The 98,326-nt window shown below is 70.4% G+C and carries 84 protein-coding genes and 1 pseudogene (1 of these 85 running past the window's edge); 49 read left to right on the top strand and 36 right to left on the bottom strand.

Features of this window, described 5'->3' with window-relative positions:
• Positions 1 to 542, bottom strand: a 542-nt coding sequence (locus ACIRD8_RS12945) for a TIM barrel protein (RefSeq protein WP_403989643.1), incomplete at its 3' end; no start/stop codon positions are given.
• Between the two features lie 326 nt (positions 543 to 868).
• Here ACIRD8_RS12945 and yicI point away from each other — a divergent pair.
• From yicI to ACIRD8_RS12925, 4 genes are all read left to right on the top strand, one after another.
• Positions 869 to 3,106, top strand: coding sequence for an alpha-xylosidase (gene yicI / locus ACIRD8_RS12940; protein ID WP_403989641.1), 2,238 nt, complete (start codon positions 869 to 871; stop codon positions 3,104 to 3,106).
• Between the two features lie 130 nt (positions 3,107 to 3,236).
• On the top strand, positions 3,237 to 3,863 hold the full coding sequence (locus ACIRD8_RS12935; protein WP_403989640.1) for a histidine phosphatase family protein: 627 nt from the start codon (positions 3,237 to 3,239) through the stop codon (positions 3,861 to 3,863).
• Positions 3,864 to 3,963: 100 nt separating this feature from the next.
• Complete coding sequence (locus tag ACIRD8_RS12930; RefSeq protein WP_403989638.1) at positions 3,964 to 4,869, top strand: TetR family transcriptional regulator C-terminal domain-containing protein; 906 nt, start codon at positions 3,964 to 3,966, stop codon at positions 4,867 to 4,869.
• On the top strand, positions 4,866 to 5,060 hold the full coding sequence (locus ACIRD8_RS12925; protein WP_403989636.1) for a hypothetical protein: 195 nt from the start codon (positions 4,866 to 4,868) through the stop codon (positions 5,058 to 5,060). Before ACIRD8_RS12930 ends, ACIRD8_RS12925 begins: the two co-directional genes overlap by 4 nt.
• Positions 5,061 to 5,064: 4 nt before the next feature.
• Here the strand turns inward: ACIRD8_RS12925 and ACIRD8_RS12920 are convergent, their stop codons facing one another.
• From ACIRD8_RS12920 to ACIRD8_RS12895, 6 genes are all read right to left on the bottom strand, one after another.
• A complete protein-coding gene (locus tag ACIRD8_RS12920; protein ID WP_403989634.1) occupies positions 5,065 to 5,271 on the bottom strand; it encodes a DUF397 domain-containing protein in 207 nt (68 codons plus the stop codon).
• Positions 5,255 to 6,100 (bottom strand): Scr1 family TA system antitoxin-like transcriptional regulator, encoded by an 846-nt coding sequence (locus tag ACIRD8_RS12915; RefSeq protein ID WP_403989632.1) that lies wholly within the window; start codon positions 6,098 to 6,100, stop codon positions 5,255 to 5,257. Before ACIRD8_RS12915 ends, ACIRD8_RS12920 begins: the two co-directional genes overlap by 17 nt.
• 124 nt (positions 6,101 to 6,224) lie before the next feature.
• Complete coding sequence (locus tag ACIRD8_RS12910; RefSeq protein ID WP_403989630.1) at positions 6,225 to 6,863, bottom strand: class F sortase; 639 nt, start codon at positions 6,861 to 6,863, stop codon at positions 6,225 to 6,227.
• 64 nt (positions 6,864 to 6,927) lie between these two features.
• Positions 6,928 to 7,683: a hypothetical protein gene (locus tag ACIRD8_RS12905; protein ID WP_403989629.1), complete on the bottom strand. Its 756-nt coding sequence runs from the start codon at positions 7,681 to 7,683 to the stop codon at positions 6,928 to 6,930.
• A 184-nt stretch (positions 7,684 to 7,867) separates the two neighbouring features.
• The gene (locus ACIRD8_RS12900) at positions 7,868 to 9,328 is read right to left on the bottom strand and encodes a hypothetical protein (protein ID WP_403989627.1); all 1,461 of its coding nucleotides are present in this window, start codon (positions 9,326 to 9,328) and stop codon (positions 7,868 to 7,870) included.
• Positions 9,329 to 9,408: 80 nt separating this feature from the next.
• Positions 9,409 to 13,257 carry a GH92 family glycosyl hydrolase gene (locus tag ACIRD8_RS12895; protein ID WP_403989625.1) on the bottom strand — a complete coding sequence of 1,283 codons (3,849 nt, stop codon included), beginning with the start codon at positions 13,255 to 13,257 and terminating at the stop codon, positions 9,409 to 9,411.
• 496 nt (positions 13,258 to 13,753) lie between these two features.
• Here ACIRD8_RS12895 and ngcE point away from each other — a divergent pair, with 496 nt between their 5' ends.
• The 9 genes from ngcE to ACIRD8_RS12850 all read left to right on the top strand — a co-directional run bounded on the left by ngcE (position 13,754) and on the right by ACIRD8_RS12850 (position 25,931).
• Positions 13,754 to 15,202 carry an N-acetylglucosamine/diacetylchitobiose ABC transporter substrate-binding protein gene (ngcE, locus tag ACIRD8_RS12890; protein ID WP_403989623.1) on the top strand — a complete coding sequence of 483 codons (1,449 nt, stop codon included), beginning with the start codon at positions 13,754 to 13,756 and terminating at the stop codon, positions 15,200 to 15,202.
• A gap of 50 nt (positions 15,203 to 15,252) precedes the next feature.
• Positions 15,253 to 16,176, top strand: coding sequence for a carbohydrate ABC transporter permease (locus ACIRD8_RS12885; protein WP_403989621.1), 924 nt, complete (start codon positions 15,253 to 15,255; stop codon positions 16,174 to 16,176).
• Positions 16,177 to 16,273: 97 nt separating this feature from the next.
• Entirely contained in the window at positions 16,274 to 17,191 is a 918-nt protein-coding gene (locus ACIRD8_RS12880; protein ID WP_403989619.1) for a carbohydrate ABC transporter permease, read from the top strand.
• Positions 17,192 to 17,477: 286 nt separating this feature from the next.
• Positions 17,478 to 18,677, top strand: coding sequence for an ROK family protein (locus ACIRD8_RS12875; RefSeq protein WP_403989617.1), 1,200 nt, complete (start codon positions 17,478 to 17,480; stop codon positions 18,675 to 18,677).
• A gap of 119 nt (positions 18,678 to 18,796) precedes the next feature.
• Positions 18,797 to 19,906, top strand: a complete 1,110-nt coding sequence (locus ACIRD8_RS12870; RefSeq protein WP_403989615.1) for a sugar ABC transporter substrate-binding protein — start codon at positions 18,797 to 18,799, stop codon at positions 19,904 to 19,906.
• Positions 19,907 to 20,095: 189 nt separating this feature from the next.
• Positions 20,096 to 20,884 (top strand): ATP-binding cassette domain-containing protein, encoded by a 789-nt coding sequence (locus ACIRD8_RS12865; RefSeq protein ID WP_104784769.1) that lies wholly within the window; start codon positions 20,096 to 20,098, stop codon positions 20,882 to 20,884.
• Complete coding sequence (locus tag ACIRD8_RS12860) at positions 20,881 to 22,158, top strand: sugar ABC transporter permease (RefSeq protein ID WP_403989612.1); 1,278 nt, start codon at positions 20,881 to 20,883, stop codon at positions 22,156 to 22,158. Before ACIRD8_RS12865 ends, ACIRD8_RS12860 begins: the two co-directional genes overlap by 4 nt.
• A 182-nt stretch (positions 22,159 to 22,340) precedes the next feature.
• Entirely contained in the window at positions 22,341 to 24,254 is a 1,914-nt protein-coding gene (dxs, locus tag ACIRD8_RS12855) for a 1-deoxy-D-xylulose-5-phosphate synthase (RefSeq protein ID WP_403989610.1), read from the top strand.
• Positions 24,255 to 24,428: 174 nt separating this feature from the next.
• Positions 24,429 to 25,931 (top strand): amino acid permease, encoded by a 1,503-nt coding sequence (locus ACIRD8_RS12850; RefSeq protein ID WP_403989608.1) that lies wholly within the window; start codon positions 24,429 to 24,431, stop codon positions 25,929 to 25,931.
• Between the two features lie 6 nt (positions 25,932 to 25,937).
• On the opposite strand, the gene ACIRD8_RS12845 is transcribed toward ACIRD8_RS12850, so the two are convergent.
• A complete protein-coding gene (locus ACIRD8_RS12845) occupies positions 25,938 to 26,339 on the bottom strand; it encodes an NTP pyrophosphohydrolase (protein ID WP_403989606.1) in 402 nt (133 codons plus the stop codon).
• A gap of 17 nt (positions 26,340 to 26,356) precedes the next feature.
• Positions 26,357 to 27,460 carry an LCP family protein gene (locus ACIRD8_RS12840; protein WP_403989605.1) on the bottom strand — a complete coding sequence of 368 codons (1,104 nt, stop codon included), beginning with the start codon at positions 27,458 to 27,460 and terminating at the stop codon, positions 26,357 to 26,359.
• Between the two features lie 190 nt (positions 27,461 to 27,650).
• Between ACIRD8_RS12840 and galE the strand changes: the two genes are divergently transcribed.
• From galE to ACIRD8_RS12800, 8 genes are all read left to right on the top strand, one after another.
• Positions 27,651 to 28,637: a UDP-glucose 4-epimerase GalE gene (galE, locus tag ACIRD8_RS12835; protein WP_403989603.1), complete on the top strand. Its 987-nt coding sequence runs from the start codon at positions 27,651 to 27,653 to the stop codon at positions 28,635 to 28,637.
• 106 nt (positions 28,638 to 28,743) lie between these two features.
• The gene (locus ACIRD8_RS12830) at positions 28,744 to 29,847 is read left to right on the top strand and encodes a hypothetical protein (RefSeq protein ID WP_403989601.1); all 1,104 of its coding nucleotides are present in this window, start codon (positions 28,744 to 28,746) and stop codon (positions 29,845 to 29,847) included.
• Positions 29,848 to 29,961: 114 nt separating this feature from the next.
• Positions 29,962 to 31,461 (top strand): hypothetical protein, encoded by a 1,500-nt coding sequence (locus ACIRD8_RS12825; RefSeq protein ID WP_403989599.1) that lies wholly within the window; start codon positions 29,962 to 29,964, stop codon positions 31,459 to 31,461.
• Between the two features lie 190 nt (positions 31,462 to 31,651).
• Positions 31,652 to 32,914, top strand: coding sequence for a CDP-alcohol phosphatidyltransferase family protein (locus ACIRD8_RS12820; RefSeq protein WP_403989597.1), 1,263 nt, complete (start codon positions 31,652 to 31,654; stop codon positions 32,912 to 32,914).
• Entirely contained in the window at positions 32,911 to 37,389 is a 4,479-nt protein-coding gene (locus tag ACIRD8_RS12815; RefSeq protein WP_403989595.1) for a glycosyltransferase, read from the top strand. The genes ACIRD8_RS12820 and ACIRD8_RS12815 overlap by 4 nt, the downstream gene beginning before the upstream one ends.
• On the top strand, positions 37,379 to 38,185 hold the full coding sequence (locus tag ACIRD8_RS12810) for a rhamnogalacturonan acetylesterase (protein ID WP_403989593.1): 807 nt from the start codon (positions 37,379 to 37,381) through the stop codon (positions 38,183 to 38,185). The genes ACIRD8_RS12815 and ACIRD8_RS12810 overlap by 11 nt, the downstream gene beginning before the upstream one ends.
• Positions 38,182 to 38,928, top strand: a complete 747-nt coding sequence (locus tag ACIRD8_RS12805) for an Ig-like domain-containing protein (RefSeq protein WP_403989591.1) — start codon at positions 38,182 to 38,184, stop codon at positions 38,926 to 38,928. The genes ACIRD8_RS12810 and ACIRD8_RS12805 overlap by 4 nt, the downstream gene beginning before the upstream one ends.
• Positions 38,929 to 38,953: 25 nt before the next feature.
• Positions 38,954 to 40,207, top strand: coding sequence for a phosphodiester glycosidase family protein (locus tag ACIRD8_RS12800; protein ID WP_403989589.1), 1,254 nt, complete (start codon positions 38,954 to 38,956; stop codon positions 40,205 to 40,207).
• 79 nt (positions 40,208 to 40,286) lie between these two features.
• Here ACIRD8_RS12800 and ACIRD8_RS12795 read toward each other — a convergent pair whose 3' ends face one another.
• The 5 genes from ACIRD8_RS12795 to ACIRD8_RS12775 all read right to left on the bottom strand — a co-directional run bounded on the left by ACIRD8_RS12795 (position 40,287) and on the right by ACIRD8_RS12775 (position 46,843).
• A complete protein-coding gene (locus ACIRD8_RS12795; RefSeq protein WP_403989587.1) occupies positions 40,287 to 42,416 on the bottom strand; it encodes a 3-hydroxyacyl-CoA dehydrogenase NAD-binding domain-containing protein in 2,130 nt (709 codons plus the stop codon).
• On the bottom strand, positions 42,413 to 43,633 hold the full coding sequence (locus ACIRD8_RS12790) for an acetyl-CoA C-acyltransferase (RefSeq protein WP_362938973.1): 1,221 nt from the start codon (positions 43,631 to 43,633) through the stop codon (positions 42,413 to 42,415). Before ACIRD8_RS12790 ends, ACIRD8_RS12795 begins: the two co-directional genes overlap by 4 nt.
• Positions 43,634 to 43,904: 271 nt before the next feature.
• Positions 43,905 to 45,179, bottom strand: a complete 1,275-nt coding sequence (locus tag ACIRD8_RS12785; RefSeq protein ID WP_403989584.1) for an HRDC domain-containing protein — start codon at positions 45,177 to 45,179, stop codon at positions 43,905 to 43,907.
• Positions 45,180 to 45,296: 117 nt separating this feature from the next.
• Positions 45,297 to 45,959, bottom strand: coding sequence for a response regulator transcription factor (locus ACIRD8_RS12780; RefSeq protein ID WP_033300087.1), 663 nt, complete (start codon positions 45,957 to 45,959; stop codon positions 45,297 to 45,299).
• A 224-nt stretch (positions 45,960 to 46,183) separates the two neighbouring features.
• Positions 46,184 to 46,843, bottom strand: a complete 660-nt coding sequence (locus ACIRD8_RS12775) for a DUF3000 domain-containing protein (protein ID WP_403989582.1) — start codon at positions 46,841 to 46,843, stop codon at positions 46,184 to 46,186.
• A gap of 158 nt (positions 46,844 to 47,001) precedes the next feature.
• Here ACIRD8_RS12775 and hemE point away from each other — a divergent pair, with 158 nt between their 5' ends.
• Positions 47,002 to 48,045 (top strand): uroporphyrinogen decarboxylase, encoded by a 1,044-nt coding sequence (gene hemE, locus ACIRD8_RS12770; protein ID WP_403989678.1) that lies wholly within the window; start codon positions 47,002 to 47,004, stop codon positions 48,043 to 48,045.
• Between the two features lie 15 nt (positions 48,046 to 48,060).
• Here the strand turns inward: hemE and ACIRD8_RS12765 are convergent, their stop codons facing one another.
• Together ACIRD8_RS12765 and ACIRD8_RS12760 are read right to left on the bottom strand one after the other, a co-directional pair.
• Positions 48,061 to 49,440 carry an FAD-dependent oxidoreductase gene (locus ACIRD8_RS12765; RefSeq protein ID WP_403989580.1) on the bottom strand — a complete coding sequence of 460 codons (1,380 nt, stop codon included), beginning with the start codon at positions 49,438 to 49,440 and terminating at the stop codon, positions 48,061 to 48,063.
• 50 nt (positions 49,441 to 49,490) lie between these two features.
• Positions 49,491 to 50,489: a DUF4349 domain-containing protein gene (locus ACIRD8_RS12760; RefSeq protein WP_403989578.1), complete on the bottom strand. Its 999-nt coding sequence runs from the start codon at positions 50,487 to 50,489 to the stop codon at positions 49,491 to 49,493.
• A gap of 126 nt (positions 50,490 to 50,615) precedes the next feature.
• On the opposite strand from ACIRD8_RS12760, the gene hemG reads away from it, so the two are divergent.
• Together hemG and hemQ are read left to right on the top strand one after the other, a co-directional pair.
• A complete protein-coding gene (gene hemG, locus ACIRD8_RS12755) occupies positions 50,616 to 52,103 on the top strand; it encodes a protoporphyrinogen oxidase (RefSeq protein ID WP_403989576.1) in 1,488 nt (495 codons plus the stop codon).
• A 4-nt stretch (positions 52,104 to 52,107) separates the two neighbouring features.
• A complete protein-coding gene (gene hemQ / locus ACIRD8_RS12750; RefSeq protein ID WP_403989574.1) occupies positions 52,108 to 52,821 on the top strand; it encodes a hydrogen peroxide-dependent heme synthase in 714 nt (237 codons plus the stop codon).
• A 273-nt stretch (positions 52,822 to 53,094) separates the two neighbouring features.
• Here the strand turns inward: hemQ and ACIRD8_RS12745 are convergent, their stop codons facing one another.
• From ACIRD8_RS12745 to ACIRD8_RS12735, 3 genes are all read right to left on the bottom strand, one after another.
• Positions 53,095 to 53,871: a TIGR04222 domain-containing membrane protein gene (locus ACIRD8_RS12745; RefSeq protein ID WP_403989572.1), complete on the bottom strand. Its 777-nt coding sequence runs from the start codon at positions 53,869 to 53,871 to the stop codon at positions 53,095 to 53,097.
• Positions 53,872 to 54,004: 133 nt separating this feature from the next.
• Positions 54,005 to 55,018 (bottom strand): TIGR04222 domain-containing membrane protein, encoded by a 1,014-nt coding sequence (locus tag ACIRD8_RS12740; protein ID WP_403989570.1) that lies wholly within the window; start codon positions 55,016 to 55,018, stop codon positions 54,005 to 54,007.
• Between the two features lie 7 nt (positions 55,019 to 55,025).
• Positions 55,026 to 56,318 carry a DUF692 domain-containing protein gene (locus ACIRD8_RS12735; protein ID WP_403989568.1) on the bottom strand — a complete coding sequence of 431 codons (1,293 nt, stop codon included), beginning with the start codon at positions 56,316 to 56,318 and terminating at the stop codon, positions 55,026 to 55,028.
• 315 nt (positions 56,319 to 56,633) lie between these two features.
• Between ACIRD8_RS12735 and ACIRD8_RS12730 the strand changes: the two genes are divergently transcribed.
• From ACIRD8_RS12730 to ACIRD8_RS12675, 12 genes are all read left to right on the top strand, one after another.
• Positions 56,634 to 57,971, top strand: coding sequence for a family 43 glycosylhydrolase (locus tag ACIRD8_RS12730; RefSeq protein ID WP_403989566.1), 1,338 nt, complete (start codon positions 56,634 to 56,636; stop codon positions 57,969 to 57,971).
• Between the two features lie 131 nt (positions 57,972 to 58,102).
• Positions 58,103 to 59,002 (top strand): LysR family transcriptional regulator, encoded by a 900-nt coding sequence (locus ACIRD8_RS12725; protein ID WP_403989564.1) that lies wholly within the window; start codon positions 58,103 to 58,105, stop codon positions 59,000 to 59,002.
• Positions 59,003 to 59,419: 417 nt separating this feature from the next.
• On the top strand, positions 59,420 to 60,985 hold the full coding sequence (locus ACIRD8_RS12720) for a 4-hydroxyphenylacetate 3-hydroxylase N-terminal domain-containing protein (RefSeq protein ID WP_403989562.1): 1,566 nt from the start codon (positions 59,420 to 59,422) through the stop codon (positions 60,983 to 60,985).
• A 73-nt stretch (positions 60,986 to 61,058) separates the two neighbouring features.
• A complete protein-coding gene (locus tag ACIRD8_RS12715; protein WP_403989560.1) occupies positions 61,059 to 61,994 on the top strand; it encodes a VOC family protein in 936 nt (311 codons plus the stop codon).
• The gene (locus ACIRD8_RS12710) at positions 61,991 to 62,722 is read left to right on the top strand and encodes a dimethylmenaquinone methyltransferase (protein WP_403989558.1); all 732 of its coding nucleotides are present in this window, start codon (positions 61,991 to 61,993) and stop codon (positions 62,720 to 62,722) included. The genes ACIRD8_RS12715 and ACIRD8_RS12710 overlap by 4 nt, the downstream gene beginning before the upstream one ends.
• Positions 62,723 to 62,724: 2 nt before the next feature.
• On the top strand, positions 62,725 to 63,147 hold the full coding sequence (locus tag ACIRD8_RS12705; RefSeq protein WP_403989556.1) for a cupin domain-containing protein: 423 nt from the start codon (positions 62,725 to 62,727) through the stop codon (positions 63,145 to 63,147).
• A gap of 57 nt (positions 63,148 to 63,204) precedes the next feature.
• The gene (locus tag ACIRD8_RS12700; RefSeq protein WP_403989554.1) at positions 63,205 to 64,752 is read left to right on the top strand and encodes an aldehyde dehydrogenase family protein; all 1,548 of its coding nucleotides are present in this window, start codon (positions 63,205 to 63,207) and stop codon (positions 64,750 to 64,752) included.
• Positions 64,753 to 64,760: 8 nt separating this feature from the next.
• Positions 64,761 to 65,162 (top strand): RidA family protein, encoded by a 402-nt coding sequence (locus tag ACIRD8_RS12695; RefSeq protein WP_403989552.1) that lies wholly within the window; start codon positions 64,761 to 64,763, stop codon positions 65,160 to 65,162.
• A 75-nt stretch (positions 65,163 to 65,237) separates the two neighbouring features.
• Positions 65,238 to 66,695: a purine-cytosine permease family protein gene (locus ACIRD8_RS12690; protein ID WP_403989550.1), complete on the top strand. Its 1,458-nt coding sequence runs from the start codon at positions 65,238 to 65,240 to the stop codon at positions 66,693 to 66,695.
• Between the two features lie 104 nt (positions 66,696 to 66,799).
• Complete coding sequence (locus ACIRD8_RS12685) at positions 66,800 to 67,396, top strand: flavin reductase family protein (RefSeq protein ID WP_403989548.1); 597 nt, start codon at positions 66,800 to 66,802, stop codon at positions 67,394 to 67,396.
• Positions 67,393 to 68,586 (top strand): acyl-CoA dehydrogenase family protein, encoded by a 1,194-nt coding sequence (locus ACIRD8_RS12680; protein WP_403989546.1) that lies wholly within the window; start codon positions 67,393 to 67,395, stop codon positions 68,584 to 68,586. Before ACIRD8_RS12685 ends, ACIRD8_RS12680 begins: the two co-directional genes overlap by 4 nt.
• A 53-nt stretch (positions 68,587 to 68,639) precedes the next feature.
• Positions 68,640 to 69,485, top strand: a complete 846-nt coding sequence (locus ACIRD8_RS12675) for a fumarylacetoacetate hydrolase family protein (protein WP_403989544.1) — start codon at positions 68,640 to 68,642, stop codon at positions 69,483 to 69,485.
• Here ACIRD8_RS12675 and ACIRD8_RS12670 read toward each other — a convergent pair.
• Positions 69,476 to 70,228: a DUF4142 domain-containing protein gene (locus ACIRD8_RS12670; RefSeq protein WP_403989676.1), complete on the bottom strand. Its 753-nt coding sequence runs from the start codon at positions 70,226 to 70,228 to the stop codon at positions 69,476 to 69,478. The genes ACIRD8_RS12675 and ACIRD8_RS12670 overlap by 10 nt on opposite strands.
• A 159-nt stretch (positions 70,229 to 70,387) precedes the next feature.
• Entirely contained in the window at positions 70,388 to 71,158 is a 771-nt protein-coding gene (locus tag ACIRD8_RS12665) for a peptidyl-tRNA hydrolase (RefSeq protein WP_403989542.1), read from the bottom strand.
• 73 nt (positions 71,159 to 71,231) lie between these two features.
• Between ACIRD8_RS12665 and ACIRD8_RS12660 the strand changes: the two genes are divergently transcribed.
• Together ACIRD8_RS12660 and ACIRD8_RS12655 are read left to right on the top strand one after the other, a co-directional pair.
• Positions 71,232 to 71,909, top strand: a complete 678-nt coding sequence (locus tag ACIRD8_RS12660) for an AIM24 family protein (RefSeq protein WP_403989540.1) — start codon at positions 71,232 to 71,234, stop codon at positions 71,907 to 71,909.
• A gap of 67 nt (positions 71,910 to 71,976) precedes the next feature.
• A complete protein-coding gene (locus ACIRD8_RS12655; protein WP_403989674.1) occupies positions 71,977 to 72,156 on the top strand; it encodes a hypothetical protein in 180 nt (59 codons plus the stop codon).
• A gap of 19 nt (positions 72,157 to 72,175) precedes the next feature.
• On the opposite strand, the gene ACIRD8_RS12650 is transcribed toward ACIRD8_RS12655, so the two are convergent.
• The 5 genes from ACIRD8_RS12650 to zapE form a co-directional block, all read right to left on the bottom strand.
• Positions 72,176 to 73,099, bottom strand: coding sequence for a polysaccharide deacetylase family protein (locus tag ACIRD8_RS12650; RefSeq protein ID WP_403989538.1), 924 nt, complete (start codon positions 73,097 to 73,099; stop codon positions 72,176 to 72,178).
• Positions 73,100 to 73,216: 117 nt separating this feature from the next.
• A complete protein-coding gene (locus ACIRD8_RS12645) occupies positions 73,217 to 74,593 on the bottom strand; it encodes an alkaline phosphatase PhoX (RefSeq protein WP_403989536.1) in 1,377 nt (458 codons plus the stop codon).
• Positions 74,594 to 74,775: 182 nt separating this feature from the next.
• The gene (locus tag ACIRD8_RS12640) at positions 74,776 to 75,216 is read right to left on the bottom strand and encodes a peptidase inhibitor family I36 protein (protein ID WP_403989534.1); all 441 of its coding nucleotides are present in this window, start codon (positions 75,214 to 75,216) and stop codon (positions 74,776 to 74,778) included.
• A 266-nt stretch (positions 75,217 to 75,482) separates the two neighbouring features.
• Entirely contained in the window at positions 75,483 to 75,908 is a 426-nt protein-coding gene (locus tag ACIRD8_RS12635) for an OsmC family protein (RefSeq protein ID WP_403989532.1), read from the bottom strand.
• 82 nt (positions 75,909 to 75,990) lie between these two features.
• Entirely contained in the window at positions 75,991 to 77,085 is a 1,095-nt protein-coding gene (gene zapE, locus ACIRD8_RS12630; protein ID WP_403989530.1) for a cell division protein ZapE, read from the bottom strand.
• A 37-nt stretch (positions 77,086 to 77,122) separates the two neighbouring features.
• Here zapE and ACIRD8_RS12625 point away from each other — a divergent pair, with 37 nt between their 5' ends.
• The 4 genes from ACIRD8_RS12625 to msrB all read left to right on the top strand — a co-directional run bounded on the left by ACIRD8_RS12625 (position 77,123) and on the right by msrB (position 80,365).
• Entirely contained in the window at positions 77,123 to 77,896 is a 774-nt protein-coding gene (locus tag ACIRD8_RS12625) for a pyrimidine reductase family protein (RefSeq protein WP_403989528.1), read from the top strand.
• 158 nt (positions 77,897 to 78,054) lie between these two features.
• Entirely contained in the window at positions 78,055 to 78,507 is a 453-nt protein-coding gene (locus tag ACIRD8_RS12620; protein WP_403989526.1) for an indole-3-glycerol phosphate synthase, read from the top strand.
• A gap of 46 nt (positions 78,508 to 78,553) precedes the next feature.
• Positions 78,554 to 79,948, top strand: a complete 1,395-nt coding sequence (murC, locus tag ACIRD8_RS12615) for a UDP-N-acetylmuramate--L-alanine ligase (RefSeq protein WP_403989524.1) — start codon at positions 78,554 to 78,556, stop codon at positions 79,946 to 79,948.
• A gap of 9 nt (positions 79,949 to 79,957) precedes the next feature.
• Entirely contained in the window at positions 79,958 to 80,365 is a 408-nt protein-coding gene (gene msrB / locus ACIRD8_RS12610; protein ID WP_403989522.1) for a peptide-methionine (R)-S-oxide reductase MsrB, read from the top strand.
• A gap of 52 nt (positions 80,366 to 80,417) precedes the next feature.
• Here msrB and ACIRD8_RS12605 read toward each other — a convergent pair whose 3' ends face one another.
• From ACIRD8_RS12605 to ACIRD8_RS12585, 5 genes are all read right to left on the bottom strand, one after another.
• Positions 80,418 to 82,589: an MMPL family transporter gene (locus tag ACIRD8_RS12605; protein WP_403989520.1), complete on the bottom strand. Its 2,172-nt coding sequence runs from the start codon at positions 82,587 to 82,589 to the stop codon at positions 80,418 to 80,420.
• Between the two features lie 40 nt (positions 82,590 to 82,629).
• Positions 82,630 to 83,184, bottom strand: coding sequence for a TetR/AcrR family transcriptional regulator (locus ACIRD8_RS12600; protein WP_403989518.1), 555 nt, complete (start codon positions 83,182 to 83,184; stop codon positions 82,630 to 82,632).
• A gap of 376 nt (positions 83,185 to 83,560) precedes the next feature.
• Positions 83,561 to 84,286 carry a GntR family transcriptional regulator gene (locus tag ACIRD8_RS12595; RefSeq protein WP_403989516.1) on the bottom strand — a complete coding sequence of 242 codons (726 nt, stop codon included), beginning with the start codon at positions 84,284 to 84,286 and terminating at the stop codon, positions 83,561 to 83,563.
• A 36-nt stretch (positions 84,287 to 84,322) separates the two neighbouring features.
• A complete protein-coding gene (locus tag ACIRD8_RS12590; RefSeq protein ID WP_403989514.1) occupies positions 84,323 to 84,799 on the bottom strand; it encodes a hypothetical protein in 477 nt (158 codons plus the stop codon).
• A gap of 94 nt (positions 84,800 to 84,893) precedes the next feature.
• Positions 84,894 to 87,308 carry a GTPase-associated protein 1-related protein gene (locus ACIRD8_RS12585; RefSeq protein ID WP_403989512.1) on the bottom strand — a complete coding sequence of 805 codons (2,415 nt, stop codon included), beginning with the start codon at positions 87,306 to 87,308 and terminating at the stop codon, positions 84,894 to 84,896.
• Positions 87,309 to 87,504: 196 nt separating this feature from the next.
• On the opposite strand from ACIRD8_RS12585, the gene ACIRD8_RS12580 reads away from it, so the two are divergent.
• Positions 87,505 to 88,341, top strand: coding sequence for an alpha/beta fold hydrolase (locus ACIRD8_RS12580; protein ID WP_403989510.1), 837 nt, complete (start codon positions 87,505 to 87,507; stop codon positions 88,339 to 88,341).
• A gap of 61 nt (positions 88,342 to 88,402) precedes the next feature.
• Here ACIRD8_RS12580 and ACIRD8_RS12575 read toward each other — a convergent pair whose 3' ends face one another.
• Both ACIRD8_RS12575 and ACIRD8_RS12570 read right to left on the bottom strand, forming a co-directional pair.
• Positions 88,403 to 89,995, bottom strand: a complete 1,593-nt coding sequence (locus ACIRD8_RS12575; RefSeq protein WP_403989508.1) for an MFS transporter — start codon at positions 89,993 to 89,995, stop codon at positions 88,403 to 88,405.
• A gap of 129 nt (positions 89,996 to 90,124) precedes the next feature.
• Positions 90,125 to 90,598 (bottom strand): MarR family winged helix-turn-helix transcriptional regulator, encoded by a 474-nt coding sequence (locus ACIRD8_RS12570; protein WP_403989506.1) that lies wholly within the window; start codon positions 90,596 to 90,598, stop codon positions 90,125 to 90,127.
• 129 nt (positions 90,599 to 90,727) lie between these two features.
• Between ACIRD8_RS12570 and ACIRD8_RS12565 the strand changes: the two genes are divergently transcribed.
• The 4 genes from ACIRD8_RS12565 (at position 90,728) to ACIRD8_RS12550 (ending at position 94,736) form a co-directional block, all read left to right on the top strand.
• Entirely contained in the window at positions 90,728 to 91,183 is a 456-nt protein-coding gene (locus ACIRD8_RS12565; RefSeq protein WP_403989504.1) for a MarR family winged helix-turn-helix transcriptional regulator, read from the top strand.
• 326 nt (positions 91,184 to 91,509) lie between these two features.
• Positions 91,510 to 92,538, top strand: a complete 1,029-nt coding sequence (gene tdh / locus ACIRD8_RS12560; RefSeq protein ID WP_403989502.1) for an L-threonine 3-dehydrogenase — start codon at positions 91,510 to 91,512, stop codon at positions 92,536 to 92,538.
• Positions 92,539 to 92,594: 56 nt separating this feature from the next.
• Positions 92,595 to 93,800: a glycine C-acetyltransferase gene (locus ACIRD8_RS12555; RefSeq protein WP_403989500.1), complete on the top strand. Its 1,206-nt coding sequence runs from the start codon at positions 92,595 to 92,597 to the stop codon at positions 93,798 to 93,800.
• 30 nt (positions 93,801 to 93,830) lie between these two features.
• Complete coding sequence (locus ACIRD8_RS12550) at positions 93,831 to 94,736, top strand: LysR family transcriptional regulator (protein ID WP_403989498.1); 906 nt, start codon at positions 93,831 to 93,833, stop codon at positions 94,734 to 94,736.
• A 24-nt stretch (positions 94,737 to 94,760) separates the two neighbouring features.
• Here ACIRD8_RS12550 and ACIRD8_RS12545 read toward each other — a convergent pair whose 3' ends face one another.
• On the bottom strand, positions 94,761 to 95,147 hold the full coding sequence (locus ACIRD8_RS12545) for a VOC family protein (RefSeq protein ID WP_403989496.1): 387 nt from the start codon (positions 95,145 to 95,147) through the stop codon (positions 94,761 to 94,763).
• A gap of 84 nt (positions 95,148 to 95,231) precedes the next feature.
• Between ACIRD8_RS12545 and ACIRD8_RS12540 the strand changes: the two genes are divergently transcribed.
• Positions 95,232 to 95,858 carry a nucleoside/nucleotide kinase family protein gene (locus tag ACIRD8_RS12540; protein WP_403989494.1) on the top strand — a complete coding sequence of 209 codons (627 nt, stop codon included), beginning with the start codon at positions 95,232 to 95,234 and terminating at the stop codon, positions 95,856 to 95,858.
• Positions 95,859 to 95,939: 81 nt separating this feature from the next.
• Positions 95,940 to 97,070: a M24 family metallopeptidase gene (locus ACIRD8_RS12535; RefSeq protein WP_403989492.1), complete on the top strand. Its 1,131-nt coding sequence runs from the start codon at positions 95,940 to 95,942 to the stop codon at positions 97,068 to 97,070.
• A gap of 24 nt (positions 97,071 to 97,094) precedes the next feature.
• Here ACIRD8_RS12535 and ACIRD8_RS12530 read toward each other — a convergent pair.
• Together ACIRD8_RS12530 and treZ are read right to left on the bottom strand one after the other, a co-directional pair.
• A pseudogene (locus tag ACIRD8_RS12530) lies at positions 97,095 to 98,110 on the bottom strand (aldo/keto reductase).
• 83 nt (positions 98,111 to 98,193) lie between these two features.
• Positions 98,194 to 98,326: the final stretch of a malto-oligosyltrehalose trehalohydrolase gene (treZ, locus tag ACIRD8_RS12525; protein ID WP_403989490.1), read on the bottom strand. Its footprint extends 1,628 nt past the window's final position; only the last 133 of its 1,761 coding nucleotides appear in the window; the start codon falls outside the window, past its right edge — the gene reads right to left on this strand; the stop codon is at positions 98,194 to 98,196.

The raw sequence follows: 98,326 nt of genomic DNA, 5'->3' as shown, positions 1-98,326 counted from the left end.
GCGAAGCGCAGGTCGTAGCCCTGCTCGGTGACGTAGTCGCCCAGCAGGTCGAAGGCCTCCTTCATCCGGTCCAGGGCGACACGGACGTCCTTGGCGCCCCCGGACTCGGCGCCCTCACGGCCGCCCCAGGCGACGTAGGTCTGCGCGCCGAGCTCGGCGGCCAGGTCGATGTTGCGGATGACCTTGCGCAGCGCGAAACGCCGCACGTCACGGTCGTTGGAGGTGAAACCGCCGTCCTTGAACACCGGGTGCGTGAACAGGTTCGTGGTGGCCATCGGGACCTTCAGCCCGGTCCGCTGAAGGGCGTCCTTGAACCGGCCGATCAGCCGGGCACGCCCGGCCTCGTCCGACCCGAACGGGATCAGGTCGTCGTCATGGAACGTCACACCGTGCGCACCCAGCTCCGCGAGCCGCTCCACCGACTCGACCGGGTCCAGCGCGGGACGCGTCGCATCCCCGAACGGGTCGTTGCCACGCCAGCCCACGGTCCAGAGACCGAAGGTGAACCTGTCCGCGGGAGTGGGGGTGAAGCGGTCCGACATTGCACAGCCTCTTGCTCGACGTCGGACCCGGACGGCAGCTCCGCCGGCCGGGCCAATTTGTTTGCTTGCAGTACTAATACGCCATCCAGCCAATCGTTTCTAGACCATTTCCGTGACGTGTCGGTCACATGGCGCAAGCGCGGCAGGTCCGGGGCTGCGGGCCATGGTTCGGTTTCCAGGGCAATACGGGAATTCCTGCTCCGTGCCACCCTTCTCGGCCGTATTTGTTTTGTGTACGATCAAAATCAAAGCGGACCCGCAGCCGCGCTTGCCGCAGGCGCCCTGACGTCCCGCCCAGCACCCCTGATCGGCTAAGGACCACCCCCATGAAGTTCACCGACGGTTTCTGGCAGATGCGCAGCGGTGTGCATGCCTCGTACGCCACGGAAGTCCGCGATGTCCGCCTCGACGACGACCGTCTCGCCGCCTACGCCGCCGTCAAGCGCGTCGAGCGCCGCGGCGACACGCTGAACGCCCCGCTGATCACGGTGGAGGCCCACGCCCCGGCCGAGGGCGTCATCGCGGTGCGTCTCACCCACCACGCCGGCAAGCGCCGCAAGGGCCCCGACTTCGAACTGCCGGGCGCCACCCCCCGGTCCGCCGCCACCACCCGCACCCAGGACGCCACCGCCGAGCTGACCAGCGGCCCGCTCACCCTGCGGCTGCCCACCGAAGGCACCTTCGGCCTGGAGTTCCTCGACGGGGACGGCCGGGTCCTGACCTCCGCCGGCCGCAAGGGCAGCGCGTTCGCCACCGTCGACGACGGCAGCCACCACATGTTCGCCCAACTCGCCCTGGGCGTGGGCGAGACGGTCCACGGCCTCGGCGAGCGCTTCACGCCGTACGTGAAGAACGGCCAGAGCGTCGACATGTGGCAGGCGGACGGCGGCACCAGCAGCGAGCAGGCCTACAAGAACATCCCGTTCTACCTCTCCTCGCGCGGCTACGGCGTCTTCGTCAACCACCCCGGGAAGGTCTCCTTCGAGGTCGGCTCCGAGGCCGTCGGCCAGGTGCAGTTCAGCGTCGAGGACCAGACGCTGGAGTACTTCGTCATCGCGGGCCCCACCCCCAAGGACGTCCTCGCCCGCTACGCCGCCCTCACCGGCCTGCCCGCCCTGCCTCCCGCGTGGTCGTTCGGCCTCTGGCTGACCACCTCCTTCACCACGTCGTACGACGAGGCCACCGTCACCTCCTTCGTCGACGGCATGGCCGAGCGCGGGATCCCGCTGAGCGTCTTCCACTTCGACTGCTTCTGGATGCGCGAGTACCAGTGGTGCGACTTCGAGTGGGACCCGGCCGTCTTCCCCGACCCGGAGGGCATGATCGCCCGGCTCAAGGACAAGGGCCTGAAGATCTGCGTCTGGATCAACCCGTACATCGGGCAGAAGAGCGCCCTGTACGAAGAAGGGGCGCGCGAGGGCTACTTCGTCCTCACGCCGGACGGCGACATCTGGCAGTGGGACAAGTGGCAGGCCGGCATGGCGCTGGTCGACTTCACCAACCCCGAGGCCACCGCCTGGTTCCAGAGCAAGCTCAAGGTCCTCCTCGACCAGGGCGTCGACGGCTTCAAGACCGACTTCGGCGAGCGCATCCCCACGGACGTCGTCTGGCACGACGGCTCCGACCAGGAGCGCATGCACAACTACTACACGCACCTCTACAACAAGGCCGTCTTCGAGCTCCTGGAGAAGGAGCGCGGCCAGGGGGAGGCCGTGCTCTTCGCACGTTCGGCGGCAGCGGGCGGCCAGCAGTACCCGGTGCACTGGGGCGGCGACTGCTGGTCCTCCTTCGAGGCCATGGCGGAGTCCCTTCGCGGCGGGCTCTCCCTGTCGCTGTCCGGCTTCGGCTTCTGGAGCCACGACATCGGCGGCTTCGAGGGCACGCCCGACCCGGCGGTCTTCAAGCGCTGGCTCGCCTTCGGCCTGCTCTCCTCGCACAGCCGGCTGCACGGCTCGTCGTCGTACCGCGTGCCGTGGGAGTTCGGTGACGAAGCGGTGGACGTGGCCCGGCAGTTCACCCGCCTCAAGCACCGCCTCATGCCGTACCTCTACGGCGTGGCCGTCGAGGCCCACCGCACGGGCGTCCCGACGATGCGCCCCCTGCTGCTGGAGTTCCCGGACGACCCGACGGCGCGCACGGCGGACCGTGAGTACCTGCTGGGCCAGGACGTCCTGGTCGCGCCCGTCTTCACCGACGACGGCGAGGTCGAGTACTACGTACCCGAGGGGACCTGGACCCACCTGCTCACCGGTGACACGGTCACCGGCCCCGCGTGGCGCCGTGAGACCCACGGCTTCGACAGCCTGCCCCTGCTGGTCCGCCAGGGCGCGGTCCTGGCGCTCGGCGCGGACGAGTCCCGTCCGGACGGCGAATGGCTCGACGACCTCGAACTCCGTGTGTTCGCCCCCGCCGGCACGGGCGACTTCACCCGCACGGTGACCGTCCCCGACCGCACGGGCGCGGTGGCGGCGACCTACGAGGTGGTCCGTGAGGGCGGCGAGGTCCGCGTCACCACCGACACGGACCGGCCGTACACGGTCACCGTCGTCGGCGAGCAGGTCTGACCGCCGTCAGCCGACGGTCCTGCGCGGGGCGAGCCACCCCGCGCAGGACCGGCTGGAATGCGATCGTGGGCCCGGCAGGTTGCCACCACTGACAGACGTACGAGCGCGGCGCGAAAGAGCGGAAGCACCCATGGGCGAGTTGATCCTGATCCGGCACGGCGAGACCGAGTGGTCCCGGTCCGGCCAGCACACGAGCTGGACCGACCTGCCCCTGACCGAGCTCGGGGAGCGCCAGGCCCGCGCCCTCGTCCCGCTCCTCGCCGAACGCGAGATCGGGCTCACCCTGGTCAGCCCCTACCTCCGCGCCCGCCGCACCGCCGAACTGGCCGGCCTGACCGCGCCCCGCGAGACACCGGACCTGCGGGAGTGGGACTACGGGGCGTACGAGGGCATCACCACGGTCGACATCCGCCGCACCCGCCCCGACTGGAACCTCTGGACCGACGGCGTCGCCCCCGGCCCCGAGGAGCACCCGGGGGAGAGCCCGCAGGAGGTGGGCGACCGGGCCGACCGGATCCTGCTGGAGGTCCGGGCCGCGGCGTCCCGTCTCGGCGAGGCCGACATCGCGCTGGTGGCCCACTCGCACTTCCTGCGCGTGCTCACCGCCCGCTACCTGCGGCTGACGCCCGCGAGCGGGGAACTCTTCCAGCTCGCCACGGGCGCGGTCTCCCGCCTCGGCACGGAGCACGGCAAGCCGGTCGTGACGGCGCTGAACGTAGCGATCCCGAAGGGCCTCTTCGAGGCGGCCGGCTGCTGAGCCCGATACGTGGCCGAGGCGCTCAGCCGGGCGGCTTGGCCGGAACTTCGCGCAGGTGCGCACCTGGCGCCGGACCGGGATGTGACTCCAGCATCGAGTCGTGGACAACTCCAACGAGCCGCACCTCGCGCACAAGACCCACCTGCCCCACCCCTACAACCAGGACCTCTCGCACGTCCTGCGGCACCTCAGCCGGATCACGGCCACCGGCCGGAAGAAGCTCGCGAACAGCCTGAGCACAGCCGGCTACCTGGCCGCGGGCATGCGGCTGATCCAGCAGCACCTGGGGCCGGAGGCGGTACGGAGCGCCGCCGCCGGGAACACCCATGCCCTCGAACGCCCCCTGCTGGGCTTCCTGTCCCAGCGGGCCGTCGCCGCGGCGGTCGCCGAGAACCCGCCCCCGTTCACCCACCGGGGCGGCGTGCCCCGGCTGCGGACCACCTGGCGATCGCAGTCGGACTTCGTCGCCGACCTCATCAACTTCGCCATGTGGCCCGCGAATTACCACCCGGGTTACCTGGAGCAGCGGGCGGTCGTCGCCCGGGGACTCGCGGCGGGCGAGGACTTCGTGCGGGCCGTCCACGAGACGGCCTACCGGCACACCGCGGAGAGCGCCCGCATGCCGTCCGTCCGGCTCAGCCTGGCCCTGATGGTGCTCGCCGACGGCGACGACGCGGTTCAGCGGGCCCTCGCCGAAACGTACCGGGGTTACCTCTCCTCCTGGAAACAGGTGTACGCCGAAGTCCTCCAGGCGCGGAACCTGCGGTTACGCCCGGGGCTCGACCTCGACGATCTCGCGAACGCGTTGTCCGCCGCCACGGACGGGATGGTCCTGCGCTCCATCGGCGACCCGCAGTCACAGGTCGTCGACCAGGTACGGGAGCGCTCCCTGATGGGCACGGTCGCCCTGGCGGTGATGCACGGATTCCTGGAGCCGGCCGACAGCCCGGACGGGCTGACCCTGGAAGAGGCCGTGGCCGCGCGGCTGGGACGGAGCGCCTCATGACATCCGGAACCGACGCGGCGCCTGGACGGCTCGCGGCCGTCACCGGGCTGTGCTCCGTGATCGCCACGGTGGTCCTGGCGTTCACCGGCCACGCCGAGGCGGCCGCGGCCGCCGGAGTCGCCGGCGGTGCGGTCGCCGGTGGCATCCAGGTGACGGTGAACGTACACCGGCGGCCGCCCGGTCAGGAGTGACCGCTCAGAGGGAGCCGCTCCTGAGGGCCCCGACGAACTGCGCCCAGTGGGCGTCACGGAAGGCGAGCGCGGGGCCCTCGGGGGCCTTGCTGTCGCGCACGGGGACGAGGCCGGGGAAACCGTCGGCGACCTCGACGCAGCTGCCGCCCTCCCCGTTGCTGTAGGTCGATTTACGCCAGACCATCGAACGGGGATCAGGGGCGGTTCCCATGAGTTGCGTGCTCCTTCGCTGCCGATACGAACATGGCCTGCGAGGCCTCAGGTGACAGAGCCATGGCTCGCGCCAAATCGTATGCGGCCTGGACATCGGCTACCAGCCGGGGTTCCTCCGTCAGTTGACCGGAGTACGCGCCTTCCGTGTACACCGCGGGCGGGGCGTCGGCGAACGACATGAGGGAGACCATCGTGTTCATGAAGGGGTGCGTCCCCGCAGCGAACGGCAGGACCTGGATGATCACATGAGGGTGGGCCCGGGCCGCCTCGATCAGGCGCGTGAGCTGAGCGGACATGATGTCGGAGCCGCCGACCGGTACACGGAGTGCAGCCTCGTGCAGGATCGCCCAGAACCTCGGGGGCGCGTCACGCAGCAGGATTTCTGCCCGTTCCATGCGCGCGGCGACCTGGTCCTCGACCGTTTCCTCGGACGCCAGCCGCTGGCTGGCCCGGGTCACGGCCCTCGCGTACTCACGTGTCTGAAGAACGCCGGGTACGAGCATCGGCGCGTACTCGCAGATGCTTGCCGCCCGCGTCTCCAGTTCCGCAGCGTCCGCGAAGTACTCCGCGACCCTCGACTGCCGGGCCAGCTGGCTCAGACGCTGCAAGTGTTCTCCGCTGCCCAGCAGTTCGTCGAACCTCTGGGACAGGTCCACCTGCGGCCGCCGCTCGGCCGCCTCGAAGAGCCCGATGTACGTGCCCGAGCAGAACGCCCGCTCACCCAGCTCGTTCTGCGACAGGCCCGCCGCCTCGCGGAGCCGGCGCAGCTCCGCGCCGTAGAAGGCACGGGGGTTGGCGTAGGGATCCAGATCCTTCGGCAGTGGCATGCCTGGAAGGTATCGGCCCCCTCGCAGCCGTATGAGGGAATCCGGCGACGTCACCCGGACGAGGCACGGACGGCCGGCACCTCGCCCCCGAGGTACCGGCCGGTTCCGTGTGGCGTGCCCCGTGTCAGGCCGCCTTCTTCTTCAGTGACGTGAGGTGGGCGAAGACGACGACGTTGGCCGAGTAGCCGTTCTTCTTGTCGAAGCGCCCGCCGCAGGTCAGGAGCCTGAGCTCCGGACGCCCCGTCGGTCCGTACACCTTGTCGTCGGGGAACTTGTCCTTCGTGTAGGTCTTCACCTTGTCGACCGTGAAGACCGCGGTCCGCTTGTCCGCCCTGGTGATCTTCACCGTGTCCCCCCGGCGCAGGGCGTTGAGATTGAGGAAGATCGCCGGTCCGGTCGCGGTGTCCCGGTGGCCGACGAGCAGCGAGGTTCCCGCCTCGCCGGGGGAGGGGCCCTTCCGGTACCACCCCACCAGCTTGGGCTTGCTCAGCGGTGGGGCGCCGAGCCGGCCCTTCTTGTCGAGGGCGAGGTCGGTGACCGGGGCCTCGATGAAGATCGCGGGGATGGCGACCTGCACCGGCCGGGAGTGCACCAGCGGGGCGTGCGATGTGGGCACCGTCTTCTGAGGTTTGTGCGGTGCCCTCCGGAACGGCGGCGCCCCGCCGCCCGCGGCATCGCTGCCGCGGGCGGCGGTGACCGACGAGGCGTCCTCGGGCGAGTCCGAACTCGCCCACACGACGCCGGTCACCAGCGAGAAGGTCACGCACAGGGTGATCGTGAGCCGGCATGCGCGACTCGGTCCCCGTCGACGCCGTCGGCCGCGCTTGTCAGGCCTCGTTGCGGGCACGACGGCGTGCGGATCGGCGCACCATGATCAGCCCTGCGACACCGGCGGCACCGGCGACCAGCGCGGCCGAGGCTCCGACGTTCGAGTCGCTCTCGGAGCTGACGCTCTCCATGTCCGGGACGCCGCCGCCGCCCGCGGGCACCGCGCCGGACGGCTTCTCCCACGACTTGTCGCCGGTGCTCTTCTCGCTGCCCGACGACGCGCCCTGGTCGCTGCTCTCTCCGCGGCCGCTCTCCTGGCTGCCACCTTCCTGGCCACCGGCCTCCTGGCTGCCGCCTGCCTGCCGGCCGGCCTCCCCGGGGCCGCCTTCCTGGCCCTCGCCACGGGTGGGCCGGGAGCAGTCGACCTCGAAGCTCTTCGTCTTCGGGACGCCGCTGACGGTCCACGCCAGCTGGTAGGTGCCCTCGGGCAGCAGGTACTCCTGGCTGCGGGCCTTGCCGTCCACGATCTGGAGGGTGTTCGTCAGGGTGTTGCCCGGGGGACGCTCGGTGATCGTCCACAGGACCGAGGGGACGGTCTCGAAGTTGTTCGCCACGAGAACGAACTGGCAGACCTCGACGCCGTTGCGGTCACCGCGCGAGTGCCAGCTGACGGAACGGACGTCGATGTCGCCGCTCTCGCCGATGGCGAACGCGGAAGGGGCTCCGGCCAGGGCGACGCCGGCGACGGCGACCGCAGCGGCCACCCTGGTGCCCGTGCGGACGCTGCGGGAGTGGAGGGAAGCGGAAAAGCGCATGCTGGGCTCCTTCAAGCCGAGATGATTGTCGTACTGATCACCTGATCGCCTAAGAGATGACATGGATCGCGGAAAGACTGGGTCGGGACACCGTAAAAACGTGCAAATGTACCCTGACTAGCCGATACCGGTCAGCGAGTCCCCAGGCGGAAGCCGTCCGAGGTCCCGGACAGGGGGGTGCGGATCAGGCGGATCGGCGCCGACGGTGCAGGTAGGCGGCCGTCAGGGCCAGGGCCACGACCGCACCCGCAGTGATCGCGGCCCAGGCCGGGTGGCGCAGGAAGGCCCGGTAGGCCGGGGCGGGCGAGGCGTCGAGCGGGATGACCGCGGTGTCGTTGCCGGGGGTGCGGTCGTAGGGGCTGTAGGTCCGGATCGTGCCCTGGGCACCCGCGACCTGCCGGTCGATGCGGACGTGGAACACGATGGTGCTCGTGCCGTCCGGCCCTGCCCAGGAGAACGCCTCGCCGCCGAGGTCGCAGACGTAGGCCCCGCCGGGCCTCGTCGGCTGCTCGCACCCCCACTTCCGGTCGTTGTCCTCGAAGGAGTACGGAACGGAGGTGACCGTGGTGCCCTCCGGCGGGACCACCTCGAAGCGGCCCTTCACCCCGTCGCCCAGCAGCTTGCCGGGGCCCAGGTCCCGGGCCCCGAGCCGCACCTCCACCGTGTCGCCGACGCGTCCCCGGACGGTCCCGGTGACCGGCCGGTGGTCGGCCTGGACCGTGGTGTCGACCCGGACCGTGCCGTTGACGCCGTCGAACCGGCCGTCCGCCGCGCGGACCAGGGTGATCGGGGCGCCCGTACCGCGTACGGTGTGGCCGGCGGGCCTCGCGGGGGCCGACGACCAGCTGTAGGAGAGCGTGCCGGACAGCTCCTTCTCGCCGGCGACGTAGGCGAGTGGGGCGCTCGTGCGGTACGCGGCGCCCGGTGCGGCCTTCGTGGGGAACACGCACCACGCCGACGTGGGCGAGGGGCCCCCGTAGTAGCAGTTGCTGTGACGGGTCCTGAGGGTGAGGCCGTCGGCCGCGTCGATGCGCAGGGCGACGCCCCGGTCCGCTGCGAACGGGGTGTGGTTGGCGAACTCCGGGGTCAGTGACGCCGGTCGGCCCGGCTCGACACCGCTCACCTTCAGCTCCTCGTCGGGCGCACCCAGCGTGGGCCCGCCGACGACCATGCGCGTGGTGCCGGTGACAGGCGCCGCGTTCCCGGCGCTCGCCGTGTAGACGACCGTGCCGCTGTCGCCCGGTTTCACGCCGTCCAGCCCGAGGATGTCGAAGGGCGCGTTGCTCTCACCGTCGTTCCGCAAGGTGCCGTACTCGCAGGTGTACACCCAGCCGCTGCCGGTGCAGTTCCCGTAACCGCCCTTGACCACACGGGCGATGCCCTTGAGTCCCGACGCGTCCACCACGACCTTGATGTCGCGGGCCGGTTCCCTGTTGCCGGGGACGACGGCGACCGGCACCTCGAAGTCCCCGTTCGTGGCCGCGGCACCCTCGTCCGCGTTGTAGACGACCATGGTGCGCGGCACGTCCGCCAGGCTCAGCGCGACGGCGTCCGAAGCGGTCGCGCGGGCCGGCGAGAAGGCCGTCGCGAGAAGTGCGGCCAGCGTCGCACGTCCGGTGATCCGCGCCCATGTCCTCAGAGCCATGCGGAGCACTATGCCACCGGGGGCCGGCCACCCGCTCGTGCGGACGGCCGGCCCCCGGCTTCGTAACTCCCCTCAGGCGGTCAGGAGATCAGCTCGATCTCCGCCAGCGTCGCCGCCGCCGTGCTCACCAGCCGGTACTTCGCGTACGCCTTCGGCGCCTGCACCGAGAACACCCGGGTCTGCTTGTCCCAGGCGAAGGTCTGGCCGGACCTCTTGTCGATGTCCTTCCAGGAGGTGCCGTCCGCCGATCCCTGCAGCACCCAGCCCGTCGGGGCCTTCGCCGCCGTGGCCGAGGTCAGCGTGTACTGGACCGCCTTCGTGCCCGCGGCGGCCGGCAGCTCCACCGACTCGACCGGAGCCGAGGTGGCGGAGGTGTTGTCGTACAGCGCGCCGTCACCCTTGAGCACGTCGCCCTTCGGGGCGGGCACCTTGTCGTCCTGGGTGATGGAGACCGGGGCCGCGTCCTTGCCCGTGCCCCATGCCGAGGGCTTCGAGCCCATGTCGAACTCCAGCACCCCGCCCTTGGCGAGCAGGTCGTGCGGCAGCGAAGTGGACGTCCACTTCTTGCCGTTGACCTTCAGACCCTGGACGTAGATGTTCGTGGAGCTGTTCTTCGGGGCCTTGACGACGAGGTCGCGGCCGTTCTCCAGGTGCACGGTCGTCTTCGTGAACAGCGGCGAGCCGATCGCGTACTCACCGCTGCCCATGACCAGCGGGTAGAAGCCGAGCGAGGAGAAGAGGAACCAGGCCGACTGCTCGCCGTTGTCCTCGTCACCGTGGTAGCCCTGGCCGATCTCGCTGCCCGTGTACAGCCGGCCGAGGACCTCGCGGACCTTCTCCTGCGTCTTCCAGGGCTGCGAGGCCGCGTCGTACATGTACGTGGCGTGGTGCGCGACCTGGTTGCTGTGGCCGTACTGGCCCATCCGCACGTCGCGCGCCTCGGTCATCTCGTGGATCACGCCGCCGTACGAGCCGACGAACTCGGGTCCGGCCGTCTCCGGCGTCGAGAAGTACGTGTCCAGCTTCTTCGCCAGACCGTCACGCCCGCCGTAGAGGTTGGCCAGGCCCCGGCTGTCCTGCGGGGCCGTGAAGGCGTAGCCCCAGCCGTTGGTCTCCGTGTAGTCGTAGCCCCAGACCCGGGGGTCGTACTGGTCGGAGGGGAGCCGCCAGTCGCCGTTCGCCTTCTTGCCCTGGAAGAAGCCGGCCTTGTCGTCGAAGAGCTTGACGTAGTTCTGCGCGCGGTTGAGGAAGTACGCGGACTCCTCCTTGTAGCGCTGCTTCTTCGTCTTCTTGTAGAGGGCCTGGCCCATCTGCGCGATGCCGTAGTCGTTGAGGTAGCCCTCCAGCGACCAGGACAGGCCCTCGTGGGTGTCGGTGTTCGCGTAACCGGTGAAGACCGAGGTGTCCATGCCCTTGCGGCCGACGCCCGAGGACGGCGGGGTCACCGTGGCGTTCTTGACCGCCGCGTCGTACGCCGCCTCGGCGTCGAAGTCGACGCCCTTGACGTACGCGTCGGCGAAGGCCACGTCGGAGCTGGTCCCGGTCATCAGGTCGGAGTAGCCGGGGGAGGACCAGCGCGAGACCCAGCCGCCGTCCTTGTACTGCTGGACGAAGCCGTCGACCATCTTCCCGGCCTGCTTCGGCGTGAGGAAGGAGTACGCCGGCCAGGTCGTCCGGTAGGTGTCCCAGAAGCCGTTGTTGACGTACACCTCACCCTTGACGATCTTCGCGCCCGTCCGGGTCGGGGTGTTCGTGCCGGTCGGCGGTGAGAACGGGCTGGCGTAGGTGCTCTTCCCGTCGACCTGCTCGAAGCCCGAGTTCGGGTAGAGGTAGAGCCGGTACAGGCTGGAGTAGAGCGTGGTCAGCTGGTCGGCGTTCGCACCCTCCACCTCGACCTTGCCGAGGATCTTGTCCCAGGCCCTCTGCGCGTTCTTCTCGACCTTGTCGAAGGAGGTCTTCGCCGGCAGCTCCATGGCGAGGTTCTTCTTCGCCTGGTCGACGCTGATCAGCGAGGTGGCCAGACGCAGGTTGACCGTACGGTCCTTGCCCGCGTCGAAGCGGAAGAAGCCGGTCACGTCGTCACCGCCGCCGCCCTTCAGCTTCCCGCTGTCGGTGACCGGCGCGTCGAAGGAGCCGTATACGAAGAGACGTGTGGCCCCGGTGGAGCCGCCGCTCTTCACGTCGGAGTAGCCGGTGAAGGAACCGGTCTTCGGGTCGAGGGTGAGACCGCCGTCGTTGGAGACGTTGTCGAAGACGAGGCTCGCGTCGTCACCGGGATAGGTGAACCGCATGCGGGCCGCGTGGTCGGTGGGCGTCATCTCCGCCTTGAGACCGTTCTCGAACGTCACCCCGTAGTAGTGCGGGGTCGCCGTCTCGTTCTCGTGGCGGAACGGCAGCGCGCGCGCCGTGCGGGAGGCGTCCGGGGTGCCGGAGGCCGCCGACGGCATCATCTGGAAGGTCTGGCGGTCACCCATCCACGGGCTGGGCTCATGGCTGGCGGCGAAGGCCTGGAGCGTGGGGAGGTTGTCCTCGTTGTTGCCCCGCGCGTAGTCGTATATCCAGCTGGTGGAGCCGGCGTTGGTGACCGGCGTCCAGAAGTTGAAGCCATGCGGGACCGCGGTCGCGGGGAAGTTGTTGCCGCGCGAGAAGCCGCCGCTGGAGTTGGTGCCCCGTACGGTCGACGCGTAGTCCGACAGGTGCGCCTTGCGCTTCTCCGGGGCCTTCGGGGCGATCGTGACGTCGTCGATCCAGCCCTGGAACTTCGACGGGCCCTTGGGGGAGTCGTACGCCACCAGGATCCGGTCGACGGTCTTGCCCGCCGCGACCGTGCCGATCCGCGAGGCGACCTTGTTCCACTGGTTCACGTACAGCCGCTTGGCGTCGGCCTGGCCCTGCGGGGTGAGCAGCCCGCCGTGGCTGTCGGTGGCTTTCAGCTCGCTCAGGTAGGTGCCGTCGGTGAAGGCCAGGTCCACCGCCACGTGCGTCGCGGGGTAGCTGAGGTCCGTCTCGCCCATCTGCGGGTACACCAGGTAGGACAGCTGGGTGTCCTTGGTGACCGCGGTGTTGACGTCGAAGACCTTGTTGTACGAGTAGGCGCGGCCGTCCGGCTTGTGCGTACCCGCGTAGCGCAGGGCCTTCTTCCCCGTGAAGCCGGCGCCCTGCTTGGCGGTGGGGGAGCCCGAGGGGCCCCGGTCGGCCTGGGTGCGCATGTCGTCGGGGGTGGGGGTGGAGGTGTCCCCGTTCGAGAACTGGACGTCGGCGAGCTGGAGCGCGTCGGAGGCGCCGTTGTTCTTCGTGATCTCCAGCCGGAAGTGCTGGTAGGCGGTGTCCGTCGTGAAGTCGTACGACTTGGTCTGGAGCCGCTCCGAGAACGCCTGGCCGGTGCGGGTGTCCAGGTCCGTCCAGGTCTTGCCGTCGGCGGAGCCCTGCAGGGTCCAGTCCTTGGGGTCCCGCTCGTCGTGGTCGTTCGCCGACGTCAGGGCGTACGTCACGACCTTGGTGGGCTCGGCGAGGTCGAACTCCACCCAGCCCGTGGGCTCGAAGGCCAGCCACTTGGTGCCGGGCTCCACATCGACCAGGTTCTCCTTGCCCTCACCGCCGCCCGCGTTCTCGTCGCTGGCGCGCAGATCCGTGACCTGATCGGTGACATTGCCCGGTATTCCGGCGGAGAATCCGCCGTCGACACCCGATGACCGCTTCTTCCCGTCGGTGCCTTCTTCGACGGTGTTACGCCAGTCCGGCTGCTTTTCGTCCGCTTCGAACGAGGAGCTGAACGACGTTTCTCCGGACGGTTTCTTCGCGGCGCCGGAGGGCTGGGCAAGGGCCGCGGTGGGGGCCGCGAGGGCCAGGACGAGAGAGGCCGCGAGGACCGCGGCGGAATGGCTGTGTCTGTGACGCGAGCCGTGCTGAGGACCACGTAGGGGCTGCATACGGAGCCGTTCCTCCCGGGGGCGAGCTCTGGACAACGTTGTCATTGCGGGATGCGGGTTCCAGTAGGGAGCCAAGTGACTGGATGTGTCAAGGGTGTTGCGTGTGGTGGACGCCGTTGATTCGACCGTATTGCGGGAAACGGCGTTTTCGCGCGGAGGCGCGCGGTGCCGAGGTGTCCGTGAGGTCTCAACTCGGGAAAGACTGCCGCTCAACCATGCATTCGATCTTGCTCAGTTGGCGGCAAGTGGACTATACCTGTCGGCGTCTGCACAGCCGCTTCACAACGGCACGCGGGCACGGGGGAGGGCGAACAGGTGTGGGCGCGGGAGCGTCCTGCCGTGCGTTCGCCCGAAACTCCCCCACTGCATCTGGAAATCCGGCAATCTGCACGACCCAAGCGCAACTGACCGCGGTGGCGGGACCCTTCGCCTGAGGCGAATTCACGACGGGTGACCGGTACACCGCCTGAGTCCTGGAGAAGGCGAGGACTTGAGCATGGGATCCACCTCCGGCCGCACGAATGAGGGCCTTGGCCGTCGCGATGTGATCAAGCGTTCTGCCGCACTCGGCCTGATCGCTGTTCCGACGATGAGCTTCCTGTCCGCCTGCGCGAGCAGCGACAGCGGAAGCGACGAGAAGGCCGAGAAGGGCACCAAGAGCGCGAAGAACCCGCTCGGTGTCAATGAGACCGCCGCCCTCGAGGTCGTCATCTTCAACGGTGGCTTCGGCGAGCAGTACGCCATCGACGCCGAGAAGAAGTACAACGAGGCCTTTCCCAAGGCACCCAAGGTCAAGCACTCCGCGACCGAGAAGATCCAGTCGATCCTGCAGCCGCGCTTCAACGGCGGCACCCCGCCGGACCTGATCGACAACTCGGGCGCCGAGCAGATGGACATGGGTGTCCTGGTCGGCAAGAAGCAGCTCGCCGACCTGACGCCGCTGATGGACGCCCCGTCGTACGACGACCCGTCGAAGAAGGTCCGCGACACGCTGCGCCCCGGTGTCCTGGAGATGGGCCAGTTCGACGGCGACCCGGTCTGGATCATGTACTACGCGTACACGGTCTACGGCGTCTGGTACTCGCAGACCAACCTCGAGAAGCTCGACGCGACGTACCCGGAGAACTGGGACGACATGCTCGCGCTGTGCGCCAAGGCGAAGAAGAAGGGCGTCGCCGGCTGGACGTACCCGGGCAAGTACCCGTACTACCTGCCGTTCTCGCTCTACCCCTTCATCGCCAAGATCGGCGGCCGCGAGGTCCTCGACAAGATCGACAACCTGGAGCCCAACGCCTGGAAGGACCCGGCCGTCAAGGCCGCCTTCGAGGCGTACTACGAGCTCTTCCAGAAGGGCTACATCCTCAAGGGCACGCCCGGTCTGACGCACATCCAGTCGCAGACCGAGTGGACCAAGGGCAAGGCGCTCTTCATCCCGAACGGCTCGTGGGTGGAGAACGAGGCCGCACCCACCACGCCCGAGGACTTCAAGATGATGGTCGGCGCGCCGTCCAGCCTGGACTCCTCCGACAAGATGCCCTTCGGCACCCTGTGGGCGTCCGGCGGTGAGCCCTTCATCGTCCCGGCGAAGGCGAAGAACACCGAGGGCGGCATGGAGCAGCTGCGCATCATGCTCAGCGAGGAGTCCTCCAAGAACTTCACCAAGTCGGTCAAGTCCCTCAGCGCCTTCAACGGCGGCACCGACGGCCTGACGCTCTCCACCGCGCTGCAGTCCGGCGTGGACGTCCTGGCGAAGGCCGGCGAGAACGTCGTGAACCCGCGTCTGCAGGACTGGTACGTGAAGCTCCAGAAGGAGCAGATCGGTATCGCCGGTATCGGCGAGATGATGGCGGGCCGCGCGACCCCGGCGGAGACCATCAAGAAGATCCAGGGCTTCGCCGACGCGGCGGCCAAGGACCAGTCCATCAAGCACTACAAGCACCAGTGAGTCACCGTCACCGGTGGCGGCACCCGCTCGGAAATCGGGGTCGGTAAACGATGCAGCACGGCAAGTACCGGTTCATCGTGGGGTTCCTCGCAGCCCCACTGGCGTTGTACGCCATCTTCGTCATCTGGCCCTTCGCCCAGTCCATCTACTACTCGTTCACGGACTGGACCGGACTGAGCTCGGACTTCAAGATGGTCGGCTTCGACAACTACAGTCGGATGCTCGACGACGAAATCTTCTGGAAGTCACTGCAGCACAGTGTGCTGCTGGCGCTGCTGCTGCCACTGGTGACGCTGGGCCTCGCGCTCTTCTTCGCCTTCATGCTCAATGTCGGTGGCCGTCGGCGTAAGAACGCCGCGGTCGCCGGCGTGCGGGGCTCCTCGTTCTACAAAATCGCCTATTTCTTCCCGCAGGTCCTGTCGATCGTGATCGTGGCCCTGCTCTTCCAGTTCGCGTTCAATCCCCGTGACGGGATGCTGAATGCCACTTTGAAGGCCGTTGGCCTCAAGAGCCTTCAGCCGGACTGGCTGGGCGATCCCGATCTGGCGCTGTACTGCGTCATGGTCGTCCTGATCTGGTCGACGGTCGGATTCTTCGTCGTCCTGTTCTCCGCCGGAATGGCGTCCATCCCGAAGGACTTCTACGAGGCCGCCCTGCTCGACGGGGCCAGCCGCATCACGACGTTCTTCAAGATCACGCTGCCGCTGCTCTGGGACACCGTGCAGTCCGGCTGGGTCTACATGGGCATCCTGGCGCTCGGGGTGGAGGCCTTCACCGCCGTACAGGTCATGACGGTGGGCCCGGGCGGCCCTGCCTACTCCACCACCGTCCTGCCGCTGTACGTCTACCAGACGGCCTTCCGCGACGCCCAGGCCGGCTACGCCACCACGATCGGTGTCGGACTGCTCATCGTCACCATGCTCTTCGCGGGCATCGTGATGAAGCTGGGCCGGCGCGAGCGGCTGGAGTTCTGATGCGGTTCGTTGCGGAGTACGGCGACCGGACGACCGGTGGCGCGCAGAACAGTTCGGTCCCGGGGGCCGGCTCGACAGTTGCACGAGGTGAGCACACGTGAAGGTCACTGAGACTCCTCCCGCCGTCCCGGCACCGCGCTCGCCGGTGACGAAGACGGACGCCCCGGCCGTGGAGCCGGCGAAGAGCAGCGAGGGCAAGGTCCTCAACGTCTTCTCGCACGGTGTGCTGATCATCTGGGCGGTGCTCGTCGTCATGCCGCTGCTCTGGGCGGTGATGGCGTCGTTCAAGACGGACGACTCCATCCTGTCGACGCCCTGGGCCCTGCCGGACAAGCTCCACTTCGAGAACTGGTCGCGGGCCTGGACCCAGGCCCATATGAGCGACTACTTCCTGAACACCATCCTGGTGGTGGGCGGTTCGCTCATCGGCACGCTGCTGCTGGGGTCGATGGCGGCGTACGTGCTGGCGCGGTTCGACTTCCCGGGCAACCGCTTCATCTACTTCCTCTTCATCGGCGGGATGAGCTTCCCGATCATCCTGGCGCTGGTCCCGCTGTTCTTCGTCATGAACAACATGGGCCTGCTGAACTCGGTGCACGGGCTGATCCTGGTCTACATCGCGTACTCGCTGCCCTTCACGGTCTTCTTCCTCACCTCGTTCTTCCGGACCCTGCCGACCTCGATCGCGGAAGCGGCCATGCTCGACGGGGCCTCGCACACCCGGACGTTCTTCCAGGTGATGCTGCCGATGGCGAAGCCCGGTCTGATCAGCGTCGGGATCTTCAACTTCCTGGGGCAGTGGAACCAGTACATGCTGCCGACGGTGCTGAACACCGACCCGGACGGCAAGGTGCTCTCCCAGGGCCTGGTCGAACTGGCCACCAGCCAGGGGTACAAGGGGGACTGGTCGGGTCTCTTCGCCGGTCTGGTGATGGCGATGCTGCCGGTCCTCGCCGCGTACATCGTCTTCCAGCGCCAGGTCGTCGCGGGGCTGACGGCGGGGGCGCTCAAGTAGGGGCGGCGCCCGGGAGCGCTTCGTTCAGGCGTCAGCTCTTGTCGCCACCCGCCGCCCGGGCAACAACAGTCACCAGAACCGAACAGGCCCCCCGGGCAGCGAACCACCCTCCGGTCACCGGCCGGAGGGTGGCTTTATGCCCTTTCTGCCGCTTTTGTCCCTCGTGGAATGTGGAGGCCCGATGCTCATCGGAGGCTCCGACTGCTCAAGGTCTTGACGGGGGGCACCCCAAAACGCTCAGCTTAGGGTTCACATGTTAGAGAAAACGGCAGGAGTGAGTGAGTCGATGGAGACTCCGGGGTCGCAGACATCTCTGCATCGGGCCAACCTTGAGCGGGTCGTACGTGCCGTACGGATGGCGGGGTCCCTGACCCAGGCCGAGATCGCCAGGAGCACCGGCCTCTCCGCAGCCACCGTCTCCAACATCGTGCGTGAACTCAAGGACGGCGGCACGGTCGAGGTGACACCCACCTCGGCGGGCGGCCGCCGCGCCCGGAGCGTCTCCCTGAGCGGAGACGCGGGCATTGTCATAGGGGTGGATTTCGGGCATACGCACCTTCGCGTGGCCATCGGCAACCTGGCCCATCAGGTGCTGGCCGAGGAATCCGAGCCGCTCGATGTGGACGCCTCGTCGGCGCAGGGCTTCGGCCGGGCGGAACAGCTGGTCAACCGCCTGATCGAGACCACCGGGATCAGCCCCGGGAAGGTGATCGGCGTGGGCCTCGGCGTACCGGGCCCGATCGACGTCGAGTCCGGCACCCTGGGCTCCACCTCGATCCTGCCGGGCTGGACGGGCATCAACCCCAGCCAGGAGCTCGCCGGACGCCTCGGCGTCCCGGTGTACGTGGACAACGACGCCAACCTCGGGGCGCTCGGCGAGCTGGTCTGGGGCAGTGGCAGGGGCGTCAGGGACCTGGCGTACATCAAGGTCGCCAGCGGTGTCGGCGCGGGTCTGGTGATCGACGGGCACATCTACCGCGGGCCCGGCGGAACGGCCGGCGAGATCGGCCACATCACGCTCGACGAGTCGGGCCCTGTCTGCCGCTGCGGCAACCGCGGCTGCCTGGAGACCTTCACCGCCGCCCGGTACGTCCTGCCGCTGCTGAAGCCCAGCCACGGGGCCGATCTCACCATGGAGCGGATGGTCCAGCTGGCCCGGGAGGGCGATCCGGGCTGCCGCAGGGTCATCGGGGACGTCGGCCGGCACATCGGCAGCGGGGTGGCGAACCTGTGCAACCTGCTCAACCCGAGCCGGGTCGTGCTCGGCGGATCCCTCGCGGAGGCGGGGGAGTTGGTGCTGGCGCCCATCCGTGACTCGGTCTCGCGCTACGCCATTCCCAGTGCCGCGCGGCAGCTCTCGGTGCTCCCCGGGGCGCTCGGCGCGCGGGCCGAGGTGCTGGGCGCACTGGCCCTCGTGCTCAGCGAGATGGGGGATTCAACCCTTTTGGAGAGCACCCTCCCTGCCGCGACTCCTGCCTTCACTTAGATAACGAATGGCACCGTTGTCATCTCGTTAAGGATTTACTCCTTGACGCTGACGTCGCGGCCGAGTTGACTTCCAGCCACCTCGGCCGCAACGTCGCGGCCTCGTCAGGGAGGTTCGAAATGAACACGCGTATGCGTCGTGCCGCCGTTGCCGTTGCCGCCACCACCATGGCTGTCTCTCTCGCCGCTTGCGGGAGCGCCAAGGAGTCCGGCGACAAGACCACCGACTCGGCCAAGAAGGGCGACGACCTCAAGATCGGTCTGCTCCTTCCCGAGAACGCCACGGCCCGCTACGAGAAGTTCGACAAGCCGATCATCGAGAAGAAGGTCAGCGAGCTGACCGGTGGCAAGGCGGAGGTCGTCTACTCCAACGCCCGCCAGGACGCCACGCTGCAGGCGCAGCAGGTCGACACGATGATCACCAACAAGGTCGACGCGCTCATCATCGACGCCGTCGACTCCAAGGCCATCGAGAACAGCATCAAGAAGGCCAAGGACGAGGGCATCCCCGTCGTCGCCTTCGACCGCCTCGCCGAGGGCCCGATCGACGCCTACACCTCGTTCGACAACGAAGAGGTCGGCCGCGTCCAGGGCACCGCCCTTCTGGAGGCCCTGAAGGGCAAGACCAAGCCGAACATCGTCATGATGAACGGCGCGATCACCGACCCGAACGCCGCGCTCTTCAAGAAGGGTGCCAAGTCGGTGCTCGACGGCAAGGTGACGTACGGCAAGGAGTACGACACCAAGGAGTGGAAGGCCGAGAACGCCAACGCCAACATGGAGGGCGCGATCACGTCCCTCGGCAAGGACAAGATCGACGGCGTGTACTCCGCCAACGACGGTCTGGCGGGCGGCATCATCCAAGCGCTCAAGTCCGCGGGCGTCTCCGAGCTCCCGCCGATCACCGGCCAGGACGCCGAGCTCGCGGGCGTGCAGCACATCGTCACCGGTGAGCAGTTCATGAGCGTCTACAAGTCGTACCCGCAGGAGGGCATCGTTGCCGCGGAGATGGCCGTGGCGCTCGCCAAGGGCGAGGACCTCGACACGATCGCCACGTCCAAGGTCGACAACGGCAGCACGAAGGGCGTTCCGACCGTCCTCGTCCCGGTCGTCTCGCTGACCAAGGACAACATCAAGGACACCATCATCAAGGATGGCATCTGGACGATCGACGAGATCTGCACGGCCAAGTACAAGGCCGCCTGTGACTCGATCGGTCTGAAGAACTAGCACCCTCCGCGCGACCGGCTCCGGCCGGTACCGCGCGGGCCCGAAGCCTGTCCGGTGCCCCGCCCACCAACTGTCCCGCTACCGGGCGGGGCGCCGGACGGAACGCTTCCGCAGTTTTTTCTACTCTTCTGCTCGACCACCGCGCCTCCCCCAGGCGCGGCATCCCCGCCGGGTCAGGCGGCGAAGGAGATGGTTCACGTGTCCGCTACGCCCGTGTTGGCGTTGCGAGGGGTCTCCAAGCGATTCGGTGCCGTCCAGGCGCTCACCGATGTAGAGCTTGAGGTCCACGCCGGTGAAGTGGTCGCCCTGGTGGGCGACAACGGCGCCGGTAAATCAACGCTGGTCAAGACGATCGCCGGTGTCCACCCCATCGATGACGGAGTCATCGAGTGGGACGGCCGGCCGGTCCAGATCAACAAGCCGAACGACGCCCAGAGCCTGGGCATCGCGACCGTCTACCAGGACCTCGCGCTCTGCGACAACATCGACGTCGTCGGCAACCTCTACCTCGGCCGGGAGATCCGTAAGTTCGGCATCCTCGACGAGGTCGAGATGGAGCGCCGCTCCCGCGAGCTCCTCTCCACGCTGTCGATCCGCATCCCCAGCGTCCGCATCCCGATCGCCTCGCTCTCCGGCGGACAGCGCCAGACCGTCGCCATCGCCCGCTCGATGCTCGGTGAGCCCAAGCTCGTCATCCTCGACGAGCCCACCGCCGCCCTCGGTGTCGAGCAGACCGCACAGGTCCTCGACCTCGTCGAGCGGCTGCGTGAGCGCGGTCACGCGGTCATCCTCATCAGCCACAACATGGCCGATGTGAAGGCCGTCGCCGACAAGGTCGCCGTGCTCCGGCTGGGCCGGAACAACGGGGTCTTCGATGTGAAGACCACGTCGCAGGAAGAGATCATCTCCGCCATCACGGGCGCCACGGAGAACGCCGTGACCCGTCGTGCGGCTCGTAACGCGGAGGTCAAGAAGTGACAACCGACAAGACGTCCACGGCTGTGATCAACCCGGAGGCCGCCAAGGGCGCGGACACCGCGGTCGACCCCCGGCTGCTCGTGCGCGAGCAGGGCTTCGGCGGATACCTCACCGAGTTCAAGCGCAAGATGCGCGGTGGTGACCTCGGCTCGATCCCCGTGGTCATCGGCTTGATCATCATCTGCGTGGTCTTCCAGAGCCTGAACTCCGAGTTCCTCTCCGCGAAGAACATCAGCGACATCGCCGTCGCGATGGTGGCCACCGGCATGATGGCCGTCGGCATCATCTTCGTACTGCTGCTGGGCGAGATCGACCTGTCCGTCGGTTCGGTCTCCGGTGTCTCCGGTGCCGTCGTGGCCGTGCTCAGCGTGACCCACGGCGTGAACGAGTGGCTCGCCGTCGTCCTTGCGATCGCCAGCGGCGCGGTCATCGGTGCCCTCCACGGCTTCTTCTTCGCCAGGATCGGCGCCCCCGCCTTCGCCGTCACGCTCGCCGGCCTGCTGTTCTGGCTGGGGCTCATGCTCCAGCTCCTCGGCGACACCGGCACGATCAACCTCGACAGCGACGGCGTGGTCGGCAAGCTGACCACGTACTACTTCACGGACGTCGCCGCCGCCTACGGCCTGGCCGCGCTCGCGGTGATCGCCTTCTTCCTCTCGGCCTTCCTGGACAGCCGCCGCCGTGAGGCCGCGGGCGTCCCCTCCCGGCCGGTCACCGACATCGTGGTGCGCACCGCCGTGCTCGCGGTGTTCGCCTTCGCCGCGGCGTACATGTTCAACCAGTACCGCGGTCTCCCGCTGGCCCTGGTCCTCTTCCTGATCGTCCTCGTCGGCACGGACTTCCTCCTGCGCCGTACGACCTACGGCCGGAAGATATTCGCGCTCGGCGGCAGCGTCGAGGCGTCACGCCGCGCCGGCATCAACGTCACCGCGATCCGTGTCTCGGTCTTCGCGGTCGCCGGCACCTTCGCGGCCATCGGCGGCCTCTTCTGGGCCTCCAAGATCGCCGCCGTCAACCAGGGCTCCGGCACCGGCGACCTCCTGATGAACGTCATCGCCGCGGCGGTCATCGGCGGCACCAGCCTCTTCGGAGGCCGGGGCCGCACGTGGAACGCCCTGCTCGGCGTCATGGTGATCGTGTCGATCCAGTACGGCCTGTCGCTGGAGGGCATCAAGACGCCCGTCCAGTACATGATCACCGGCGGTGTGCTTCTCGCCACGGTCGTCATCGACTCCGTCACCCGCAGGACGCAGAAGACGGCCGGCCGCGCCTAGGCTTCCCGTCACCTCGTACCTGCGCACACGTGCCCGGCATCCTCCGTGATGCCGGGCACCTGCGCGTCCCGCGGACCCAGCACGGCGGGGCTGAATGCGGCGCCCGATGACCGGGGCCGCCGGCGGAACATTAGACTCATCGGATCGACTCGCTCGACCAGCTCACACGCAAGGAGGCACGGGTGGATCTGCTGACCCGCATCAGGGGACCGCGCGACCTGGACCGGCTCGACTCCGAGCAGCTGGACCAGCTCGCCGGGGAGATCCGTACCTTCCTCGTCGAGGAGGTCTCCAAGACCGGCGGCCACCTCGGCCCGAACCTGGGCGTGGTCGAACTGACCATCGCCCTGCACCGCGTCTTCGAGTCCCCGCAGGACAAGGTCCTCTTCGACACCGGCCACCAGAGCTATGTGCACAAGCTGCTCACCGGCCGGCAGGACTTCTCGAAGCTCAAGAGCAAGGGCGGACTCTCCGGATACCCCTCCCGCGCCGAGTCCGACCACGACATCATCGAGAACTCGCACGCATCGACGGTGCTCGGCTGGGCCGACGGCCTCGCCAAGGCGAACGAGGTCCTGAAGAAGGACGACCACGTCGTCGCCGTCATCGGTGACGGCGCGCTCACCGGCGGTATGGCCTGGGAGGCGCTGAACAACATCGCCGCCGCCAAGGACCGCCCCCTCGTCATCGTCGTCAACGACAACGAGCGCTCGTACGCCCCGACCATCGGCGGCCTCGCGAACCACCTCGCCACCCTCCGCACCACCGACGGGTACGAGCGGTTCCTGGCCCGCGGGAAGGACCTCCTGGAGCGCACGCCGGTCGTCGGCAGGCCGCTGTACGAGACCCTGCACGGCGCCAAGAAGGGCCTCAAGGACTTCATCGCCCCGCAGGGCATGTTCGAGGACCTCGGCCTGAAGTACGTCGGACCGATCGATGGCCACGACATCGAGGCACTGGAGTCCGCGCTCCAGCGGGCCAAGCGCTTCGGCGGCCCGGTCATCGTGCACTGCCTCACCGAGAAGGGCCGCGGCTACACCCCCGCGCTCGAGGACGAGGCGGACCGCTTCCACGCGGTCGGCAAGATCCACCCGGACACCGGCCTGCCGATCTCCACCTCCGGCCTCGACTGGACCTCGGTCTTCGGCGAGGAGATGCTCAAGCTGGGCCACGAGCGCGAGGACATCGTCGCCATCACGGCGGCCATGCTCCAGCCCGTCGGCCTCGGCAGGTTCGAGGAGGCCTTCCCGGACCGGATCTACGACGTCGGGATCGCCGAGCAGCACGGCGCGGTCTCCGCCGCCGGCCTGGCCACCGGCGGTCTGCACCCCGTCTTCGCGGTCTACGCGACCTTCCTGAACCGCGCCTTCGACCAGGTCCTCATGGACGTCGCCCTGCACAAGTGCGGAGTCACCTTCGTCCTGGACCGGGCCGGTGTCACGGGCACGGACGGCGCCTCGCACAACGGCATGTGGGACATGTCGATCCTCCAGTGCGTGCCGACCCTGCGCATCGCCGCCCCGCGCGACGCCGACCAGGTCCGCGCCCAGCTGCGCGAGGCCGTCGACGTGGACGACGCACCCACCGTCGTCCGCTTCTCCAAGGGCGCGGTCGGCCCGGCGGTCAAGGCCGTCGGCACCGTCGGCGGCATGGACGTCCTGCGTGAGGCGGGCACGGACGCGCCGGACGTCCTCCTGGTCTCCGTCGGTGCGCTCGCCCCGATGTGCCTGGAGATCGCCGCCCTGCTGGACGCCCAGGGCATCTCCACGACGGTGGTCGACCCACGCTGGGTCAAGCCCGTCGACGAGGCGCTCGCCCCGCTCGCCGCGCAGCACCGCGTCGTCGTCACCGTCGAGGACAACAGCAGGGCCGGCGGCGTCGGCTCCGCCGTCGCCCAGGCCCTGCGCGACGCGGGCGTCGACGTACCGCTGCGCGACTTCGGCATCCCGCCGGTGTTCCTCGACCACGCCTCGCGCGCCGAGGTCATGGCCGAGATCGGGCTGACCGCCCCGGACATCGCCCGTCAGGTCACCGGCCTGGTCGCCAAGCTCGACGGCCGTTACGAGAGCCGCGCCGTGGAGCCCGTCCGCGACTGATCCTCCCGCACCGCGCGGCACGGCACCGCGCGGCACGACACGGCACTGGGCCGGTCGCCCACCCCACACGGGTGGTCCGACCGGCCCATTCGCGTGAAACGGGAGCGCACGGAGCGTGCCGGGGCTGCCCGTTCCGAATCATGGCGTGCACGACGAGTGCGTGGAGGTACGCCGGTGAGCACGCAGCAGGACACGCCCCCCAGCGGAAAGGGACTGTTCCGGACCAAGACGGTCGAGCAGTCCATCCGTGATACCGAAGAACCGGAGCACGCGCTCAAGAAATCCCTCTCCGCGCTGGACCTCACGGTCTTCGGGGTGGGTGTCATCATCGGCACCGGCATCTTCGTTCTCACGGGCAAGGTCGCCAAGGAGACGGCGGGCCCCGCCACGGCCCTCGCGTTCGTCGCGGCGGGCATCGTCTGTGCGCTGGCGGCACTCTGTTACGCCGAGTTCGCCTCCACGGTCCCGGTGGCGGGATCGGCGTACACCTTCTCCTACGCCTCCCTCGGCGAGCTGGTCGCCTGGATCATCGGCTGGGACCTGGTGCTGGAGTTCGCGCTGGGCACCGCGGTCGTGGCGGTCGGCTGGTCCGGCTACGTCCGCTCGCTCATGGACAACATCGGCTGGACGATGCCCGAGGTGCTCTCCGGTCCGGACGTGGCCAGCGGCTTCGGATTCGACATCCTGGCGTTCGCCCTGGTGCTGATCCTGACGGTCATCCTGGTCCTCGGGATGAAGCTGTCCGCCCGGGTGACGACGGTCGTCGTCGCCATCAAGCTGGCGGTCGTCTTCATCGTGATCATCGCGGGCCTGTTCTTCATCAAGGCGTCCAACTACTCGCCCTTCATCCCGGAGGCCGAGAAGCAGGAGGGCGGATCGGGCCTGGATGCCCCGCTGGTCCAGCTGATCTTCGGCTACGAGCCGACGAACTTCGGCATCATGGGCATCTTCACCGCCGCGTCCATCGTCTTCTTCGCCTTCATCGGCTTCGACGTCGTGGCCACCGCCGCCGAGGAGACGAAGATCCCGCAGCGTGACATGCCGCGCGGCATCCTCGCCTCGCTCGTCATCTGCACCCTGCTCTACGTCGCCGTGTCGATCGTCGTCACGGGCATGCAGAACTACACCGAACTCTCCGTCAGCGCCCCGCTGGCCGACGCCTTCAAGGCCGTCGGACACCCCTTCTACGCGGGTGTCATCAGTTTCGGCGCGGCCGTCGGACTCACCACGGTCTGCATGATCCTTCTGCTCGGCCAGACCCGGGTGTTCTTCGCGATGAGCCGCGACGGACTGCTCCCGAGGTTCTTCTCGGTGACACACCCGCGCTTCGGGACCCCGTACCGCCCCACCATCCTGCTCGGGGTGATCATCGCGATCGTGGCCGGCTTCACGAGCATCAACGAGCTGGCGACCCTGGTGAACATCGGCACGCTCTTCGCGTTCGTGGTCGTGGCCCTCGGTGTCATCGTCCTGCGCCGCACCCGCCCCGACCTCCACCGCGCCTTCCGCACCCCGTGGGTGCCGCTGCTCCCGATCCTGTCGGTCGCGGCCTCGGTGTGGCTGATGCTGAACCTGCCGGCCGAGACCTGGCTGCGGTTCGGGATCTGGATGGTGCTCGGCGTGATCATCTACTTCGCGTACGGGCGGCGCAACAGCCGTATGGCCAAGGCCTCCTGACCCCGGTCAGGCCCCTCGTGAGGGCGGCAGCGGCCGCACCGTACGCGGGCCCGTGCACCGGGCCCCGTACGCCTCGACCCGCTGCCGCAGCCCGCGGTCGGCCGTGACGACGACACAGGAGCGTACGCCGTGGGCGGCGGCGGCCAGCTCGGCGATCAGATCGTCCCCGCTGCCGGACGCCGCCTCCACGCGCACCCCCGGCACGGACGCGACCCCGCGTGCGGCGCCCTCCACGACCAGCACGAGCTCGACGGGCCCGGGGTGCCCGGGCAGCCCCTCCGCGGCGTACGGGATCAACGAGTCCCGCAGCCGCTCGGTCGCCCCGCGCCGGTCCCGCCACCACCCGTCCGGAACCGACCCCACCACATTGGCGGCATCGACGATCACGAGGGCCCTCTCACCGGTCATCCCCGAAGGATGACAGGTCAGCCGCCGGTGGCCGGAGACTTCTTCGCCGACTCGGGAATCGTGCCGTCCTTGCGGATCGCCTTCCAGAGGTCGCCGGCCTGCGGCTCGGCCGCCACCACGCGGTTCGGGTCCTGCTTGTCGTAGGCGACCGGCAGCATGATCGTCTCCATCGTGGAGGGATCGACGCCGTTCATCGAGCGGGCGAACTCCGCGAGCGAGGTCAGCGAGGCGAGCCCCTCGTCGGTCGTCAGCGACTTGGTCGCGGAGTTGGCGATCTTGTACGTGCTCGTCGGACTGCCCAGCAGGTCCTGCGACTTGATCTCGGTGAGCAGCGCGAGCAGGAACTGCTGCTGGAGCCCGATCCGGCCCAGGTCGCTGCCGTCCCCGATGCCGTGCCGCGTACGGACGTAGGCGAGGGACTCGGTGCCGTCCAGCTTGTGCGTACCGGCGGTGAGGTCGAGGCCGGAGGCCTTGTCCTTGATCGGCTCCTCGACCTTGACGGTGACGCCGCCTATGGCGTCGACCAGGTCCTTGAACCCGGCGAAGTTGATCTCCAGGTAGTGGTCGATCCGGACCCCGGACATCTTCTCCACGGTCTTCACCACACAGGCCGGACCGACCTGCGAGTACACGGAGTTGAACATGACCCGCTCGGCGGACGCCATGGCCGAACCGTCGGACTTGACGCACTCCGGCCGGGTCACCAGGGTGTCGCGCGGAATGGACACGGCGACGGCCTCGGTGCGGCCCTCGGGTATGTGCACCACCAGCGCGGTGTCGGACCGCGCCCCGCTGACGGCACCGCCGCCGCCCAGCTCCTTGTTCTCGGCCCCGGCACGCGAGTCGGAACCGAGGACGAGCAGGTTCTGACCGGTGGTGGGGAGCTTCTCGGGACGGTCCTCGCCGAGCGCCTTGTTGATGTCGACGCCCTTGATGTTGCCGTCGAGATCCTGGTACATCCAGTACGCGGTGCCACCGGCCGCGAGGAGCAGCACGAGCAGTACCCCGAGCGTGATCTTGAGGCCGCGGCGGCGCTTACGTTCCTTCTTGCGGCCCCGGCCTCCGGCTCGCGATGCCGAGTGACTGCTGCGCGGGTCAGGCGTGCTCTCGTTGTGGCTCATCGTGCTCGAGTCCTCAAATCTCGTTGCCCGTTGTGGACAGGGGAGTACGGGGGACTCGGGTGGGGGGCTGGACCGGTCCGTGAAAGTTTGACTGACCGAGCACTATAGAACAGACAAGCGCTTGAACATGTGAACCAAGTGAACATGGGGCGGATGATGCGCAGGCCTTGTGTCGAACTACTATTCGCCCATGACTTGGTTGATTACGGGCGGGGCGGGGTTCATCGGCTCACATGTCGTCCGCTCGATGCTGGCGGCCGGCGAGCAGGTCGCCGTCTACGACGACCTCTCGACGGGGGATCCGTCCCGGGTTCCCGAGGGCGTCCCCTTCGTGAAGGGATCGACGCTCGACGGCGCCGGCCTGCGGCGCACCCTGGGGGAGCTCTCGGTGCGGGGTGTGGTGCACCTCGCGGCGAAGAAGCAGGTGGCGGAGTCGGTGGCCGACCCTCTGCACTACTACCGCGAGAACGTGCACGGTCTCCAGACGCTGCTGGAAGCAGCCACGGAGAGCGGGGTCCGCGCGTTCCTCTTCTCCTCGTCCGCGGCCGTGTACGGAATGCCTGACGTCGACCTGGTGACGGAGGACACGCCCTGCGCGCCGATCAATCCGTACGGCGAGACGAAGCTCGCGGGCGAGTGGATGGTCCGTGCGGCGGGGAAGGCGCACGGAATGGCGACCGCCTCGATGCGCTACTTCAACGTCGCGGGGGCGGCGACGCCGGAGCTCGCCGACACCGGCGTCTTCAACCTCGTTCCCATGGTTTTCGAGAAGCTGACCCAGGGAGCGGCCCCGGTGATCTTCGGCGAGGACTACGGGACCCCGGACGGCACCTGTGTGCGGGACTTCATCCATGTCGACGACATCGCTTCGGCGCATCTCGCCGCGGCGCGGGCCCTGCTCGTCAGGGAGGCCGGTACGGACCTCACCATCAATATCGGACGTGGTGAGGGCGTATCGGTGCGGGCCATGATCGATCTCATCGGTGACGTGACCGGACACGGAGCCGGCTCCGCGCCCGTCGCCGCCGCGCGAAGGCCGGGAGACCCGGCGCGGGTGGTCGCCTCCGCGGACCGGATCCGGGAAGAACTCGGATGGTCGGCCCGGCACGACGTCCGCGAGATGGTTGCCTCGGCCTGGGAAGGCTGGTGCCTCAGGCACCCGGACGCCCGCCGCTGAGCCTGCGGCCGCCGCACAGACGTTTTCCGCCCGCTGTCCACGAAGTCTCGGTCCCCGCGCCCTCGTCCGACGAGGGTCACATGCCCTGGGAGGGTGAGAACACACCATGCGAGGTGTCTCCCTCGACGAAGCCAAGCGCACAGGTCCCGCTCCCGCCACCGTCCCGGACGCCGGAGCGGTGACCGGGGGCCCGTGGCTGCTCGCGGGCCATGACGGCAGGCTGACTCTCTACGTACATGCAGGCGGAGCTGTCCTGCGCTGGACGGAAGAGGCCGCGGGTTCGCGGCACTGGGCGGGCCCCGACGTCATCCCGGCCAAGGGCATCACCCACCTCACCGTGGTCCAGGGGCGGAACCGCTATGCCCATTTCCTCGGCCGCCGGTCGCGTCCGCGCGCCGATGACTGGTCCACGGTGGACATCGTGCGTGCCACCCAGTACCAGACCGGCCGTCCGATGACGGAGTGGCGTTCGCTGGGCAATCCCTCCAAGGAGATCGCCCGAGCGGTCGAGGCCGGCGATCCCACCGGGGCCGTCGCCCAGGACGGGGCCCTCCACGTCTGTGTGCCCACCGGGCTGGGCTCGCTCGCCCTGCGCCGTGAGGACAAGCAGGGCCAGTGGGAGGCGTGGGGCAAGCTGCCGGCCGCCGGCGTCACGGACCGGCCCGCTCTCGCGGCCACGTCCGCGGGTCTGGTGGAGGCGTTGATTCCCGTGCACACGGGGGCGCTGCACCTCTGCCAGCAGAAGCCCGGGGGCCCTCTGGTGCCGGGGTACGAGGTCGGTGCCGTACCGCTGCCCGGTTCCGTGAGTTCACTGGAGACCTCGCCCGGGATCGTGACGTACTACCTGACCGATGTGCGCAGCGCCGGCGTCGCGGCCTTCCGCGCGGGGCGCTGGCCGGTGCCTCTGGGGGGCGAGCCGGGAGACGGACGGATCAGCGCGGTGCGCACGATGCTTGACGGGCTCGACTGCACGGTGCTCGCGTTCAGGAGCCTCGCCGGGACGGTCCGGCTCGGAGCCTTCGAGACGGAGGGCGAGCAGAACGGTGTCTGGTGGACCGACACCGGTAGGCAGTGCGCCGGCGATGCCTCTCTCGCCGTCGACGGCCGGGGACGGATGGCTGTGGCCGTCGTCGGTACGGACGGCCGGCCGTCCGTGGCCCGGCAGGAGGACAGCCAGGGGCTGACCTTGAGTGACTGGCACCGCATATGAGCCCCGTGGTGCGAAGCGACACCGGGAAGGACGGACGACGTGGCCCGCAGAGCGAGTGACGGCCAGGCACAGAGGTCTCAGGCCCCCCGCCCGGCCGGCGATGACGTCCGGAAGGTGACCGTTGTCGCCGGCGGGCCTGGCGACGCGGCACCCCTGGTCGCGACCGAGGATCACGGGACCGAGATCCGTGTGCTGTGCGTCGGCGAGGGGAGCAAGGACGAGCGTGCCGCACTGGAGCGGGCCCTCACCGAGGCTTCCCGGCGCGGGTGCCAGGTCCCCGGCGGTCCGACGTTCGCCGGCCGGGACGCCGACGGCCACGGGGCGCTGCTCCGGGCACTGCGCGAACTGCGCCCCGCGTGGGTCCGCCTGGCAGACCCCGATCCGGAGCGCGTGGGCTACGACGAGGACGCGGGCGCACCCGTACACGAGGATCCTGACCGGGCGGCCGCCGCTCTGGAGGCACTGGCCGCGGTGCGTGCCTACCAGCTGGAGTCGGGAGCCCCCGTGTTCGTGGACTGCCGTCGTGCCGCGGCGGACGAGAAGCTGGACGCGGGGTCGGCGTCGCGTTATCCGCGTACCGAACACTGGCTGACGGAGGGGTTCGACGGCCGGCTGTCGGCGTTCCTGCCGTCCGCCGCGGGCGTGGTGCGGTGGGTTCAGTCGGAGCCCGGAGGCGCCGACTGGCTCGGACCGGAACTGCTTCCCGGGCCCCGTCTGATGCCGGGGCTGTCCGTGGTGCAGGACCCCCACGGGTTCGTGCACCTGCTGGCGCTGCGCCGGACGGCACGCGGGGGTGGAGGCGACGATGTGGAGATCGTGCACGCGGTGCAGTACCGCACCGGACAGCCACTCACTCCCTGGCACTCGCTGGGCTCCCCCAATCCCGGGGACCGGTACAAGAGCAGGGAGGTCGGCTTCCCTGCGATGGCCTTCGACGGTGCCGGGGGCCTCTTCGTCTTCGCCCGGAACTTCGGGCACAGCGTGAGCTGTCGCCATCAGTCGTCCGACGGAGCGTGGACACCCTGGCAGCACCTCAGCGGTCTCCGCGTCGCGGACGAGCTGGTGACCGTCACCACCGGGCGCGGGGAGGTGGAACTCCTGGTCCGCGCACGGGACTCCGACGCGGTGGTGCGCTGGGCCCGTTCCGGGCCCGGCGGTGCGTGGGCCGAGGACCGGAGCGTCCCCTTCACACCGGTGCCGGGAACGATGTCCGCAGGGCCGGAGCCCGGCACCGTCCTGTTCCGGGACCTGTTGACGAACGAGCCCGGCATCTGGTGGCCGGGAGCTGTCGCTCCTCTGCCGCTCGGGGGCGCCGAGGGCGGCGGGCCGCTGACCGGTGTCCGGGGGGTGGACGTGGACGGCTGGGCCTACGCGCTCCTCGTCCGTTCGGGCCCCGGAGGGGAAAGCACAGTCGGGGCCTACGCGGAGGGGCGCCCGGACGCGGGCGTGTGGTGGAGCGCGGCGGGCAAGGACACACCGCTCCCACCTGCGGCCGTCAGGTCTCGGAACGGAATGGTCACGTTGGCGGTGCTCACTGCGGGGGCGCGACTGGCCGTTGCTCACCGGAAGTCACGAAAAAGCAGTCTTGAGTTTGATTCGTGGTACACAGTGTGACAATTTCCGACCGATTGTGGTTCTAAGGGCTCGGAATGGTAACGGCCCTGGCCGGAAGTTGTTGAGTTCTTGATAAAGTCTGTGAATCTTTCATGTGAACGACCGGGGGGGACCTGGTGAACATGAGGGCGCCTCGTACCTGCCCATGCATGAGCGAGGACTGTTTACTGGTTCTCGTGACTGAGGGGTTATGGCCAAGCTGTCCCTGCGTGCTGTTCAGAAGCTGACGTGCAAGAAGCGTGACGCTTGGTGGACGGTGCTTCTGGTCGACCCCGTGGCGACCCGCATGCTGATCGTCATGGCCCGGTTCGGCTTCATCACGCCCAACCGTGTCACCTGGGCGGCGCTGTTCGTCGGGCTCGGCTCGGCCGGCTTCTTCCTCAAGGGCGACCCCGTCTCCCTCGCCATCGGCGCCGCGCTGTACCACCTGAGCTTCATCTTCGACTGCATCGACGGGAAGCTGGCGCGGCTCAAGGGCAACGGCACGGTCTTCGGTGGTTGGCTCGACTACGTCTTCGACCGCATCAGGGTGCTCTTCTGTGCCCTGGCCCTCATGGGCGGTCAGTACCTGCGCAACGGTGACGAGCGGTATCTGCTCGCCGCCCTCATGGTGGTCTTCCTCGACATGCTGCGCTACGTCGACGCCCTCCAGATCTACAAGATGCGCATGTCGATGCGGGCGAAGATCGAGAAGGTCACGAAGGCGAAGCGCGACGCCGAGCGCGCTGCCGCGGCCGAGGCGGCGGGCCGGGTCACGGCGGAGCCGGAGGAGCAGCAGATCCAGTTCATGGAGGATCTGCTCCGGGAGAATCCCGAGGCCGAGGCGGAGACCCTCAAGGAGCAGGCCACGGCCGCCCACGTGGTGGACCTGCACGCACAGTTCCGTCACCGCTTCCCGTGGTACCAGCGCGTGCGTCACGCCATGCTGCGCAGCCGCATCAGGCCGCACCTCATCAGCGGCATCGAGTTCCAGATGTTCATCTTCATCGTCGCCCCGCTGATCGGGCAGATCCTGATGACCACGCTGGTGTCGGCCGCTCTGCTCGGAGCCTTCGAGCTGATCATCATGTATAAGTTCTGGCTTTCCACCCGTGACTTCACCAAGGTGATGGCCGAGCTCAGCTCGGTCCCGTCCACGGCCGGCATCATCTCCCCCCAGCTGCACAGGGGCCGCCACCGCCGCGGGGTCGAGGAGGGGCTGCGTGACGCGGAGCGCCTGCTGGACCAGCAGCCGGACGACGACCCCGGCTTCCAGCCCTACCCCCAGCCGTACACGGGCTACGTCCCGAACGAGCAGTACACGAACCACGAGGGGTGGCCGCCTGCGGAAACGTATCTGCAGACCGGCAGCACCTATGGCCATCCGGTTCAGGGTGAGCGGCTGTACGCCGCCCCCCACGCGCCCCAGCCGGAGCAGAACGGATACCTGGGCGACCGAGAAGGCAATCGATGAGGCACGAACAGGACACCCCCGATGTGTGGGTGACCGTCGTCATCCCGGCCTACAACGCGGCGACGACGATCGGCAAGGCGCTCCAGTCGGCTGTGAACCAGACGTACGAACTGGTCGAGATCGTCATCGTCGACGACGCCTCGACGGACAACACCCTCGACATCGTCAAGAGCTTCGCGGGCACCAACGGCCGTGTCCGTGTGCTGCGCCGGCCCACCAACAGCGGGGGCGTCGGAGCGCCGCGGAACATGGGCATAGCCCAGGCCGCCGGCCAGTACGTGATGTTCCTCGACGCCGACGACGAGCTGCCGCCCCGCGCCTGTGAACTGCTGGTGGCAAGCGCGCTGGAGACCGGGAGCGACATCACCGCGGGCAAGGCGGTGCGGGTCAACCGCGCCACCAGCGAGACCGAGGGCTGGGCGCCCGAGGTGTACGCGATGCGGCGTACCGTGCCGGGCCTTGTCGAGTTCCCGCTGATGCTGTCCGACCCCATCGCCGCGGCGAAGCTGTACCGCGTCGAGTTCCTCCGGAACGGCGGGGTCTGGTTCCCGGAAGGCGTGTTCTACGAGGACACCTACTTCTCCACGGTGGCCGGCTGCCTCGCCGACGGGATCACCGTCATCACCGACCCCGTGTACCGCTGGATGTGGGAGCCCGACGGCGGTTCGATCACCGGCCGCACCGGTGAGCTGCGCAGCATCACGGACCGGGTAGCCGTGCACCGTGCGACCGACGCGTTCCTCCTCGACCGGGGTCTGTGGCCGCTCAAGGTCCGCAAGGACTCCAAGTTCCTCGCCCACGACCTGCGTCTCTACATGCGGGCCCTGTCGGAGGGCGATCCGGAATTTCAGCAGGGCTTCGCCGAGATCGCGAGCAACTACCTCTTCTCGATCAGTGACGAGGCCTTCGAGCTGTGCGACCCGGTCGACCGCGTACGTGCCTACCTCCTCATGTACCAGGAGACGGAAGCGGCGCTGACCACGCTGGACTACGCCCAGCGCAGGAGCACGCTGTCCTCCTTCCTCGTCGAGGAGGAAGGCCGCGTCTACTGGTCCGGGGACCATCTGCACCTCCCGGACGCACGCCGCATGCTCGACGTCACGGAACTCGGCCTGTCGACGGCGAACCTCTCCCAGGTGCCGCTCTTCGCGCAGCTCGACCACTGGGCAGTCAAGGGTGTGGAGCTGCGGTTCGAGGGCCGGCTGGTCAACCGGTTCGGGCGGATCAGCCCCGGTGACGATCTCAAACTCGCCCTGGCTGTGCGCAACCGGCACACCAAGCGGGACGTCACGGTGCCGATAGCGGGCCCCGGGGTGGACGAGCGGTTCATCACGTTCGACGGCGTGGTGGACCTCGCGGCCGTACTCGGGAAGGAATTCGCCGACAGCACCGTCTGGAACGTCTCGGTCGTCGTCGAGTGGAACCGGAACCGCTCGCGGTCTCCACTGAACGTGCGTGACGTGGAGCTCTCCGGACTGACGTTCCACGCACGGGACGAGGAGCTGGAGGGGTACCGCACGGTCAGCGGAAACCTCGCCCTGCGGTGCGCTGTGGCCGGACGCCGGACCTTCGAGACCGAGCAGAACGACCCCGACGCGCCCTGGATGTGGTGGCGCAGCCTGATCCACCCGCCGATCGCCACCCTCGACTACGCCTTCGAGATGGCCGTCGTCGTGCCCTGCTACAACGTGGCGAAGTACCTGGACGACTGCCTCGGCTCCATCGCGGCACAGGAGGGGTTCGCCGCGACCCAGGTCATCCTGGTGGACGACGGCGCCACCGACGAGACGCCGCAGATCCTCGACCGCTTCGCCGGGCACTACGCCAATGTCACTGTGGTCCACCAGCAGAACGGGGGTCTCGGTAACGCGCGCAACAACGGCCTCGACCAGGTGACCGCGCCCTACGTCACCTTCCTCGACTCCGACGACATCCTCGGCGAGGACGCCCTGTCGAAGATGCTGCAGGCGGCGTGGCGGGACGGTTCGGAAGTGGTGGTGGGGGACCTGGTGAACTTCCCCGACCGTCCGTACGGACCCTGGAAGCAGTACTTCGGCAAGGGCGACCGCCTCGTCGACGACTTTGCCTCGGTGCCGGACCTGATCTTCAGTGGCTCCGCCTGCAACAAGCTGTTCAGCACCGGCCTCCTCCGCCGCCTGGGCGTGCGCTTCGGCGAGGGGGTGCACTTCGAGGACGCCTGGGTGACGCTGCCGAGCATGTTGCGCGCCGACGGGATCAGCATCGTCGACGAGCCGGTGTACTACTACCGGGGCCGCCCGGACGGCACGTCCATCATGGACTCGCTGTGGAGCAAGCCCGCCAACTACTGGGATCACCTCAGGCTGAACCACTATCTCCTCGCGGTCTCCGAGAGGGAGCGCCCGGAGATCCGGCGCATGTTCCACCGCTATGTGACGCGCACCTACAAGGGATTCCTGTGCAACGCGCGTAACGTCATGGGCCGCTCCCAGCTCGCGGAGATCTTCCCCGGTCTCCGGGATCACTACGCGACGGTCCCGGACGAGGTGATCGCCGAGCTGGTGACCAACCCGGCGCAGCAGCTCGACCACTACGCCGCCAAGACCGGGAACTTCGAGCTCTTCGCCGATCCCGACCGGGTACTCGAAGGGGCCACTCCGGCCGTTCAGGTCGACGACGACGGCTTCTACCGTACGTTCGGGGGCGGTGCGTCGGAGTCCAGGGCCGCGCGGGTCAACGACCCCAACGTGGTGGTGGAGTCGGTCCGGGCCCGTGGCGATGTGCTGGTGATCGAGGGGTGCATGTCCTTCCCCGGCATGAGCATCGACGGTCAGATGGTCAACCGCCTCGAATTCGTCCACCAGACGCGGCAGGGGAAGGTGGTCGTCCCGCTGCGGCAGGTCTACCGCAGGGACCTCATGAACGCACGGAACGGGCGGGACCTGTACGCAGGGTGGTACGCCGAGATACCGGCAGTGGATCTCGTGGACGGGGGGTTCAAGTCCGGAGACTTCCGGCTCCGTGTGCGTGCGGCCGACGGATCGCGCCACCGTAATGTAGTGATGAAGGCCCGGCTCCCGCTGCACCGGCTGAAGGGTGTGGGCCAAGTCGGCGACCACCGCTACATGCTGACCATCGGGGGCGGCGATTCGCTGCACTTCAGGTTGGTCGACCGGACGCTGAAGGCCCGGACCAAGCAGAGGTTCTGGCGTGCGGCGCGTGAGATCCGCATCATGAAGCACCGAAACCCCGGCTGGCGGATGAGGCTGGCCTACTGGATCTCCTATCCGTTCCTGCGGTCCCGGGAGATCTGGATCATCGGCGAGCGGTCAGACACGGCGCAGGACAACTCGTACCACTTCTTCAAGTGGATCAGGGAGAACCGGAAGCGCCGGAAGGCCTACTACGTCATCGACGAGAAGTCCCCCGACTACAAGAAGGTGCAGCCGTACGGGAACGTCCTGAAGCTCGGTTCCATGAAGCACCGGATGTACCTGCTGCACGCCACCAAGCTGATCGGCGCCTACGATTCGGAGTCCTACCTGGTGCCCGAGGGGTACCGCAAGGCGCTCTATCTGCACCGGTTCGGCGAACTGATCCGGTATCAGCGCGTTTTCCTCCAGCACGGCATCACGTACAACGACGTGACCAGTGGTGCGGCACAACTGATCACCAGCTACGACATGATCCTGGCCGGCGGACGGCAGGAGCGGGAGTTCTTCGCCGAGGAAGCCGGCTACGGGTCCCGGGCGGTCCTGGCGGGTTTCCCCCGTTTCGACGCCCTGCGCAAGGAGCCGCGTGACCGGCCCAGGGTGCTGCTGATGCCCACGTGGCGTCAGTGGATCGTCACGGCTTCGTACAAGAAGTCGGCCGGTCCGGCCAAGTCCTCCTTCATGCAGTCCGAGTACTTCCGCTTCTACAAGGAGCTGCTCTCCAACCCGAGGCTGGTCCAGGCACTGGAGAGAGCCGGCGTGGACCTGGAGTTCTTCCCGCACTACGAGATCCGCCCGTATCTCCATCATTTTCAGCTGGAGTCGGATTCCATCGTCGTCGCGGACCCGAAGTCCAGGAATGTGCAGCAGGCCATGAAGGAATGCTCGCTGATGGTGACGGACTACTCTTCGGTGTTCTTCGATGTCGCTTACATGGACACCCCTATCGTCTATGTGCCGTTCGACGAGGAGGACTTCTACGGGCGGCACTACAAGCGGGGTTACTTCAACCTCACGGAGGACGGTTTCGGGCCGGTCTGCCGCACCGTGGACGAAGCCGTGGACGAGATCATTGCGTCGATCGGCCGGGGATTCACCGTGGAGAGCCCCTACCACGAAAGGGCGGAACACTTCTTCGCCTACCGTGACCACGGGAACTGCGCCAGGGTCTACGACGCGATCGACAGCCTGGGCGACTCGGACGCCGCGGCGCTCGGACCCGCCGCCCCCGCGGGCCAGGAGACCGCGGCCCAGCGACAGTCGGGATGGGTCGATGCAGCCTGAGTACGGTGTCCGGCCGGGCGCTGTCCGCATGTTCCTCGCCGGCGACTCCAGTGTCTGCACCCGCGAGGCCAGCCGCGCGCCGATGACCGGATGGGGGCAGGTGCTCCCGCTGTTCCTCACCGGCGAGGTCGAGGTGGTCAACTGCGCACGGGCCGGAGCGAGCTCCAAGACCTTCAGCGAGCGGGGCCGGCTCGACTGGATCCTGGAGCAACTGCGGCCCGGTGACTACCTGGTCGTCTCGTTCGGCCTGATCGACCACAAGCCGGAACCGGAACTGCGCACCGAGCCCTTCGGTGACTTCCAGCGCCATCTGCGACGGTTCGTCGACGGTGCCAGGGACCGCCAGGCCCATCCGGTCCTGGTGAGCCCGCACGAGCGCTGGACCTTCGACGCGCACGGCAACCTCCCCAGGGTGTTCGGCGAGTACCCCATGGCGATGCGGGAGCTCGCGGAGCAGACGTCGACGCCCTACATCAATCTCTACGAGCAGAGCCTCGAATGGTGGACGCAGCTCGGCCCCGAGCAGACGCGGGCGCTCTTCATGTACCTGGAGCCGGGACAGTACGCCACCTACCCGGAGGGCATGGAGGACAGCACCCACCTGCTGCCCGCCGGCGCGATCGCGTGCGCGCGGTTCGTCGCGCACGCGATGGCGACCCGGCGCATCGTGCCGGAGCACTGGGCCCAGGACCTGGATCGCGAGAGCTTCCCGCCGGAGGCCATGGGCTGGCTGGACGATGCCACGCACCAGGCCGTCACACGTACACGTACCAAGGGCACGGGGAGCACGTTGTGAACGACGTCGGCAGCGCGCCGCGCCATCTGGTGTCCCGGGTCAGCGCGGTCCAGCTGGACGATCCGTCCATCCGGCTGACCGTGGAGCTGACCGCCGACGCGGATCCCGATGTTCCGCTCAGACCGGGGCAGTCGGTCGGCTTCGACCTGACTCTTTTTCCCGAGGGCGGTGGGCATCGCTATTACGGCTATGTGATGGCGCCCCCGTTCGCGAAGGTGGCGTCCGTCGGGCAACTGGCCGGAATGAGCTTGCTGGCGTCGGGGGACAGGTACGCGAGTTCGGTGGAGGCGGGCACCACACGGGTCGCCCGGTTCACCGCCCGGATTCGTGACGACGCCGGGGCAGGAGCCTTCCTCGTCCCCGAGGTACGGTCCGGAATCATCGCCCGCGGAGGGTCGAGCCTGACCAGCGGTACCCATGCGGTGAAGCAGCGTGGCTTCCGCATCGCGCCGCTGTCCGTGCCGGGGCGCACACTGCGGGTGGCGCCCGGATACCGGGGGCTGCTGACCGGGCTGACCGAAGGGCTGGGCGAGCACGTCCAGCTGGTCGGTGTCGGCCCCGCCGTCTTCGGCGCGACCTACATCGCGCCGGACGGAGCGGTGACGTACACGCCGTTCAACGGCCATACCGGTTACGACCGTTTCGACTACGTCCTCGACGACGGTGCGGGCCGTCTCGTGCGAGGGCGGGTGACCGTGTGCGTCGGTGACACGGGTGCGGCGCCCGGTGTTCTCGCGGGCTGACGGCCGTGCGCGACCGCTTCGGCGTGTGGGCGCGCTCGCGCTGTCCGTAGGGGCGGTCGCGGTGGCGTGCTCCGTCCCGGCCCAGCCCCCGTCCGCCGAACGGCCCGGCCGCAGCAGTCAGGCTCCGCACCTCCGGCTGCCCGCGGGCGTGGCCTTCGAGCAGCTCACGCACACCCTCCAGGACGGCAGTCCGGTCCGGTTGAGTGTGCTCTCCGTGTCCCCCTCGGCGCGGGTCACCGTGTCGGCCGTCCACGGGGACCGGCTGGACCCGGCGCGGACCGTCAGGGAAATGTCGGACCGGGCAGGCGCGGTGGCGGCGGTCAACGCCTCCTTCTTCGACATTCGTACCGGACCCGACTTCGGCGGTTACGAAGGTGATCCGCTCGGTGTGTACGCCTCCGACGGCGACCTCCTCAGCGAGGCGGCCGACGGGGGTACCGCACTGATCCTCGGACCGCCCGGAAGCCGGCCCCGGACAGCCGAGATCAGCACCTTCTCCACCCTCCTCGCCTCGGACGGCGCCGACCGGGAACTGGACGGCATCAACCGTGTCCCCGGCCGGATCCTCGGCTGTGGCGGGGTCGGCGGGGACACACTCGCCAGGACCGGCCGGCCGGAGTCGAGGCCGCTCCGCAATCAGCTGTGCGTGGATCGCCACGAGATCGTCTCCTTCCGCCCGGCCTGGGGGAGCGATTCCCCGCCCGGACCGGCGGGCAGTGCGGAAGCAGTGCTCGACGCGAAGGGCCGCGTGGCCGCACTGCGGAGCCCGGCGGGCGGACCGATCCCGGCCGGCGGCAGCACGCTCAGCGGCATCGGGCAGGGAGCGACCTGGCTGGAGGCACATGCCCCCCGGGGCAGCTCGGTCCAGGTCACGTCCAGGGTGCAGGACCTGTCCGGGAGGCGGGTGGCGGGGGCTGGGGTGTCGGTGATCGGCGCGGGCCCCGCGCTCGTACGCGACGGAGAGCTCTGGATCAACGGTGCGGCCAATGGTTTCGCGTCCACCACACTCGCGCGGCGGGAGCCCCGCACCGTCGCGGGGGTCAAGGCGGACGGCACGCTGCTGCTGGTGACCTTCGACGGCAGGGATGCCGGGCGCAGTGCGGGCGTGTCGATGACCGAGGCGTCGAGGAGCCTTCTGCGGCTGGGGGCCACCGAGGCCGTGAACCTCGACGGCGGCGGGTCGACCACCATGGTTGTCGACGGGGCGGTGCGCAACCGTCCGGCCGACGGCGGCACGGAGGAACGCGAGGTCGCCACCGCGATCGTCGTGACCGGCTGAGGCCCGGTCGGGACGACGAAGGGGCCCGGCACGCCAACTGGCTTGCCGGGCCCCTCAATCACGTACGACAGGTGCGTGCCTACGCCGGGACGCTCGCCACGCCCTGCGCCAGGAACGGCTTGCCGTTGACCCGCTCCGAGACGCCCTCGCGGTCCAGGTACGGCGTGATGCCGCCCAGGTGGAAGGGCCAGCCCGCGCCGGTGATCAGGCAGAGGTCGATGTCCTGCGGCTCGGCGACGACGCCCTCGGCCAGCATCAGGCCGATCTCCTGCGCCACCGCGTCCAGGACGCGGTCACGGACCTGGTCCTCCGTCAGGACGGTGTCGCCCTGCTTGAGGAGCGCGGCGACCTCAGGGTCGAGGACCGGCGCGCCGGAGTCGTAGACGTAGAAGCCGCGCTTGCCGGCCTTCACGACCGCCGCGAGGTTCTCGGAGACCGTGAAGCGGTCCGGGAACGCGCGGTTCAGGGTCTCGGAGACGTGCAGCCCGATGGCCGGGCCGACCAGCTCGAGCAGCACCAGCGGGGACATCGGCAGGCCGAGCGGCTCGATGGCCTTCTCCGCCGTCTCGACCGGGGTGCCCTCGTCGATGATGTTCTGGATCTCGCCCATGAAGCGGGTGAGGATGCGGTTGACGACGAACGCCGGGGCGTCCTTCACCAGCACCGCGGTCTTCTTCAGCTTGCGGGCGACACCGAAGGCCGTGGCCAGCGAGGCGTCGTCCGTCTGCTCGCCGCGGACGATCTCCAGGAGCGGGAGGATCGCGACCGGGTTGAAGAAGTGGAAGCCGACGACCCGCTCCGGGTTCTTCAGCTTCGACGCCATCTCGGTGACCGAGAGGGACGAGGTGTTGGTGGCGAGGATTGCGTGCGCCGGGGCGACCGCCTCGACCTCCGCGAACACCTGCTGCTTGACGCCGATCTCCTCGAAGACGGCCTCGATGATGAAGTCGGCGTCGGAGAAGCCCTCCGCCTTGTCCAGCACACCGGAGACCAGGGCCTTCAGGCGGTTGGCCTTGTCCTGGTTGATACGGCCCTTGCCGAGCAGCTTGTCGATCTCGGCCTGGACGTAGCCCACGCCCTTGTCGACGCGCTCCTGGTCGATGTCCGTGAGGACGACCGGGACCTCCAGGCGGCGCAGGAACAGCAGGGCGAGCTGCGAGGCCATCAGGCCCGCGCCCACCACGCCGACCTTGGTGACCGGACGGGCCAGGGACTTGTCCGGGGCACCGGCCGGGCGCTTGGCGCGCTTCTGGACCAGGTTGAAGGAGTAGATCCCGGAGCGCAGCTCGCCACCCATGATCAGGTCCGCGAGGGCCTGGTCCTCTGCGTCGAAGCCGGCGCTCAGGTCGCCGCTCTTCGCCGCGGCGATGATCTCCAGCGCGCGGTACGCGGCCGGGGCCGCCCCGTGCACCTTGGAGTCCGCGATCGCCTTTCCGCGGGCGACGGCCTGGTCCCAGGCGTCACCGCGGTCGACCTCGGCACGCTCCACCGCGATCTCGCCCTTGAGGACGGACGCGGTCCAGATCAGCGACTGCTCCAGGAAGTCCGCGCCCTCGAAGATCGCGTCGGCGATCCCGAGCTCGAAGACCTGCTTGCCCTTGAGCTGGCGGTTCTGGTTGAGCGAGTTCTCGATGATCACCGAGACGGCGCGGTCGGCGCCGATCAGGTTGGGGAGCAGCGCGCAGCCGCCCCAGCCCGGGACCAGGCCGAGGAAGACCTCGGGCAGCGAGAACGCCGGCAGCGCCGAGGAGACGGTGCGGTAGGAGCAGTGCAGACCGATCTCCACACCGCCGCCCATGGCCGCGCCGTTGTAGTACGCGAACGTCGGGACCGCGAGGCCGGAGAGACGGCGGAAGACGTCGTGGCCGCCCTTGCCGATGGCCAGCGCGTCCTTGTGGTCCTTGAGGAGCTCGACGCCCTTGAGGTCCGCGCCGACGGCGAAGATGAACGGCTTGCCGGTGACACCGACGCCGACGATCGTGCCCTCGGCCGCCTCCTTCTCGACCTGGTCGACGGCGGCGTTCAGGTGCGCCAGCGACTGCGGGCCGATGGTGGTCGGCTTGGTGTGGTCGAATCCGTTGTCCAGCGTGATGAGCGCGAAGCGCCCCGCACCGCCGGGCAGGTCGAGGTGGCGTACGTGCGCCTGCGTGACGACCTCGCCGGGGAACAGCTCGGCCGCACCCTTCAGAAGCTCAGTGGTGGAGCTCACTTGTTGCCTCCGTTGAAGTTCGGGTTCTCCCAGACGACCGTCGCGCCCATGCCGAAGCCGACGCACATGGTCGTCAGGCCGTAGCGGACCTCCGGCTGCTCCTCGAACTGGCGGGCCAGCTGAGTCATCAGGCGGACGCCGGAGGAGGCGAGCGGGTGGCCGTAGGCGATCGCGCCGCCGTACTGGTTGACGCGCTGGTCGTCGTCGGCGATGCCGTAGTGCTCCAGGAAGGCGAGCACCTGCACGGCGAAGGCCTCGTTGATCTCGAAGAGACCGATGTCGTCGATGGAGAGACCGGCCTTGGCCAGGGCCTTCTCCGTCGCCGGGATCGGGCCGTAGCCCATGACCTCCGGCTCGACACCCGCGAAGGCGTACGACACGAGACGCATCTTGACCGGGAGGCCCAGCTCGCGGGCGGTCTCCTCGGAGGCGAGCAGCGAGGCGGTGGCGCCGTCGTTGAGACCCGCGGCGTTACCGGCCGTCACGCGGCCGTGGGCGCGGAACGGGGTCTTCAGACCGGCCAGCGACTCCAGGGTGGTGCCCGGGCGCATCGGCTCGTCGGCGGTGACCAGGCCCCAGCCCGTCTCCCCGGCCTCGGCGTTGGTGCGGCGCACGGAGACCGGCACCAGGTCCTGCTGGATCTTGCCGTTGGCGTACGCCTTGGCGGCCTTCTCCTGCGAACGGACCGCGTACTCGTCGGCGCGCTGCTTGGTGATCGAGGGGTACCTGTCGTGCAGGTTCTCCGCGGTCATGCCCATGAAGAGGGCGGACTCGTCGACCAGCTTCTCCGAGACGAGGCGCGGGTTCGGGTCCACGCTCTCGCCCATCGGGTGGCGGCCCATGTGCTCGACACCGCCGGCGATGACGACGTCGTACGCGCCGAAGGCGATGGAGCCGGCCGTCGAGGTGACGGCGGTCAGGGCGCCCGCACACATGCGGTCGATGGAGTAGCCGGGGACCGACTGCGGCAGACCGGCCAGGATCCCGGCGGTACGGCCGAGCGTGAGGCCCTGGTCGCCGATCTGCGTGGTCGCGGCGATGGCGACCTCGTCGATCTTCGCGGGGTCCAGGTCCGGGTTGCGGCGCAGCAGCTCCCGGATGGCCTTCACGACGAGATCGTCGGCGCGGGTCTCGTGGTAGATGCCCTTCGGGCCCGCTTTGCCGAACGGGGTGCGGACGCCGTCGACGAAGACGACGTCCCGGATGGTACGAGGCACGGTGGCTCTCCTCCAGGGTGCGGGATGGCACTGCTGCGGGCGCACGCATCGGCGCGCCACGACCCTCATGCTACTTGCGGGTAACCGGACTGCCCACCCCCCACCACCGGAGCGGTGAACGTCACATGCGGAGGGGGCGTGGCCGGTGGCCCGGGAGGGCCGGGTAACTGGCGTGAAATCGATCCTCCTCGATGGGCCGGTCCACGGTGCGGTCCCGACACGCGTACGCCCCCCACCGGATCCGGCAGGGGGCGTACGCGTGCAGTGAGGGTCAGGCGCTCGTGTCCAGGGCCCGCAGCAGCAGGGGACCGACCTGTCCGATCTGCCAGTGCCGCGCGCCGTGTCCGGCGAGGGCGTTCTCGACCGCGTCCGGGGTCAGGATCTTGGGCGGCTCCCAGCAGACCCGGCGCACGGTGTCCGGGGTGATCAGATTCTCCTGCGGCATGTGCAGCCGCTCGGCGAGCTCCGACACGGCGGCGCGGGCCGCCGACAGCCGGGCCGCGGCGGCCGGGTCCTTGTCCGCCCACGAGCGGGGCGGCGGCGGACCGGCCGGCTGCTGGCCGGGCTGCGGCAGCTCCGACTCGGGCAGCTCCTTGGCCCGGTCGACGGCCGCCTGCCACTGCTCCAGCTGACGGCGCCCCATGCGGTGGCCGAAGCCGGGCAGCGCGGTGAGGGCCTGCACGTTCGCCGGGAGCGACAGGGCCGCCTCGATGATCGCCGCGTCGCCCAGCACCTTGCCCGGCGAGATGTCACGGCGCTGCGCCACCTGGTCACGGGCGGTCCACAGCTCGCGTACGACCGCGATCTGACGGCGGCGGCGCACCTTGTGCATGCCGGAGGTCCGGCGCCACGGGTCCTTGCGCGGGGGAGCGGGCGGGGCCGAGGCGATCGCCGCGAACTCCTCCAGCGCCCACTCCAGCTTGCCCTGCCGGTCCAGCTCCTCCTCCAGGGCGTTGCGCAGGTCCACCAGCAGCTCGACGTCGAGCGCGGCGTAGCGCAGCCAGGGGTCGGGCAGGGGGCGGGTGGACCAGTCGACCGCGGAGTGGCCCTTCTCCAGGGCGTAACCGAGGACGTTCTCCACGATGGCGCCCAGGCCCACGCGCGGGAATCCCGCCAGCCGTCCGGCGAGCTCCGTGTCGAAGAGCGAGGTCGGGGTCATGCCTATGTCGCGCAGACAGGGCAGGTCCTGGGTGGCGGCGTGCAGGATCCACTCGCTGCCGGTGAGGGCCTGGCCGAGCGTGGACAGGTCCGGGCAGCCGACCGGGTCGATCAGCGCGCTCCCCGCACCCTCACGGCGCAGCTGCACGAGATAGGCGCGCTGCCCGTAGCGGTAGCCCGAGGCGCGCTCGGCGTCCACGGCCACGGGGCCGGTGCCCGCGGCGAAGCCCGCGACCACCCGGGCCAGCTCGTCGTCGGTCGCCACCACCGGGGGGATGCCCTCGCGGGGTTCCAGCAAGGGGATCGGCGCCGGGGCGACGTCGTCCGGGGGAGCGCCCCCGGTGGTTCGCAGTGAAGTGTCTGCTGCGGTCTCTTGGGCGTCGGTCACATGCCAAGGGTATCTGTGTATGTGCGTCGCCCGCCGACGGAACGTTCCGTCGACGGGCGGCCATGCACGTAAACCGGCCGGATGCGCATCCGCGCAGGTGCCGGCGGGGTGCGGGGATCAGTGGATGATGCCCGTACGCAGGGCCACGGCGACCATTCCGGCGCGGTCTCCGGTGCCGAGCTTGCGGGCGATGCGGGCGAGGTGGCTCTTGACCGTGAGGGCGGAGAGGCCCATCGAGACGCCGATGGCCTTGTTGGACTGGCCTTCGGCGACCAGGCGGAGCACCTCCACCTCACGGCCGGACAGTTCGCGGTAGCCGCCCGGGTGGCTCGGGGAACCGGGAGGCCTGCGGTGCATTCGGGCGGCGTTGGCACCGATCGGTGCGACGCCGGGACGGGTGGGGTGGCCGATGTTGGTACGGGTGCCGGTGACGACGTAGCCCTTCACGCCGCCCGCGAGGGCGTTGCGCACCGCGCCGATGTCATCGGCGGCGGAGAGGGCGAGGCCGTTCGGCCAGCCGGCGGCTCGGGTCTCGGACAGCAGGGTCAGCCCGGAACCGTCGGGCAGGTGGACGTCGGCAACGCAGATGTCGCGCGGGTTGCCGACGCGGGGGCGGGCCTCCGCGATGGACGACGCCTCGATGACGTCACGAACTCCGAGTGCCCACAGATGGCGGGTGACGGTGGAACGGACGCGCGGGTCGGCCACGACGACCATGGCCGTCGGCTTGTTCGGGCGGTAGGCGACCAGGCTTGCGGGCTGCTCGAGGAGAACGGACACCAGGCCTCCTGGGGAGTGGAGTGGCGGGACGGGCCGGCTCGGGGATGAAGCCGGGGCGAACCGTGCTTGAAGGGTCATTGACCTCTTCGGCAGCAGGTGCGTCCTCCTTTAGAGGAAGATCACGATTTAGTGAGTAACAATTCGGGCAAATAGGACGCGCGATCGATTGTACGAAAAGAGAGCCGGTCCCTGTGCGACCGGCTCTCCCCGAAGATGACGCAGCGTTATGAGACCTGGGGCCCCCGCCGCTGGGGCAGGCTCACCACCGCCGCGTCGGCCGTGCCCGACGGCGGCAGACCGGCGAGCTGGCAGAGCAGATCGCCCCAGGCGACGAGATGGCCCGCCGTGTCGGGCACCCCGCCGCGCCCCTCACGCGGCGTCCACGAGGCCCGGATCTCGATCTGCGTCGCCGGGCGGCGCGCGGAGAGCGCGCCGAAGTAGTGCGAACCGGCGCGCGTCACCGTCCCCCCGGCCTCCCCGTACGAGAGGCCCCGGGCGTCCAGCGCCCCCGTGAGCCACGACCAGCAGACCTCGGGCAGCAGCGGGTCGGCCGCCATCTCCGGCTCCAGCTCGGCCCTGACGAGCGTCACCAAGCGGAACGTGCCCTGCCAGGTGTCGTGTCCGGCCGGATCGTGCAGGAGGACCAGGCGGCCGTCGGCGAGATCGTCCTCGCCCTCCACGACGGCGGCCTCCAGGGCGTACGCGTGCGGGGCGAGCCGCTGCGGCGGCCGTGTGGGCTCGACCTCCAGTTCGGGGCGCAGCCGTGCTGAACGCAGCGCGTCGACCGCCGACCGGAACGCGGGCGGGACAGTGTCGCCGTCCGCACCCTCCTCGCTGTCAGTGCCATCGGAATGATCGGAAAATTGTCCCTGAGCCGGAGCCATGCGGGGAAGAGTAGGCGGAACCGGAGCGCCGTGCAGGGAGGGACACCCATGCGGCGTCCGGCTCGTTGCCACGCCGTGCGAAGATTCTGTGCGTGAGTGCCAACGACCTTCCCCAAGAGCGCAGCTCCGTCCGAACCGGGGAGGGCCCGTCCTCGGGCCTGCGGACGAACCCCGCCACCCATGAATCGGCCTTCCTCAAGGCCTGCCGCCGTGAGCCGGTGCCCCACACCCCGGTCTGGTTCATGCGTCAGGCGGGGCGCTCGCTGCCCGAGTACCTGAAGGTCCGCGAGGGCATCGCGATGCTGGACTCGTGCATGATGCCGGAGCTGGTCACCGAGATCACGCTGCAGCCCGTACGCCGCCACAAGGTCGACGCCGCGATCTACTTCAGCGACATCGTCGTACCCCTCAAGGCCATCGGCATCGACCTCGACATCAAGCCCGGCGTCGGCCCGGTGATCGCCGAGCCGATCCGCACCCGCGCCGACCTCGCCCGGCTGCGCGACCTCACGCCCGAGGACGTCCCGTACGTCACCGAGGCCATCGGGATGCTCACCGCCGAGCTGGGGTCCACCCCGCTGATCGGTTTCGCGGGTGCGCCCTTCACCCTGGCGAGCTACCTCGTGGAGGGCGGCCCGTCCCGCAACCACGAGCACACCAAGGCGCTGATGTACGGCGACCCGGAGCTCTGGGCCGACCTGCTCGACCGGCTCGCGGAGATCACCGGCGCGTTCCTGAAGGTCCAGATCGAGGCCGGCGCCTCCGCCGTGCAGCTCTTCGACTCCTGGGTCGGCGCCCTGGCCCCCGCCGACTACCGCCGCTCGGTGCTGCCCGCCTCGGCGAAGGTCTTCGACGCCGTCGCGTCGTACGGCGTCCCGCGCATCCACTTCGGTGTCGGCACCGGCGAGCTGCTCGGCCTGATGGGCGAGGCCGGCGCGGACGTCGTCGGCGTCGACTGGCGGGTCCCGCTGGACAAGGCCGCGCGCCGGGTCGGCCCCGGCAAGGCGCTCCAGGGCAACCTCGACCCGGCGGTGCTGTTCGCGCCGACCGAGGCGGTGGAGGCCAAGACCCGCGAGGTGCTCGACGCCGCCGCCGGTCTCGAGGGCCACATCTTCAACCTCGGCCACGGCGTCATGCCGAACATGGACCCGGACGCGCTGACGCGCCTCGTGGAGTACGTCCACAGGCAGACGGCCCGTTAGCCGGCCGCCCGCAGGTCAGCTCCCCGCCGCCCGCACCGCCGACACGGCCTTGCGGGCGGCGACCAGGACCGGGTCCCAGACCGGGGAGAACGGCGGGGCGTAGCCGAGGTCGAGGGCCGTCATCGCCTCCACCGTCATCCCGGCGGTGAGCGCCACCGCCGCGACGTCCACGCGCTTCGCCGCCCCCTCACGGCCGACGATCTGCACCCCCAGCAGCCGGCCCGTCCGGAACTCCGCGAGCATCTTCACCGTCATCGGCTTCGCCCCCGGGTAGTAGCCGGCCCGGCCCGTCGACTCGATCGTCGCCGTGACGTAGCGCAGGCCGACCGCGCGGGCGTCCTTCTCGCGCAGCCCGGTCCTGGCGATCTCCAGGTCGCAGACCTTGCTCACCGCCGTACCGACCACGCCGGGGAACGTGCCGTAGCCGCCGCCGACGTTGGACCCGATGATCTGGCCGTGCTTGTTGGCGTGGGTGCCGAGCGCGATGTGCCGGGTGCGTCCGGCGACGAGGTCCAGGACCTCCACGCAGTCCCCGCCCGCCCAGATGTCGTCCCGCCCCACGACCCGCATCGACAGGTCCGTCAGCAGGCCGCCGTGCGGCCCCAGCGGCAGACCGGCCTCGCGGGCCAGCCCGGTCTCCGGCTCGACGCCGATACCGAGCACGACGACGTCCGCGGGGTAGGTCCCCCCGTCCGTGACGACGCCCGTGACCCGGCCGTCCTCACCGGTGTCGATCCGGGTGACCGCGGCGCCGTTGACGGTGGTGATGCCCAGCCCGTCCATCGCGTCGTGGACCTGCTGCCCCATGTCCGGGTCGAGCGTCGCCATCGGCTGCGCACCGCGGTTGAGCACCGTGACCTCGAAGCCGCGCTTCAGCATCGCCTCGGCCATCTCGACGCCGATGTACCCCGCGCCGACGACGACCGCCCGGCGCCCCGGAGCCCGTTCCAGCGACTCCAGGAGCGCCTGGCCGTCGCCCAGGGTCTGTACGCCGTGGACGCCCGGGGCGTCGATCCCGGGGAGAGCGGGGCGCACCGGCCGCGCTCCCGTGGCGATCACCAGCTTGTCGTAGCCCGTCCAGTACGTCTCGCCGCTGTCGCGGTCCAGCGCCCGTACCCGGTGCCCGGCGACGTCGATCTCCGTCACCTCGGTGCGGGTGCGCAGATCGATCGAGCGGGCACGGTGCTCCTCGGGCGTACGGGCGACGAGGGCGTCCGGCCCCTCGACGTCGCCGCTCACCCAGTACGGGATGCCGCAGGCGGAGTACGACGTGAAGTCGCCCCGTTCGAAGGCGATGATGCTCATCGCGTCCGGCCCCTTGAGCCTGCGGGCCTGCGACGCGGCGGACATGCCCGCCGCGTCGCCTCCGACGACCACCAGTCGCTCCGCCGCCATGCCGGGTCCCTTCGCCGTCGCCTACAGGTCAGGGGCCCACGCTACGGCTCCTACGGGGCCGGCGGGGTCTCCGGGACCGCAGGGGCCTCAGCGGTCTGCCGGGACGGCGTCGTACGGCGCCGGGGCAGCCGGCCGCGCAACAGCCGCCACAGCAGCACCAGGACGGCCGCCGCGGCCAGGAACGGAGCCGTGGCGCCGATCGCCACCGCGATCCACCGCAGCATGGTCACGAAGGCGTCCCAGCCGCCGCGCAGAGCGTCGAGGAAACCGGTGCCCTCCTCCTCGGAATCGTCACCCCTCCCCTCGGGTTCGCTGAGTTCGAGCGTGACCGTCGCCAGTGTCGTACGGTCCTTCAGCGACGCCTGCTGGGCGAGCAGCGACTCCAAGTCGGCCTGCCGACTGCTCAGTTCGCCTTCCAGCGTCACCACGTCGGTGAGCTTCTCGGCCTTGTCCATCAGGTCGCGGACCCGTGCGACGCTCGCCCGCTGCGTCGCGATCCGGCTCTCGACGTCGACGACCTGCCCGGTGACGTCCTTCGCGTTCGACGTGCGGGACAGCAGCTTCCCCGACCCGGTGAGGCCGCGCAGCACCTCGTCGTACCGGGCCTGGGGCACGCGCAGCACCAGATGGGACACGTCGTGGGTGTCGTCGACCCTTTCCGTGGTCTCCTCCGCCACGAGGCCTCCGGCGTCCTCCACGGTGCTCCGGGCCGCCGCGACGGCCTTCGGCACGCTCTTGACCTCGATGGCGAGGGTGGCCGTGCGGATGACGTGGACCGCGACCGCGGAGCCGGGGTCCGGCGCCGAGGACGCGGCGTCGGCGGCCGGCTTCCGCGCTGCCTCCCCGGCACCGGTGTCGGCCGCGGGGCCCGCCTTGCTGTCCGCCGGGCCGTCCGCCGCGGACTTGAACCCCTCCGCGCCGCTGTCGGAGCCGCTGCCGCACGCACCGGTGGCCATGAGCACCACGAGCAGTCCGGCGGCCGCCAGCACGCGTGAGCGGCGGCCGGTGCGAGTGGGTGGATGACTGTCCGTGTGTCGGTCGAAATGCATGAGCGTCCCCCCAGGGCCGTTGTCGATGGTGCCGGTTCGACGTACGGGGCCCCTGTGCGGGTTTCCCGCCAGGGGTTTCGAAGCGGTCACGTTCGGGACTCGGGACGGGTTTGAGAGAGTGGACCCATGCAGCGTTCTCTTCAGCGCGACACCACACGTACGGGCCACGCCGTCGTCATCGGCGGCGGCATCGCCGGACTCGCCGCCGCCCACCGGCTGCTGGCCTCCGGTCTCCGGGTCACGGTCCTGGAGGCGACCGAGCGGCTCGGCGGCAAGCTGATGACCGGCGACCTCGCGGGCACCCGGGTCGACCTCGGCGCCGAGTCGATGCTCGCGCGCCGGCCCGAGGCGGTCGAGCTGGCCACCGCGGCCGGGCTCGGCGACCGGCTCCAGCCGCCCGCCACCGCCACCGCCTCGGTCTGGACCCGCGACGCCCTGCGCCCCATGCCCAAGGGCCATGTGATGGGCGTGCCGGGCGACCCGTCGGCGCTCAGCGGTGTGCTCTCGCCCGAGGGCCTGGCCAGGATCGCCGAGGAGCGCGACCTCACCCCGACCGCCGTCGGCGACGACGTCGCGGTCGGCAGTTACGTCGCCGACCGGCTCGGCCGCGAGGTCGTCGACCGGCTCGTGGAGCCGCTGCTCGGCGGGGTGTACGCGGGAGACGCCTACCGCATCTCGATGCGCGCCGCCGTGCCCCAGCTCTTCGAGGCCGTGAAGGAGGGCGGCCCGCTCCTCGACGGCGTACTCCGCATCCAGGAGAGGGCCGCCGCCCGGCAGCTGACCGGACCGGTCTTCCAGGGCATCGCGGGAGGCATCGGCACGCTCCCGGACGCCGTGGCCGACGCCGTACGGGCCGGGGGCGCCGAGATCCTCATGGAGACCCCGGTGCTCGGCCTGACCCGGACCGCCGGCGGCTGGGACGTCCGCACCGACAGCCGGGTGATCGCCGCCGACGCCCTCGTCCTGGCCACCCCCGCCTGGTCCGCCTCGACCCTGCTCGCCGCCGAGTGCCCGGCCGCCTCGGTCGAGCTGGCCGCCGTCGAGTACGCCTCGATGGCCCTGGTCACCATGGCCTTCCGGCGCTCCGACATCGAGGGGACCGAGGCCCTCCGGGGGCGTTCCGGTTTCCTCGTACCGCCCGTCGACGGCCGCACGATCAAGGCCGCCACCTTCTCCAGCAACAAGTGGCAGTGGGTGGCCGACGCGGCCCCCGGCCTCTTCGTGCTGCGCACCTCCGTCGGACGCTACGGCGAGGAGGAGCACCTGCACCGCGAGGACTCCGAGCTCGTCGCCGCGTCCCTGCGCGATCTCGAGGCCGCGGCCGGGCTGACGGCCCGGCCCGTGGACACCGAGGTCACCCGGTGGATCGGCGGGCTGCCCCAGTACCCCGTCGGCCACCTCACCCGGGTCGCGCGGATCCGCGAGGAGGTCGCCAAGCTGCCCGGGCTGCGGGTCTGCGGGGCGGTGTACGACGGCGTCGGGATCCCGGCCTGCATCGCGAGCGCGCACCGCGCCGCCGACGAGATCGTCCACGACCTGACGGGTGCGGCCGCGGGAGAGATCGACAACACGCCGACCCGGGTTCGGGGCACCGGGAGCGAGGCGGGACAATAGCCGTATGAGTGCGCCAGAAAAGCTTCCGAACGCAGGCAAGAAGGCCAAGGACCTCAACGAGGTCATCCGCTACACCCTGTGGTCCGTCTTCAGGCTGAAGGACGTCCTTCCCGTGGACCGCGCCGGGTACGCCGACGAGGTCCAGGAGCTGTTCGACCAGCTCGGGGCCAAGGACATCACGGTCCGCGGCACCTACGACGTGTCCGGTCTCCGGGCCGACGCCGATCTGATGATCTGGTGGCACGCGGAGACCTCCGACGAGCTCCAGGAGGCGTACAACCTCTTCCGGCGCACGAAGCTGGGCCGCGCACTCGAGCCGGTCTGGTCGAACATGGCGCTGCACCGCCCCGCCGAGTTCAACAAGTCGCACGTGCCGGCCTTCCTGGCCGACGAGACCCCGCGCGACTACATCAGCGTGTACCCCTTCGTGCGCAGCTACGACTGGTACCTGCTGCCCGACGAGGACCGCCGCCGCATGCTCGCGGACCACGGCAAGATGGCCCGCGGCTACCCCGACGTGCGGGCCAACACCGTCGCCTCCTTCTCGCTGGGCGACTACGAGTGGGTCCTCGCCTTCGAGGCCGACGAGCTGCACCGCATCGTCGACCTCATGCGCCACCTGCGGGCCTCCGAGGCGCGGCTCCACGTCCGTGAAGAGGTGCCGTTCTACACCGGGCGCAGGAGGTCCGTCGCAGACTTGGTGGCCGGACTCGCATAGCCAGCGTTTCCGGTCATCCCGACCCGGAAGATCAGTTGACGGGCAACGGCGCGTGTGACGCCGCCCGTCGTTCCAGCGACACCGGGTCCGGTGCCGGGTGCACATCGGCCGACGGCCGGCGAACTGTCGTGGCCCGCGGGGGAGTCAGCCATTCCTCTCCGCGGGCCGCCGCTCCTCGCCGGTGCGGCCGATGTGTCCCGGGCCGCACAACTGGATAGGACAGCACCGAGGGCCGCCCCCGACGGGGCGGCCCTCGGTGCTGCGCCGGCCTCGTCAGCCGACCGTCCGCGCCCCGCTCAGCAGGGCCGCTCGCAGGTCCGGGTCCTCCAGGGCCACCACGCCCCGTACCGCCACCGCCGCCAGGAGATCGCGGTCCGCGCCGCGCACCGGGGCCGGCAGCGAGTCCAGCCAGCGCTGCCCGGACGGGGAGGCCCACGGGCTGTACGGGTGGTTCTCCACCCGGGCGATGGCCAGGCAGCCCAGCGTCAGCACGAGCGGCAGCCCGAACCAGGCGGCCACCGGGCCGGCGTAGCCCGTCTCCTGACCTGGCATCAGCATGGCGGTGGCCGCCAGGACCACCACCAGCACCGCCGCGCCCCGTACGGCCCGCACCGCCGACTCCAGGTCCGTCCGGGTCCCGTGCGGTACGGCGAGCCCCGCCGCGACGAGGCGGTCGGCGAGCGAGCGTACGGCGTCGGCCGCCGCGGCAGCGGCCCGTATGGGTGCTATCCGGGACTGCCCTTCCGGGCCGATCGCGCGGATCACGGTGCGCTCGACCTCGTCCCGGCCCTCCGGGTCGACGACCGTCGCCCAGCCCGTGTGGGCGAGCAGCAGCCGGCGCCGCAGATGCATGGAGACCAGCGCCAGATCGGCCACCCGCTGCGGGCCGCCGGCCAGGAACGCCGTCTCGTACAGATTGAGTTCGGGGGAGACCGGTGCCCGCGCGGCACCCGGCGGCCGCTGAGCCGCACCCGCGGTGACGAGGCACAGCCGGATGCAGGAGACGGCGGCCGCGCCCCACGCGACCAGAAGAAGCAGGACCCAGAGCATGGCCGAGTTCTATGCGAAACCGGCAGGGAAGCGCCATGCCTTGTTCACGATATGGACCGATCTCAGTCACAGACGGTCATCGGTGGCTGAATCCATACGCCTGCTTCTTCCTGCGCGTTCTTCCTGCGCGCTCTCAGGAACTGCTGCCGCAGCTGGACCCGCCGCCACAACTCGAGCCGCTGCTGCAGCTGGACCCGCTGCTGCCGCAGCTCGATCCCGAGCTGCACGAGGACCCCGAGCTGCACGAGGAGCCCGACCCCGAGTCGCCGCCCCCGCCGCTGGATCCGCCGCAGCTCCCGCCACCGGGGCTCGCCCCGGCGCACCACACCACCGGCACGAACGCGCCCGCTGTCGAGGACGAGGAGGAGGACACCGAGGAGCGGCGCCCGGTGGGCCGTACCCGGGCGGCGGCCACCAACTGCGCCTGGAGCTCCGGGTCGGGGAGCGCGGACAGCCCACGGGTGGCCACCAGGTGGGCCGGGTCGGTCACGTGGGCGTTGGCCGTCCGGTGACTGTCGACGGCCCTGCGTCCCGCCTTGGTGAGCCGCGCCCTGGCCGACGCGGCGGTGACCAGACCGACCACGGCTCCGGCCACGAGTGCGGGCAGCACCTTCACGACGAAGGGGAACGGCAGGTCCGGGTACCCGTCGAGCGTGACGTACTGCACGATCGTCAGCACGATGGCGACCGGGAACCCCACGATGCACCAGATACCCAGCGCCATCCCCCAGGTGCGGCGGGTCCGGCTCTCGCCGGGCGCGATCAGCAGCCCTCGGGCGGCGAGTCCGTCGCCGATCTCCTGCACCGCGGGATGGTGCATCACCGCCTCCCGCAGGGTGTGCAGGGCCCCGCTCGGCGCTGCGGCCAGTTCCTGGAGCACGGCGCGCTCCACGGTGTCACGGGCCTCGTCCCGCTGGACCGCGACGATGCCGGGACCGCCGACGGCCAGCCGCCCGTCCGCGTGCATACGGGTGAGGGCGGTGTCCACGACCCGGGCCGGGCCACCGCTGAGAAAGGCCGCCTCGGAGAGGTCGTGCACATACGCGACGGAGTCGGCGCCCCGCAGTGCGGCGCGGCGCGTCGAGACGACCAGGAGCGTGCAGACCACGGTCACGGCCAGGGTCAGCAGAAGGGCGAGAGCGTTCATACCGGGATCACTTTCCGAGAAGGGCGGTACGGGCGGCGTGGACCAGTCGGGCACCTCGGCGCGGTGGGCGCGGCGCCGCGCGCTCCTGCCACCAGCGGGTCAGACTCCGCCGGGCGGCGTCGTCGGCCGGGCGCCCCGCGATGAGCAGCTGCTCGGCGAAGTCGAGGGCGTCGCGGCGGTAACCGGCGGACATCGGCCGGTTCCTGGCGTACGCGAGGAACGCCGGGCGGTATCCGTCGCCGAGGATCCCGGGCAGCTCGGGCGCCACCTTGGCGACGACATCGGCCCGCTTCGCCGCCAGGGCGCGGCTCTGCACCCCGAGGCGCCGGTGGTCGAAGCCGTCCGGCGCGGGCGTGCCGGCCACGAGCGAGGAGAGCAGCGCGGTCTGCGCCACGGCGGTCCGGTCACGGGCCCCGGCCGTGCGTACGGCCGGCTCCGGGTGCCGGACGGGTCGCCGCCGGGCGGCCCCCGGAGTGGTGGCCGCCGCGGCCAGGGTGGAGCGGATCGCGGTCAGTTCACCGGCCAGTTCCTCGGCCGGCGGGAAGTCGTCGTCACGCTCCAGCAGGACCCCCGGCGGGTCGACGCGGGAGCGGAGCTCGCTCAGCACGTCCAGGACGGGGCGGGTCACGGGATGGGCGTGCGTGTCGTGCCAGACGCCGTCCTTCTCGACGCCGCCCGCCACATGGACGTACGCGATGGCCTCCACCGGCAGTTCGTCGAGCGCGGTCGCGGGGTCCTCGCCGCGGTTGACGTGGTTGGTGTGCAGATTGGCGACGTCGATCAGCAGCCGTACGCCGGTGCGCTCGACCAGCTCCGCCAGGAACTGCCCCTCGGTCAGCTCCTCGCCGGGCCAGGAGATCAGGGCGGCGATGTTCTCCAGGGCCAGCGGGACGGGCAGCGAGTCCTGCGCGATCCGCACGTTCTCGCAGAGCGCCTCCAGCGCGTCCCAGGTCCGGGGGACCGGCAGCAGATGGCCCGCTTCCAGCACCGGCGACGCGGTGAGCGGCCCTCCGGCGCGTACGAACGCGATGTGCTCGGTCACCAGCGGGGTGCCCAGCAGTTCGGCCCGCGCCGCCAGCCCGGCGAGGCGGTCGGGGTCCGGGCGGTCGGCCCCGCCCAGGCCCAGCGAGACCCCGTGCGGGACGACCGTGACCCCGCGTTCCCGGAGGCGTACGAGGGACTCGGGGAGATGGTCCGCGCAGAGATTCTCCGCGACCGCCTCGACCCAGTCGATCCCCGGCAGCGCCTCGACGGCGTCCGCGATCTCCGGCCGCCATCCGATGCCGATCCCCAGCTTCATGGTGTCCCCTCCCCGTTCTGTGCAGAGGTCATGGCCCCGCCGCGCGCCGGTGAACCCGGAAAGGGGGACGTTCAGAGGTGAATTTGAGGTTCCCGGACGGGCCCCGAGTATGCCGTTATTCGATCGTGATGCCTTTCGGGGGCCTGTCGGCACCCCGTCGACCTGCGGAAACGTGGAGCACCACAGATATGCCGACGAGCCGGACACTCCGGATTAATTCCATGGTCCGTTGACGGAGATCAACAGGCGTTCGCATGCTCGTCGACATGCCGGGAGCACGCCGTCCCGGACGAACGAACGGAGGACGTGACCGACATGACCGGCACCGAGAACAGGCCGCCCCTGGGCCGACGGTCCCTGCTGACCCGTGCCGCCGGAGTGGGCGCCGCCGCCGCGCTCCCCGTCGCCGCCGCGCCGGCGCAGGCCTCGGCCGCCCCCGCCCGGGCCGGGGCGAAGCGGCGGTACCCGGCGAACTGGCCCGACCCCGAGCCCTACGGCCGCGCCGACATCCGGCAGGACCTGTGGCCCCGCGAGGACAACTCCTTCGTGCTCCCGCTGGAGCTGCGCCCCCGTGACGAGGAGCGCGGCGTGGTGTGGATGCGGGACACCTACGTCAACTGCTTCGTCGTGGACGGCCGTCCGCTGTACGTCGCCACGGGCACCACCAGAGTGCCCGGGCTCGAAGCGGCCGGCCCGTGGAACGACGGCATCTTCGTCTGGGTGGCCCGCTCCCTCAAGGGGCCCTGGAAGCTGGCCGACACGACCGGGATCCGGCCCGGCGCGGAGAAGGGCAAGGTCTGGTCGCCCGAGTTCACCGACGAGAACCGCCCCGGACGCACCGTCGTCGCACCGTGGCAGGAGTACTGGCACGACGAGCAGTTCGGCAAGCGCGGTCAGGCGTGGGCGCCGGAGCTGCACCGCTTCCGCGGGAAGTGGTACATCGTCGCGTGCATGGGGGACCACTCCCGGAAGGTCGGCTCGTTCATGCTTGTGAGCGACGGCGGCGTCGAGGGCCCGTACCGGCTCGTCGAGGGAAACCTGGAGAAGCCCTTCGGCGAGTCGTTCATCGGGGGACCGAGCTTCATCGAACCCGGTGCCTACCACCACATCGACGGCAGCCTCTACAGCGAGGGCCGCGACGCCTGGCTCGTCCTGCACAACCACCTGTACGCGAAGTTCCGCGACGACATGGAGGACATCGTCACGCCGACGGGCCTCCCCCTGTTCCGGCAGACCCCCTACACGCCGGAGCCGTACCTCGAAGGCGCGTACGTGTTCAAGCACGGCGGCAAGTACTTCCTCCTCCACGCCGCCTGGGACCGGACGTCGGTCGAGGCCGACGGCACCGCACGCCAGGCCTACGACACGGCCGGCACCGGCCGGGTGCAGTACCAGTACGACGCAATTGCCGCCGTCTCCGACCACTTCGAAGGCCCGTACTCCGAGCGCTGGACCGTCGGGGTCGGCGCGGGCCACAACAACTTCTTCGAGGACGCCGACGGCGATCTGTGGGCGACCTTCTTCCGCAACCCGAACTTCGGCCACTGGTCCAACCCGTCACGCCTCCCCGACGCCGCCGTGCCCGGCGTCGTACGGGTGGAGTGGACAGGACCGAAGGGCAACCGCCTGTACGTCCAGCGGCGGGGCCACTGACACCACTCCGGTCCTGCGCCGACGTACCGCGGAACCATGGAATTCCGGACCGCGTCCGGCCGCTCGTGAAAGGTGAGCGGCCGGTCGGGGCGCCGGTTGACAACTTTCGGGCACCGTGAAATGTAGAGCCCATGGATTTTCGCCAGCTCGAGTATTTCCGGGCCGTCGTGGAGGCCGGTTCTGTATCGCAGGCCGCCAAGGACCTCAACATGACACAGCCGCCCGTGAGTCACGCCGTCGCCAAACTGGAACGCGAACTCGGCGTACGCCTTCTGGAGCGTACGGCGAAAGGCGTGCACCCCACGCAGGCCGGGCTCTATCTGCTGTCGCGGGGCGGCCGGCTCGTCGCCGACCGGGACAGGGTGACGGAGACGCTCCGGCTGATGGGCGAGGGTGCGGTCGGTGACCTGCACATCGGCGTGGAACCCATGGTCATCAACGAGCTCATCGCCGATGTGCTGGCGGAGGTGCTGGAGCAGGCTCCCGGCGCCCACGTCAGCCTGAGCGACGTCACCCCCGACGTCATCGTCGAGGGGGTTCGCAGCGGCCGGTTCGACATGGGGTGTGTTCCCTTCGGGCCCAAGCAGTTCGCCGGGTTCGTGGCCGAATCCTGCGAGCGCTATCCGATCATGAAGATCGACGTCAAACTCGCCGTGCCGCGGCACAGGGCGAAGGAACACCGTCCCGATGGAAAGGGATGGGGGCGCTGGATTCTCCCGAGAAGGCTGGAGGCGTTCTCCGGAATGCCCGACCTGGCGGAGAAATCGCTGAAGGACGACGCTTCCTTCGAGGTGCTGGAGGTCTCCACCCCGCAGACCGCCGTCGCATTCGTGGCCGCGGGTCTGGGTGTCGCCCCGGTCACACGGCGCATCGGTGAAAAAAGGGATTCCGTGGTGCTGCTCGAACCGCCGCACTGGCTCACCTCCATGCAGGCCACCCTCATCTGGCGCCGCGGGGCGGAGATGACGCCTCTGATGGAGCGCTGGCTCGGAGCCACCGAGGATGTCGCCGCGCGCCGCCGCGCCGGATAATGATGGCGGGCCATACAAAAACCTTTTCACCCCCCTTCTGGGGCTTGTATGGCACACGCCGTTCATTCGCGGAATCAGGCCCTCGAAATCGCCACTATTTCGCGTGATGCGCATCACATTCCGGCTGTCGCCGGTCGCGCCCGCACTTCTCAAGTTTCAGTAAAACGTGCTGTTCAGGCCGGTGTTGATGGGTCCGGTCCGGCGGCCGCCCGTGCTTCCCTCCGCCGCGGCGCCGCAATCTCCGGCCCCTCCTGCCCCTATTGCCCACGCCGTTGCTGCGTGTCAGTGTTCCCAGCAATTCGACGCCAAGAGGCAGCTCCGAATCAGTGAGGACCTCCCTGATCGCTGCCCGTTCATTGGCTGTGCGGGGACGGTTGCACGCCCCGTTCCCGTGGGTGAGAGGAAAGGCTTCAGGGTATGAATGAGGGCAGCGGAATCAATCCGGCAGGTATTTCGTCGAACAAGGACCACATTCCCTTCACCGGGGACGAATATCTGGCAAGCCTGAACGACGGGCGTGAGGTCTGGATCTACGGGGAGCGGGTGGAGAACATCGCCGAGCACCCGGCCTTCCGGAACTCCGCCCGGATGATCGCGCGGATGTACGACGCCCTGCACGACCCGGCGCGCAAGGACATCCTGACCGTCCCGACCGAGTGGGGCGGCTTCACGCACCGCTTCTACCGGGCGCCGCAGACCGTCGAGGAGCAGCTGGCCTCCCGCGACGCCATCGCCGAGTGGCAGAAGATCACCTGGGGCTGGATGGGGCGCTCCCCCGATTACAAGGGCTGCTTCCTCGGCACGCTCGGCGCCAACGCCGAGTTCTACCGGGGGTTCGAGGACAACGCCCGCGCCTGGTATCGCAAGGCCCAGGAGAAGACGTGGTACATCAACCACGCCATCATGAACCCGCCGGTCGACCGCGGTCTCGGTGCCGACGCGGGCAAGGACGTGTTCGTCCGGGTCACCCGGGAGACCGACGCCGGCTTCTACGTCAGCGGCGCCAAGGTCGTCGCGACGGGGTCCGCGCTGACCCACTACACCTTCGTCGGCCATGTGGGCCAGGTCGCCATCCAGGACCCGGCCTACTCCCCGGTGTTCATCATGCCCACCAACGCCCCCGGCGTGAAGCTGCTGTGCCGTACGTCCAACGAGTACCGCGCCGCCGCGCTGGGCAGCCCCTTCGACTACCCGCTGTCGAGCCGGCTGGACGAGAACGACGCGATCCTGGTCCTCGACGACGTGTTCATCCCCTGGGAGAACGCGTTCATCCACAACGACCTGGAACAGGCCAACAAGTACAACATCCACTCCGGTTATCTGGAGCGGGCTTCCCTGCACGGCTGCACCCGCTTCGCCGTGAAGATGGACTTCCTGGTCGGCATGCTCTCGCGCGCCCTCGACGTCACCGGGGCCGGCCAGTTCCACGGCGTCATGTCCCAGCTCGGCGAGGTCATCGCCTGGCGCAACACGTTCTGGGCGCTGTCGGACGCGATGGCCAAGAGCGCGGTGCCGTGGAAGGGCGGCATGATCCAGCCCGACCCGCAGTTCGCCGGGGCGTACCGGGTGATGAACCAGCTGGCCATGCCGAAGATCAAGAACATCATCGAGCAGGTCGTGGCCAGCGGTCTGATCTACCTCAACTCCCATGCGAACGACTTCAAGACCCCTGAGATCCGCGGCTACCTGGACACCTATCTGCGCGGTACCGGCGGCATCGACGCCGTGGAGCGCGTGAAGGTCATGAAGATGCTCTGGGACTCCATCGGCACGGAGTTCGGGGCCCGCCACGAGCTGTACGAGATCAACTACATCGGCAGCAACGACGTCACGCGCCAGACCAACCTGTTCGGCGCCCGGGGCAACGGTCTCCTCGACCGCTGCCGGGACTTCGCGCAGAGCGCCATGGACGAGTACGACCTGGACGGCTGGACCGTGCCGGACCTCGTGGGTCCTGACGACGTCAGCATCCTGGGGCGCTGACCGCCCCCTGGCGCCCCGGCGGCGGCCCCTCACAGGCCGCCGCCCCACCCCCCCACCCACCACAGGAGGAGTTGTGGCCACAGCAGTCGATGCTGCCCAGGTGACCTATGAGGCGCCCGACCTCGCGGAGATGGAGAAGTTTCTCACCGCCTTCGGGATGACCAGGGCGGAGGGCAGCGATGACCGGACCCTGTACATGCGGGGCACCGGCACCCAGCACCACATCCACGTCACCCGCAAGGGCGACCGGCAGCGCTTCGTCGGCGCCTCGATCGAGGTCGCCGCGTACGAGGACCTCGTCGAGCTCGCCGCCCTGCCGGGCTCGTCGCCCGTAAGGGAGTCGGCGGAGCCCGGCGGTGGCCACGAGGTCGCGATGACGATGCCGGACGGCATCGAGATCCGTGCCGTCCACGGCCGCGAGAAGTCCGAACCGCTCCCGGACCGCGAGCCGTTCGCGATGAACAACATCCGCGACAAGAACCGGGTGAACTCCTGTGTGCGCGTGTCCGTCGCGCCGTGCACCATCGCCCGCCTCGGCCACTTCGTCCTCCACGTCAAGGACCACGACGCGTCCATGGCCTGGCTCCAGGAGCGTTTCAACTTCCTGCCGTCGGACTACTTCCTGCCGCCCGGCGAGGACGATCCCGTCGTCGGTACATTCGTCCGGCTGGACCTCGGCGAGCAGCTCGTGGACCACCACTTCATGCTCGTCCTCCAGTCGGACTGGACCGGGGTGCATCACAGCGCCTTCGAGGTCACCGACATGGACGCGGTGATGGCCTCGCACGACTACCTGCTCCAGGAGGGCTACTCCCTCGACGTCGGGGTCGGCCGCCATCTGCTCGGCAGCCAGATCTTCGACTACTGGAAGGACCCGTTCGGCTTCCGGATCGAGCACTACACCGACGGTGACACGGTGGACGCCTCGCACCGGCCGTCCGCGTTCAACGGCACGGCGAGCGACACCACGCAGTGGGGCAACCGTCCGCCGCTGGAGTTCTTCCAGTGACCGGCGGGGAACTGACCCGGACGGTCCGCGAGCAACTGGCCGGGGCCGGTTCGGCCACCGTCGCCAACATGCTGCTCCGCCGGGGCCTGCGCAACGTGATCATGGCCGGCGTGGTCCCGCTCGCAGCGGGACAGCCGGTGATGGTGGGCTTCGCACGGACCCTGCGTTTCATCCCGGCACGGGAGGACCTCGACACCCTCACCAACTACGGGAGCAGCGAGAACCTGCACCGGCGGGCGATCGAGGAGTGCCCCGCCGGCGGGGTCCTCGTGATCGACGCCTTCGGTTCGACGGCGGCGGCCTCCATGGGCGACATGATGGCGGCGCGGCTGAGGCACCGGGGCGCCGCGGGTGTGGTCAGCGACGGCGGCTACCGGGACACCGGCGCCATCAGGGAGACCGGCCTGCCCTGCTTCCACCGGGGCAACGCCCCGAAGGCGACCCCGATCGCCCTGCACCCGGTGGCTCTGGAGGAGCCCGTCGGCTGCGGCGGTGTCGCCGTGTACCCGGGCGACGTCCTGGTCGGCGACGAGGACGGCGTGGCCGTCGTCCCCCGCCTGCTGGCCGGGGAGATCGCCGCGGAGGCGGCCGACGCGGTCGCGTACGAGGAGTTCGCGGCGCTGGAGATCGGCCGCGGCCGGTCCCTCTTCGGGCTCTTCCCGGCCACGCCGGAGAGCCGTAAGGAATACGACGCATGGGTGGCCGAGGGCCGCCCGGGTTTGGAGTGAAAGTGGATATCGACGCCGCGGCCGTGAAGTCGCTCGAAATTCTGGTCCACGCCACGGAACTCAAGGAGGAGAACTGGATCGACTACCCGGACTACGGGTTCCGCCAGTACTTCCTGCACAAGAACGCGGAGACCGGAGCGAGCATCGCCCTGCTGGAGTACCAGCCGGGCGGCACGATCCCGACCAAGCACACACACGCCTCCAACCAGTTCATGTACTGCCTCGAAGGCGACTACGAGTACACGGACTCCGGTCTGCGGCTGCGTCCCGGCTCGTTCTACATGAACCCGAAGGACCACCCGCACGGCCCGACGCTCGCCCATGAGCGCAGCGTGCTGATCGAGATATACGACGGGCCGCACTACTACGAGAAGCCCGAATACCACACGGACGAGACGATCGGTGACTTCCTTGCGAAGGAATGAGGTACCGGATGCGTCCCCGAATTCCTTCCGAGCCCGTGCCGTTGACGGAGAGCGATGATGAGCGAGACCAGTAAACTGTTCGACACCGAGAAGGTGCTGGCCGAATTCGGTCTGCACGAGGTGCATTCCGGAACCTACTCCGACGCCGCGGGCTGGGGCGCCACCGAGGGCCGTACGGTCATCGAGGCCGTCTGTCCCGCCGACGGTGAGACCGTGGGCCGGGTCGCCGCCTCGGACGCCGCGGACTACGAGGCCCTCGTGGCCGCCGCGGTCGAGACACAGCGGACGTGGCGGATGGTCCCGGCGCCCCGGCGCGGCGAGTTCGTCCGCCGTATCGGCCAGCTGATCGAGGAGAACCTCGACGCTCTGGCGGCCGTCGTCGCGCTGGACACCGGCAAGTCGACCATGGAGGCCAAGGGCGAGCTCCGCGAGGCCATCGACATGTCGACCCTGGCGGCCGGCCAGGCGCGGATGCTCTACGGCTTCACCCAGCAGTCGCAGCGCGCCGAGCACCGGATGTACGACCAGTGGCTGCCGCTGGGCGTGGTCGGGCTGATCAGCGCGTACAACTTCCCGGCCGCCGTCTGGGCGCAGAACGGTTTCCTCTCGGCGATCGCCGGCAACACGGTGATCTGGAAGCCGAGCCCCAAGGTCCCCCTCACGGCCGTCGCGCTGCAGAAGCTGGTCAACAAGGCGGCCGCGGAGATGGGCTGCGAGGGCGTCTTCTCCCTGTTCATCCCCTCCGACGACGCCGTCGCCGAGCAGCTGGTGGCCGACACCCGGATCGCCCTGGTCTCCTTCACGGGCTCGACGGGAGTGGGCCGCAAGGTCGCCGAGATCGTCGGTTCGACGCTCGGCCGGCGCTACCAGCTGGAGTGCTCCGGCAACAACGGCTGCATCGTCGACGAGACCGCGGACCTGGAACTCGCCGCGCGCGCCCTGACCTTCGGGGTCGTCGGCACGACGGGTCAGCGGTGCACCAGCACCCGCCGGGTCATCGCCCACCGGAGCATCGCCGACGAGCTGGTCGAGCTGATGAAGAAGGCCTTCGACCAGATCACGATCGGGGACCCGCGTGATCCGGACACCGTCGTCGGCCCCCTGATCGACCGGGGCGCCGTCGAGGACTACCAGCGGGTACTCGCCGGGGCGAAGCGTGACGGGGCCACCGTGGTGTACGGCGGAAGGGTCATCGACCGCCCGGGGCTGTACGTCGAGCCCGCCATCGTCACCGGCGTCGAACCGCACTTCGACATCGCCCAGTCGGAGACCTTCGTCCCGATCGTGTCGGTGCTCACCTACGAGGACCTCGACGAGGCCATCGCCATCCACAACGGAGTCGCCCAGGGCCTGGCGTCCGGCATGCACAGCACGGACCTGAACCACATCGAGACCTTCCTCTCGGCCCGCGGCAGCGACTGCGGGATCGTCCGCGTCAACATGGGCACCACCGGTGCCGACGTCGGGTCCGCGTTCGGCGGCGAGAAGGAGACCGGCGGTGGCCGCACGGCCGGCTCCGACGCCTGGAAGGGCTTCATGCGACGCCAGAGCGTCTGCGTGAACTGGGGCGGAACCTCCGCCTGGGACAACCGGATCGAGCTCTGAGGCCCACCATGAAGAAGCAGCGTTTCGTCTCCGGCGCCGTGCGTGAACCGGCCGCCGGGATGTGGTCGAACTGCCTCCGCGTCGACGATCTCATCCTGATATCCGGGATGACGGCCCGCGCCCAGGACGGCGAGAGCCTCCTCGGTGACACCGCCTACGCACAGGCCAGGGTGGTCTTCCAGAAGATCAAGGACCTGGTCGAGGCGGCGGGCGCGGCCATGGACGACGTCGTCAAGATGACGATCTTCGTCACCGACATGGGGACCAACACCGAGGTGTGGAAGGCCCGCCAGGAGTTCTTCTCCGGTGACTTCCCCGCCTGCTCCCTGGTCGAGGTCGCGGCGCTCGCCAAGCCCGAGATCCTCCTGGAGATCGAAGCCGTCGCCGTAGCGGGCTGCAGCGCGGACTGAGCGCTCGCCGCACCACCTGTCACGTCCGGCGTACGGGACGCCGCGCGGACGCTCTTTCCCCGAGGGGTAGCACCTGTGTCTGCATCAACCGGAACTCCCAGATCAACCGAGTCGGCGCTGGCCGCCGCTGCCGAGGACCACGCCCTCGTCAGCGTGCCGGAGTCGGAGCGCAGGAGCGGCTACCAGCTCGCCCTGAGCCCGATCAGCGTCGCCACCGCGCTCGTCGTCTTCGCCATCGCGGGCTTCACCGTCGTCCTCGCCGGTTTCACGGTCGGCCTGACCGTCGGTGTCCTGGTCGCGGCCTTCGCCTTCCTCCTCGGCAAGGCGCTCGGCCGGATGGCCTTCGAGACCGGCATGTCCTCCACCATCACCTCCCGGTTCTTCGGGTTCGGCTTCATGGGCTCGGCGATCGGCTCGGTCGTTTTCGCGTTCATGATCCTCGGATTCCTGGCCATGGAGGCGGCGCTCCTCTACCAGGGGACGCTGCTGATGTTCGACCTGTCGGACTCCTGGACCACGCGCATCCTCGTCTACGGCCTCATGACGCTGCTGTGGATCGCGCTCGCCATCTTCGGGCTCAAGTTCGCGCTGCGCGCGTCGGGTGTGCTGACGGCCGTCACCATCGCCGTCACCCTCTACATGATCATCCAGATCTATGTGATCCAGGGCGCGGACCCGATGGACGTGTTCACCTACCCGGGCGTCGTCCAGGGCGGGCTCTGGCCGCGCTTCGAGTCCGCGATATCCGTCATGGGCGCCACCGCGGGAACCATCGCCCTGGTGACCACGGACTTCGCCCGCTACTGCCGGAACCGCCGGGACGTCACGATCCTGGCCTCGGCCGGCCCCGTCACCCAGAACATCGTGATGACCGTCCTCGGCTCGCTGGTCGTGATCGGCGGCATGCCCGAGGTCGTCGCGTACCTGCTCGCCCACAACGCGGGCATGACCGAACCGGAGGCGGCCGCCGCCGGCAGCAGCTTCGTCATGCAGAACACCGGTGCCTTCTTCGTCGTCTTCGCGGGCTGGACCGGCTTCGTCACCATCTACGCCGCCCAGGCCAAGGCCCAGGCCATCAACGCCTACTCCGGCTCGCTCTCCTTGGTCAACCTGGTCGACACCCTCACCGGATGGAAGCCGGGCAGGGCGGCGATGGTGGTGATCGGCAACATCATCGCCCTGGTGATGATCGCGGCCGGAATCCTGGAGAGCTTCAGCACCTACCTTGCGTACCTGGGAGCCATGACCCTCGGGATGTGCGGGGTGATGATCGCCGACTACTACCTGGTGCGGCGCACCCGGTACGACAAGGGCGCCCAGCGGGTGGAGAAGTGGAACTGGGCCGGGGTCATCACCCTCGCCCTCTCCGCCGCCGTGGGCATGGCCCTGATGGCCACCGACGTCTTCCCGCTCGGCTTCCTGGTCTCCTTCGTCCTGGCGCTCGCCGTCTATCCGGTGCTGCGCCACCGGATGCCCGAGGGCACCGCGACCTCGTTCGTCTCGGGCGAGGAAGCCGTCGAGGAGGCCCACTGACCCCGGCCGGCGGGTACGTCCGCCACACACGGCGGGCGTACCCGCCGGCCGCCCCCTCCGGCCCGGTCCACGGGCCTGACCCACGATTCACGCAGGAGGTCGGAATGACCGACATCATGTGGGACGCCGAGATCTATGAGAAAGCAGCCGACGCCAAGACCCTCGCGTCGAGCGCCGCTGTCCCCTCGCTCGCCGACCCCCGTCAGCTCCGCAACACCCTGGGCAACTTCGCCACCGGCGTCGTCGTCCTCACCTACCGGTCGGGAGACAGCTACTACGGCGTCACGGTGAACTCGTTCACCTCGGTGTCCATGGACCCGCCGCTGGTGCTGGTCTCCATCCAGCGCACCTCACGCTCGCTGACCTATCTGCTGGAACGGCCGTTCACGGTCAACGTCCTCGGGGACAACCAGCTCGACACGGCCCTGCACTTCGCGGGCAAGCCGCAGGCGCACCCCGTCGAATGGGTCACGGACGGCCTGGCCCCGCGCATCAACGGCTCGCTTGCCTACTTCGAGTGCACCCCGTGGGCGGGGTACGACGGCGGCGACCACGTGCTGGTGCTCGGCCGGGTCATGAACTACGGCCAGCAGGACGACACCCGGCCCCTGCTCTTCTACCGCGGCCGGTGGAGCGCCCTGGCCGAGGAATCCGACGACACCGCGCAGGACCGCGCGCAGGGCGAGAGGAACCGGACATGACCCGCCGGACGGACACGAGCACCAGGATCTCCACGCTGCTGGAGCGCCTCGACGCGATCCATCCGCTGCTCCAGGCCGAAGCCGCGGACAGCGAGAGGCTGCGCCGTCCCACACCGGCGGTGCAGGACGCCCTCCGGGACAGCGGGATCTTCACGCTGATGGTGCCTGCCGCACTCGGCGGCATGGAGGCCTCGCCCGTGGAGATGCTGCAGGTCATGGAGCGGCTGTCGCACGCCGACGCCTCACTGGGATGGCTCGTGCGCGCCGTGGCGAGCGAGACCGCGACCGCGGCCGTCCGTCTGGGCGAGGAGGCGGTCGCCGAGCTCTTCTCCGACGGCAGCTGCCCGCTGGTGGGCGGACAGTCCACCTCCTTCACCGGCCGTGCCGTGCGCGACGAGGAGGCCGGCGGCTACCGCGTGAACGGTGTCTGGCAGTTCGCCCCCGGAGTGTCGATGGCCACGCATCTCAACCTGGCGGTGACGGTCGACGGCACGGAAGAACGCCTCGTCTGCCTCGTCCCCCGCGCGTCCGTGCGGATCACCGACAACTGGGAGATGCTCGGGCTGCGCGCGACCGCCAGCCTCGACTACCGCGCGGAGGACGTCTTCGTCGAGGACCGGTTCGTCTTCGGCATCGGTCCCGTCCACGCCCGCCCGGCCCGCTCCATGGAGGGGCTGAGCCCCGCCCTGCTGGCCGGTCTGCACCAGGCCGCCTGGTCGCAGGGGGTCGGCCGGCGGATGCTCGACGAGCTGCGGGACCTGACCCGTCGCAGGGACCCGGCCGAGGGCTCGCCCGTGACCAGCGACGAGTTCTTCGGGGAGTTCGCCCGGCACTTCTCGCACGTGCGGGGCACCATGGCCCTGCTGCGGGAGACCTGGGAGACCAACGAGGCGGTCCTGGCCACCGGAGCGCAGCTCAGCGACGAGCAGGAGACGATGTCCCGGCTCGCGTGCAGCCTCGCCACCCGCACCGCGCTGGAGATCAGCCAGCTGGTGCACCGCTTCGCGGGCGCCCAGGTCATGCGGGACGGGGCCCTCCAGCGCTTCTTCCGCGACAGCCACGCCGGGAGCCAGCACCGCGGTTCCTCGCACATCGTGACGCAGAAGTGCGGACGGATGCTGTCGGGCACCCTGCCGGCCGGTGCGCACTGGGGGTTCTTCGACCTCGTCGTCCCCGGAACCGCCGCCTGAGCCCTCCCGATTCCGCGACCCCCACACGCCCCCTCGGGGCGGCAAGGAGAGACATGAGACTGGCAACTGTGCGCACGGCCACCGGGACGGCCGCGGCCCGGGTGGACGCAGACGTGCTCACCGAGATCCCCGGCCACCGCGACGTCGGTGCCCTGCTGGCCGACGAGAACTGGCGGGAGACCGCGGCCGGGGCCGCCGGCCCCCGGCACCGCCTGGGCGAAGCCGCGCTCGACGCCGTCGTACCGAACCCGTCGAAGGTGCTGTGCGCCGGGCTCAACTACACCGGGCACATCAAGGAGATGGGCCGGGAGCTTCCGGCTCACCCGACGCTCTTCGCCAAGTTCGCCGACACGCTGACCGGCCCCGGGGACCCGGTGGAGGCCGTCGCCGAGGACCCGGAGATGGACTGGGAGGGCGAACTCGCCGTCGTCGTCGGCCGCACCGCCTACCGGGTCGGCGAGGAAGAGGCGGGCGCGTACATCGCCGGCTACACGGTGGCCGACGACATCTCGATGCGCGGCTGGCAGTACCGCACGACGGAGTGGCTCCAGGGCAAGATCTGGGCGCGCACGACTCCGCTCGGCCCGGTCATGGTCACCCCGGACGAGTTCGACCCGGCGGGCGCCGTGCTGCGTACCGTGGTCAACGGCACCACCGTCCAGGAACACGCCCTCTCCGACCTGCTGTTCAGCCCCGCGCAGCTGGTGGCGTACGTCTCGACGATGGTGCCTCTGCGGCCCGGTGACCTGATCCTCACCGGTACGCCCGGCGGGGTGGGGAGGGCCCGGACCCCACGCTGGTACCTGAAGCCCGGGGACCTGGTGGAGGTCTCGGTGGACGGCATCGGGACGGTGTCCACCCCGATCGTCCCTCCGTACGGGGGAGGGTCTCAGGGCTGAGGCAGCGGAGCCATCGTCGGTGGCACCGGGCGGGACGTGAACGACTGGTCGCCGCTCGGAGTCACCGGCACCGGCACCTGCGGGACGCCGCCCCCCGAGGGCGCGGGCGGCCCCGACGGGCTGGCCGTCGAAGCGCCGGCCGCTTCACGCGCCAGGCCGTCGAAGTCGACGAAGCCCGTGCGCTCCAGCATCGTGATGTGGTCGAGCACCGTCTGGTTGGCGTCGGAGGCCAGCTGCCGGATCAGTGAATTGCGCGTGGTGTGCCGGACCTGCGCGATCAGCGCGAACACCTTGCCGTGCGCGGCGCGCAGGAGGTTGGCGAACTTCTGCTCGTACTCCTGGCCGCTGGCGGCGGTGAGCTCCCTGAGCCAGCCCTGCTGCTGCTCGTTCGGCTGGTTCGGGAGCTCCACGCCGAGCTTGGCGGCCACGTCGCGGGCCCGTCGGTCCAGGTCCGTGTGGCCCACCACCAGGTGATCGCCGGCGAGCTTCACCCCTTCGCTGGGCGCGCGCTCGATGGCCTGCTGCCCGGCGGGCAGTTCCCACAGCCCGGCGAGACGCACCTTGACCAGGAAGTCCCGGTCGGTGGCGGAGAGCGGGCCCCACTGGGTGGCGACGCTGGACGCGTTCAGATTGGCCTCGCCGGTGCCGGAGCGGTCGGCGTACGACCACACGGGGAAGGCGAGCGCGCCGAGCGTGGCGACCAGTGCGGCGATGATGAGGGCCGTTCCGTTGATGCGTCGCAGCAAGATGGTCTCCCGGGCCGGTGTGTGACAACGTCGAATCAACCGCCAACTGATTCGTCGCTCAACCTACTTGGCGGTAATGCCGGTGCGGCAGTACCGGGAGGTACGTATATCGGCGCAGGGATGTTCAGCCGGCCGGGCTTCCGGCCCCGCGACCGTTCAGCGGCGCAGGGCCGGGTGGTCGGCGACGACCGTGCAGGATCCCGGGGCGACCTCGGTGAAGCCGGCGTCCCGCACCACCGGCAGTCCGCTCGCGGTCAGTTCGCGCCAGCGGGCGGCGTCCGGGGTGGCGACGGAGAGCGGGAACCCCGCCTCGCGCCACGCCTTGCGCTCCGTGTCCGACAGCTCCCACCAGGCGAGCTGCGCACCGTGCCCGGCCTGGGCCATCGCCTTGCCCGCCGACATGGTGACGTCCGGATTCATCCACAGCACCGGACCGGCCGGATCCGGCGCCGCGGGGGCCTCCGGGTCGTCCAGGTCCGTGCCCGACACCTGGAGCTTGGCCAGCTCCTTGGGCCAGCCGTCCAGGGGCACCGGCGGGAACACCCGGACCTCCGCGTGCTCACCCGTGACCGTGATCCCCGGCAGCGCGGACGCCCTGCGCCACTCAGCGCCGCGCGCCCGCCGCACCACCTTGCGGATCCGGGCGTCCTGCCAGTCCCGCACGGCCTGCGCCCACTCGCCCTCGCCCTCGGCCCCCACCTCGTCCTCGCCGAGCGAGCGGGGGTCCGAGAGGATCGTGAGCACCGCGCGGGCCGCGGTCACCAGGGCGTCGGTGCGCGCCGGGGGATCGGTCTTCTCCAGGTGCACCACCAGCGGCAGCACGAACTGCGGGGCCTCGTCACGGGCCGTGGGCTCCGTACGGAAGGGACTGTCGGCGGGGGCCTCCGGAGAGGCGGGAAGGGGCTCAGGAATGCTGTCGCTGCTCACGCATCCAGTCTGCCAGGCACCTCCGACAACCCGTTCTTGGCGGAACGGAGGGCTCCGGGTGAGGATGCACGGCATGAAGAGCGACCTCTTTGCAGGCGAGCACATGGCGCAGCAGGCCACGGCCCCCGGCATGACCCTGCAGAACGCCAAATCCATCAAGTACGCCGTCAACGGCGAGATGCACGCACGTCAGGGATCGATGATCGCCTTCCGGGGCGATCTCCGGTTCGAGCGCAAGGGCCAGGGCATAGGCGGCATGCTCAAGCGCGCCGTGACCGGCGAGGGCCTGGCCCTGATGGCGGTCACCGGGCAGGGCGAGGCGTGGTTCGCCCACGAGGCGGCCAATTGTTTCATCGTGGACATGGAGCAGGGCGACGTCCTGACCGTCAACGGCCGCAACGTCCTCTGTTTCGACGCGAGCCTCTCCTACGAGATCAAGACCGTGAAGGGCGCCGGAATGACCGGTGGAGGCCTCTTCAACAGCGTCTTCAGCGGATACGGCAAGCTCGGCCTGATCTGCGACGGCCACCCCATCGTGATCCCCGTGACCCCGCAGCAGCCGGTGTACGTCGACACGGACGCGGTCGTCGGCTGGAGCGCCCAGCTCTCCACCTCGCTGCACCGCTCGCAGAGCTTCGGCTCGATGGTGCGCGGCGGATCGGGCGAGGCGGTCCAGCTGATGCTCCAGGGCGAGGGATTCGTGATCGTACGCCCCAGTGAGCTCAAGCCGGAGAAGCCGTCAGCTCATTGATGCTGCGAGGAGTGGGTCGCCGGTACGGGCGCCGCGGGTGAGTACGCTCGTACGCATGGACGAACGCATGGACGATGCGTACTGCGGGACGCCCGCGCCGGACCCCGCGCCCGTGGACGCGGGACCGCCGTACGCCGAGTGCGTGCTCTGCCGGAAGCCCACCGAATACCCGGAGTCGACGAAGGGCGCCACCCTCTGCCCGGTCTGCGCCTGGCAGGAGGCGGAGCGCACCGCCTGCTCGGGCTGACTCCCGGGCGGGGGTGAGCTCAGCCGCGCATCAGCTCGGAGACCTTGACGAAGCGGTAGCCGCGCTCGCGCAGCTCCGGGACGATCCTGCGTACGGCGTCCTCGGTGACGGGTGCCGCGCTGCGGGTGCAGTGCATGACCACCAGCGACCCGGGCTCCACCCCGTCCAGCACCTGCTCCGCCACGGCGTCCGCGTCCGTGGCGAAGGCGTCACCGCTGACCACGTCCCACTGGACCGCGGTCACCCCGGTGGGGGCCAGGGCCTTCAGCGAGGCGTCGTCGTAGCAGCCGCCGGGGAAGCGGAAGTACGGGACGACATTGCGCGCCCCCGTCTTCCGGATCGCGGTGAAGGCCCGCTCCACCTCGCGCCGCATGTCCGGCTTCCCGACGGTCGGCAGCCCGTAGCACGGGGACGAGAAGGCGTAGTGGCTGAACGAGTGGTTGGCGATCTCGAACAGGGGGTCGGTGCCGATCGAGCGGGCCTGGACCGGATACTCCTGGGCCCACATGCCGGTCATGAAGACCGTCGAAGGGACCTTCAGTCGGCGCAGCGACGTGATCAGCGCGGGATTGTCGAAGTGCTCGCCCTCGGCGGCCCGCTGCCCCTGGTCCGCCGTCATGTCCGCGTCGAAGGTGAGGGCCACGACCTTCTCGGCCCCGGATGCGCCGCCGGCCCCGCCCCGCGCACCGGCACCGGCACCGGGCCCTGGTCCCTCGTCCGCCCGTCGCTCGAAGACCGGCGTGAGACCACCGGGGCCCGGGGCCAGGACGGGCGGCCCGCTCTCCGGCACCCGCGACGGGGACGCGGAACCCTTCGCGGGTCCCGTCGCCGGTGCCGTGGACGGTCCCGGAGAGGCCGTCGGAAGTGCGGCGGTCCTGGAGCGGGTGTCCTCCGGGGACCCGCAGCCGGCGAGCACCCCACCCAGAACAGTAAGCACGATCATCGTACGAACGGATTTGATCACTGAGGGACGCTAGCCGGTGGTGCACCGGATCGTGCTCACGGCGCTCCGGCCGCCCGCCGGGCGGGCGGCCGGATCACCCGTCTGCTCACGCCCCGGTCAGTGCCAGGGGCCCGTCACCGCGAAGGTCGTCCCCGGCGTGTAGCAGTTCACGAACATCGTCCCGCCGTCCGGGGAGAACGTGACGCCCGCGAACTCGCCCCACTCCGGCTCCTCGGCCGTCCCGATGTTCTGCCGGCCCCGGGCCATCGCGTAGACATCGCCGCGCCGCGTCACCCCGAGCACGTGCTGCGCGCCGCCGCCGTCCTCGCAGACCATCAGCCCGCCGCCAGCGGCGAGACAGATGTTGTCCGGGGACTCGCCCGGCAGCTGGACGTCTGTGTCCGGGCCGAAGACGATGACCAGGGTGAGCCGGCGCCGCTTCGGCTCGTACCGCCAGACCTGGCCGAAGTGGTCGGCGGCCGAGCCCTCCGAGCTGTGCGCGAAGCTGGAGACGAAGTACACCGAGGAACCGCCCCAGTAACAGCCCTCCAGCTTCTGGGCGTGCGTGATGCCCTTCGGCCCGAAGTCCTGCAGCCGGATCGGCGTCTCCGCAGCCTGCGGATCCGGTACGGGCACCCACTCGACCCGGTCGAAGCTCGCACCCGTCTCCTGGATCACGGAGAGGTCGGGTACGCCGGGTACCCGCATGGCCTCCAGTGCGCCGCCGGCCCGCAGGGAGCCGGTCCCGCCGAGCGGCTTCTCGGGGAGGAAGCGGTAGAAGAGCCCGAACGGCTTCTCGAAGGCGTCCTCCGTCTCGTACACGATGCCGTTCTGCGGGTCGACCGCGATGGCCTCGTGCTGGAAGCGCCCCATCGCGGTCAGCGGTACGGCGCCGGTGCGGCGCGGATCCGCGCCGTCCACCTCGAAGATGAAGCCGTGGTCCTTCGTGTAGCCGTTGGTGCCGGCCCTGTCCTCGGTCTCCTCGCAGGTCAGCCAGGTGTTCCAGGGGGTGGGCCCGCCCGCGCAGTTGACGGCCGTGCCCGCGATGGCGACGCGCTCGCCGCGTACGTTGCCGCGGCCGTCGAGTTCGAGGGCCGTACAGCCGCCCTTGCCCATGGGGTCGTAGGTGAGGCCCTCGATCGTGGGGACCGCGATCTTCGCGGTCGCGCGGTTCTCGTGGTTGCGGACGAGGTGGACCCGCCCGTTGCGGCCGGCGAAGGCCGACATGCCGTCGTGGTTGCTGGGGACCTGGCCCTCGCCGGAGCGGAGCTGGTCGCCCTCCCGGGAGAGCACCCGGTAGCGGAAACCTTTCGGCAGATCGAGCAGGCCGTCCGGGTCCGGCAGGAGGGGGCCGTAGCCGCTGTGGCCCCTGGCGTCGGCGGTGCCGGAGAAGAGTTCGGTGAAGGCCCCGGTGAAGGCGACCGAGGCGGCGGTCGCGGCGCTGCCGGCCAGGACCTGTCGTCGTGTGGCGAGGTGACGCGGTGCGGATGACATGAGGCAACTCCCTGTTGGCGGACAGGTGAAGTGACGTGCTCGGTCAGGCCTGCCCCGTGGGACGCCCTCGTGAACACTGTCATGCTCATGTTTAAATCTGGAGTCGGTGGAGGGCCTCTCTCCCGCCCGTCGGCGGGGGAGAGGCCCTCGGCGGTCACAGGTCGCGCGGTGGACGGGGCCGGTCAGCCGCAGGCGCCGGTGATCCACTGGTGCGAGCGCAGCGCACGGCCCTGCGTGAAGTTGCCGCCCTTGCCCTGCGGGGTGCAGCCGACGCGGTTGGAGTAGCTGGCGCCCGAGTAGTAGGCGACGCCGGACTTGCTGCTGGTGCCGGCGTTCCACACGGACCTGGCCAGGGTGCCGTTCTTGGCCCAGGAGCACTGGAGGCTTCCGGCGTACCAGTCGGGGTCGGCGTCGAGCCAGGTGCACTTCGAGCCGGTGTAGTTGGCCCCGGACCAGAAACAGACGTGTCCGGAGGCGCAGGAGGCGGCCGCGGCGGCCGACTGTGCCGCGGTGGGCTGGCTCACGGTGTTCGATGCCGCCCCGGCCTGGCCGGGGAGGGCGACGACCGCCGCGCAGGCGGCGGCCATTCCGAGTGCGGCCTTGACCTTCTGGAGTCGATTCATGGCAGTGCTCCTTCACGAGACCGATGCGTTCCGGTGAGCGCGGAAGTTCTGGCCCCGGGGCCGCGCCCTTGCGCCAGTGAGTATTCCTGCGGAACGAGTGCCGACTGCCTTGCTTCGAAGGGCAATTGCTGCCGACCATGTGCAGGATGCTGCCAGCCGGAATGCCCGGTTCGCCGCCGGATCCGGGCAGCCCGGCCACGCCGCCGGGTGCGCACACACGTGTCCCCCGGGAGGCGCGGCCTCCCGGGGGATGGTGGTGCGGGTGCTCAGGCCAGCGACGCGGTGAGCGTGATGGTGGTGCCCGAGAGCGCCTGGCTGACCGGGCAGTTCGCCTTGGCGTCCTCGGCGGCCTTCACGAAGCCCGCCTCGTCGAGACCCGGAACCGAGCCCTCCACCGTGAGGTGGATACCGGTGATGCCGGTGCCGGGCTGGAAGGTGACCTCGGCCTGGGTGTTCAGGCGGGTCGGCGGGGTGCCCGCCGTGGCGAGACCGTTGGAGAGTGCCATCGAGAAGCAGCTGGAGTGCGCGGCCGCGATGAGCTCCTCCGGGCTGGTCTTGCCGTTCGCCTTCTCCGCGCGGGCCGGCCAGGAGACCGGATACGCCCCGATCCCGGAGGAGTCGAGGGTGACAACGCCGTTGCCCTCGAGCAGGTTGCCTTCCCAGACCGTGTGCGCCTGACGCGTGGTAGCCATGCTGATCCCTTCAAACGGTGTGCGCGGTTGTACGAGGATGGCGGGCACTCCGTCGTGCCCGGCCGGTGTCACGCCCCCGAACCTACTGCGCCACCAGTCCCTTTGCGTCGCGCGCCAGCGCGGTCAGCCGCGAGATCGCCCGGAAGTACTTCTTCCGGTACCCGCCGTTCAGCATCTCGTCGCTGAACAGCCGGTCGAAGGGGAGACCGGAGGCGAGCACCGGGACCTCACGGTCGTACAGCCGGTCGGCGAGCACCACCAGGCGCAGCGCCGTCGACTGGTCGGGCACCGGCTGCACATCGGTGAGGCAGACCGCCGTGATCCCGTCGGTCAGCGCGCCGTACCGGCTCGGGTGGACCCGGGCGAGGTGGTCGAGCAGGGCCGGGAAGTCGTCGAGCGAGGCGCCCGCCGTCGCGTACGCGGCCCTGGTGACCTGCTCGTCGGAGTACGGCGGCGGGGCCTCGGGCAGCCCCCGGTGGCGGTAGTCCTCGCCGTCGATCCGCAGCGGCCGGAAGTGCGCGGAGAGCCCCTGGATCTCGCGGAGGAAGTCGGCCGCGGCGAAGCGGCCCTCGCCGAGCTTGCCGGGGAGCGTGTTCGAGGTGGCGGCCAGTGCGACACCCGCCTCGACGAGCTTGCTGAGCAGGGACGACACCAGGACGGTGTCACCCGGGTCGTCCAGTTCGAACTCGTCGATGCAGAGCAGCCGGTGCCCGCTCAGGGTCTGCACGGTCTGCTGGAAGCCCAGCGCGCCGACCAGGTTCGTCAGCTCGACGAAGGTGCCGAAGGCCTTGAGCGACGGTGCGGCGGGGGTCGCGTGCCAGAGGGAGGCCAGCAGGTGCGTCTTGCCGACGCCGTACCCGCCGTCGAGATAGACCCCGCGCGGCCCGGCGGGGGCGGCCTGCTTTTTCCCCCCGAACCACCTGCGCTTTCCCGATCCCGTCGCATGCGCCCCGCCGAGCCCCGCGGCGAACGAGCTGAGGACCTCGACCGCCTCGGTCTGGCTCGGCTGGTTCGGGTCGGGTACGTACGTATCGAAACGCACCGAGTCGAAGCGCGGCGGCGGCACCATCTCACCGACCAGTCGGTCGGCGGGGACGCGCGGCTCTAGGGCGCACAGGGACTGCGGGGCCGTTTCGGCTATGGGGCTCTGCCCCGGCACGGCTGTGGAGGACGACACAACTCTCCACCTTAAAGCCCGTGCCAGACTGCTGGGCATGCGACGCCTGCTCCCTGTGACGGACCTGACAACCCCAGCCGCTTCCGCCGCCGACCGTGAGTGGACGCTCGACGAGCTGGCCGACGCCTATGCGTATCCCGAGGACGGGCGCCCCTGGCTCCGCGCCAACATGGTCTCCACTCTGGACGGCGCCGCCCAGCACGACGGCCGCTCCCAGGGCATCTCGTGCCCCACCGACATGCGGATCTTCGGCACTCTGCGCGGCCTGGCCGACGCGGTCGTCGTCGGCGCCGAGACGGTGCGCCTGGAGGGCTACCGGCCCGCGAGGGCCCGCGAGGCCTTCGCCGCCCGGCGTGAGGCGGCGGGACAGGGGCCCGCCCCCGCCATCGCGGTCGTCAGCGCGAGCCTGGACCTCGACTTCTCACTTCCGCTCTTCACCTCGCCGCTGGTCCCGACCTTCGTGATCACCGGGGCGACGGCGCCCTCGGACCGGGTCCACGCGGCCCGTGAGGCGGGGGCCGAGGTGCTGTTCGCCGGGGACGGGGCCGCCGTCGACCCGGGGCGTGCGGTCGCCGCACTGGGCGAACGGGGCTTCAGCCGGCTCCTCACCGAGGGCGGGCCGCGTCTGCTCGGCCAGTTCGTGGCGGCCGGGGCGCTGGACGAACTCTGCCTGACCCTCTCCCCGCTGCTCACCGCCGGAGACGCGCAGCGCATCGCGGGCGGTCCCGCCCTCCCCGTGCCGGAACGTTTCTCCCTCATCTCGCTCCTGGAGGAGGCAGGATTCCTCTTCACCCGGTACGGGAACATCTGACACTTAGCGGAATTACCCGTTCCGGTTAGCTCCGGGTGGGCACACTTAGTCCTGCTACCCCGTGCAATTGCGGGGAAGGATGGTTTCAGCAACAGCGGCCGTCCCCGCGGCCGACGAGATGAAGCGGAAGGGCGCCTGTCGTGTTCACAAGCGTTTTGATGATCGAGAAGCCCCTCACCCCCGAGGACGTGGAATTCGTCACGACCCTCCACGGCGAGGAGCAGATCTCGTTCGTCGTGCTGATGCAGCCCCGCAGCGACCAGGCCGACGTGCTGCTGCGCGCGATCGACGACGTGGCGATCGGTGAGCTCCGGGAAGCCGTGCGCGAAGGGGAGCAGCCGGAGGGCAAGGAGGCCAGGGAGCCGGCCGAGATGGCGCTGGAGTACTCGCTGCGGGAGCTGCGCGAGGCAGGCTCGGAGGCCGTCGGACAGGTGGTCGAGGACCACCCCCTGGACAAGCTGAAGACCGTCGTCGACGACTCCGGCGCCGACGAGGTCATCGTGCTGACGGCCCCGCACTACGTCGAGGAGTTCTTCCACCGCGACTGGGCCTCCCGGGCCCGTCACAAGGTCGGCGTACCGGTGCTCAAGCTCTTCGCGCACAGCGAATAGGCTGGGGGCGGACCCAGACCCACCGAACAGCTCGGGAGAGACACGTATGGCACCCGGTATTCCTGCCGCCCTGGAACGGCCGCACTTCATCGGCATCGGCGGCGCCGGAATGTCGGGCATCGCGAAGATCCTCGCCCAGCGCGGCGCGAAGGTGGCGGGCAGCGACGCCAAGGAGTCCGCCACCGCCGAGGCCCTGCGCGCGCTGGGAGCGACCGTCCACATCGGGCACGCCTCCGGGCACCTGGCCGACGACGCGACCTCGGTGGTCGTCTCCAGCGCCATCCGCGCCGACAACCCCGAGCTGGTCCGCGCCGCCGAGCTGGACATCCCCGTCGTCCACCGCTCCGACGCGCTCGCCTCCCTGATGGACGGCCTGCGGGCCATCGCGGTCGCCGGCACGCACGGCAAGACCACCACCACGTCGATGCTCGCCGTCGCCCTGTCCGAGCTGGCACTCGACCCCTCGTACGCCATCGGCGGCGACCTGGAGGGCCCCGGCACCAACGCCACGCACGGCGCTGGCGACATCTTCGTCGCCGAGGCCGACGAGAGCGACCGCAGCTTCCAGAAGTACGCCCCCGAGGTCGCGATCGTCCTCAACGTCGAGCTGGACCACCACGCGAACTACGCCTCGATGGACGAGATCTACGAGTCCTTCGAGACCTTCGTCGGCAAGGTCGTCCCGGGCGGCACCCTGGTCGTCGCCGCCGACCAGCCCGGCGCCGTCGAGCTGACCCGGCGGGTCCGCGAGCTCTCCTCCCTCACCGTCGTCACCTACGGCGAGTCCGAGGGCGCGGACGTACGCGTGCACAAGGTCACCCCGCGCGGCCTGACCAGCGAGGTCACGGTCGTCCTCAACGGCAAGTACCTCACCTTCACGGTGTCCGTGCCGGGCCGCCACTACGCGCACAACGCGGTCGCCGCGCTCGCCGCCGGAGTCGCCCTCGGTATCCCCGCGCACAACCTGGCCTCCGCCCTCGGCAAGTACACCGGGGTCAAGCGCCGCCTCCAGCTCAAGGGCGAGGCGGCCGGCGTCCAGGTCATCGACTCGTACGCCCACCACCCCACCGAGATGACGGCCGACCTGGAGGCCATGCGGGGCGCGGCGACCGAGGCGCGCCTCCTGGTGGTCTTCCAGCCCCACCTCTTCTCCCGCACCCAGGAGCTCGGCACGGAGATGGGCCAGGCCCTCGCCCTCGCCGACGCCTCGCTGGTCCTGGACATCTACCCGGCCCGTGAGGACCCGGTCCCGGGCGTCACGAGCGCGCTGATCATCGACGCCGCGAAGGCCGCGGGCGCCGACGTCACGGCCGTCCACGACAAGGCCGCGGTCCCCGCCGCCGTCGCGGGAATGGCGAAGCCCGGCGATCTGGTTCTCACCATGGGAGCGGGCGATGTCACCGACCTCGGCCCGCAGATCCTGGACCACCTGTCGAGCTGAGGAGCCACCGTGTCGTACGACATCGAGAAGCCGGACGAGCAATGGCGGGCGGAGCTGTCCCCCGCCGAGTACGCGGTGCTGCGCAAGGCCGGCACCGAGCCCGCTTTCGTGGGTGAGTACACCGATACGAAGACGGCGGGCGTCTACTCCTGCCGTGCCTGCGGTGCGGAGCTGTTCCGCTCCGACACCAAGTTCGAGTCGCACTGCGGCTGGCCGTCCTTCTACGACCCGAAGGACAGCGACGCGGTCGAGCTGCTCCAGGACAACACCATGGGCATGACCCGCACCGAGGTGCGCTGCTCCCGCTGCGGCTCCCACCTGGGGCACGTCTTCGAGGGCGAGGGTTACCAGACACCCACGGACCAGCGGTACTGCATCAACTCGATCTCGCTGACGCTGGCGCCGGACGAGAGCTGAGCGACCGCACCCCGGTGCCCCCGGCCGCCTCGGGCCGGGGGCACCGGTGCGTTCACGTCTTGACGAGCTCGACCGGCTCCCGCTGCACCGGGATCTCCCGCTGCAGCCGCTCGCCCTCGATGTCGAGGTCGGGCAGGATCCGGTCGACGGGGCGGGGCAGCCACCACGCCGCGCGTCCCAGAAGGTGCATGACCGCCGGCACGAGGGCCATTCGTACGACGAAGGCGTCGACGAGCACACCGATCGCCAGGGCGAACCCGATGGACTTGATGATCGGGTCGGGCATGAACACGAATCCCCCGAAGACGGCCGTCATGATCACCGCTGCGGCCGTCACCACGCGTCCGTTGTGGCCGACACCGCTGATGACCGACTCGCGGGCGTCGGCGCCGTGGACGAAGTCCTCCCGCATGCGCGAGACCAGGAAGACCTCGTAGTCCATGGCCAGCCCGAAGAGGATGCCGATCAGGAGGATGGGCAGGAAGCTGACCAGCGGCCCGGGCGTGTCGAGGCCGACCAGCTCCGCCAGATGGCCTTCCTGGAAGATCGCGACGGTGATCCCGAAGGTGGCGCCGATGGTCAGCAGGAAGCCCAGGGCCGCCTTGAGGGGCACCAGGACCGACCGGAAGACGAGCATCAGCAGCAGGACGGACAGCCCGACCACGAGCAGGAGGTAGACCGGCAGCGCGGCGGCGAGCTTCTCGGAGACGTCGATGCCGACCGCGGTGGCGCCGGTCAGCGAGACGGTGGCGCCCTCGACGTCCGCCACCCGGTCACGGATCTCGTTGACGGTGTCCTCGGTCGCGGCGGCGGTCGGGCCGGTCTCGGGGATCACGGCCAGCAGGGCGGTGGTGCCCTTCTCGTTCATCTGCGGGGCGGCGACGGCCAGCACCCCGTCGGTGTCGGTGATCAGCGCGGCGGTCTCCTCGGCCGCCGCCCCGGTCGCCCGAGCGGTGTCGCCCGACACCACGGCGACCAGCCGGCCGTTGAAGCCCTCGCCGAACCCTTCGGTCGTCAGGTCGTACGCCTCGCGGTTGGGTGAACCGACCGCCTCGGTGCTCGCGTCGGGCAGCGCCAGGCGCATGTCCTGCACGGGCAGGGCGAGGGCGCCGAGCCCGACCACCCCGAGGACGAGGACGGGCACCCGCAGCCGTGCCACGATCCGGCCCCAGCGGAAGCCGAACCCGGCCTCGGCCCCGGCGGGGGCCGGGGCGGGTGCCCGGTCCCGGGTCCGCTGCTTGCGGGGCAGTACGCGGGCGCCCGCGAAGCCGAGGACGGCCGGCAGCAGGGTGAGGGACACCAGCACCGCGAGAGCGACCGTGGCCGCGGCGGCCAGGCCCATGACCGTCAGGAAGGGCACCCCGGCGACGGCGAGCCCCGCGAGCGCGATGACGACGGTGGCACCCGCGAACACGACGGCCGAACCGGCGGTCCCGGCCGCCCGGCCCGCCGCCTCCTCCCCGTCCATGCCCTCCAGGAGGTAGTGGCGGTAGCGGGAGGTGATGAACAGGGCGTAGTCGATGCCGACCGCCAGGCCCAGCATGAGCGCCAGGATGGGCGCGGTGCTGGTCAGCTCCACCGTGCTGCTGAGGGCGAACAGCCCCGCCATGCCGGCCGCCACGCCGACCAGCGCGTTCAGCAGGGTCATGCCCGCGGCCACCAGGGAGCCGAAGGTGAGGACCAGGACGAGGGCGGCGACGGCCACACCGATGATCTCGGTCGAACCGATCTCCGGCACGCCCCGCATGATCTCGCCGCCGTGCTCGACCCGCAGACCGGAGACGGACGCACCCGCCTCGGTGAACGCCTCCCGCTGTGCGTCGGTGATGCCGTCGACACCGGACGCGAACTGCACCTGGATCAGGGCGTAGCGGCCGTCCTGCGAGACGGCCTTGGAGACGAAGGGGTCGACGGCCGCGAGCACACCGGGAACCTCCGCGGCCTCCCCGGTCACGGGAGCCACGGCCGCGGGCGTGAGCTTCCCGCCCTCGGGCGCGGCGACGACGATCGTCCCCGTTGCGCCGCCCGCCTGCGGGAACTCCCTGGCGAGTGAGTCCAGGGCCTTCTGGGACTCGGTGCCGGGGATCGAGAACTTGCTGGTGGTGGGCCCGCTGAAGGCCGCGGCGCCCCCACCGAGCAGCGCAAGCAGCAGGAGCCAGAGGGCGAGGACACGCCCTCGGCGCCGGAAGGACAGCCGGCCGAGCCGGTACAGCAGTATGGCCATGCGAAGGACGCGTCTTTCTCTTCGGTCGGGACGGCTTCGGTCAGCTTCCGCCGGTCGGATGCCCGAGGGTTCTCAGTGCTCCCTGGACCAGTTCGGCACGCATCGCGCCGGGCTCGACATCCACGCCGGCCGCGACCGTGACAGCCACGCCACCGATCACCATCTGCGCCGTCACCTGCGCACGGGGCTCGTCCGAACGGCCGGCCAGCGCGGCCGCGAGCTGGTCGACGGCCCGGGGGATGACGGCCAGCACCGGATGGCCGAGCATGTCGGGCAGCTCGGCGAAGATGATCTTTATTTCGAGGTGGAAGCGCATGGCGAGGCCGACGTAGCCCGTGACGGCGGCTTCGACGGCCTGACCGCCGGTCAGCGCGGCCAGCTCCTCGCCCAGGGCGGAGAGCCCCTCGGCCGGAGGGGTCAGCAGCTCGGTGAGGATCGCGTCCTTGCCGGCGAAGTGGTACAGCAGGGACGCCTTGGAGCAGTGCGCCTCGACTGCGATGTCGTGCAGCGAGGTTCCCTTGAAGCCGTGCTCGGCGAAGAGGCGCAGTGCGGCGTCGAGGATCTGACGACGCATCGCGGAAGGCGGACGTGGCATGGGGCCACCGTAGCTGACCGATCGGTCAGAGCTGACCGATCGGTCAGGCGATTCGGGTGACCCACGCCACATCCGGGCCCGTGGGGCTGCTACTGCGGCCGGCTCCGGCCGACGGGCTCCCGTCGCGCGCCACGACGGCTCCGCCGTGCACGACCATGTCCCGTCGGGGCATGTCCACGACGACCTGGGGCAGGCACTCGCCCCGCACCAGGTGGGCCGATGGCTACCGGAATTTGTATACCAAGCATCGGACCACGGGCAAGGGTCATGTCGCCGAAGGGCAGGAATGCGGGATTTGAGGTCATCGGAGCCCGAGGTGGCACCCCATTGATCCGGCTTGGTATACAAGCTGCGATCTGCAGGCCCCTGCCAGGCGTCAGGCGTCGCCGAAGAGTGAGCGCAGGGCGACCGCTCGGCTGTCGCGCACATGCAGGAGGGTGCAGGCCACGGCGGCCTCCACGTCGCCGGCGGAGATGTGCCGGAACATCTCCGCGTGCTGGGCCCGCATGCGGGCGGGCTCCTCGCGCATGCCGAACAGCAGCCGGAGCTGCCAGCTCAGCTGCTCCATGGTGCGTGCCAGCAGGGGATTGCCCGACATCGCCACGACGCCCTCGTGGAAGGCGGTGTGGGCGGCCACCTCGCGCGTCCCCTCGTCCGACGCGGCGGCCGACTCGGCCTGGCGGAGGGTGGCTTCGAGAACGGCCAGCCCGCCGGTCCGGCCCGCCGTCACGGCACGGGCCGCGAGCCGCGACGCCTGGACGGCCAGCGGCTCCCAGACCTCGTACAGGTGCTCGACATCGGCGTATTCGAGGCGGCGCACCCGGACGCCGCTGTGGGGGAGCAGCTCCAACAGGCCTTCCGCGACCAGCGCGCGCAGAGCCTCGCGCACGGGCACGCGGGACATGCTGAGCTCCTCGGCGACCTCCCGCTCGACGAGGCGGGCGCCCTGCGCGTAACGCCGGTCGACGATGCGCTGGAGGACGGCTTCACGCGCCCGCGCGCTGAGCGAGGCCGGAGCCGGCGCTCCCGGTGCTGGTGCTCCCGGTGTCCCCGGCGCCCGTGAACCGCTGTCGCTTCCGTCCGCCACCTGTTCCGCCTTCATCCGCAGCCTCGTCCGGTGCGATCCCGACGAAGGACCCTAGTCCTCGTCGGACCCGGACTCCGCGGCCGCCTCGGCCCGCAGCAGCGGGTGCGCCACCCCGGGGAACACCCGGGCCCGCACGACCTCCTCGGCCGCACCGCCCTGCACCACGGTCTCGGCCACACCCCACGGACGTCCCGCCAGGTGGACGGTGAGCGTGTACGAGGACGAGCAGCCCATGCACTCGTAGCGGTCCGCCCAGACCTCGACCTCGGTGACGCTGCCCGGGTAGCGCTTCACATGCCGGTGCCGGGCGTGGCAGTGATCGCACGTCTCGCCCGGCTCACACGTACCGCCGCAGGGGCACGGCACGTCCAGCGACTCCGCGGGCCGCCACCGCTGGACGAGCAGGGCCTCACGGGTCGCCCCCATGTCCTTCATCGCCTTGAGGTTCCGCGCGGCGACGTTGTACGACTCGCCGGTCGCGGCCATCCGGTCCCGGATGACGTCCTTACGTCCGCGGTTCGTCGTCATGCCGTCTCCTCCTGGGTGTCACGCAGCCCGTCAGGAGGCACACGAGATCAGAACGTCCCACGGTACCTGCCGCCAAGGGCGCACCACGACCTCGTCACGTCCTGCGCACCCGCCCCGCGATGCGCCTGCCGAGGCGCCCCAGCGAGCGGGACGGCCGGTTCCAGGCCCGGAACGCCTCCAGGGTGCGGCTGCTCCCCTCACGCTCCACGGCCTCCTCCACCCCCGCCAGCTCCTCCGGGGACAGGGCGCGCACCGCGGGGCGGAGCACCTCCTCCAGCAGCGCGGTCCTCGTCCGGGTCCAGTCGCCGCCCGCGTGCGGGTGGGCGTTCCATACGGTGAAGCAGTCCGCCACGTACGCGGGATCCGCCCGCAGCAGCGCCAGGACCGTGTCGCGGCGGGCCGCCCTGCCGTACGCCGCGATCAGGTCCTCGTCCCCGCTGTGCACGAACGCGTACAGCTCGTCGCCCGGCCGGCCGGGAGCGAGCAGTCGGTCGCACAGTGCGCCGAAGGCGTGCTCCAGGGCCAGGGGCTCCGCCGGTTCTGCGCGGCTGCGGAGCGTACGGGCGTGGTCCGCCCAGCCGGGTTCCGCCGTTCCCGCGCGGAGGTCGCGGGCGAAGTCCAGCAGCATCAGGCAGGCGCGTACCCGGGCGCCGATCTCCTGCGGGAAGCCTTGCAGCAGGTCGTGGGCGAGCTCGGCGGCGTCCTCGTCGTCGCAGGGCGCGGCGAGCGCGGCGTCGACCAGGCGTGCCCAGGTGCCGGCCGTCCGGTGGGCGTCGGACGTGGTCTCGCCCAGCAGCGACCTGGCCTCACCCGCGGTCGGGGTGTCCTCGCCCCACACCAGGCCGACGGCGGTCCGCAGCACCAGCGGCTCGGCGAACGGCGACATGCCCGCCGCACGCAGCACCGTGTGCAGGATCTCGACCCGGTCGGCGCCCCGTGCCTTCGCCCCGGGCGCCTCCGCGCACATCCGCAGATGCGGCAGCGCCTGCGTCCCCGTGAAAGGGAGGGACACCAGGGTCAGCAGACGTTCCGTGTCCGCCGGGCGGTCCGGGGCGAGCCGGTCCAGCTCGCCCAGGAGCGCCGTACGGACGTCGAACTGCTCGTCCAGCAGGTCGGGAAGCGCACGGCACTCGCCCGGCTCGGGGCCGTCGAGCAGCGCGCGCGCCAGCCGGCCCACCGCGCCGGGAAGCAGCTCCGCGCAGTCGACACCCAGCAGCCGGACGATCCGCAGCAGCTGCACGGCTCGTGCGACACCTCCGGACACCCCGGCGGAGAGCTCGGCCAGCACCTCGTCGCCGAGCTCCTCGACCAGCGCGGCGAGCACGCGCTCCCCGGCGGGCTCCTCGAACGCCGAACGCGCGGGCGGCTCCAGGAACACATCGCTGCCCCGTACCGCCTCCGTGACCAGCAGCGCGGCCAGCGGCGCGGTCACGGACGCGGGGCAGCGGCCGTCGAGCGCCGTCAGCAGCCGGAGCGCCGCGGCGCACTCGGCGGCCGTACGGTCGTCGGCGGGCGCGGTCAGCGCGTCGGTCAGCTGCCGGGTGCGCTTCTCGTCCAGCGCGTACGGCCGCTCGGCCGCCCAGTCGGCCGCCGCCGCCCGCTCCTCGGACCCGAGCGCGATGCCGGCGCCGAGCGCCGTGACGGCGAGCGGCCCGGCGGCGAACGGCTCGCCCGGCAGCTCCGCCGCCTCCCGGAACAGCTCGGGGGACCGGCTGCGCCAGATCCGGGCGGCCGTCCCCGCCCAGGCGTCGTCCACCGTCCCGGAGGGGCGCGGACCGGAGGCGGCGTGCACGCGGAAGCGGGGATCGCGGGCATCGGGCGCGTCCTCGGGAAGGACCCCGATGACCTGGTGCGTGGTGCGCCCGGGCTGCCGGGTGTACGTCGTGAAGGTCAGCCGCTCGGCATGCTCCCTGGGCAGCACGGCCGTGGCCAGCGCGACCCACCGGACCACATCGGCGCTCTGCCGCTCCACGAGCACGACGGGCGGCGCGGACGGGTCCTCGCTCACGCGGCGCAGATCGCTGAGCACGGCGGCGAGCCACGGACTGCGGGCCACGGCGAAGTCACCGAGGCCCTCCCTGGTGAGCCCCCGCGACGGCCCGTGCGCGGTGACCATGGAGGTCAGGGGATCGGGCGGCATGCGGTCGGGCGTCGTGGAGAGCCACCCCGCGCCACCCCACGCGGCGACCGGGAGCACCCGGCCGGGTATCGGCGTACCGGGCAGGAGGTGCACGGCGTGGGCGTGGAACCCGCCCGCACCCGTGGCCACCGTACGGCTGAGCAGATGGCTGCCGTCGGAGAGCAGGACGAAGCCGAACGCCACCGGCAGCGCCCGGAGTTGGGCATCGGGGAGCCGGTCGGGAGTGCCCGCCGGAGCGTCGTACGCGAGGAGGGGCGCGGCCTCCGCGCGCACCGGCCCGGGTATCGCGGGGTCCACGGCGGTGAACCTGCCGGCGGGCTCCCCGTCCCCGGGCGTGACGGAGGTGTAGTGCAACTGCGGGAGGCTCATGCGTAGGCCCTCATCGTCCCTGCCACGTGCGTCCCCGTCACACGCACCGGCCGCCGCTCGCCGCCCTGTCGGTGCGGCCCGGCCCGGCGGAGCGACGACCCCGGCGGGGAGCTTTCCGTAGTCGTGCGGGCGACGCTATCAAGCCCTGACGCCCCGTTGGGCCGCACGCGGCAGCAGGACGCCCTAGGTTGGCCGTATGACCGACGTGACGCTTTCCGCGGGAGTGGTGGAGTACGAGGACACCGGTGGCGACGGGCCCGTGGTGGTCCTGCTCCACGGGGTGGCGATGAACGGTTCGCTCTGGCGTCACGTCGTCGCCGGGCTGCGCCCCGACTACCGGTGCGTCGTGCCCACACTGCCGCTGGGCGCCCACCGCAGGCCGATGCGCCCGGACGCCGATCTGACGGTGCTCGGAGTCGCCCATCTGGTGGCGGAGTTCCTGGAGGAGCTGGACCTCCACGACGTCACCCTGGTGATGAACGACTGGGGCGGGGCCCAGGCCCTCGTCGCGGAGGGCCGGGACCAGCGGATCGGCCGGCTGGTCATCACCTCCTGCGAGGCGTTCGACAACTATCCGCCCGGTCTGCCCGGCCGCAATCTGGCCGTCGCGGCCAGGACGCCCGGCGGGCTGCGGCTGGCCTTCGCGCTGCTGAAGCTGAAGCCGATGCGCAGACTGCCCCCGACCTGGGGGTGGATGAGCAAGCGGCCGGTCCCGCACGACGTGATGGACGACTGGCTCCGGCCCCTGTGGACCTCCGCGGCGATCCGGCGGGACCTGCGGGCGTACATCGTCGGGGTGCCGCCCCGGGACGTGCTGCTGGGGTGGGCGGAGGCGCTGCGTACGTTCGACCGGCCCGCGCTCGTCGTCTGGGCGGCCGAGGACAAGGTCATGCCGCCCGAGCACGGCCGGAGGCTGGCGGAGATGCTGCCGAAGGGCGAACTGGTGGAGATCGCCGACAGCTTCACGCTCATCCCCGAGGACCGGCCCGGGCCGCTGACCGAGGCCATCAGGGAGTTCGCACCGCTGTCCTGACGCCGCCCGGCCGGGTGCGGAGCGCCTGGAAACGCGCTCTCCCACCCGTCCGGGGCCGGTCTCAGTCCTCCGAGCCCTCCGGTGCGGTGCGGCGGCGCATGCCGAACCCGGCGAGCAGCGCGCCCGCGGCACAGAGGGCCGCGGTGACGATCACGGCGGTGTGCATGCCGTTCATGAACGCGTTGCCGCTGCCCTCGATCACGGCGGCCCTCAGCTGCGCGGGCATGTCGGCCGAGACGGGTGAGACGCCCATGGACACCGCGTCCTTGGCCTCCTCGAAGCCCGCCGCCGTGCCGGCCGGGACGCCGGCCGAGGTCAGCTCGCCGGTCAGGGTGGAGCCCACCTTCGAGCTGATCAGGGAGACCAGCACGGACGTGCCGAGCGCGCCGCCGATCTGCAGCGAGGTGGCCTGCAGCCCGCCGGCCACCCCGCCGTCCTTCCTCGGCGCGTTGCCGACGATGGCGTCGGAGGACGCGGACATCACGATGCCGACGCCCAGGCCGATCGCGAGGAACGGCGGCCACAGGGAGGCGTACGAGGAACCGGCGTCCCAGGTCAGCATCCACAGGGCGGCCGCGGTCTGGAGGGCCATGCCGACCGGCATGGTGACCCGCGGGCCGAAGCGCTGGGTCAGGGCGGCGCCGAGCGGCGCCGCCACCACGGTGGCCAGGCTGAACGGCAGGGTGCGGACACCGGCCTCGACCGGGGAGAAGCCGCGCACGTTCTGCAGGTACAGCATCACGAAGAAGATGACACCGAGCATCACGAAGAAGTTGACCGCGGTGACGATCGCGCCGATGGCCAGCGAGCGGTTACGGAAGAGCCGCATCGGCAGCAGCGGGTGGGCGAGCCGGGTCTCGTACCAGCAGAAGCCGGCCAGCACGACCAGGCCCGCGGCGATCGATCCCAGCGTTCCGGCGGAGGCCCAGCCCCAGGTCTCCCCCTTGACCACGCCGAAGATCAGGGCGACCAGGCCGACGGCGAGCAGGACCACGCCCGGTACGTCGAAGCGGTGGTGCCCGGTGGAGTCCTTGCTCTTCGGCAGGACGAACAGGCTGAAGACCAGCGCGGCGACGCCGATGGGGGCGTTGATGTAGAAGACCGACTCCCAGTTGACGTGCTCGATGAGCAGACCGCCGACGATCGGGCCGAGCGCGGTGGAGCAGGACGCCACCATGGCCCAGAGGCCCACGGCCATGCCGAACTTCCGCGGCGGGAAGACCGCCCGCAGGAGACCGAGGGTGTTGGGGATCAGCAGGGCGGCGAACAGGCCCTGGACCGCGCGGAAGGCGATGACGCCCTCGATCGAACCGGAGAGGGCGATCGCCACCGAGGCCAGCGTGAAGCCGAGGGTGCCCGCCATGTAGACCGCGTGCCGCCCGAAGCGGTCACCGAGCTTGCCGCCCAGGATCAACAGGGCGGCCATGGCGATCAGATAGGCGTTGGTGACCCACTGGAGGTCGGCCGTGGACGCGCCGAGGTCCCGGCCTATCTCCGGGTTGGCGATCGCGACGACGGAGGAGTCGAGGTTGACCATGAACAGGCCGACGGCCACGGCGATCAGCGTCAGCCAGGGGTTGCCGCGCCTGCCCCGGTGCACGTCGGGTGGACTGCTCTCGGGCAGGGCGGAGGGGTCCACGGTGGTGGAGGACATGCGTGAGCCTTGTCTGTGAAACGTCGGACGACGAGAAGAGGTGCCCCGGCTACGAGGGCCGCGCGGCGGCCACGCCAGGGGAACCGGCCGCGCCCGGGAACCGGGGCACGGCGATGACCGGCGGAGTGGTCAGCCGGCGGGGGAGTGGAGGTGCCGGTTCAGTGACGTCAGCGCGCCCAGGGCCGCACCGAGGGCGTCGAGCTCTCCCTCGGTGAGCGTGTGCAGCACCCGTGCCAGATGGCTCTCCTTGAGCGCACGCGCCTCGGCGAGCCTCTCCCGGGCCGTGGGCGTGGGGTGCAGATGGGCGACCCGCCTGTCGGCGGTGTCCTGCCGGCGCTCCAGCAGTCCCAGGTCGGTGAGCTGGGAGACGAGTGCGCTGACGTTGTTCGGCTTCATCAGGAGCGCTTCGGCCGTCTCCCTGACGGTGATCCCTTCGCGCTCCTCGACGAGGAACAGCAGGGCCAGCTGGCCGTCGGGCAGCCGGGGGTGCGGAAACCCGTGCGCCACCTGCCGCTCCAGACCCCGGTGCAGCGCAGGCAGGGACGCCACGAGCGCGGAGGCCACGCGGTCGATCTCCTGGGCGGGCGGGGTGGGGTCGGGCACCCCCGCAGCATAGGTACGGAAGGATAGGTATGTCAACATACTTAAACGCGGTGTCATCCCGGCGGGAGCCGGATGGTATATGTGCGGGGGAAGCCCCGAGGTGCCGCGAACGCGGTCGAGAGAGAGACCGTGGACAAGCCGACGCACTTGATCGAGTTCGAGACGATGCTCCTCGGGCGGCACCTCCAGCCGGGCGCACCCCGGTCACGGCGGGGCGGCGGGCACCTCGACCGCAGCGCGTACACCCTGCTGAGCCGGATCCGTATGGAAGGCCCGATGTCCATCGGGCAGCTCAGCGACGCCTTCGGTCTCGACGCCTCCACCCTGAACCGGCAGACCGCCGCCATGCTGCGGGGCGGTCTGGTCGAACGCATCCCGGACCCCGACGGGGGTATCGCCCGGAAGTTCCGCATCACCGGTGCGGGTGAACGCAGTCTCGACGCGGAGCGCGAGGGGAACATCAGCGGCCTCGAACGGGTCATGGCCGGCTGGTCGCCCGACGAGGTCGCCGGCTTCGCCGCGTACCTCAAGCGCTTCAACAGCGACATCGAGGCCCTCGACGGACGGCCCTGGCCCCGGCCCTGAACGCACGGCACCCGTCACTCCGTCACGTCACACCTGGGTCCCGCCCGTCCCGCGGGCGCAGCGGCCCGCCGGAACCCCGTCCCGGGCGGGCCCCGTGCGACGGCGTGAAGCGCAGCTGCGGCGGCGCTTAAGAAATCCTCGATGGACCTGGGCTCCGGTGTGCGGCAGTGTCTCCGTGACGGCAGCGAGCAGCGCCTGTGGCCGGTGGGACGGCCTACGCGTCTGCCCTGCATCGTCCGCCGTCACCCCCCGAGCACCCCGGGCCGCAGGCCGCCTTCGGCATGCCCCCGGCCCGGGGCCGTCACCAGGTACAGGGAGCCGCAGCCGTGAAGGCACTCGTGAAGCACAAGGCCGAGCCGGGACTGTGGCTGATGGACGTGCCGGAGCCGGAGACCGGCCCCGGGGACGTGCTGATCAAGGTGCTGCGCACCGGGATCTGCGGCACCGACCTGCACATCCGCGACTACGACGGCTGGGCGCAGCAGGCCGTGCGCACCCCGCTCGTGCTGGGCCACGAGTTCGTCGGCGAGGTCGCCGCGACCGGCGCGGACGTCGTCGACATCGAGGTGGGCGACCTGGTCAGCGGCGAGGGCCACCTGGTCTGCGGGAAGTGCCGCAACTGTCTCGCCGGGCGCCGGCACCTGTGCCGCTCCACCCTCGGGCTCGGGGTCGGCCGGGACGGGGCGTTCGCCGAGTACCTGGCGCTGCCCGCGTCCAACGTCTGGGTGCACCGGGACAAGGTCGACCTCGACGTCGCCGCGATCTTCGACCCGTTCGGCAACGCCGTGCACACGGCGCTGTCCTTCCCGCTGGTCGGCGAGGACGTGCTGATCACCGGTGCGGGCCCCATCGGCATCATGGCCGCCGCCGTCGCCCGCCATGCGGGCGCCCGCAACGTCGTCATCACCGATGTCAGCGAGGCCCGGCTCGACCTGGCCAGGAAGGTCGGGGTGGACCTCGCCCTGAACGTCGGCGGCGCGACCATCGCCGACGGCCAGCGCCGACTGGGCCTGCGTGAGGGCTTCGACATCGGCCTGGAGATGTCCGGACGTCCCGAGGCCATGCGGGACATGATCGCGAACATGACGCACGGCGGCCGGATCGCGATGCTCGGACTGCCGTCCGCCGAATTCCCCGTCGACTGGTCCCGCATCGTCACCTCGATGCTCACGATCAAGGGCATCTACGGCCGCGAGATGTACGAGACCTGGTACGCCATGTCCGTACTCCTGGAGGGCGGGCTCGACCTCGCCCCGGTGATCACCGGCCGGTACGGCTACCGCGACTTCGAGGCCGCGTTCGACGACGCCGCGAGCGGTCTCGGCGGCAAGGTCCTGCTCGACTGGTCCGCCTGAAGCTCCGCGCCCCGAAGCTCCTCGTACGCACCTGTATCCACCTGGGAGAGACCCACATGTTCGACTCCGTACGCGACGACCTGCGCACCACCCTCGACGAGATCCGCGACGCCGGGCTCCAGAAGCCCGAGCGTGTGATCGGCACCCCGCAGTCCGCCACCGTCGCCGTCACCGCCGGAGGCCGCGCCGGTGAGGTGCTCAACTTCTGCGCCAACAACTACCTGGGCCTCGCCGACCACCCCGAGGTCGTCGCCGCCGCCCACGAGGCGCTGGACCGCTGGGGCTACGGGCTGGCCTCCGTCCGCTTCATCTGCGGCACCCAGGAGGTCCACAAGGAGCTGGAGCAGCGGCTTTCCGCCTTCCTCGGGCAGGAGGACACGATCCTCTACTCCTCCTGCTTCGACGCCAACGGCGGAGTCTTCGAGACGCTCCTCGGCCCCGAGGACGCGGTGATCTCCGACGCCCTGAACCACGCCTCCATCATCGACGGGATCCGCCTCTCCAAGGCGAAGCGGTACCGGTACGCCAACCGCGACATGGCCGACCTGGAGCAGCAGCTCAAGGAGGCCTCCGGGGCCCGTCGCCGGCTCGTCGTCACCGACGGCGTCTTCTCCATGGACGGCTACGTCGCCCCGCTGGCCGAGATCTGCGACCTCGCCGACCGCTACGACGCCATGGTGATGGTCGACGACTCGCACGCCGTCGGCTTCGTCGGCCCCGGCGGCCGGGGCACCCCCGAACTGCACGGGGTCATGGACCGCGTCGACATCATCACCGGCACGCTCGGCAAGGCACTGGGCGGCGCGTCCGGCGGTTACGTCGCCGCGCGCGCCGAGATCGTCGCGCTGCTGCGCCAGCGCTCGCGCCCGTACCTCTTCTCCAACTCGCTCGCCCCGGTCATCGCCGCCGCCTCCCTCAAGGTCATCGACCTGCTGGAGTCCGCGGGCGACCTGCGCGAGCGGCTCGCCGCCAACACCGCGCTCTTCCGCTCCCGGATGACCGGGGAGGGCTTCGACATCCTGCCCGGCGACCACGCCATCGCCCCCGTGATGATCGGCGACGCCGCGAAGGCGGGCCGGATGGCGGAGCTGCTCCTGGAGCGCGGTGTGTACGTGATCGGGTTCTCCTACCCCGTCGTCCCGCAGGGCGCCGCGCGCATCCGCGTCCAGCTCTCCGCCGCGCACTCCACCGACGACGTCAACCGCGCGGTGGACGCGTTCGTCGACGCCCGGGCCGCGCTGGAGGCGGAGGCGCAGGCGTAGAACCGTCTCACGATCTGGGATCATGGGCGCATGATCGATGCACGGCGGCTGCGCATTCTCCGTGCGGTGGCGGACCACCGCACGGTGACCGCCGCGGCCGCCGCGCTGTATCTGACCCCCTCCGCGGTCTCCCAGCAGCTCGCCGCCCTGGAGCAGGAGACCGGCCACCGGCTGGTCGAGCGCGGGGCGCGGGGAGCACGGCTGACCGTCGCCGGGGAGATCCTGCTGACCCACGCCAACGCGGTCCTCGCCCAGCTGGAGCGGGCCGAGGCGGAGCTCGCCGACTACAGCGCGGGTGTCGCGGGGACGGTCACGGTCGCCGCGTTCGCCACGGGGATCGGGCTCGTCCTCGCCCCGGCGATCGCCGAACTCACCCGCACCGCCCCCGGCATCCGGGTCCGGGTGCAGGACGCCGAGGGCGACGCCAGCGTGCCGATGGTGCTGGACCGGCAGGTCGACGTGGCGGTCGCCGTCGAATACCGGGGCGCGCCCGGTGACGACGACCGGCGGCTGACCCGGGTGCCGCTGTACTCCGAGCCCTTCGACGCGGTGCTGCCGGTCGGCCACCGCCTCGCGGACCAGGACCACGTCGCCGTCGCCGATCTCGCCAAGGACGTGTGGATCGGCCCGTACCCCGGCAACCCCTGCCATGACGTGGTGGTCCTGGCCTGCGAGTACGCGGGCTTCGAACCCCTGCTGGAGCACTCCTCCGACGACTTCCACGCCGTCGTCGCGCTGGCCGGGGCGGGCGCGGGGGTGGCGCTGGTGCCCCGCTCGGCGCTGCGCGGCACGGAGCTCGGCGGGGTCGTCGTACGGCCCGTGGAGGGCGTCGCCCCGACCCGGCGCGTCTTCGCCGCCGTACGCCGGGGCGCCGAGGGCCACCCGCTGATCAGGCCGGTCCTGGAAGCACTGCGCGCGGCGGCCGGCCCGGCCTAGCGGGGGTCGCGGACCGCTGGGGGCTCACGCGGGCTGCAGCAGGTCCCACCGGTTGCCGTAGAGGTCCTCGAACACCGCGACGGAGCCGTACGTCTCGTGCCTCGGCTCCTCCAGGAAGCGGACGCCGGCCGCCCGCATCCGCTCGTGGTCGCCCGCGAAGTCCTCCGTGTGCAGGAAGAAGCCGACCCGGCCGCCCGTCTGCGCCCCGACGGCCGCCTCCTGGGCCCTGTCCTTGGCGCGCGCCAGCAGCAGTCCCGTGCCCGTGGTGCCCCGCGGCCGCACGACCACCCAGCGGGAGCCGTCGCCCCGGTCCGTGTCCTCCACCAACTCGAACCCGAGGGCGTCGGTGTAGAAGGCGAGGGCCTCGTCGTAGTCGCGGACGACCAGCGTGACCAGGGCGATGTGGGACATGGGGAACCTCGTCGGTGTGCGGACGCTGCATGAGTTATACGTAACACTAACGCCTTCCCTTTTTGTTTGGGGACAATGCCCGCCATGGACACGAGCGACCTTGCCACGCTGACGGACCGGGCCCGCGGTCTCGCCGCCACCGGCGGCCGCCGCATCCTCGGGATCGCGGGGCCGCCCGGCGCCGGGAAGTCCACGCTGGCCGCCCGCATCACCGAACGGCTCGGCGGCCGCGCGGTCCTCGTCCCGATGGACGGCTTCCACCTGGCCGGAGCGGAGCTGGAACGCCTCGGCCGGGCCGGCCGCAAGGGCGCCCCCGACACCTTCGACGCCGCCGGCTACGCGGCCCTGCTCCGGCGGCTGCGCCACCCCGGAGGCCAGGACCCGGTGTACGCGCCCGCCTTCGACCGGGCGCTGGAGGAGCCGGTCGCCGGGTCCGTGTGCGTCGCCCCGGACATCCCGCTCGTCGTGACCGAGGGCAACTACCTGCTGCTGGACGAGGGCCCCTGGGCGCCGGTGCGCGGTCTGCTGGACGAGGTGTGGTTCCTGGACGCCGATCCGGGGCTGCGGGTGAGCCGGCTCGTGGACCGGCATGTGCGCTTCGGCAAGCCGCGCCCGTACGCCGAGCGTTGGGTCGCCGGATCCGACGAGCGCAACGCCCGGCTGGTCGAGCGGCACCGGGACCGCGCCGACCTCGTCGTACGGCTGCGCTGAACCGGGTGCGGCGCGCCCGGAATCACGCTCGCGTCCGGCCGGGCAGGATGCTGAGTGCCGCGTCCCCGCCAGGAGGTCCTCATGCCCAGCACCGACCAGCCCGTGCCCTTCACCGCCGACGACTACCGGGCCAGGATGACCCGCGCGGCCGAGTCCGCCGAAGCCGCAGGCCTGGCCGGTGTCCTCGTGGCGCCGGGCCCCGACATGGTCCACCTCACCGGCTACCGGCCGACCGCGGACACCGAGCGCCTCACCCTGCTCGTCCTGAGGGCGGGTCACGACCCCGTGCTCGTCGTCCCGGCCCTGGAGGCGGCCGACGCGGAACGCGCGGCAGGCGCCCCGGCCCTCACCCTGAGGGACTGGACCGACGCCGCGAACCCCTACACCCTGACCGCCGGACTCCTGCACGCCAAGGGCCGGTTCGGGATCAGCGACAACGCCTGGGCGCTGCACCTGCTGGCCCTCCACAAGCTCCTGCCCGACACCTCCTACGCCTCGCTCACCGACGCCCTGCCCATGCTGCGGGCGGTCAAGGACCCGGCCGAGCTGGAACGGCTCGCCGCCGCCGGGGCCGCCGCCGACGCGACGTACGAGCAGATCCTGAAGGTCCGCTTCTCGGGGCGGCGGGAGAGCGAGGTGGCCGCCGACCTGGCCGCGCTGCTCATCGAGCACGGGCACTCCCAGGTCGACTTCACCGTGGTGGGATCCGGCCCCAACGGCGCCAACCCGCACCATGAGGCGGGCGACCGCACCATCGAGGGCGGTGACATGGTCGTCCTGGACTTCGGCGGGCTGAAGCACGGCTACGGCTCCGACACCTCCCGTACGGTCCATGTCGGCGAACCCACCGCCGAGGAGCAGCGGGTCCACGACGTCGTACGGGAGGCGCAGGAGGCCGGCTGCCGTGCCGTGCGGCCCGGGGCGGCCTGCCAGGACATCGACCGGGCGGCCCGTGCCGTCATCACCGAATTCGGCTATGGCGAACGCTTCATCCACCGCACCGGCCACGGCATCGGCGTCACCACCCATGAGCCGCCCTACATGATCGAGGGCGGGGAGCAGCCGCTGGTCCCCGGGATGTGCTTCTCCGTGGAGCCGGGCATCTACCTCCCGGGCCGGTTCGGCGTCCGTATCGAGGACATCGTCACGGTCACGGAGAGCGGGGGCAGGCGGCTGAACACGACCGCGCGCGAACTGGCGATCGTCGAGTAGGCCCCACTGCCCGGCCCCCGGCCCTCAGTCCTGCGGCTCGCGGGCGCGGAACCGGTGCAGCACGTCGTACGGATAGGGCAGCGGACGCTCGCTCGCCCCGTCCAGCCGCGCCGTCTGGTCCGGTGTCAGCTCCCAGCCCGCCGCGCCGAGGCCGTCGGTCAGTTGCGCGACCGTGCGCACCCCGACGATCGGTGCCGTGACCCCGGGGCGTCCGAGCAGCCAGCGCAGGGCGACCTGCGCGGGCGTGCGCCCGGCCTCATCGGCGACCGCGACGACCGCCTCGACGACCCGCCAGGTCTCCTCGTTGTCCCGTTCCCGCCAGGCCTCGCGTCCCAGCTCCTGCTGGTAGCGGGCCTCGCGGGTGCCGGGCTCCACCGCCGTCATGCCCCGCCGGTACTTGCCCGTCAGCCAGCCTCCCTGGAGCGGGCTCCACGGGATGATGCCGACGCCTCCGCGAGGCTCACCGGGGTGAGCTCCCACTCGACCTCGCGCGCCAGCAGGTTGTAGAGCGGCTGGAGGCTGACGTAGGGCTCCCAGCCGTTGCGGTGGGCCAGGTCCTGGGAGCGCTGGAGCTGGGACGCGGAGAGGTTGCTCGCGCCGAGATAGCGGACCTTTCCCGCCTTCACCAGCGTGTCCAGTGTGGAGAGCGTCTCCTCCACCGGCGTCGTCGCGTCCCACACATGCGTCTGGTACAGGTCGATGTGGTCCGTGCCGAGCCGCCGCAGGCTCTCCTCCACGGCCCGCACGATGTGCTTGCGGCTCAGCCCGCCCGCGTTCGGCGCCTCGCCCATCGTGCCGAACACCTTGGTGGCGATGACGAGTTCGTCGCGGCGACGCCCCTTCAGCCAGCGGCCGATGATCTCCTCGGAGACACCCCGCTGGTAGACGTCCGCGGTGTCGATGAACGTCCCGCCGGCCTCCGTGAAGGTGTCGAGGACGCGGTGCGCCTCGGCCTCGTCGGTGTCCTGGCCGAAGGTCATGGTGCCGAGGCAGAGCTCGCTGACGCGCAGCCCCGAACGGCCCAGGAATCGCTGCTGCATGGTTCCCCCTCTTCCGGATCCGGTCCACCCGGACCCGGTCCGGACCATATGTGTTGAAGTACACGCGAGCGCAAGGGAGTTGTTCAGTCGTCGGCCAGCACCACGCACGACTCCGGGGGCAGGTGCAGCACACCGTCCGCTCCGGGGGCCTCGGTGCGCTCCCACGCGGCCAGCACCCTGCCCCGGCCGGCCCGGTGCCGGCCGGCTCCCAGCGGG

The sequence above is a fragment of the Streptomyces sp. NPDC102451 genome, from assembly GCF_044765485.1.
Classification (GTDB): domain Bacteria; phylum Actinomycetota; class Actinomycetes; order Streptomycetales; family Streptomycetaceae; genus Streptomyces.
Note: the sequence above shows the minus strand (reverse complement) of the source record. Positions and strands in the feature narration are given on the sequence as shown.

Excerpts from the sequence above, each read along its gene's own strand:
- ACIRD8_RS12815 (WP_403989595.1), top strand. The coding sequence starts at position 32,911 with ATGAGGCACGAACAGGACACCCCCGATGTGTGGGTGACCGTCGTCATC.
- ACIRD8_RS12735 (WP_403989568.1), bottom strand. The coding sequence starts at position 56,318 with ATGAAGCTGGGGATCGGCATCGGATGGCGGCCGGAGATCGCGGACGCC.
- ACIRD8_RS12845 (WP_403989606.1), bottom strand. The coding sequence starts at position 26,339 with ATGACCGGTGAGAGGGCCCTCGTGATCGTCGATGCCGCCAATGTGGTG.
- ACIRD8_RS12605 (WP_403989520.1), bottom strand. The coding sequence starts at position 82,589 with ATGGCCATACTGCTGTACCGGCTCGGCCGGCTGTCCTTCCGGCGCCGA.
- ACIRD8_RS12635 (WP_403989532.1), bottom strand. The coding sequence starts at position 75,908 with ATGGCTACCACGCGTCAGGCGCACACGGTCTGGGAAGGCAACCTGCTC.
- ACIRD8_RS12600 (WP_403989518.1), bottom strand. The coding sequence starts at position 83,184 with ATGCCACGTCCGCCTTCCGCGATGCGTCGTCAGATCCTCGACGCCGCA.
- ACIRD8_RS12620 (WP_403989526.1), top strand. The coding sequence starts at position 78,055 with ATGATCGAGAAGCCCCTCACCCCCGAGGACGTGGAATTCGTCACGACC.
- murC (WP_403989524.1), top strand. The coding sequence starts at position 78,554 with ATGGCACCCGGTATTCCTGCCGCCCTGGAACGGCCGCACTTCATCGGC.
- ACIRD8_RS12545 (WP_403989496.1), bottom strand. The coding sequence starts at position 95,147 with ATGTCCCACATCGCCCTGGTCACGCTGGTCGTCCGCGACTACGACGAG.
- ACIRD8_RS12900 (WP_403989627.1), bottom strand. The coding sequence starts at position 9,328 with ATGGCTCTGAGGACATGGGCGCGGATCACCGGACGTGCGACGCTGGCC.
- ACIRD8_RS12555 (WP_403989500.1), top strand. The coding sequence starts at position 92,595 with ATGTTCGACTCCGTACGCGACGACCTGCGCACCACCCTCGACGAGATC.
- ACIRD8_RS12580 (WP_403989510.1), top strand. The coding sequence starts at position 87,505 with ATGACCGACGTGACGCTTTCCGCGGGAGTGGTGGAGTACGAGGACACC.
- ACIRD8_RS12595 (WP_403989516.1), bottom strand. The coding sequence starts at position 84,286 with ATGAAGGCGGAACAGGTGGCGGACGGAAGCGACAGCGGTTCACGGGCG.
- ACIRD8_RS12830 (WP_403989601.1), top strand. The coding sequence starts at position 28,744 with ATGCGAGGTGTCTCCCTCGACGAAGCCAAGCGCACAGGTCCCGCTCCC.
- ACIRD8_RS12895 (WP_403989625.1), bottom strand. The coding sequence starts at position 13,257 with ATGCAGCCCCTACGTGGTCCTCAGCACGGCTCGCGTCACAGACACAGC.
- ACIRD8_RS12925 (WP_403989636.1), top strand. The coding sequence starts at position 4,866 with ATGACATCCGGAACCGACGCGGCGCCTGGACGGCTCGCGGCCGTCACC.
- ACIRD8_RS12650 (WP_403989538.1), bottom strand. The coding sequence starts at position 73,099 with ATGATCGTGCTTACTGTTCTGGGTGGGGTGCTCGCCGGCTGCGGGTCC.
- ACIRD8_RS12535 (WP_403989492.1), top strand. The coding sequence starts at position 95,940 with ATGCCCAGCACCGACCAGCCCGTGCCCTTCACCGCCGACGACTACCGG.
- ACIRD8_RS12625 (WP_403989528.1), top strand. The coding sequence starts at position 77,123 with ATGCGACGCCTGCTCCCTGTGACGGACCTGACAACCCCAGCCGCTTCC.
- hemG (WP_403989576.1), top strand. The coding sequence starts at position 50,616 with ATGCAGCGTTCTCTTCAGCGCGACACCACACGTACGGGCCACGCCGTC.
- ACIRD8_RS12820 (WP_403989597.1), top strand. The coding sequence starts at position 31,652 with ATGGCCAAGCTGTCCCTGCGTGCTGTTCAGAAGCTGACGTGCAAGAAG.
- ACIRD8_RS12585 (WP_403989512.1), bottom strand. The coding sequence starts at position 87,308 with ATGAGCCTCCCGCAGTTGCACTACACCTCCGTCACGCCCGGGGACGGG.
- ACIRD8_RS12865 (WP_104784769.1), top strand. The coding sequence starts at position 20,096 with ATGGTTCACGTGTCCGCTACGCCCGTGTTGGCGTTGCGAGGGGTCTCC.
- ACIRD8_RS12575 (WP_403989508.1), bottom strand. The coding sequence starts at position 89,995 with ATGTCCTCCACCACCGTGGACCCCTCCGCCCTGCCCGAGAGCAGTCCA.
- ACIRD8_RS12540 (WP_403989494.1), top strand. The coding sequence starts at position 95,232 with ATGGACACGAGCGACCTTGCCACGCTGACGGACCGGGCCCGCGGTCTC.
- ACIRD8_RS12775 (WP_403989582.1), bottom strand. The coding sequence starts at position 46,843 with ATGGCTCCGGCTCAGGGACAATTTTCCGATCATTCCGATGGCACTGAC.
- galE (WP_403989603.1), top strand. The coding sequence starts at position 27,651 with ATGACTTGGTTGATTACGGGCGGGGCGGGGTTCATCGGCTCACATGTC.
- ACIRD8_RS12885 (WP_403989621.1), top strand. The coding sequence starts at position 15,253 with ATGCAGCACGGCAAGTACCGGTTCATCGTGGGGTTCCTCGCAGCCCCA.
- ACIRD8_RS12875 (WP_403989617.1), top strand. The coding sequence starts at position 17,478 with ATGGAGACTCCGGGGTCGCAGACATCTCTGCATCGGGCCAACCTTGAG.
- ACIRD8_RS12700 (WP_403989554.1), top strand. The coding sequence starts at position 63,205 with ATGAGCGAGACCAGTAAACTGTTCGACACCGAGAAGGTGCTGGCCGAA.
- ACIRD8_RS12685 (WP_403989548.1), top strand. The coding sequence starts at position 66,800 with ATGACCGACATCATGTGGGACGCCGAGATCTATGAGAAAGCAGCCGAC.
- ACIRD8_RS12905 (WP_403989629.1), bottom strand. The coding sequence starts at position 7,683 with ATGCGCTTTTCCGCTTCCCTCCACTCCCGCAGCGTCCGCACGGGCACC.
- ACIRD8_RS12740 (WP_403989570.1), bottom strand. The coding sequence starts at position 55,018 with ATGAACGCTCTCGCCCTTCTGCTGACCCTGGCCGTGACCGTGGTCTGC.
- hemQ (WP_403989574.1), top strand. The coding sequence starts at position 52,108 with ATGAGTGCGCCAGAAAAGCTTCCGAACGCAGGCAAGAAGGCCAAGGAC.
- ACIRD8_RS12810 (WP_403989593.1), top strand. The coding sequence starts at position 37,379 with ATGCAGCCTGAGTACGGTGTCCGGCCGGGCGCTGTCCGCATGTTCCTC.
- ACIRD8_RS12720 (WP_403989562.1), top strand. The coding sequence starts at position 59,420 with ATGAATGAGGGCAGCGGAATCAATCCGGCAGGTATTTCGTCGAACAAG.
- ACIRD8_RS12840 (WP_403989605.1), bottom strand. The coding sequence starts at position 27,460 with ATGAGCCACAACGAGAGCACGCCTGACCCGCGCAGCAGTCACTCGGCA.
- ACIRD8_RS12675 (WP_403989544.1), top strand. The coding sequence starts at position 68,640 with ATGAGACTGGCAACTGTGCGCACGGCCACCGGGACGGCCGCGGCCCGG.
- ACIRD8_RS12550 (WP_403989498.1), top strand. The coding sequence starts at position 93,831 with ATGATCGATGCACGGCGGCTGCGCATTCTCCGTGCGGTGGCGGACCAC.
- ACIRD8_RS12765 (WP_403989580.1), bottom strand. The coding sequence starts at position 49,440 with ATGGCGGCGGAGCGACTGGTGGTCGTCGGAGGCGACGCGGCGGGCATG.
- ACIRD8_RS12695 (WP_403989552.1), top strand. The coding sequence starts at position 64,761 with ATGAAGAAGCAGCGTTTCGTCTCCGGCGCCGTGCGTGAACCGGCCGCC.
- ACIRD8_RS12640 (WP_403989534.1), bottom strand. The coding sequence starts at position 75,216 with ATGAATCGACTCCAGAAGGTCAAGGCCGCACTCGGAATGGCCGCCGCC.
- ACIRD8_RS12660 (WP_403989540.1), top strand. The coding sequence starts at position 71,232 with ATGAAGAGCGACCTCTTTGCAGGCGAGCACATGGCGCAGCAGGCCACG.
- ACIRD8_RS12760 (WP_403989578.1), bottom strand. The coding sequence starts at position 50,489 with ATGCATTTCGACCGACACACGGACAGTCATCCACCCACTCGCACCGGC.
- ACIRD8_RS12935 (WP_403989640.1), top strand. The coding sequence starts at position 3,237 with ATGGGCGAGTTGATCCTGATCCGGCACGGCGAGACCGAGTGGTCCCGG.
- ACIRD8_RS12920 (WP_403989634.1), bottom strand. The coding sequence starts at position 5,271 with ATGGGAACCGCCCCTGATCCCCGTTCGATGGTCTGGCGTAAATCGACC.
- ngcE (WP_403989623.1), top strand. The coding sequence starts at position 13,754 with ATGGGATCCACCTCCGGCCGCACGAATGAGGGCCTTGGCCGTCGCGAT.
- ACIRD8_RS12730 (WP_403989566.1), top strand. The coding sequence starts at position 56,634 with ATGACCGGCACCGAGAACAGGCCGCCCCTGGGCCGACGGTCCCTGCTG.
- ACIRD8_RS12870 (WP_403989615.1), top strand. The coding sequence starts at position 18,797 with ATGAACACGCGTATGCGTCGTGCCGCCGTTGCCGTTGCCGCCACCACC.
- ACIRD8_RS12655 (WP_403989674.1), top strand. The coding sequence starts at position 71,977 with ATGGACGATGCGTACTGCGGGACGCCCGCGCCGGACCCCGCGCCCGTG.
- ACIRD8_RS12915 (WP_403989632.1), bottom strand. The coding sequence starts at position 6,100 with ATGCCACTGCCGAAGGATCTGGATCCCTACGCCAACCCCCGTGCCTTC.
- ACIRD8_RS12645 (WP_403989536.1), bottom strand. The coding sequence starts at position 74,593 with ATGTCATCCGCACCGCGTCACCTCGCCACACGACGACAGGTCCTGGCC.
- ACIRD8_RS12680 (WP_403989546.1), top strand. The coding sequence starts at position 67,393 with ATGACCCGCCGGACGGACACGAGCACCAGGATCTCCACGCTGCTGGAG.
- ACIRD8_RS12590 (WP_403989514.1), bottom strand. The coding sequence starts at position 84,799 with ATGACGACGAACCGCGGACGTAAGGACGTCATCCGGGACCGGATGGCC.
- yicI (WP_403989641.1), top strand. The coding sequence starts at position 869 with ATGAAGTTCACCGACGGTTTCTGGCAGATGCGCAGCGGTGTGCATGCC.
- ACIRD8_RS12725 (WP_403989564.1), top strand. The coding sequence starts at position 58,103 with ATGGATTTTCGCCAGCTCGAGTATTTCCGGGCCGTCGTGGAGGCCGGT.
- ACIRD8_RS12745 (WP_403989572.1), bottom strand. The coding sequence starts at position 53,871 with ATGCTCTGGGTCCTGCTTCTTCTGGTCGCGTGGGGCGCGGCCGCCGTC.